At 73.8% G+C, this 104,364-nt stretch carries 86 protein-coding genes and 3 pseudogenes; 43 read left to right on the top strand and 46 right to left on the bottom strand.

The features are described 5' to 3' along the window. Positions 1 to 335 (bottom strand): annotated as a pseudogene (locus HN013_RS33725) (N-acetyl-gamma-glutamyl-phosphate reductase); the annotation flags it as partial. Positions 336 to 463: 128 nt separating this feature from the next. Beyond that, a pseudogene (locus HN013_RS34180) lies at positions 464 to 655 on the bottom strand (N-acetyl-gamma-glutamyl-phosphate reductase); the annotation flags it as partial. Positions 656 to 968: 313 nt separating this feature from the next. Between HN013_RS34180 and HN013_RS20515 the strand changes: the two are divergent. Continuing rightward, on the top strand, positions 969 to 1,271 hold the full coding sequence (locus tag HN013_RS20515) for a hypothetical protein (RefSeq protein ID WP_004953812.1): 303 nt from the start codon (positions 969 to 971) through the stop codon (positions 1,269 to 1,271). 28 nt (positions 1,272 to 1,299) lie between these two features. Here the strand turns inward: HN013_RS20515 and HN013_RS20510 are convergent, their stop codons facing one another. Next, positions 1,300 to 1,725 carry a hypothetical protein gene (locus HN013_RS20510; protein ID WP_171168299.1) on the bottom strand — a complete coding sequence of 142 codons (426 nt, stop codon included), beginning with the start codon at positions 1,723 to 1,725 and terminating at the stop codon, positions 1,300 to 1,302. A gap of 417 nt (positions 1,726 to 2,142) precedes the next feature. On the opposite strand from HN013_RS20510, the gene HN013_RS20505 reads away from it, so the two are divergent. Next, on the top strand, positions 2,143 to 3,351 hold the full coding sequence (locus HN013_RS20505; protein WP_171168297.1) for a cation:proton antiporter: 1,209 nt from the start codon (positions 2,143 to 2,145) through the stop codon (positions 3,349 to 3,351). A 10-nt stretch (positions 3,352 to 3,361) separates the two neighbouring features. Here the strand turns inward: HN013_RS20505 and HN013_RS20500 are convergent, their stop codons facing one another. Beyond that, positions 3,362 to 5,809 carry a SpoIIE family protein phosphatase gene (locus tag HN013_RS20500; RefSeq protein ID WP_171168295.1) on the bottom strand — a complete coding sequence of 816 codons (2,448 nt, stop codon included), beginning with the start codon at positions 5,807 to 5,809 and terminating at the stop codon, positions 3,362 to 3,364. 276 nt (positions 5,810 to 6,085) lie between these two features. Between HN013_RS20500 and HN013_RS20495 the strand changes: the two genes are divergently transcribed. Beyond that, positions 6,086 to 7,009 (top strand): SDR family oxidoreductase, encoded by a 924-nt coding sequence (locus HN013_RS20495; protein WP_312018664.1) that lies wholly within the window; start codon positions 6,086 to 6,088, stop codon positions 7,007 to 7,009. A gap of 111 nt (positions 7,010 to 7,120) precedes the next feature. Here the strand turns inward: HN013_RS20495 and cqsA are convergent, their stop codons facing one another. Further along, a complete protein-coding gene (cqsA, locus tag HN013_RS20490; protein WP_171168291.1) occupies positions 7,121 to 8,323 on the bottom strand; it encodes an alpha-hydroxyketone-type quorum-sensing autoinducer synthase in 1,203 nt (400 codons plus the stop codon). A 129-nt stretch (positions 8,324 to 8,452) separates the two neighbouring features. On the opposite strand from cqsA, the gene HN013_RS20485 reads away from it, so the two are divergent. Next, positions 8,453 to 9,868 carry a hypothetical protein gene (locus tag HN013_RS20485; RefSeq protein ID WP_171168289.1) on the top strand — a complete coding sequence of 472 codons (1,416 nt, stop codon included), beginning with the start codon at positions 8,453 to 8,455 and terminating at the stop codon, positions 9,866 to 9,868. 54 nt (positions 9,869 to 9,922) lie between these two features. Here the strand turns inward: HN013_RS20485 and HN013_RS33140 are convergent, their stop codons facing one another. The 5 genes from HN013_RS33140 to HN013_RS20460 form a co-directional block, all read right to left on the bottom strand. After that, positions 9,923 to 10,936, bottom strand: coding sequence for a ketoacyl-ACP synthase III family protein (locus tag HN013_RS33140; RefSeq protein WP_171168287.1), 1,014 nt, complete (start codon positions 10,934 to 10,936; stop codon positions 9,923 to 9,925). Positions 10,937 to 11,023: 87 nt separating this feature from the next. Next, entirely contained in the window at positions 11,024 to 12,667 is a 1,644-nt protein-coding gene (locus HN013_RS20475; protein WP_171168285.1) for a CocE/NonD family hydrolase, read from the bottom strand. Between the two features lie 26 nt (positions 12,668 to 12,693). After that, positions 12,694 to 20,193, bottom strand: coding sequence for a type I polyketide synthase (locus HN013_RS20470; RefSeq protein ID WP_171168283.1), 7,500 nt, complete (start codon positions 20,191 to 20,193; stop codon positions 12,694 to 12,696). A 309-nt stretch (positions 20,194 to 20,502) separates the two neighbouring features. Continuing rightward, positions 20,503 to 22,104 carry an ABC-F family ATP-binding cassette domain-containing protein gene (locus HN013_RS20465; RefSeq protein ID WP_171168281.1) on the bottom strand — a complete coding sequence of 534 codons (1,602 nt, stop codon included), beginning with the start codon at positions 22,102 to 22,104 and terminating at the stop codon, positions 20,503 to 20,505. Positions 22,105 to 22,300: 196 nt separating this feature from the next. After that, positions 22,301 to 22,570, bottom strand: coding sequence for a hypothetical protein (locus tag HN013_RS20460; RefSeq protein WP_171168279.1), 270 nt, complete (start codon positions 22,568 to 22,570; stop codon positions 22,301 to 22,303). A 453-nt stretch (positions 22,571 to 23,023) separates the two neighbouring features. Here HN013_RS20460 and HN013_RS20455 point away from each other — a divergent pair, with 453 nt between their 5' ends. After that, positions 23,024 to 24,451: a sugar hydrolase gene (locus tag HN013_RS20455; RefSeq protein WP_171168277.1), complete on the top strand. Its 1,428-nt coding sequence runs from the start codon at positions 23,024 to 23,026 to the stop codon at positions 24,449 to 24,451. A gap of 68 nt (positions 24,452 to 24,519) precedes the next feature. Here HN013_RS20455 and HN013_RS20450 read toward each other — a convergent pair whose 3' ends face one another. From HN013_RS20450 to HN013_RS20435, 4 genes are all read right to left on the bottom strand, one after another. Continuing rightward, positions 24,520 to 25,164, bottom strand: a complete 645-nt coding sequence (locus HN013_RS20450) for a response regulator transcription factor (RefSeq protein ID WP_171168275.1) — start codon at positions 25,162 to 25,164, stop codon at positions 24,520 to 24,522. After that, positions 25,128 to 26,447, bottom strand: coding sequence for a sensor histidine kinase (locus HN013_RS20445; protein ID WP_171168273.1), 1,320 nt, complete (start codon positions 26,445 to 26,447; stop codon positions 25,128 to 25,130). Before HN013_RS20445 ends, HN013_RS20450 begins: the two co-directional genes overlap by 37 nt. A gap of 391 nt (positions 26,448 to 26,838) precedes the next feature. After that, positions 26,839 to 29,358, bottom strand: coding sequence for an FtsX-like permease family protein (locus HN013_RS20440; protein ID WP_171168271.1), 2,520 nt, complete (start codon positions 29,356 to 29,358; stop codon positions 26,839 to 26,841). Continuing rightward, the gene (locus HN013_RS20435; RefSeq protein WP_171168269.1) at positions 29,358 to 30,158 is read right to left on the bottom strand and encodes an ABC transporter ATP-binding protein; all 801 of its coding nucleotides are present in this window, start codon (positions 30,156 to 30,158) and stop codon (positions 29,358 to 29,360) included. The genes HN013_RS20440 and HN013_RS20435 overlap by 1 nt, the downstream gene beginning before the upstream one ends. A gap of 273 nt (positions 30,159 to 30,431) precedes the next feature. Between HN013_RS20435 and HN013_RS20430 the strand changes: the two genes are divergently transcribed. From HN013_RS20430 to HN013_RS20420, 3 genes are read left to right on the top strand one after another with little or no spacing between them, the layout of a single operon-like run. Then, a complete protein-coding gene (locus HN013_RS20430; protein ID WP_171168267.1) occupies positions 30,432 to 31,244 on the top strand; it encodes a class I SAM-dependent methyltransferase in 813 nt (270 codons plus the stop codon). A gap of 59 nt (positions 31,245 to 31,303) precedes the next feature. Beyond that, positions 31,304 to 31,600: a DUF1778 domain-containing protein gene (locus HN013_RS20425; RefSeq protein WP_249375177.1), complete on the top strand. Its 297-nt coding sequence runs from the start codon at positions 31,304 to 31,306 to the stop codon at positions 31,598 to 31,600. Continuing rightward, a complete protein-coding gene (locus HN013_RS20420; RefSeq protein WP_171168265.1) occupies positions 31,597 to 31,983 on the top strand; it encodes a fic family toxin-antitoxin system, toxin component in 387 nt (128 codons plus the stop codon). Before HN013_RS20425 ends, HN013_RS20420 begins: the two co-directional genes overlap by 4 nt. Positions 31,984 to 32,006: 23 nt before the next feature. Here the strand turns inward: HN013_RS20420 and HN013_RS20415 are convergent, their stop codons facing one another. Both HN013_RS20415 and HN013_RS20410 read right to left on the bottom strand, forming a co-directional pair. After that, positions 32,007 to 33,197 carry an SMI1/KNR4 family protein gene (locus tag HN013_RS20415; protein WP_171168263.1) on the bottom strand — a complete coding sequence of 397 codons (1,191 nt, stop codon included), beginning with the start codon at positions 33,195 to 33,197 and terminating at the stop codon, positions 32,007 to 32,009. Positions 33,198 to 33,320: 123 nt separating this feature from the next. After that, positions 33,321 to 34,757: an MFS transporter gene (locus tag HN013_RS20410; protein ID WP_171168261.1), complete on the bottom strand. Its 1,437-nt coding sequence runs from the start codon at positions 34,755 to 34,757 to the stop codon at positions 33,321 to 33,323. Between the two features lie 114 nt (positions 34,758 to 34,871). Here HN013_RS20410 and HN013_RS20405 point away from each other — a divergent pair, with 114 nt between their 5' ends. Both HN013_RS20405 and HN013_RS20400 read left to right on the top strand, forming a co-directional pair. Further along, on the top strand, positions 34,872 to 35,180 hold the full coding sequence (locus HN013_RS20405; protein WP_312018663.1) for a metalloregulator ArsR/SmtB family transcription factor: 309 nt from the start codon (positions 34,872 to 34,874) through the stop codon (positions 35,178 to 35,180). A 161-nt stretch (positions 35,181 to 35,341) separates the two neighbouring features. Beyond that, complete coding sequence (locus HN013_RS20400; protein WP_312018662.1) at positions 35,342 to 35,665, top strand: hypothetical protein; 324 nt, start codon at positions 35,342 to 35,344, stop codon at positions 35,663 to 35,665. 106 nt (positions 35,666 to 35,771) lie between these two features. Here the strand turns inward: HN013_RS20400 and HN013_RS20395 are convergent, their stop codons facing one another. After that, on the bottom strand, positions 35,772 to 37,037 hold the full coding sequence (locus HN013_RS20395; RefSeq protein WP_171168259.1) for a globin domain-containing protein: 1,266 nt from the start codon (positions 37,035 to 37,037) through the stop codon (positions 35,772 to 35,774). 627 nt (positions 37,038 to 37,664) lie between these two features. Between HN013_RS20395 and HN013_RS33135 the strand changes: the two genes are divergently transcribed. Both HN013_RS33135 and HN013_RS20385 read left to right on the top strand, forming a co-directional pair. Beyond that, the gene (locus HN013_RS33135; protein WP_249375176.1) at positions 37,665 to 38,201 is read left to right on the top strand and encodes a hypothetical protein; all 537 of its coding nucleotides are present in this window, start codon (positions 37,665 to 37,667) and stop codon (positions 38,199 to 38,201) included. 130 nt (positions 38,202 to 38,331) lie between these two features. Further along, a complete protein-coding gene (locus HN013_RS20385; RefSeq protein WP_212764588.1) occupies positions 38,332 to 39,015 on the top strand; it encodes a hypothetical protein in 684 nt (227 codons plus the stop codon). 124 nt (positions 39,016 to 39,139) lie between these two features. Here HN013_RS20385 and HN013_RS20380 read toward each other — a convergent pair whose 3' ends face one another. Further along, positions 39,140 to 39,757 (bottom strand): hypothetical protein, encoded by a 618-nt coding sequence (locus HN013_RS20380; RefSeq protein WP_212764587.1) that lies wholly within the window; start codon positions 39,755 to 39,757, stop codon positions 39,140 to 39,142. A gap of 206 nt (positions 39,758 to 39,963) precedes the next feature. Further along, positions 39,964 to 41,223, bottom strand: a complete 1,260-nt coding sequence (locus HN013_RS20375; protein ID WP_171168257.1) for an MFS transporter — start codon at positions 41,221 to 41,223, stop codon at positions 39,964 to 39,966. 111 nt (positions 41,224 to 41,334) lie between these two features. Between HN013_RS20375 and HN013_RS20370 the strand changes: the two genes are divergently transcribed. Continuing rightward, a complete protein-coding gene (locus HN013_RS20370) occupies positions 41,335 to 41,892 on the top strand; it encodes a CGNR zinc finger domain-containing protein (RefSeq protein WP_171168255.1) in 558 nt (185 codons plus the stop codon). Positions 41,893 to 42,147: 255 nt separating this feature from the next. Here HN013_RS20370 and HN013_RS20365 read toward each other — a convergent pair whose 3' ends face one another. The 3 genes from HN013_RS20365 to HN013_RS20355 all read right to left on the bottom strand — a co-directional run bounded on the left by HN013_RS20365 (position 42,148) and on the right by HN013_RS20355 (position 45,029). Next, a complete protein-coding gene (locus HN013_RS20365; protein WP_171168253.1) occupies positions 42,148 to 44,046 on the bottom strand; it encodes an endonuclease/exonuclease/phosphatase family protein in 1,899 nt (632 codons plus the stop codon). Positions 44,047 to 44,208: 162 nt separating this feature from the next. Next, complete coding sequence (locus tag HN013_RS20360; RefSeq protein WP_312018661.1) at positions 44,209 to 44,547, bottom strand: transcriptional regulator; 339 nt, start codon at positions 44,545 to 44,547, stop codon at positions 44,209 to 44,211. Then, entirely contained in the window at positions 44,544 to 45,029 is a 486-nt protein-coding gene (locus tag HN013_RS20355; RefSeq protein ID WP_171168251.1) for a hypothetical protein, read from the bottom strand. The genes HN013_RS20360 and HN013_RS20355 overlap by 4 nt, the downstream gene beginning before the upstream one ends. A gap of 125 nt (positions 45,030 to 45,154) precedes the next feature. Between HN013_RS20355 and HN013_RS20350 the strand changes: the two genes are divergently transcribed. The 6 genes and pseudogenes from HN013_RS20350 (at position 45,155) to HN013_RS33125 (ending at position 51,472) form a co-directional block, all read left to right on the top strand. Beyond that, entirely contained in the window at positions 45,155 to 46,195 is a 1,041-nt protein-coding gene (locus HN013_RS20350; RefSeq protein ID WP_171168249.1) for a vWA domain-containing protein, read from the top strand. A gap of 139 nt (positions 46,196 to 46,334) precedes the next feature. Continuing rightward, positions 46,335 to 46,904, top strand: coding sequence for an RNA 2'-phosphotransferase (locus tag HN013_RS20345; protein ID WP_171168246.1), 570 nt, complete (start codon positions 46,335 to 46,337; stop codon positions 46,902 to 46,904). Between the two features lie 73 nt (positions 46,905 to 46,977). After that, the gene (locus HN013_RS20340; RefSeq protein WP_171168245.1) at positions 46,978 to 47,424 is read left to right on the top strand and encodes an SRPBCC domain-containing protein; all 447 of its coding nucleotides are present in this window, start codon (positions 46,978 to 46,980) and stop codon (positions 47,422 to 47,424) included. Between the two features lie 135 nt (positions 47,425 to 47,559). Continuing rightward, a complete protein-coding gene (gene zwf, locus HN013_RS20335; protein WP_171168243.1) occupies positions 47,560 to 49,017 on the top strand; it encodes a glucose-6-phosphate dehydrogenase in 1,458 nt (485 codons plus the stop codon). A gap of 691 nt (positions 49,018 to 49,708) precedes the next feature. Continuing rightward, positions 49,709 to 50,203: pseudogene (locus HN013_RS33130) on the top strand (helix-turn-helix domain-containing protein); the annotation flags it as partial. Positions 50,204 to 50,317: 114 nt separating this feature from the next. Beyond that, positions 50,318 to 51,472, top strand: coding sequence for a methyltransferase (locus HN013_RS33125; protein WP_171168309.1), 1,155 nt, complete (start codon positions 50,318 to 50,320; stop codon positions 51,470 to 51,472). 9 nt (positions 51,473 to 51,481) lie between these two features. On the opposite strand, the gene HN013_RS20320 is transcribed toward HN013_RS33125, so the two are convergent. Next, positions 51,482 to 52,351 carry a DMT family transporter gene (locus HN013_RS20320; RefSeq protein WP_171168241.1) on the bottom strand — a complete coding sequence of 290 codons (870 nt, stop codon included), beginning with the start codon at positions 52,349 to 52,351 and terminating at the stop codon, positions 51,482 to 51,484. Between the two features lie 215 nt (positions 52,352 to 52,566). Between HN013_RS20320 and HN013_RS20315 the strand changes: the two genes are divergently transcribed. Then, positions 52,567 to 53,223: a hypothetical protein gene (locus tag HN013_RS20315; protein ID WP_171168238.1), complete on the top strand. Its 657-nt coding sequence runs from the start codon at positions 52,567 to 52,569 to the stop codon at positions 53,221 to 53,223. 257 nt (positions 53,224 to 53,480) lie between these two features. On the opposite strand, the gene HN013_RS20310 is transcribed toward HN013_RS20315, so the two are convergent. Next, positions 53,481 to 55,043 (bottom strand): MFS transporter, encoded by a 1,563-nt coding sequence (locus HN013_RS20310; RefSeq protein ID WP_171168236.1) that lies wholly within the window; start codon positions 55,041 to 55,043, stop codon positions 53,481 to 53,483. A gap of 133 nt (positions 55,044 to 55,176) precedes the next feature. Between HN013_RS20310 and HN013_RS20305 the strand changes: the two genes are divergently transcribed. From HN013_RS20305 to HN013_RS20295, 3 genes are all read left to right on the top strand, one after another. Beyond that, the gene (locus HN013_RS20305; RefSeq protein ID WP_171168234.1) at positions 55,177 to 56,208 is read left to right on the top strand and encodes an Lrp/AsnC family transcriptional regulator; all 1,032 of its coding nucleotides are present in this window, start codon (positions 55,177 to 55,179) and stop codon (positions 56,206 to 56,208) included. 266 nt (positions 56,209 to 56,474) lie between these two features. After that, complete coding sequence (locus tag HN013_RS20300) at positions 56,475 to 56,870, top strand: roadblock/LC7 domain-containing protein (protein WP_249375175.1); 396 nt, start codon at positions 56,475 to 56,477, stop codon at positions 56,868 to 56,870. Between the two features lie 61 nt (positions 56,871 to 56,931). Then, positions 56,932 to 57,306, top strand: a complete 375-nt coding sequence (locus HN013_RS20295; protein ID WP_171168232.1) for a hypothetical protein — start codon at positions 56,932 to 56,934, stop codon at positions 57,304 to 57,306. 10 nt (positions 57,307 to 57,316) lie between these two features. Here HN013_RS20295 and HN013_RS20290 read toward each other — a convergent pair whose 3' ends face one another. Both HN013_RS20290 and HN013_RS20285 read right to left on the bottom strand, forming a co-directional pair. Then, complete coding sequence (locus HN013_RS20290) at positions 57,317 to 58,165, bottom strand: alpha/beta fold hydrolase (RefSeq protein ID WP_171168231.1); 849 nt, start codon at positions 58,163 to 58,165, stop codon at positions 57,317 to 57,319. A 50-nt stretch (positions 58,166 to 58,215) separates the two neighbouring features. Further along, positions 58,216 to 58,998, bottom strand: coding sequence for an alpha/beta fold hydrolase (locus tag HN013_RS20285; RefSeq protein ID WP_171168229.1), 783 nt, complete (start codon positions 58,996 to 58,998; stop codon positions 58,216 to 58,218). A 162-nt stretch (positions 58,999 to 59,160) separates the two neighbouring features. Here HN013_RS20285 and HN013_RS20280 point away from each other — a divergent pair, with 162 nt between their 5' ends. Together HN013_RS20280 and HN013_RS20275 are read left to right on the top strand one after the other, a co-directional pair. Next, positions 59,161 to 60,045 carry a LysR family transcriptional regulator gene (locus tag HN013_RS20280; protein ID WP_171168227.1) on the top strand — a complete coding sequence of 295 codons (885 nt, stop codon included), beginning with the start codon at positions 59,161 to 59,163 and terminating at the stop codon, positions 60,043 to 60,045. Between the two features lie 181 nt (positions 60,046 to 60,226). Beyond that, complete coding sequence (locus tag HN013_RS20275) at positions 60,227 to 60,790, top strand: NUDIX hydrolase (RefSeq protein ID WP_171168225.1); 564 nt, start codon at positions 60,227 to 60,229, stop codon at positions 60,788 to 60,790. On the opposite strand, the gene HN013_RS20270 is transcribed toward HN013_RS20275, so the two are convergent. Further along, positions 60,787 to 61,752 (bottom strand): DMT family transporter, encoded by a 966-nt coding sequence (locus HN013_RS20270; protein ID WP_249375174.1) that lies wholly within the window; start codon positions 61,750 to 61,752, stop codon positions 60,787 to 60,789. The two genes, HN013_RS20275 and HN013_RS20270, sit on opposite strands and share 4 nt — an antisense overlap. A gap of 401 nt (positions 61,753 to 62,153) precedes the next feature. Between HN013_RS20270 and HN013_RS20265 the strand changes: the two genes are divergently transcribed. The 3 genes from HN013_RS20265 (at position 62,154) to HN013_RS33975 (ending at position 66,129) form a co-directional block, all read left to right on the top strand. Next, on the top strand, positions 62,154 to 63,278 hold the full coding sequence (locus tag HN013_RS20265) for a Vms1/Ankzf1 family peptidyl-tRNA hydrolase (RefSeq protein ID WP_171168223.1): 1,125 nt from the start codon (positions 62,154 to 62,156) through the stop codon (positions 63,276 to 63,278). Positions 63,279 to 63,313: 35 nt separating this feature from the next. Next, positions 63,314 to 63,862 carry a type 1 glutamine amidotransferase domain-containing protein gene (locus HN013_RS20260; protein ID WP_171168221.1) on the top strand — a complete coding sequence of 183 codons (549 nt, stop codon included), beginning with the start codon at positions 63,314 to 63,316 and terminating at the stop codon, positions 63,860 to 63,862. Positions 63,863 to 63,957: 95 nt separating this feature from the next. After that, complete coding sequence (locus HN013_RS33975; protein WP_171168218.1) at positions 63,958 to 66,129, top strand: FUSC family protein; 2,172 nt, start codon at positions 63,958 to 63,960, stop codon at positions 66,127 to 66,129. A gap of 160 nt (positions 66,130 to 66,289) precedes the next feature. Here HN013_RS33975 and HN013_RS20250 read toward each other — a convergent pair whose 3' ends face one another. The 5 genes from HN013_RS20250 to HN013_RS20230 all read right to left on the bottom strand — a co-directional run bounded on the left by HN013_RS20250 (position 66,290) and on the right by HN013_RS20230 (position 74,350). Next, entirely contained in the window at positions 66,290 to 67,666 is a 1,377-nt protein-coding gene (locus HN013_RS20250; RefSeq protein ID WP_171168216.1) for an MFS transporter, read from the bottom strand. Further along, positions 67,663 to 68,055 (bottom strand): nitrite reductase small subunit NirD, encoded by a 393-nt coding sequence (gene nirD, locus HN013_RS20245; RefSeq protein WP_171168214.1) that lies wholly within the window; start codon positions 68,053 to 68,055, stop codon positions 67,663 to 67,665. Before nirD ends, HN013_RS20250 begins: the two co-directional genes overlap by 4 nt. Beyond that, on the bottom strand, positions 68,052 to 70,625 hold the full coding sequence (nirB, locus tag HN013_RS20240) for a nitrite reductase large subunit NirB (protein ID WP_171168212.1): 2,574 nt from the start codon (positions 70,623 to 70,625) through the stop codon (positions 68,052 to 68,054). Before nirB ends, nirD begins: the two co-directional genes overlap by 4 nt. Before the next feature lie 177 nt (positions 70,626 to 70,802). Next, positions 70,803 to 72,224 carry an NAD(P)/FAD-dependent oxidoreductase gene (locus HN013_RS20235; RefSeq protein ID WP_171168211.1) on the bottom strand — a complete coding sequence of 474 codons (1,422 nt, stop codon included), beginning with the start codon at positions 72,222 to 72,224 and terminating at the stop codon, positions 70,803 to 70,805. Continuing rightward, positions 72,221 to 74,350, bottom strand: coding sequence for a molybdopterin oxidoreductase family protein (locus HN013_RS20230; RefSeq protein ID WP_171168209.1), 2,130 nt, complete (start codon positions 74,348 to 74,350; stop codon positions 72,221 to 72,223). Before HN013_RS20230 ends, HN013_RS20235 begins: the two co-directional genes overlap by 4 nt. Positions 74,351 to 74,541: 191 nt before the next feature. Here HN013_RS20230 and HN013_RS20225 point away from each other — a divergent pair, with 191 nt between their 5' ends. Continuing rightward, the gene (locus tag HN013_RS20225; protein ID WP_171168207.1) at positions 74,542 to 75,711 is read left to right on the top strand and encodes a uroporphyrinogen-III synthase; all 1,170 of its coding nucleotides are present in this window, start codon (positions 74,542 to 74,544) and stop codon (positions 75,709 to 75,711) included. 107 nt (positions 75,712 to 75,818) lie between these two features. Here HN013_RS20225 and HN013_RS20220 read toward each other — a convergent pair whose 3' ends face one another. After that, positions 75,819 to 76,727, bottom strand: coding sequence for a LysR family transcriptional regulator (locus HN013_RS20220; RefSeq protein WP_171168303.1), 909 nt, complete (start codon positions 76,725 to 76,727; stop codon positions 75,819 to 75,821). 209 nt (positions 76,728 to 76,936) lie between these two features. Here HN013_RS20220 and HN013_RS20215 point away from each other — a divergent pair, with 209 nt between their 5' ends. Continuing rightward, complete coding sequence (locus HN013_RS20215) at positions 76,937 to 77,950, top strand: ketopantoate reductase family protein (protein WP_171168206.1); 1,014 nt, start codon at positions 76,937 to 76,939, stop codon at positions 77,948 to 77,950. Between the two features lie 64 nt (positions 77,951 to 78,014). Here the strand turns inward: HN013_RS20215 and HN013_RS20210 are convergent, their stop codons facing one another. Then, positions 78,015 to 78,512, bottom strand: a complete 498-nt coding sequence (locus HN013_RS20210) for a hypothetical protein (RefSeq protein WP_171168204.1) — start codon at positions 78,510 to 78,512, stop codon at positions 78,015 to 78,017. Positions 78,513 to 78,561: 49 nt separating this feature from the next. Here HN013_RS20210 and HN013_RS20205 point away from each other — a divergent pair, with 49 nt between their 5' ends. Next, on the top strand, positions 78,562 to 79,227 hold the full coding sequence (locus HN013_RS20205) for a hypothetical protein (protein ID WP_312018660.1): 666 nt from the start codon (positions 78,562 to 78,564) through the stop codon (positions 79,225 to 79,227). Between the two features lie 246 nt (positions 79,228 to 79,473). Here HN013_RS20205 and HN013_RS20200 read toward each other — a convergent pair whose 3' ends face one another. From HN013_RS20200 to HN013_RS20185, 4 genes are all read right to left on the bottom strand, one after another. Continuing rightward, positions 79,474 to 80,034: an ABATE domain-containing protein gene (locus HN013_RS20200; RefSeq protein WP_171168202.1), complete on the bottom strand. Its 561-nt coding sequence runs from the start codon at positions 80,032 to 80,034 to the stop codon at positions 79,474 to 79,476. 113 nt (positions 80,035 to 80,147) lie between these two features. Further along, positions 80,148 to 81,785, bottom strand: coding sequence for a ribosomal protection-like ABC-F family protein (abc-f, locus tag HN013_RS20195; protein ID WP_171168200.1), 1,638 nt, complete (start codon positions 81,783 to 81,785; stop codon positions 80,148 to 80,150). A 300-nt stretch (positions 81,786 to 82,085) separates the two neighbouring features. Then, entirely contained in the window at positions 82,086 to 82,241 is a 156-nt protein-coding gene (locus HN013_RS20190; RefSeq protein ID WP_312018659.1) for a hypothetical protein, read from the bottom strand. 132 nt (positions 82,242 to 82,373) lie between these two features. Beyond that, a complete protein-coding gene (locus HN013_RS20185) occupies positions 82,374 to 83,456 on the bottom strand; it encodes an alpha/beta fold hydrolase (protein WP_171168196.1) in 1,083 nt (360 codons plus the stop codon). A 483-nt stretch (positions 83,457 to 83,939) separates the two neighbouring features. On the opposite strand from HN013_RS20185, the gene HN013_RS20180 reads away from it, so the two are divergent. After that, positions 83,940 to 85,232: an RICIN domain-containing protein gene (locus HN013_RS20180; protein ID WP_171168194.1), complete on the top strand. Its 1,293-nt coding sequence runs from the start codon at positions 83,940 to 83,942 to the stop codon at positions 85,230 to 85,232. A gap of 58 nt (positions 85,233 to 85,290) precedes the next feature. On the opposite strand, the gene HN013_RS20175 is transcribed toward HN013_RS20180, so the two are convergent. The 3 genes from HN013_RS20175 to HN013_RS20165 all read right to left on the bottom strand — a co-directional run bounded on the left by HN013_RS20175 (position 85,291) and on the right by HN013_RS20165 (position 89,146). After that, positions 85,291 to 86,526: a cytochrome P450 gene (locus HN013_RS20175; RefSeq protein WP_171168192.1), complete on the bottom strand. Its 1,236-nt coding sequence runs from the start codon at positions 86,524 to 86,526 to the stop codon at positions 85,291 to 85,293. 284 nt (positions 86,527 to 86,810) lie between these two features. Then, positions 86,811 to 87,929: an FUSC family protein gene (locus HN013_RS20170; RefSeq protein ID WP_171168190.1), complete on the bottom strand. Its 1,119-nt coding sequence runs from the start codon at positions 87,927 to 87,929 to the stop codon at positions 86,811 to 86,813. Then, positions 87,926 to 89,146, bottom strand: coding sequence for a sensor histidine kinase (locus HN013_RS20165; protein WP_171168188.1), 1,221 nt, complete (start codon positions 89,144 to 89,146; stop codon positions 87,926 to 87,928). The genes HN013_RS20170 and HN013_RS20165 overlap by 4 nt, the downstream gene beginning before the upstream one ends. A 617-nt stretch (positions 89,147 to 89,763) precedes the next feature. On the opposite strand from HN013_RS20165, the gene HN013_RS20160 reads away from it, so the two are divergent. The 3 genes from HN013_RS20160 to HN013_RS20150 all read left to right on the top strand — a co-directional run bounded on the left by HN013_RS20160 (position 89,764) and on the right by HN013_RS20150 (position 91,334). Beyond that, positions 89,764 to 90,075: a hypothetical protein gene (locus tag HN013_RS20160; protein ID WP_171168186.1), complete on the top strand. Its 312-nt coding sequence runs from the start codon at positions 89,764 to 89,766 to the stop codon at positions 90,073 to 90,075. Further along, the gene (locus HN013_RS20155) at positions 90,072 to 90,482 is read left to right on the top strand and encodes a hypothetical protein (protein ID WP_171168184.1); all 411 of its coding nucleotides are present in this window, start codon (positions 90,072 to 90,074) and stop codon (positions 90,480 to 90,482) included. The genes HN013_RS20160 and HN013_RS20155 overlap by 4 nt, the downstream gene beginning before the upstream one ends. 132 nt (positions 90,483 to 90,614) lie before the next feature. Beyond that, the gene (locus tag HN013_RS20150; RefSeq protein WP_171168183.1) at positions 90,615 to 91,334 is read left to right on the top strand and encodes a B3/4 domain-containing protein; all 720 of its coding nucleotides are present in this window, start codon (positions 90,615 to 90,617) and stop codon (positions 91,332 to 91,334) included. 52 nt (positions 91,335 to 91,386) lie between these two features. On the opposite strand, the gene HN013_RS20145 is transcribed toward HN013_RS20150, so the two are convergent. Both HN013_RS20145 and HN013_RS20140 read right to left on the bottom strand, forming a co-directional pair. After that, the gene (locus HN013_RS20145; protein WP_171168181.1) at positions 91,387 to 91,833 is read right to left on the bottom strand and encodes a nitroreductase family deazaflavin-dependent oxidoreductase; all 447 of its coding nucleotides are present in this window, start codon (positions 91,831 to 91,833) and stop codon (positions 91,387 to 91,389) included. Between the two features lie 322 nt (positions 91,834 to 92,155). Further along, positions 92,156 to 92,317: a hypothetical protein gene (locus HN013_RS20140; protein ID WP_171168179.1), complete on the bottom strand. Its 162-nt coding sequence runs from the start codon at positions 92,315 to 92,317 to the stop codon at positions 92,156 to 92,158. A gap of 215 nt (positions 92,318 to 92,532) precedes the next feature. Here HN013_RS20140 and HN013_RS20135 point away from each other — a divergent pair, with 215 nt between their 5' ends. After that, positions 92,533 to 94,008 carry an aminotransferase class I/II-fold pyridoxal phosphate-dependent enzyme gene (locus tag HN013_RS20135; protein WP_171168177.1) on the top strand — a complete coding sequence of 492 codons (1,476 nt, stop codon included), beginning with the start codon at positions 92,533 to 92,535 and terminating at the stop codon, positions 94,006 to 94,008. Positions 94,009 to 94,252: 244 nt separating this feature from the next. Here HN013_RS20135 and HN013_RS20130 read toward each other — a convergent pair whose 3' ends face one another. Next, positions 94,253 to 94,426, bottom strand: a complete 174-nt coding sequence (locus HN013_RS20130; RefSeq protein WP_171168175.1) for a CsbD family protein — start codon at positions 94,424 to 94,426, stop codon at positions 94,253 to 94,255. Positions 94,427 to 94,575: 149 nt separating this feature from the next. On the opposite strand from HN013_RS20130, the gene HN013_RS20125 reads away from it, so the two are divergent. From HN013_RS20125 to HN013_RS20110, 4 genes are read left to right on the top strand one after another with little or no spacing between them, the layout of a single operon-like run. Further along, positions 94,576 to 95,541: an LLM class F420-dependent oxidoreductase gene (locus HN013_RS20125; RefSeq protein WP_171168173.1), complete on the top strand. Its 966-nt coding sequence runs from the start codon at positions 94,576 to 94,578 to the stop codon at positions 95,539 to 95,541. 23 nt (positions 95,542 to 95,564) lie between these two features. Beyond that, entirely contained in the window at positions 95,565 to 96,263 is a 699-nt protein-coding gene (locus HN013_RS20120; protein WP_312018658.1) for a HemK2/MTQ2 family protein methyltransferase, read from the top strand. Further along, on the top strand, positions 96,244 to 96,468 hold the full coding sequence (locus HN013_RS20115) for a CDGSH iron-sulfur domain-containing protein (RefSeq protein WP_171168170.1): 225 nt from the start codon (positions 96,244 to 96,246) through the stop codon (positions 96,466 to 96,468). Before HN013_RS20120 ends, HN013_RS20115 begins: the two co-directional genes overlap by 20 nt. A gap of 59 nt (positions 96,469 to 96,527) precedes the next feature. Beyond that, the gene (locus tag HN013_RS20110) at positions 96,528 to 97,550 is read left to right on the top strand and encodes an iron-containing redox enzyme family protein (protein ID WP_171168169.1); all 1,023 of its coding nucleotides are present in this window, start codon (positions 96,528 to 96,530) and stop codon (positions 97,548 to 97,550) included. A gap of 132 nt (positions 97,551 to 97,682) precedes the next feature. Here the strand turns inward: HN013_RS20110 and HN013_RS20105 are convergent, their stop codons facing one another. Further along, positions 97,683 to 98,336, bottom strand: a complete 654-nt coding sequence (locus HN013_RS20105; protein WP_171168167.1) for an endonuclease — start codon at positions 98,334 to 98,336, stop codon at positions 97,683 to 97,685. Between the two features lie 17 nt (positions 98,337 to 98,353). Then, positions 98,354 to 100,474: a catalase gene (locus HN013_RS20100; RefSeq protein ID WP_171168165.1), complete on the bottom strand. Its 2,121-nt coding sequence runs from the start codon at positions 100,472 to 100,474 to the stop codon at positions 98,354 to 98,356. Positions 100,475 to 100,910: 436 nt separating this feature from the next. Here HN013_RS20100 and HN013_RS20095 point away from each other — a divergent pair, with 436 nt between their 5' ends. The 3 genes from HN013_RS20095 to HN013_RS20085 all read left to right on the top strand — a co-directional run. Further along, positions 100,911 to 101,873 (top strand): UDP-glucuronic acid decarboxylase family protein, encoded by a 963-nt coding sequence (locus HN013_RS20095; RefSeq protein WP_171168164.1) that lies wholly within the window; start codon positions 100,911 to 100,913, stop codon positions 101,871 to 101,873. A 58-nt stretch (positions 101,874 to 101,931) separates the two neighbouring features. Continuing rightward, complete coding sequence (locus HN013_RS20090) at positions 101,932 to 103,587, top strand: carbamoyltransferase C-terminal domain-containing protein (RefSeq protein WP_171168161.1); 1,656 nt, start codon at positions 101,932 to 101,934, stop codon at positions 103,585 to 103,587. Then, positions 103,584 to 104,364, top strand: a 781-nt coding sequence (locus HN013_RS20085; RefSeq protein WP_171168159.1) for a glycosyltransferase family 2 protein, incomplete at its 3' end; no start/stop codon positions are given. The genes HN013_RS20090 and HN013_RS20085, both read left to right, overlap by 4 nt.

Genomic DNA, 104,364 nt, shown 5'->3' with positions numbered 1-104,364 from the left:
GTCCCCGACGCCGCCACGATCACCGCCTCCGGCTCCACCAGCCCCGCCCCGAACGCCGGCCACAGCGCCAGCGACACCGCCGTCGGATAACACCCCGGCACCGCAACACGCCGCGCACCCCTCAACGCCACCCGCCCACCCGGCAACTCCGGCAACCCGTACGGCCACGTCCCCGCATGCGCGGTCCCGTAGAACCGCTCCCACTCCCCCGCATCCCGCAACCGAAAATCCGCACCACAGTCAATAACCAGCACGTCCTCGCCCAGCCCCGCCGCAACAGCAGCGGACTGCCCATGCGGCAACGCCAGAAACACAACGTCATGCCCGGCCAGNCCCCCGCATCCCGCAACCGAAAATCCGCACCACAGTCAATAACCAGCACGTCCTCGCCCAGCCCCGCCGCAACAGCAGCGGACTGCCCATGCGGCAACGCCAGAAACACAACGTCATGCCCGGCCAGAACCTCGGCCGAGGTCTTCTGGAACACCCGCCCGGCCAGCGGGGTGAGATGGGGTTGCACGTCCCCGACCGGCCGTCCGGCGTTCGATCCGGCGGTCAGTGCGCCGATCTCGACCCGGGGGTGTCCCAGCAGGAGGCGCAGCAGTTCACCGCCCGCGTATCCGCTCGCGCCCGCCACAGCTATGCGCACCATGATCTGTCCTCGGATCCGTTCCCTGCTCGTCAGTGGTCGTGGGTCGTCAGCTGCGGGGAAGTTCGCGTGACGCCTGAGGTCGGAGCGGCCGCCCGATGAAGCTTAGCTTAGGCTAACCTTACTGTCCGAAATGGCCGGGGTGCCCATCCGGGGGCATGCCGCGGAATCACTCACGCGGGTGAGGTCTCCCCGCGTTTGCCCAGGACAGCACCGATGTGCGTCAACTCTGCCTGGTGAGGCCGCTGTTCCTTCTGGTAGACACCTTCCCGTCTCGCATGGGGCCGGCCGCACGCCGCCGCCCGACGGAAAGGGAAGCATGGACGAGGAAGAAGACCGCCGTCTGTACGCGATCGCCCCGGAGATCAGCCGGGTGACGGTCGGCCTGCTGCGGACGGTGGTCGGCCTGGAGCCCGCCGAGCGAGTGCCGGAGGAGGCGCTGGGCGTGGCCGACGACGTGCTGGCCCGGCTCGGCACCGACGGACTCCGGTCGCTCGTCATGAGCCTGGCGGGATGGGCGGCGGTGGGCATGGAGAACGTCGCCCAGCTGACGGGCAAGACGTACGAGGCACTCGTCGACGAGATCGAGCTGACCTGCCTGGAGGCCAACCCCGAGGGGTGAGGGCGGAGTCGGCGGCCCATCCCCGGCGTCAGTCCCCCCGCGACGCGATCCAGGCGACGACCGCGAAGACGATCGCGGCCAGGGCGAGGACGACGAGCAAGGTCACCCCCAGACGTCCGAACACGGTTCGGATCGTTTCGCGCGCCTCGGTCCGCCGGGCCAGGGCTTCGGGAGTGGCCACCGGTCGGCAGGCGCGCCACAGGGTACGTGTGCACCAGTACGGACTCATGACGACGCCGTAGACCGTCGGATCCGCGCGGTAGACGACTTCCACGACCTGGGCGACCATCGCGACCACGGTCATGACCGGCAGCATCAGCCGTACGTACAGCAGGTTCTTGCCGGCGAGGAACTTGTCGAAGTCGGGCTTGGGGATCCGGGCCCGGCGGATCCTCCGGGCCGGGGCCGTCACGGCAGGGGCCACGGTCGTCGCGTCGTGCGGGAGTTGTCGCATGACCGGGGAGCCTGGGCCGGACCGGTGGGTGGCGCACCCCCGCCCCCCTCGCACGCCCACGGGCCCTCCACCCGCCCTTACCAGCCAACTCATCGTGGCGGCAGGGTGAATTCGCGGCGCACGACGCGAGGCGGGGGCGTGCGTCGCAGCTCCGAAGAAACCGGATAAAACTATTGCATTCTCCGCTAGGATGCTCCGACGAGCGATGCCATCGATCCGATGAGCGGCCGATCGGGCCGACCGGGGACCGACTGCGCGTCGGCTCGCCGGCCAGGCCGTGGCACCTACTCCCGCCCGCACCTGTCGCCCCACGACTCCTGTGTCGTCCGACCCCTTTCCGTCGCCGTTCCAGGAACGCTCCGCATCCCGCGCAGGCACAGCTGCCGTAGCCCCTCGACCGCCGGAGGACAGCCGCCCATGCACCAGACCACCGCGCTGCTCATCGAACTCGGGGCCATCATCCTCGCCCTGGGACTCCTCAGCCGCCTCGCCGGCCGGATCGGCTTCTCCCCCATACCCCTCTATCTGCTCGCGGGGCTGGCGTTCGGCCGCGGCGGCATCCGTCCGCTCGGCGCCAGCGAGGGGTTCGTCGCCACGGGAGCCGAGGTGGGCGTCGTCCTGTTGCTGCTTCTCCTGGGGCTGGAGTACACGCCCGCCGAACTCGTCCGCAGTCTGCGGACACAGTTCCCCTCGGGAGCCGTGGACTTCGTCCTCAACGCCCTGCCGGGGCTCGTCGCCGCCGCTCTGCTGGGCTGGGGGACGGTGGCCGGTGTGGCTCTGGCGGGGGTCACCTGGGTCTCGTCGTCCGGGATCATCGCGAAGGTACTCGGCGACCTCGGCCGCCTGGGGGCCGTGGAGACGCCCGCCGTGCTCGGCGTCCTCGTCATCGAGGACCTGGCGATGGCCGTCTACCTGCCGCTCCTCACCGCCCTGCAGGCGGGCCTCAGTCTGTCGGCGGGCGGCCTCACCCTGCTGGTCGCCCTGGTCACGGTGACGGGTGTGCTCTACGTGGCGCTGCGCCACGGCCGTCTCATCAGCCGGGCCGTCTCCTCGGACAACCCCGAGCGGATGCTGCTCGTGGTGCTCGGGCTGACGCTGTCCTTCGCGGGCATCGCCCAGGAGTTGAACGTCTCGGCGGCGGTGGGGGCCTTCCTCATCGGCATCGCGCTCTCGGACGAGGTCGCCGAGGACGCCCGTGCCCTGCTGTCCCCGTTGCGGGACCTGTTCGCCGCCGTCTTCTTCGTCTTCTTCGGACTGAGCACGGACCCGGCGTCCGTGCCGCCGGTGCTCGGGCCCGCCGTGGCACTGGCCGGTGTCACCACGCTCACCAAGGTGGCCACCGGCTGGTACGCCGCCCGCCGGGCGGGGGCCGGTTCCGCGGCGCGCTGGCGGGCCGGCGGCACCCTGGTCGCCCGGGGCGAGTTCTCCATCGTCATCGCCGGCCTCGCCGTGAGCGCCGAGCCGCGGGTCGGGCCGCTGGCCACCGCCTACGTCCTGGTGCTGGTGGTCCTGGGCCCGCTCGCCGCGCGCTGGACGGAACCGCTGGCGCGGCGCGTCACCCGCCGGGCCGCCGCGCCCGTACGGGCACCGGCCGCCCCCGCCGTGGAGCACGCCGACACCGTCTGAGCCGCCCGGCTCAGGTGGCGTGCCCGGGCGGCAGCGGCTGCTCCGTCCAGACGGTCTTGCCCTCCCGCTCGTAGCGGGTCCCCCACCGTTCGGTCAGCTGGGCGACCAGGAACAGGCCCCGGCCGCCCTCGTCGGTGCTGCGGGCCCGGCGCAGGTGCGGCGAGGTGTTGCTGGTGTCGGACACCTCGCAGATCAGGCTGTGGCCGCGGATGAGGCGGAGGGTCACGTCGCCGCCGCCCGCGTAGCGGTAGGCGTTGGTGACCAGTTCGCTGACGACCAGTTCGGTCGAGAAGACCATGTCGTCCAGCTGCCACTCCGTCAGCTGGTCGGTCATCAGTCTGCGGGCCATGGACGCGGACTGTTCGTCGGCGGGCAGTGTCCAGGTGGCCACCCGCTCCGGGCCCAGGACGCGGGTCCTGGCCAGCAGCAGGGCGACGTCGTCGTGGGGGCGCGCGGGCAGCAGCGCCTCCACCACGGACCTGGCCAGCTCGGGCAACGGGCGCCCGGGGTGGGCGAGTTCGCGGGTCAGGTCCGCGAGCGCGGTGTCGACGTCGCCGCCGGGCGGCTGGATGAGCCCGTTGGTGAAGAGGGCCAGCACGCTTCCCTCGGGGAGCTCCAGGTCCGCCGCCTCGAAGGGCAGCCCGCCCAGGCCGAGCGGCGGCCCGGCGGGCAGGTCGGGGAGGCTCACCCGGCCGTCCGGGGTCACCACCGCGGGCGGCGGGTGGCCGGCGCGCGCCAGCGAGCAGCGGCGGGAGACCGGATCGTAGACGGCGTAGAGACAACTGGCGCCGGTCACCTGGTCGTTGGGGAAGTCGCGGCTGTTGACCTCCTGCTCGGCGGCCACCCGGTGCACGAGGTCGTCCAGGTGCGACAGGACTTCCTCCGGTTCGAGGTCGAGTTCGGCCAGGGTGTGGACGGCGGTGCGCAGCCGGCCCATGGTGGCCGCGGCGTCGATGCCGTGGCCGATCACATCGCCGACGACGAGGGCGGCACGTGCCCCGGAGAGCGGGATGATGTCGAACCAGTCGCCGCCGACGCCCTCCGCCGCGCCCGCCGGGATGTACCGGTGGGCTACCTCGACGGCGGGCAGGTCGGGCACCTCGCCGGGGAGCAGCCGGCACTGCAGGGAGAGCGCCGCCTGGTGCTGCCGGGTGTACCGGCGGGCGTTGTCGATGCAGACGGCGGCGCGGGCGGCGAACTCGGTGGCGAGCGTGAGGTCGTCGTCCTCGAACGCCTCGGGGCGGCGGGTGCGCCAGAGGACGACGAGGCCCAGGACGAGGCCGCGGGCGACCAGCGGCACCATCATGACGGAGTGGACGCCGAGTTCGGCCGCGCGGGCCGCGCGTTCCTGGGCCAGGGCGGTCAGGCCGGTGGGGCCCTGGCCGTGGCGGAGGAGCACCGGGCGCTTCTCGGCGAGGCAGCGGGCCTGGGGGCTGTCCGGCGGGAGGTCGATGCGGTGCCCGGCCGGGTGCAGCGCCTCCGCCGCCTCGGGGACGAGGGACCGGACCGCGGCCCGGCACACCGGACCGGAGCCGTCCTGCGAGGGTTCCTCGCCGCGGCTGACGGGTTCCAGCAGGTCGACGGAGACGCAGTCGGCGAGCTCGGGGACGAGGACGTCGGCCAGCTCGCGGGCGGTCGTGGCCACGTCCAGTGTGGTCCCGATGCGCCGGCCGGCCTCGTTGAGCAGCGCGAGCCGCACCCGGGCGCGGTGGCGTTCGGTGACGTCCTCGACCAACTGGGTGACGCCGAGCACCCGTCCGGCCGAGTCCGTCATCCGGAAGGCCGACACGGAGACGAACCGCTCGTCCGACGGGTCCGAGCGGAGCCGGCACGGCTGTTCCGTGAAGATCATGGGCCGTCCGGTCTCCAGCACCCGCCGCAGCCCTCCCTCCACCGTGTCGGCGTCCTCGGTGACCACGAAGTCGCCGGTCCGGTGGCCGATGGCCTGGTCGGCCTGGATGCCGGCGATGCGGGCGACGGCCCGGTTGACACGGAGGACGCTCAGGTCGGGCGCGTGGACGGCGAGCCCGATGGGCGACCGCCGGAACAGTCCGTCGAGCACCGACCGGTCGGTCTCCCACTGGACGACGTCCTCGGCGGGGGCGCCGACCAGGAACCATTCCTGAGGGGCGTCCGGCCGGGCGACGAGGCGGGCCCGGATCCCGACATGGATCCGTCTGCCGTCGCCCCGGACCACGGGAACCACACCGAACCAGCCGCCGTCCCGGACACAGTCCGCCGCCGCCTCCGCCACGACGGCCCGGTCGCGGGGCGCGAGCAGCACATCGACGGCGGGCTTCCCGGTCACGTCCACGGCCCGGTGGCCCAGCAGCGCCTCGGTGTGCTTGCCCCAGCCGACGACCGTTCCCCGGTGGTCCAGCACCATCGTGGCCGCGCGGCCGAGCGAGAACGGGTCGTCCGGGCTCTCACTGACGGGCGTCGTCGGTGCGTCCGCCATCGGCTGCCTCCTTCCGCGGTGCCGGTCGCGCTCGCGCCGGGGACACCTTCCACAGTGACGGGTGTGCGGCCGACGCGCCCTTCGGGCCGGGCCGGGGCCTTGCGGTGGGCCCGGGCTTCGTCCGACGGGATCGCCGGCCACGACACCCGGACCGCTGCCCGGGCCCGGGAAGCAGCGGAGGGTGCCGCCACGACATCGAGGGAATGCCTCGTGAGGGTGAATCCGTGCTGAACAGGTCTGCGTACGAAGTGAGTTGCTTCATGCTGGACGTACGTCATGGTGCGCGGTCACGGAAGGTACGGGACCACTATGGGACACCGCAGGGCACGTGACCGATGGGGTTTCCCGCCCTCCGTCATGGTGACCGGGGCGACAAGCGGGATCGGGCGGACGGTGGCCCTCCACCTGGCCCGGGGCGGCTACCAGGTGGTCGCCACCGCACGCACGGCCGCCAAGGCGCACGGGCTCCAGGACGATGCCCGCAAGGCCGGAGTGGTGATCGACACCGTTGTCCTCGATGTGGCCGACGCGCTCTCCTGCGAGCACGCCGTGGAAGAGGCACTGCACCTGGCTCACGGCCGTCTGACGGCGTTGGTCAACAACGCGGGGACAGCGATCGGGGCCGCGCTGGAGGACTCCGGCGACGACGAGGCGCGTGAGCTGTTCGAGGTGAACCTCTTCGGGCCGCTGCGGCTGGCCCGCCTGGTCCTGCCGGGTATGCGGGCGCAGCGGTACGGGCGCATCATCAACATCTCGTCGGTGGCCGGACGGGTGCCGGTGCCGCTGCTCGGTCTGTACAGCGCCAGCAAGAGCGCGCTGGAGAGCTCCACCGAGGTATTGCGGATGGAGTGCGCGGGGTGGGGGGTGCACGCGGTCGTCGTGGCCCCCGGCAGTTTCGCGACGGGGATCTGGGAACGGGGCTTCTCCACCATCACCGGCATCGGGGAATCCCCGTACTCGCCGGGCTACCGGCGTGCGTCCCGGCTCGTGTCCGCCACGTCCCGGCTTCCGGAGCCCCGGCCGGTGGCCCGGACGGTCGAGCGGGTGCTGCGGGCCAGGCGGCCGCGGGCCAGGTACCTCGCCGGGCTGGACTGCCGGATCGAATGCCTGATGGAGCGCGCGGCCCCCCGGGTGGTGACAGACTTCGCCAAACGTGCGCTGACGGGACTGCGGGCGGTTCCCGGACGCGAAGCGCCCTGAGCCCGGCGCGGTTCCGCGTGGACGCGCGGTGCTCCGCGGGGGCGGTTCCATGGCGTCGGCTCCGGTCCGCCGGAGTCCGCCCCGGCTGTGGGCGACCGCTCGCTCTCGCGGCTACCTCGCCCACCGGGCCCGGGACCGGGGAAAGACGTCCGTACGGGCCTCGGCAGCCGCCTCCAGAATGGCCGCGACCTGCTGGTCGGTGAGGTCGGCGTGAACGGAGAACCTGAGAGCCGGATCATCCTCGGGAGTGGCCGGGGCGACGAAAGGCGCGCCGAAGACGCCGCGGCGGTCGAAGGCGCTCTGGAGCCGGGGCATGCCGCTCTCGCTTCCGGGCCGCAGCGAGATGATCTGAGTGCAGCTGGGGGCGATGTCGTAACCGAGGTCGGTGAGTCCCTCACGCAGACATGCGGCCTGCCGGTGCAGGTTGCGCCGGCGGAGATCTGCCCCGCGGATCACCTCCAGTGCGGCCGCCAGGCCGGCGACTTCGTAGGGGAGTACGGCAGAGCTGAAGATCGCTTGCAGGGAGTAGAAGGGGAAGAAGTCGGCGCACCGCCGGGAAGCGGCGACGAGGCCGGCGCGGCCGGCGAACGCCTTGCTGAGGCTGGCCGTACGGAAGGCGACGCGGTCGGTCAGCCCGAGGGCGACCGTGAGCCCCCGTCCCTGAGGACCGAGGACGCCCAGGGCGTGGGATTCGTCGACGAGCAGCGGACACCCGTGGCGGTCGGCGATCTCGACCAGATCGGCCAGCGGGCACAGGTCGCCTTCCACGCTGTAGAGCGAGTCCACCGCGATCAGCCCGGGGCCGTAGTGAGCGATTCCGGCTTCCAGATCGTCCGGTTCGTTGTGGCGGAACGGACGGCAGTGGGCCCTGGCCGCGACGACGCCCTGCCACAGCGACGCGTGGGAGCGCAGGTCCAGGTGCACGGGCGTGTCCGCCGCGACGAGCACCTGGACGAGGCCGATGTTGGCGGCCATGCCCGACTGGCACAGCACGACCGCTTCGCTGCCGAGGTAGTCGGCCATGACGTCGGCGAAGACGAACTGGGCGTCGTCGGCCCGCAGATAGACGGCGGACATCAGCGTTCCGCTGCCCTGCTCCCTCAGGGAGGTGATCTGCGCCCGGATGATGTCGGGGTGCCGTGACAGGGCGAGGTAGTCGTTGCTGAGCAGACAGATGGCGTCCGCCGCGGGGCGGGGACGGTCGCGGAAGAGATGCATGCCGTGCCATCGGGAACGCATCCGTTCATGGCCGGCCTCGATCCGGCCGGTCAGGTGCGTCGGTTCGATGGGGCCGGGGCGCGCGGCGTCTGTCATGGGCACCTGGCTCAGTCGGACGGAACGGCGAAGTGGCGGACGGCGGGCCGCTGTTGCGTGAGAACCGTACCCAGTATCGCGCGGAGTAGGCGTTCAGTACCATGTATGACGACTTGTCGGGAGGAACGGGTGCCTGAGGGTGAGTCACAACCGGGGCGGCGCGCGCCGGTCCGCGGGGCCGCCCGCCGGGGCCGGCGGATCCGTGCCGAGCGGGTGGTGGTCCTCGGCGCCGGCCTGGCGGGGCTTCTCGCCGCGTACGCGGTGTCCGAGTGGGTCGGGGAGGTGGTCCTCGTCGACAGCGACGACCTCGTCGCGGAGGCGGGCGGACGCCCCGGAGCGCCCCAGTCGGCCCAGCTTCACGCGTTGCTGGCCAAGGGGCTCGATGAGGTCGGCGACCGGTTCCCGGGACTGACCGGAGAACTCACGGCAGCCGGTGCCGTGCGGTGCCATGTCGGCATCGATGCCGTCGCGGCCATCGACGGCCACTTCAGAGCTCCCGTGCTCGGGGAGACGGTCCTGGGCCTGACCCGCCCCCTGCTGGAGGGACGCATCCGCCGAAGGGTCCTGGCCCTGCCGCACGTCGGCCTGGTCCGGGGGCGCGTGGTGGCGCTGAGCAGCACCGCCGGCCGCGTCGACGGCGCGGTGATCACTCCGACGGGAGCCGCGGGAGAGGCGTCACGCGCCGCGGCCGAGCGCTTCGCCGCCGACCTGGTGGTGGACGCCACCGGCCGCTCCAGCAGGCTCGGCCACTGGCTGGCGGCGGCGGGCCACCCGCCGCCGCCCACCCGGCGGGTCCACATCGACCTGGGCTACGCCACGCTCGCCTTCCACCGCTCTCCCGGTCAACTGGTGGACGGCGTGGTGGCCGTGCACTCCCAGCGGACCGCGGCGGGCGGTGGTGCCGGGGCCGCGGTCCTGGTCCCGGTGGAGGGACGGCGATGGATGGCGGCCGTCGCCGGCTACGCACAGGACCGGCCGGGCCGCGAGCTGGACGGCTTCCTCGAACGCTGCCGAGCCGATCCGGCGCGGCCGCTGCGCACCCTGGCCCGGCACTGCCGGCCGGCGGGCCCGGTGCTCACCTACCGGGTACCGGACAGCGTGCGACGCGACTTCCACCGGCTCGGGGACTTTCCGGCGGGTCTGGTGGCGGTGGGTGACGCTGTCGCCGCTTTCAACCCGGTCTACGCGCAGGGGATGACGTGTGCGGCCCTGCATGCCCGGATCCTCGCCGACTGGCTGCGCTCCGGGCCGGACCTCACGGTCGCGGCATGGCCGTTCTTCCGCAGGCTGCGTCGCGTGGTCGACAACGCCTGGCGCGTCTCCGTCGTCGAGGACCTCCGTCTCCCCCACGCCCACGGCCCGCGGCCCAGGGGCTGTGCGCTGACCCACCGGTTCACCGCGCGGGTGAACACCGCCGGTGTGACCGACGCCCGGGTGCAGCGCGCGTTCTTCGACGTGGTCAACATGCGCAAGGGGCCCGCGCACCTGATGCGGCCGGACCTGTTCTGGCGGGCGATGCGAGCTCCGCGCCCCGGCGGCCGGTGAGCCCTCGGCCGCCGTACGGGGACCGGGCGCGCACGCCCGGGCCGGACCTCGGTCTCAGCCCACGCCCGAGGCGAGCACCAGACATGAGGACATCACGCCCTGCCCGCTGTTGACGACGAGCAGGTGCTCGCCCGGCGCCAGGGTCACACATCGCTGGGCGTATTCGAGGTTGGCGAGCGTGTCGCCGGAACCCAGGTGTCCGGTGTACGCGTCGGGGACCCTGGCGAAGGCACGCAACGGCTCGGGCAGTGCCGACCGGACGAACGACTCGATGAAGGGATCCGCGAGGCGGGGCAGCAGCACCGCGACGATGCCCGGGTCGTCCGCCCGCAGCCCGGCGTCGTCCAGAGCCTGGTCCACGGCCTCGTGTGTACAGCGCCTGGACTGCTCGACACTGTGCGCGGCCTCGGTGAGCAGGCGGGCGGAGCTTCGGCCGGCGTCCTCACCCGCGTCGGGCAGCCAGGTGCGGATGTCCTGGCCCGCCTCCAGCATGCCCGCGCAGGTGTGGCCACGGGTGGCCAGGGAACGCAGCGCGAAGCGCCCCTGCCCCCGGCCGAGCACGGCTGCCGCCGCGCCGTCCCCGACCACCATCAGGGCGGGATCGGTCCAGCGTACGGAGCCGAACGGCTCGAAGCTGTCCGAGGAGACGGCCACCGCGAGCCGGACGCTGTCTTCAGCGAGCATCCGGGTCACGGCCACCTCCACCGCCGTGGTCCCCCCGTTGCACGCCTGCACGATGCCGACGGTCGCGCAGTCCCCGACCGCCAGCGCCTTGGCGAGCCGGAAGGGCGGTGAGTACAGCTCCCCGGCGAAGCGGGCCGTCCACGCGAAGGCCAGCATGTCCACCGCTTCCACGGGCCGGCCCGCACGGGCCAGGGCCCTGCGGACGGCCTCGGCCGCCATGTGCTCGGGGGTCTCCCCGTGACATTCCGGGACGGAGTCCGTGCCGGCCGGGACGGACCGGCCGTCCGCCAGCACACCGTCGAGCAGGGCGTCCTCCACGGTGCTGCGCCCCTCGGGCAGCCACAGGGCACCGGACACCACGGAGACGCGGGAATCAACGCGCACGGTCGGCTCCTTCGGGATCGGTCGACGACTGGTGCCGGGCAGGTCGCCCGGTCGCCCGCGCCACCGCCGGTGCGGCCGGGGCGCGTGTCAGCGCGAGGGCACCTCGACCCAGGACGGTGAAGCGGGCGACGACGACAGGGTCAGGGCGGATCCGGGCGGGTTGAGCGAGCGGAACCACGAGTCGGCGGTGGTGGCCACCAGCGCCAGGCGGTGCCCCTTCGGCACGTCGTAGGCGGTGGCGTGCAGCCGGAAGCCGGCGGTGAACGGGCTGCCCGGTGCGCGGCCTCGGAAGGTGTACGGCGCGTAGGACATCAAGGTGCCATTGCCCAGGGCGTCCACGTCGTAGAGGTAGGTGACCACCGTGCCGCGCGAGGACGATGGGGTGATCGTGAGGTGTACCCGGGGGGTTCCGCGCACCTGCCGGACCGCGGCCGACGGGTACCCGGTCCACACCGCGCCCGCACCACGCGGAACCAGGGCCAGGGGCCTGGGCACCCGGGCGCCCAGGAGGGCCTCCACCGTGTTCTGCAGGGGAAGGTGCTCCCCGTCGAGCACGGTTCCCGGACCGGCGACCAGCCGTGCGCGGGACGCGGGGGCACCGGGTCCGTCCCGGAGCGAACCGCCGCCCGACAGGACGAGCCGGCGGGGCGGGCCCGTCATGGCCGACCAGCTCGGGTGTCCCTCGAATCCGTGGCCGACCCCGAACAACGGGCCGCTGTTCACCGGCCGGATCAGCACCGGCGGTTCCTCCGCCACCCCGTTGGCGCGGTCCTTGAGTGTGTGGTCGAACCAGCGCATCGCCGAGTCGATCACCTCATTGGGCATGACGCTGCTGGAGAACTCCGCCCCGCCGTGACCTCCCGGCCTCATCTCCAGCCGCTTCCGCCCCCGCAGGCGGTCGAAGAACTCGCCCCTCCGGCCCACCGGGGTGAGCTTGTCCCCCCACGCCTGCGCGAGGAAGACCGCCGTGCCCTGGGCGTTGTACCGGTCCAGATAGGTCTCGGGAGAACGCACCCCGGCCCAGGCCGCCAGCCGCCGGGCGTCCCAGGGAAAGAGACCGGAGACGGGTGAGCTCGCCCCCGAGGCACCGTGCAGTCCGCCGTACAGGGCCGCCAGGTAACCGGTCTCCGCGGGCGTCCCGTTGTCCTGGAACACGTCGTACATGTCGGTCCAGCTGCTCAACGCGGTCACCGACCTGATCCTCGGGTCGAACGCGGCCCCGAGCAGGCTCACGCTCGCCCCGTAGGACAGCCCTGTCGCGCCGATGTGCCGGGCGTCGGCGGGGGTGTGCGCGAGGCTCCAGGTGACGACGGACCGGACATCGGCGACGTCCTTGGGGCCGCCCATGTCCATGGTGCCCCCGGACCCGCCCATGCCCCGGGGCGCGTAGATGACGACGACGTATCCCCGGCTCGCCGCCGCCAGTTGGGTTCTGCTGAAGAACGCCTCGCTCATGATCCAGGACCGTGTCATCACGATCAGCGGGTGCGGTCCCCCGCCCCTCGGCGCGGCCACGCTGCCCCTGAGCGGCACGCCGTCGCCGCCGGGGATGACCACGGGCCGCCAGGTGACCGGCGGGGCGGACGCGGCGTGGACCGCTCCGGGTGCGACGCATACGGCGGACAGGAGAAGGCCGGCCAGGGCGGCGGCGACGCTCCTCCAAGGACGTCGTCTTCGGGCGGCGCCCCTCGCGGGCCGGGGTGCCGAGGCGCGGGGACGGAGGGTCTCCATATGTTCCCTTCGGTGTGCGGCGCGGTTCAGTCGGTGCCGTGGCCGAGACGCGCCAGGGCGCGCGCGGCGAGGCTGTTGATGCTGCTCGCGTTGATCAGCTCCACCGCCGGGATCTCGCAGCCCAGGCGTCGCGCGACGACTCCGACGAGTTCGGCGGCCATCAGCGAGTCCATGCCCAGCTGGTCCAGGGGGCGTTGGAGGTCGATGTGCGCGGGATCCGTCTGGAGGACGTCGGCGACCGCGTGCCGGAGCACCTCGGCGACGAGTTCCTGTGCCGCCTCGGTATCGGCGCCGGCCAGCCGTCCCTGGAGCCGCTCGGTGTCGTCCGGCCGGCCCGGGCCGGCCGCGGGCGCCAGTTCGCCGAACCGGGGGGCGCCCAGCGCCGGGAAGTGGGAGCGTGCCCGCTCCCAGTCGATCCTGCCGGTCATCGCCACGGTGGCGTCCACGGCGAGGAGTTCGTCCAGGGCGGCACATGCCTCCGCCGAGGACAACGGGTGCACACCCCTGCGCGGCCAGGTGTCGTCCTTCCCGGCCCGTGCGACGTACCCCGTGTCGCCGATGACGCCCCAGCCGACGGTCAGGGCGTGGCGGCCACCGGCCCGCCGGGAGCGGGCGAGGGCCTCCAGGAACAGGTTGCCCGCGACGTAGTTGGCCTGGTTCCGGTTGCCGATGACCGCGGTCACCGAGGAGCAGCAGACGAAGAAGTCGAGCGGCTGTCCGGCCGTGGCGGCGTCCAGGAGCAGCGCCGCGAGCATCTTGGGCCGTAGGGCGGTGCGGATCCGGTCCTCGGTGAGTTCGGACAGCGGGGTGTCGTCCAGGACCATGGCCGCGTGCACGACCCCGCGCAGCGGACGCCCGGCCGCCTCGATGTCCCGCAGCACCTCACGCACGGCGGACGGGGAGCAGACGTCGGCCGCGTGCACCGTGGTCCGTGCGCCGCGGGCGGCGAGGTCGCGCAGCAGCTCGTCGGCCCCGGGTGTGGCGCGGCCCCGCCTGCCGACGAGGACCAGATGGCGCGCTCCGCGGTCGGCCAGATGGCGGGCGATCGCCGCCCCCAGACCGCTGAGGCCACCGGTCACCAGATACGCGGCGGCGGGATCCGGTGCCGCCGGGATGGTCCGCGCCTCGACGGGCGGCGGCGTACCGAAGGTGACGACCACCTTGCCGAGGTGCCGGGAGTGCCGCAGCGCGCGGAACGCCTCCGTCACCCGCTCGGCCGGGTAACTCTGGTGCGGGAGGGGCCGGTAGGAGCCCGAACGTACCTGGTCGACGATGTCCTCCAGGGTGCAGGACGGCAACGGGCCGCGTTTCAGCAGCTGGTTGAGTTCCATCGAGCAGAAGGTGACGTTGTCCTCGAAGATCCCCATCGGCAGCCGGCTGCCCGCCTCGATGTCGCGCTTGCCCAGCTCGACGAACCGCCCGCCGGGCGCCAGCAGTTCCGCGCTGCGCGTCAGCGCCTCGCCCGCCAGGGAGTTGAGCACGACGTCCACGCCCCGCCCGGCCGTCCTTACCCGCACCTGCTCGGCGAAGTCCAGGCTCCGGGAGTCCAGTACGTGGCCGACGCCCAGCAGGTGCAGCAGATCCCGCTTCGCCGGAGTTCCCGCGGTGGCGATGAGCTCCGCCCCCCGTGCGCGCGCGAACTGGAGCGCGGCCAGGCCGACGCCGCCGGCGGCACCGTGCACCAGGAGTGTCTCCCCCGCGGTCAGCCGGGCCAGGTGGTCCAGTGCGTGATGCACGGTGAGGAAGGTCATGGGCAGGGTGGCGGCCTCGGCGAAGGACATGGTCGCGGGGATGGCGCTCACCAGGTACCTCGGGGTCACCACATGGGACGCCAGGCAGCGGAGGGCGCCCGCGCACACCCGGTCGCCGGGGACGAGGTCCTCGACCCGTGAACCGACGGCCGCCACGACGCCCGCGCACTCCAGCCCCAGGTACTGTCCGGTGACGGTCGAGACCTCGGCGTTGGGCCGCACCATCCCCAACGTCTCCATCACGTCGCGGTAGTTCAGTCCGACGGCCCGTACCTCGATAAGAACCTCGTCCGGGCCGACGGACGGGCGCTCGGCCGCCACCCAGGCCATGCGGTGCGACAGTCCGGGGTCGCGCAGCTCAAGACGGTACGGAGCCGGCGGCCCGCTCCGGTGCCGGGCGGGGGCCGACGGCCCGCTGCGGACCACGAACCGGCCGGCGCCGGTGAGCAGGACCTCGTCCTCGTCGGTGGGGTCCAGCAGCTCCAGCGCGAGACGCCGGGCGACGGCCGGAAGGCCGGGGTCCGCTTCGGCCGCGATCCGCCGGACCGTGAGTCCGGGGTGCTCGTTGGCCAGGCAACGGACGGCTCCCCAGGGCGCGCTGTCACCGCACCGGTCCGCCGCCGCCGGGGCGCCCAGCGCCACGCCGGAGCGCGTGACCAGCCAGAGCGCCACGACAGGAGGGGAGTCGTGTCGCGCGTAGGCGCGCGCGAAGGCGGCGACGGCGGCGATGCGGCGCACGGCCAGTTCCGTGACGGCCTCCGCGTCCCCGGCGGGCGGCGGGTCGCCGTCCAGCAGGAGAACCGCGTGCACCGGCCCCGTCCCGTCCTGCCACGCCTTGGCCCAGCCGACGGCCCGGTCGTGCAGGTCCGTGCGGGACACGCGGTCCGGTGCCGACCCGGCCAGCAGCGCGGCGAGTTCGCGTGCCGGCGCCCCTTCCGGGTCCTCGGCCGCGACGATCCATCGTGCGTCGCCGGCCGGCAGCGCGGGCGAGGGTCGGCACGGCGCCGGAGGCGCGGTGGTCGCGGCCCGCCCGGCGAGGACGACCGACGAGACCGTGGCGGCGCCGTCGGCTCCCGAGCCGATGACGTGTGTCCCGGAGAAGCCGCAATCGCGGAGCAGGGCCTCCCACCGCGGGGCCGCCAGCAAGGGGGAGGTGCTCCGCAGGCCCGTGTCGGTGAAGGCCCACTGCTCGTCCAGCAGACCGAGGCACCCGGCCCAGAGGCCCGCGTCGTGCAGCTCCGCGCCGATCAGCAGGCCGCCCGGGGCGAGCAGGCGCGCCAGTCCGGTGGCGGTCCACCGCAGATCCCTGGCCAGGTGCAGGGCGTGGTGGGCGATCAGCAGGTCGAACGAGTCCGGCGCGAAGCCCTGTTCCTCGGGCGCGCGGTCGAGGTCGAACGTCCGGTAGCCGACGAACCCGTGGCCCGCGAAGCGCCGCCGGGCGCGCGGGAGGACCGCCTCCGACACGTCGCTGTAGACGTACTCGGTGCGTTCGGGGGGCAGTACGTCCAGCAGCCGGTCGGTCATGCCGCCCGTACCGGCACCGATCTCCAGGATCCGCAGCGGCTGATCCGCCGGCCACCCGGCGACGACCGCGCGCGTCACTTCACGGACGGTCTCGGTCTGTGCCTCCATGGCGGGGCCGGAGTGGAAGCGGTCGGCCGGACGGTGGTCGGAGTCGGAGTGGAGGAGTTCCCGGGGGTCGCTCACGCCGCGCACGACATCGGCCAGATGGAGACCGCAGCGTCCGTACAGCGCGAGCCGCAGACTCTCCTCGGGCAGATCCCGGAGCGCCTCGTCCAGCGCGCGCCGCGGTTCGGGAACGGCCCCCGGCCGCCGGCCCCGCGGGTCCTCCCGGGTCAGCAGGCCGTGTTCCGCCGCGAGCGGCAGGAGCACGTCCATCAGCGGGCGGTACTTCGCCGCCATGCCCGCCAGGACCAGGTCGTCGGGTGAGAAGGCCGCCGGCGGCTCCGCCCCGGCGGCTTCGAGCAGCTGTCGCGCGGCCGCCGCGGTGAAGTGCGCGACGACCTCGCGAAGGCGCCGCGCACAGTCGTCCGCCCGGCGCAGCCGTTCCGTGACGTCCGCCGTCGCCCGCCACCGTGCGGCCGCCTCGGCCAGGCTCCGCACATCCGGTACGGGAGCGCTCGCGGCGGGATGCGCGAGACGCGGATGGGCCGCGGCGCGCAGGGTGGTCTCCCAGCGGCCGAGCGGCGAGCGCGCCCTGGTCTGGAAGCGCCGCAGCCGGATTCCCAGGAGTTCGACCGTGACGTTTCCGTCCCGGTCCATCAGACGGGCGTCGCAGCGCGCTTCCGCCGCCCCGACGTCGCGGGCCCGGACCCGGACCCATCCCTCGGCGGGCGGGGGCCGCCACCAACGGGTGGTTTCCACCATGGCGGGCAGGAAGGGCCGGTCCGCTCCGGTCACCGCGGCGCAGAGCGGCCCGGTGAGCTGCATGGCCGTGTCCAGGACGACCGGGTGGGCCCGGAACCCCTCGACGGGCAGACCGGTGGCGTAGGTGGCGAGGACCTCTCCGTCCCCGAGGTCGAGACCGCTGATCATCCGGAAGGCCGGTCCGAGGGACAGCCCCAGCCGGGAGAGACGGTCGTAGTACGCGGCCTTGGTCAGGGCCGTCGTCCCGGGGGCGCCGAGCACCGGCGGGCCGACGGGTTCGGGTGCCGGGCGCAGCAGCCGGCGGACCCGTCCCCGTGCGTGCAGCTGCCAGTCGGAACGGGCGTCCGGGCGGGCCGCGACGCGCAGCACCTGGTCCTCGTCCGACAGCGAGACCTGCAGCCGCACATCGGCCGTGTCGTCGTCCCAGGGCAGACTCAGCCCTTTGACGATGCGCAGGTCACGGATCTCCACCGGCCCTTCGAACGCCTGACCGGCGGCGGCGAGTGCCATCTCCAGATAGGCGGCGGCCGGCATCACCACGCTGTCGTCGATCCTGTGGTCGCCCAGCCATGGCAGCCGGGACGGCTCCACGGGCCCCGACCACAGCGGTTCGAGGGAGGTCAGCCGGGTGCCGAGGAGCGGGTGCACGGGCGCTCCCTCGTCGCCCTGGGTGCCGGACCACCACCAGGGGGAGCCGTTCCAGTGCCGTTCCCGCTGCCAGGGGTGGGCGGGCAGGTCCGCCGGCCGGCCGGGCGAGGGGAAGTGCGCCTGCCAGTCGATCCGGCCCCCGACGGCCATGAGCTGGGCGACGGCCTGCCGCAGGTCGTCCGGGCCGTCACCGCCGCGCACGCAGCTGCGGACCACCGCCGGGCGCCGGTCACCGCGCAGGACCAGGCGCTTGAGGTAGGTGCCCAGCACGGCGTGCGGTCCCACCTCCAGGAACACCCGGTACCCGTCGTCGAGCAGCGCCCGCACGGCATCGGCGAACAGCACCGGCTCCCGGATGTTGCGCCACCAGTACGCGGCGTCGAGCCGTTGGCCCGGCAGCGCCCCGCCCGTGACCCCCGAGAAGAAGGGGACGGTTCCCGGAGCGGGCCGGAGCGGGCCGAGCTCGGCCCGCAGCGGCTGCTCGATGACATCCATCGCGGTGCTGTGGAACGCGTAGTCGAGGTCCAGAAGGCGGAAGAAGACACCCCGCTCGCCGAGCCGGGAACCCAGGTCGTCGAGGTCCCGCCGGTCACCGGAGACCGTGGCGTCGCGATCGCTGTTGACCGCCGCCACCGTCAACCGGCCCCCGTACCGGGCGATCTCCTCACGTACGTCGTCCATCGCCAGACCCACGGCGGCCATGCGGCCCTGTCCCGCGGTGAGGGCTTGCTTCCGGCTGCGTGCGGCGGTGAGCAGGGCGGCCGCCGGGAGATCCAGTACGCCCGCGGCACACGCGGCCGCCACCTCTCCGAAGCTGTGGCCCGTGACGGCCGATGGACGGACCCCGGCCCGCTCCAGCGCGGCGACCGCCCCCAACTGGAAGGCGAACAGGAGGGGTTGCGCAATCTCCGTGCGCCGCAGGTCCGCCTCGGACACCGGGCCGGCGAGGGCGTCCCGTACGGACCACCCCAGAAGCGGGGTGAGGGCGGCGTCCACGCGCTGCACCGCGGCGCGGAAGGCGGCGTCCCGGGCCATCAGCTCGACGCCCATCCCCGGCCATTGCGAGCCGTTGCCGGAGAAGACGAAGGCGATCCTGCCGTCGTCCGTGGCGTGCCCCGAGGCGGCCGCGCCCGTTCGGCGCCCCGTGGCCAGGGCGGCCAGCGCGCCCGCGGCCCGGGACCTGCCGGCCGCCAGGACGGCGGCCCGTTCGCGGTGGTGCCCCCGGCGCAGGCACGTGGTGCGCGCCAGGTCGTAGAACTCCTCGTCCGAGGCCCCGCGCAGCCGGTCGGCCATCCGCCGGGCGGCTTCGGCGAGGGCCGCCGGGGTGTGCGCGGACACCAGCACGGGCAACGGGCTTTGATCGACGGCCTGTTGGTCACACCGGGGAGCGGGCAGGGCCACGGCGGAGGGCCGGGTGTCCGGGTCCGGGCCCAGGACGACGTGCGCGTTGGCGCCGCCGAATCCGAAGCTGTTCACCCCCACCACCGGCCGGGGCCGGTCCGCCAGGGACTCCTCCTGCAGCGCGGGGCGCAGCCGCCAGCGCACGAAATCGATCGCCGGATTGAGGGGATCGGCGTGCAGGGTGGGGGGAACGACGCCATGACGCAGCACCAGCATGGCCTTGAACAGTCCGGGCATGCCGGAAGCGGCCTCCAGATGGCCGATGTTCGACTTCACCGAGCCGATGGGCAGCGCCCCTGTGGTGCGGTGCTCGCCCAGGGCGCGCCCGATCGCCTCGCACTCGACCGGGTCGCCGGCCGGGGTGCCCGTGCCGTGCGCCTCGAAGTAGACCAGGTCGTCGGGCCGGATCCCGGCCCGCCCGTAGACGGTCCGCAGCAGTTCGGCCTGGGAGTGCGCGTGCGGCAGGGCCAGGCCCCGGGTGCGGCCGTCGCAGTTGGTGCCGGTGGCCACGACGGTCGCCTGTACGCGATCTCCGTCGGCCAGGGCGTCGCCCAGGCGTTTGAGGACGACCACTCCGCCGCCCTCGGCGCGTACGTACCCGTCGGCGTCGGCGGCGAAGGTCCGGCAGCGCCCGGAGGGCGACAGCATGGAGGCGGACGAGAACCCCACGTAGGAAAAGGGGTTGAGGATCACGTTCACTCCACCGGCCAGGGCGGCCCGGCCCTGCCCGGTGCGCAGGTACTGGCAGGCGCGGTGCAGCGCGGTCAGGGACGACGAGCAGGCGGTGTCCAGCGCCACGCTCTCGCCGCGCCAGTCGAAGACGTAGGAGATGCGGTTCGCGGTGATGGCCGGGGACGTACCCGTCATGCTGTAGGCATTGACCGTGGCCGGCCTGACGGACTGGAGATCTCCGTAGTCACGGCTGGAGACGCCGATGAACACGCCGACGTCCGTTCCGGCCCAGTCGGCCGGGCACACACCGGCCTGGTCGAGGGCCTCCACGGCCATCTCCAGCAGCAGACGCTGCTGAGGATCCATCCGGGTGGCCTCCTTGGGGGCGATGCCGAAGAACCCGGCGTCGAATCCGGCGACATCGTCGAGGAACCCTCCGGCGGCGGTTCGGGTCTTGCCCGGCCGTTGTCGTTGCCGGTCGGTGAAGAGCGGGGCGTCGAACCGTTCCCGCGGCACCTCCGTCACCAGATCGCTGCCCGCTCGCAGCGCTTCCCACAGCCCGTCCAGGTCATTGAGGCCTCCGGGAAGCCGACAGGAGGCGCCTACGATCGCGATGAGGTCGTTCTCGCGGTGGCTGTTGTCATGGTGCGCGACATGCTGGGGCACGGGCGTCTCCTGAATGATGTCGACCTGTCGTGCACACCGCCCTTCCGGCTGTACGAAATCTGCCCAGGAAAGGTGACGGCAATCACAAATCCGGTGCTAATAGCCGTGGAATCCACGGGAGTTGGAGAAGGATTCGCCCACGGTCGGCGTGATGAATTACCCCGCTCCATTGATACGGAAATACGGAAAGCTTTTAAAGGGCGCCACTATCACACGCCATGGCGGCCGCCGGCGGTCCACCGGCGTCGGCGCGAGCGCGGGACCGCCGACCGGCCGGTGCCCCGCGGCGGGGCACCGGCCGGTCGCCGGTCAGGCGAGGGCGACCAGGTCCAGGTAGCCCTCGTTCCACAGGTCCTCGTCCCCGTCCGGCAGCAGCAGGACGCGGTCCGGGCGCAGTGCCTCGATGGCGCCTTCGTCGTGGGTCACCATGACGATCGCGCCCGGGTAGGTGCCGACGGCTGCCAGGACCTCCGCGCGGGAGGCCGGGTCGAGGTTGTTGGTGGGCTCGTCCAGGAGGAGCACGTTCGCGCCGGAGTGGACGAGTCCGGCCAGGGCGAGCCGGGTCTTCTCGCCGCCGGAGAGGACCGCGGCGGGCTTGTCGGCGTCGTCCCCGGTGAAGAGGAACGCGCCGAGCACGTGCCGCAGTTCGCCGTCGGTGAGGTGCGGGGCGGCGGCGGCCAGGTTGTCGCGGACGCTGCGGTTCCCGTCGAGGGTGTCGTGCTCCTGGGCGAAGTAGCCCAGGCGCAGCCCGTGCCCGCGCACGACGTGCCCGGCGTCGGGGGTCTCGCGGCCGGCGAGGAGCCGGAGCAGGGTGGTCTTGCCCGCCCCGTTGAGGCCGAGGACCACCAGCCGGCTGCCGCGGTCGACGGCCAGGTCGACGCCGCTCAGGACCTGGTGCCCGTCGTACGCCTTGGCCAGTCCGGCGGCACCGAGCGGCATCCGCCCGCAGGGGGCGGGCTCGGGCAGCCGGATCCGGGCGGTCCGCTCGGTGCGCCGGGCCGGTTCCAGTTCCGCGAGCATGCGGTCGGCCCGGCGGGCCATGCTCTTGGCGACGACGGCGGTCGAGACCCGGGCACGCATCCGGTCCGCCTGGGCGTGCAGGGAGGCGGCCTTGCGTTCGGCGTTGGCCCGTTCCCGGGTGCGGCGTCGCTCGTCGGCCGCGCGCTGGGCGAGGTAGTCGGCCCAGCCGGTGTTGTGGACGTCGATCGTGGCGCGGTGCGGGTCGAGGTGGAGGACCCGGTTGACGGTGTCGGCGAGCAGCGACGTGTCGTGGCTGATCATCACGAGGCCGCCCCGGTGTCCGGTCAGGAAGGCGCGCAGCCAGGCGACGGAGTCGGCGTCCAGGTGGTTGGTCGGCTCGTCGAGCAGCAGGGTGTCGTGGCCGGCGAACAGGATCCGGGCCAGTTCGACGCGGCGGCGCTGGCCGCCGGAGAGGGTGCCGACCGGCTGGTCCATGACCCGGGGCGGCAGGCCGAGGCCCGCTGCCACCCGGGCCGCCTCGGCCTCGGCGGCGTATCCGCCGCGGGCCTGGAACTCGGCCTCGGCCCGGCTGTAGGCGTGCATCGCCCGGTCCTGCGCGGCCGGTGCCGAGGCTTCGGCCAGCGCGGCCCCGGCGGCCCGCAGGGCGTGGACGGCCCGGTCCAGGCCGCGGGCGGAGAGGATCCGGTCGGTGACGGTGACGGCGGGGTCGGCGGCGCGGGAGTCCTGCGACAGGTGGCCGACGGCTCCGGTACGGGTGATGGTGCCGGCGGCGGGCGGGGTCTCCCCCGCGAGGACGCGGAGGAGGCTGGTCTTGCCGGCTCCGTTGCGGCCGACGAGACCGATCCGGTCGCCGGGGGCGACGTGGAAGGAGACGCCGGACAGCAGGAGACGGGCGCCGACGCGCACGTCGGCACCGCGAACGGTGATCATGGGATAACGCTCCGAAACAGCGAGAGGACACACGGGTGGCGTGGAAGCGGGTCCTCGGCTAGGAAATTCGGGGCGTAGACATGCGGGCCAGAGTAGAGCCGTCTCCCTGGGCGGCGCATCCGGTTTTTTCGGGGCGGACGCGGACGGCCCGGTGGCGCCCTTCTCCGGCCGCGGCCCGGGAAAGGGCGCCGGGGACTCAGCCGAGGATGCGGACCTCGGTGCTGTTGGTGCCGGTCCGGCTCTTCTTCACCGCGACGAGGTCGGGGCTGCCGTCCCGGTCCCAGTCGGCGGTCGCGGTCGTGAAGGTGTCGTCCGTCTCGTGCAGGCCGGTGCCGGTCTGCAGGAGGAAGGTGCCGAAGGCGGGTGCCGCGGCGGCGGTCCGGGCTCCGTGGTCCGGGCTGTCGGCCGACGCGGCCGCGGGGAGAGCGAGGACCGCCCCGAGGGCGATCGGGGCGAGTGCGGCCACGAGCTTTTTGGTGCGTACAGGAACGCCTCCCTGACACATGCTCCCGGGAAGTTCCCGGGCGGCGCGACCGATGCTAGGGGTCCTCGGACACGAGGGGTCCCGGGTGTTCCGCCGACGTCCGGAACCCACGGGTGAAGGACCGATTCCGGCTGGCGAACAGCGGTGTCTATTCACAACAACCTTGGAATACAAACTGTTTCGCACCGTTCGACAAGCCTCGGTCCGGCCACCCGCGGCAGGCCGCCGGGGCGGGAAGGGGCGCCGCGGGGCCGCGATTCCTCCCCCGGGCCGCCCACGGCTCCCGCCTTCCCCTTGCGCGCCACGCACCCTATGCTGCCCGGGGAACTTCGCGGTCCGGTAACTGGCGTGGAAACAATGGGGAGTTGTCGCCACGCACGGGCGGCCCGCGCTGTTCCACCGGGGGGGTGCAGTCCCCACGCCTGCGGAGGAACCATGACGCTCTCTCCCACCACCCGCCGTGCCCTCGTCGCCTCGGGCACCGTCCTGTGTCTGCTGACGGGAACGGCCGCGGCCCTGCCGGCCGCCGCCGGCCCGGCACACCCTCCGGCGGCCGGCCCCCAGGGACGGACGGCCGCCCCCACCGCGACCGACCCCCTCGGGGGCGAACTGCTGGCCGCCGACGACAAGGTCCGCCTCGTCTGGGTCGGCGACCAGTCCGGCAGCAAGGACCAGAACTGGGGCAGCGGCGGCACGTACCACTACGTGTTACGCCCCGTCAGCGGGCAGGCCACCCCGGACGTCGGCTGGAAGGTGCGGTTCACCCTTCCCGAGGGGCAGGCCTTCGACAGCGAGTACCAGCAGGACCAGGTCACCGTCGCCGGTTCCACCCTGACCGTGGCGCCGGCCCAGGACTGGCGCAAGAAGGTCCCGCAGAACGGTCTGGAGATCATCGTCGCCTGGAAGGAGGACCCCGCGCCCATCCCGGCCGTCCCCGCGACGACCGACACCCCGGCCACCTGGGCCCCCTACGCCGACACCAGCCTCTACCCCGAGCCCGACCTGCCGAAGATCGGGCAGGCCAGCGGCACCCGGCAGTTCACCACGGCGTTCGTCGTCTCGGATCCGACGGACCGCAGAACCCCGGTGTGGGGCGGCCAGCACTCCCACCCCGTCTCCGGCAACTACACGGTCCCCCGGATCAACGCGCTCCGGCGGGCCGGCGGTGACGTGGTCGTCTCGTTCGGCGGCGCCAACAACAACGAGCTCGCCCAGGACATCACGGACGTCGGCGCCCTCACGGAGGCCTATGGCAGCGTCGTCGAACGGCTGAAGGCGTACAAGCTGGACTTCGATGTGGAGGGCACCGCCGTGGTCGACACGGCGGCCAACACCCGCCGTGCCAAGGCGCTCGCCGCCCTCCAGAAGCGGTACACGGCCAAGGGCACCCCGCTTCACATCTCGTACACGCTGCCGGTCCTCGCCAGCGGTCTCACCCCGGACGGGCTCAAGGTCGTCCGCAACGCGGTCGACAACGGTCTGGCCGTGGAGACCTGGAACGTGATGGCCATGGACTACGGTCCGCCGGTCAAGGACATGGGTCAGGCCGCGATCGACGCGGGCAACGCCCTGCACGACCAGCTCGCCACCGTCTACCGGGGCACCCCGGACGCGGCGCTGTGGAAGATGGTCGGCGTCACCCCGATGATCGGCGTCAACGACAGCCCCGGCGAGACCTTCCTGCTGGAGGACGCCCGCCGGCTCGTCCGGTGGGCCACCGAGAAGCACATCGGCCGGCTGTCCATGTGGTCGGCCACCCGGGACCACCCCTGTGACAAGCCGACCGCGAGCCCCGTCTGCTCCGGCATGCCGGACCAGCAGGAGTACGCGTTCAGCCTGGAACTGGGGAAGTTCACCGGCTGAGCCGCGCACCGTCCCGCCGCCGGGGGCGCCCGCGCTCCCGGCGGCCCGGCGGGCGGTCAGGCGGCCGTTCAGGCGTTGAGATAGGCCAGGACGGCGAGGACGCGGCGGTTGCTGTCGCTGTCCTGCGGCAGCATCAGCTTGGCGAAGATGTGGGAGATGTGCTTGGCCACCGCGCCCTCGCTGATGACGAGGCGCTGCGCGATGGCCAGGTTGGAGCATCCCTCGGCCATGAGCTCCAGGACCGTCCGCTCGCGTGCCGTGAGGGCGCCGAGGGGTTCGTCCCGCGCGTGGCTCACCATCAGCTGGGCGACCACGGCCGGGTCCATGGCGGTGCCGCCCTCCGCGACCCTGGTGACGGCGTCGATGAACTGGTCGTTGTCGAAGATGCTGTCCTTCAGCAGGTAGCCGATGCCGCCCGTCCCGTCGGCCAGCAGCTCCCGCGCGTACATCTGCTCGACGTTCTGGGAGAGCACGAGGATGGGCAGGCCCGGGTTGTCCCGCCGGGCCCGCAGCGCCGCCCGCAGCCCCTCGGTGGTGAAGGTCGGGGGCAGCCGCACGTCCACGATGGCGATGTCGGGGCGCTGCCCGGCGAGGGCGGCGGCCAGGTCCTCGCCGTTGTCCACGGCGGCCACGACCTCGAAGTCGTACGCCTCCAGGAGCTGGATGAGCCCCTGCCTCAGGAGGAAGAGGTCTTCGGCGAGGACAACGCGCACGGTATCTCCATCTTCGTCACGGTCGGACCGCCCACGGGGCTGCTGATGTCGAGGGTTCCGTCGAAGGCCGCCAGCCGGCGGCGGATGCCGTGCAGCCCGGTGCCCCGGACGGGGTCGGCGCCGCCGTGCCCGTCGTCGGTGACCCGGGCGCTCAGCACACCGCCGGAGTACCGGAGCGAGATCGCGACGTGGTCGGCCCCGGCGTGCTTCAGCGCGTTGGCCAGGAGCTCCGCGACGGAGAAGTACACGGCGGACTCGACCGGCGCGGGCAGGCCACCGGGGAGGTCCGTCTCCACCGCGACCCGCAGCGGGCTGGCGATCCCGAGGGCGTGCACGGCGTCGGCGAGGCCGCGTTCGGCGAGCACGGGCGGGTGGATCCCGCGGACGAGGTCGCGCAGTTCGCGCAGGGCGAGGACGGACGACTCCCGGGCCTCCGCCAACAGACGCCGGGCCTCCTCGGGCTTCCGGTCCAGGTTCCGCTCCACGGCCCCCAGGGTGAACCCGAGGCCCACGAGCCGGGCCTGGGCGCCGTCGTGCAGGTCCCGCTCGATGCGCCGGAGTTCGGCCGCCTGGGTGTCCAGGGCGGTGGTCCGGGTCTCGGCCAGGTGTCGCACGCGGGAGGCCAGTTCGGCGCTCCGGGTGGGGCCGAGGAGGAAGCGGGTGAAGTGGGCGTGCGCCACGAGGGCGGCCCTGCTCGCCCACGGCCACGCGAGGAGCAGTCCGGTGGCGGGGAGCACGGCCAGGAGGGCGCTCCCCCAGCTGTCGACGGTGATGAAGCAGTACCACCGGCCGCTGCCGTTCACGTCGAGGACGGGCCGCCACAGCCCGGCGGCCACCGCCAGCCCCTCCAGGGCGTAGTAGAGGACCGCGGCGGGCACGAACCCGATCATGCCGACCGCGGTGTTCAGCAGCAGCCACAGCAGGTCGCGCCAGGTGGCGGGGTCGGTGAGGATCCACTTGCAGCGGCGCATCCACCCGACGATGTCCTTCTCGAACTCCTGGGGTCCGGGCCGGTAGGGGCTGTCGACCGGGATCCCGCACCGCCCGGCGGCACGGCGGTTGAGGTCGCACAGCCGGCGCACGCCCTTGGTGACGATCGGCAGGGCCGCGGCCCCGATGCCGATCACGAAGAGGATCACGAAGTAGGCCGTCACCAGGAAGAGGCTCAGAGCCGCCATCGTCCCGGCCGCGATCGCCACACCGACCACCGTGTCGGCACCGGCCCGGCGGGCCAGGGCGCGCCATGCGCCGACAGCATCGGTCAAGGTTCGGGTCGTCCTCATCAGGATGGTGGTCTCCGTCTCCCCATGCTGGTGGAAGCGGCCGAGGCGCACCACGTGCCGCCGCGAAATCGCCCACGGATGCGTCAGGTCCGTCCCGGACACCGTGGGGGCGGCGTCCGGGACGGGCGTACGGTCATGCCGGCCGTCACCGTCCGGCAGGGCTGTCGACCGGGATCCCGCCCCAGCGGTGCGGCGGTCGAGGTCGCACCGCCGGCGCGCGCCCGTCCCGGGGACCGTGGGGACGGCGTCCCGGGACGGACGTGCGGTCACACCGGCCGGTCACCGACCGATAGGGCTGGCGACCGCCCGGCGGTGCGGCGATTGAGATCGCACAGCCGGCACACGCCCGCCCCGGGCACCGCGACGACGGCGGCCCGGGGCGGACGTGCGGTCACGCCGGCCGCGTCACCGTCTCGACGGGCGGGGTCCGCATCCCGCGCCACGCCGGCACCAGCGTCGCGCCGAGGACGAGCGCGAGGGCTCCGCCGACGATGGCCAGGTAGAGGCCGACGGATCCGGCGGGCAGCGGCGAGTCGTTCTTGACGAGGGCGTACGGCACGACGGTCGTGGCGGCGGCGACGGTGCCGAGTACCGTCCCGACGACGGTGACGAGGCCGCCCTCGACGCCCAGCATGCCGATCACCTGGGCGCGCGTCGCCCCGGTCAGCCGCTGGAGGCCGAACTCGCGGCGGCGGTCCCGGGCCACCGCCACCAGGGCGTTGACCACGGTGATGGCCGCGTAGCCGACGATCATGGCGACGATCGTGTAGTTCGCCGAGACGAGGATCTGCTGGATCTGGCCGTTGCTCGCCGTCAGCGCGGAGCGGTCGGCGACCTCGGCCCCGGGCCGGGCCGCCGCGACCCGGTCGAGCCGCTCGCGGAGGCCGTGGCCGGCGTCGGGCGCGGCCCGGACCAGGATCCGGGTGGGCAGGCCGCCGGTCGTGTGCGCGGCCAGCACCCGGGAGGGCAGCAGCAAGTACCGCTGCTTGGGGTCGTCGGCGTAGAGCGCGACGACTTTCGGCGTGGTCCGGGTGCCGTCGCCGAGGCGGAGCGGCAGGGTGTCGCCGACGCGGACGCCGAACGTCTCCGCCTGCCGGTCGGACAGAGCCACGGTGTCGCCCCGCAGACCGTCGAGCGACCCGGTGACGGGGTGCACCGCGAGGGTCCGGTCCGCGCCGGCCGCGGAGACCCCGCGCAGGTCGACGTCCGTTCCGCCGCCGCGCGCCTCCACCCGGCCGGTGGAGGTGACCAGTTCGGAGGCTCCGGCGACGCCGGGCACCCGGCGGAACGCGTCCACGGCGTCCGGGGCGAAGCCTCCCGCCGAGGACGTCACCACGTAGTCGGCGAGGACGTTCCTTGAGTAGCTGCGGGCGGAGACGTGGTCCTCCGTCGCCTGCATGTACAGGGTTCCGGTGGCGATCCCGACGAGGAGGACGACGGGGGCGACGACGCCGGCGGTACGGACGTTGCGGACCGCCGTGTTGTGCGCGGCGAGCTCGCCGGGCAGGCCCGTCAGCAGGCGTACGGGTCCGCGCAGCAGCACCGCGAAGCCCTTGGTGATGCCGGGGGCCAGCAGGGCGCAGCCGATGGCGAAGAGCACGGACGCCGGTCCGGCGGTGCTCGCGAGGGACGGGCCGTCGTCCATCACGGTGGCCGTGGCGACCGACAGGCTGAGGCCGCCGGTGAGGAAGAGCAGGGCGAGCAGGAGGCGCGGCCCGGTGAACCAGCGGGTGCGGTCGGTGCTGTCGGCGAGCGCGGCCAAGGGCTTCGTCCGGGCGGCGCGGCGTCCGGCGAGGAGCGTCGCGCCGAGCGCCGCGACGACGGCCACGGCCGCTCCGGTGACGACGGGGATCCAGCTCTCGTGGAAGGCGATGGCGTCGGGCACGACGCCGTGTCCGGTGAGCTGTCCGAAGAGCAGCTCACCGAGGTAGCGGCCCGGGATCGCGGCCAGGGCGGTGGCCACGACCGCGAGGACGGCGGTCTCCGCGAGGATCATCCGGCGCACCTGCCGTGAGGTGGCGCCGATGGCGCGGAGCAGGGCCATCTCGCGGCGGCGCTGTTGCAGGGAGAGTCCCAGGGCGGAGGCGACGCCGAACATCACGACGAGGACGGCCCAACTGCCGAAGATCGAGGCGAGGATGACGACCGTCTTCCGCGCGGTCATGGTGCCGGGCAGTTCGGCGAGGCCGCGCCGGTCGCCGGTGAGGACGGTGGCCCGGTCGCCGACCGCCTTCTCCACGGCCGCGGCGAGGTCGGCGACGCGGGTGCCCGGCGCGGGCAGGACGCCGATGGAGTCGATCCGTCCGTCGGCCGCGGCCAGCCGCCGGGCCTCGGTGCCGGTGAAGAACACCGCCGGGGGCGCGTCGTGCCCGCCCTGTTGTGCGGCGATGCCGGTGACGGTGTAGCGCCGGGCGGTGCCGTGGGCGGCCAGCTCTACGCCCGAGCCGACGGAGGCGCCCGAACGGGCCGCCAGCCCGGCGTCGAGGACGATGTCGCCGTCGCGCGCGGGTGCCTGGCCGTGGCGCAGGGCGTACGGGGTCAGCCGGGCGCTCTCCCAGGGGTGGCCGGCGGAGCCGGAGGCGCCGGCGACCGGCTTCCCGCCGGCCAGGACCGTCGCGGGGAAGGACACGTCGGCGACGGCCTGCCGTACGCCGGGCACCGACTGGATCTTTCCGACCAGCGCGGCGTCGAGGCGGCTGCGTTCGCTCAGCGCGGCCGACCCGTCGTCCTGCGGTCCGGTCACCACGACCGGTGCGGCGGCGAGCCGTTGGGGCGGCGCGGCCATCCGGATGCCGGTCTCCAGGAGGCCGCCGCAGCCCATGACGATGGCGGCGCCGAGGAACATCGCCAGGAAGGTGGCGACGAAGCTCGTCCTGCGGTAACGCAGCGTGCGGAACACCAGCTCGCCCATCAGCGCGTCCCTCCCGCCACGGCGGTGGCCGGGCCGTGGGGCTCGTCGTCCCAGGCGCCGAGCCGCGTCATCCGCGCGGCGACCGCTTCGGCGGTCGGCCGCTGCAGCTCGCCGACGAACCGTCCGTCCGCGAGGAAGACGACGCGGTCGGCGTACGAGGCCGCCACGGGGTCGTGGGTGACCATCACCAGGGTCTGGCCGACGGTGTTCACCGACTCCCTCAGCAGCGCGAGCACCGCGGCGGCGGTGCGGGTGTCCAGTGCGCCGGTGGGCTCGTCGGCGAAGACGACGTCGGGCCGGGTGACCAGGGCGCGGGCGATCGCCACCCGCTGCTGCTGGCCGCCGGAGAGCTGGTCGGGGAGGTGGTCGATCCGTTCGGTCAGGCCGACCCGGTCGACCACGGCCATGATCTGGTTCCGGTTCGGGCGCCGCCCGGCCAGTTTGAGCGGCAGCGCGATGTTCTGCAGCACGGTCAGCGCGGGCAGCAGGTTGTAGGCCTGGAAGACGAATCCGACGCGGTCGCGGCGCAGCTTCGTCAGCCGCACCTCGTCCAGCCGCGCGAGGTCGGTGCCGCCGATCGTCACCGAGCCGGCGGTGGGCCGGTCGAGGCCGGCGGCGCAGTGCAGGAAGGTGCTCTTCCCGGAGCCCGACGGGCCCATCACGGCCGTGAAGGTGCCGGCGTCGAAGGTCATGCTCAGTTCCCTGAGGGCGGTCACCTCGTTGTCGCCCCTGCCGTAGGTCTTCTCGACCGCTTCCAGCCGGACCGCCGTCGCCGATCGTCCGTCTTCTCGTCTGTGCACCGGGACTCCCCACCATCCGTCGCGCACCCCGCGCGACCTGGGAACCACGCTAGGAGCCGGGCGGCGGCGGGGTAATGACGCTGGGAGGCGTCCTCGGGGTAGAGGTTTCTCCACCTTCCGGGGCCATGTTCTTCGCGCCCGCCAGCTCTCCCGGGTGGACGGCCGCTCCCCCGAGTGGTCGGCCGTCGTCTCCGGTGTGGCGCCGGGAAGGGACCGGTACCGTCGGTTCCGGCACCGCCGGGGGCTCCGGGCGACGACGACTCCGAGGACGGCATGACGACGACTCCACCACTCGGTTACGCGTTCGACAACGACAGTGAGTACGCCACGGAGCAACACCGTTGCCTCGCCGCCGCGTACGACGGTTTCACCACCCACCGGCTCGCCCGGCTCCCGGTCGCGCCGGGCGCCCACTGCCTGGAGGTGGGGGCGGGCGGCGGCAGCGTCGCCCGGTGGCTCGCGGCCCGCGTGGCGCCGACGGGCTCCGTCCTTGCCACGGACGTCAAGCCGCAGCACGCCCCGGCCGCCCCGGGCCTGCGCGTCCTCGTCCACGACGTACGGACGGACCCGCTGCCGGAGAGCACCTTCGACATCGTCCACGCCCGGCTGCTCCTGCTCCACCTCCCCGAACGCGACGCGGTGCTCCGCCGCCTGGTCGCCTCGCTCAGGCCCGGGGGCTGGCTCCAGCTCGACGAGTTCGACGAGACCACCTACGGCCCGCTCGTCCCCGTGGGCGGATCCGGCGAGCCGGCCGCCGCGGCCTACCGCGCCTACCTCGACGCCAAGCTCCGCCTCCTGGAGGAGGCGGGCGCCGACCTGGAGTGGGGCCGCCGGGCCGCCACCGCCATGCACCGCGCCGGACTCGTCCGCGTCGACGCGGAACCCGCCGTCCAGCAATGGCGCGCCCACTCCCCGGGCATCGCCCTCCAGATCCACAACACCCGCCACCTCCGCGACCGGTTCCTCACCGTCGGCCTGACCGACGACCACCTCCACGCCGCCCGCGAGGCCATGAGCCACCCCGACTTCCTGGCCGCCTCCTGCCTGATGTACTCCGTCCAGGGGCAGCGGCCCCTTGATTTCTAGGGCCGGTGAGCCGGTGAGCCGGTGAGCAGAAGGCTGGTATCACTGATACCGTCGATACCATGTCGGACCCCAAAGCCATGAGTCTGCGTTTCCCGGACCCCGACCAGCGCGCGGTCATCGCGGCCGCCGCGAAGGAGGCCGGGATGAGCATGCAGGAGTACATCCTTTCGGCCGCCTACGAGCGCGCCACAGCCGTCGAGAGGAGGTACCTGGAGGCCTTCCGGGAATCGATGGCCCGCAGCGGTGAAGCGTTCGACGCCGAACCCGGCGCGTCCGACCCCTCCCCCGCCCTGCGCGCCGCCGAGCAGCAGGCGAAGGCCGGGCTCGACCAACAGAAGCAGGGCCGTGCGGCGTGACCGAGGACCCGCCGCCGCAGCGGATCGACGTTCCTTTCCTGCTCCACGCCGCGGAGTTGCTGCCCGGTGATCCGCAGGTCGACGACTACGGCGTGCTGTTCGGGGCCGTCGCCCGCATGTACGCCAGGGCGATGGACCGGGACATCTACGGCTCCCTGCACCTGAAGGCCGGTGCACTGCTGGTCGGTCTGGTGCGGACGCCGTGCCTTGAGCACTCGAACGACCGGTTCGCCTGGCACGCCACCGAAGCCTTCCTCGCCCTGAACGAGTGCCGGCTCGACTACCGCCCCAAGGAGGCCGTCGCACTCGTCCGGGACGCGGCTGCCGGTGCCGCCGGCGTCGCCCAAGTCGCCCGCCAACTCCACGCCTGGTCGGTGAAGTAGCCGCCGCACGGCCGCCCCCGACGTCAGGCGCCGCGCCGCAGGGAGAGGAGTTCCCGTCCCCGCTCGGGCGTGATCAGCTCGCCCAGGGCCGGGTCGGCGAGCAGGACGACGGGGGCTATGTGGTTGTCGTTCAGCGGGCGCCAGCACCGTATGGCGCCCCTGAGGTCCGGCCAGAGGGCGTCCATGAGGCGCCGCCTCGCCTCCGGGTCCTCCGGGGCGTCCCGGAGGCGCGCGGTGACGCGCCGCACCGCCGTGTCGAACTCCGGGTTCCCGTAAGGGAAAGGAAAGCCGGGTTCCTTCCGTCGTTCCGTGTGGTCGGCGATGAGCGCCTGGACGGATTCCGACGCGTTGCGCTCCAGGATCTCCAGCGCGAAGTTCCCCCAGTAGCCGTACTGGTGCTCCACGGAGAGCAGCGGCAGCAGTTCCGCGGCGAACAGGGGTTCCTTCTCGAAGTCGATGTACGCGACAAGGTGGCCAGGGGGCAGGGTGCGCCAGTCACCGAGCATGACCAGGAGCTGGAAGCGCAGCAGCGCCGCCCGGTGGCGCCCGTGCGCTCCGGCTTCCGTCAGCACCGACAGCGGGCCGTCGACGGCACCGTCCAGCGCCGCCTGCCGGGCCTCGTCCACCTGATGGTCCCAGTGGTCACGGGTCTCGCCCGGCGGCTTGCGGAGCGCGTGGAACGAGGAGAACTGCGCCTGCATCAGCTCATGGAAGGAGGCGTGCCGCTCGGGGCCCTCCCCCGACCACGACGCCAGCCAGTAGCCCGCCCACTCCCCGTGCTCGTCCACGTCCTCCGGGTCGAGCAGCATGACGGCCGCGTCCCCGTCCAGGGAGAGCTTCAGCGACCGGCCGAGGATCGCCCCCTCGTCGATCTCCCCCTCCTCGACGTCGTCCCGGCTGTACGCCTCGATCCAGCTCGCGTCGTCGGAATCGGCGAGCCACTCCAGTTCCCCGGCACCGGCGAGCCGGTAGATGAAGACACCCGCGTTCCGCCACCCGTCGGTGACGGACAGGAACGCGCGGAGCGAGGGAGGCAGCCGCCGGCCGAGCCGGGCCTCGGCGGCGGCCAGGTCCTCGGCACGCGCCGGGGCGAAGCCGAGCCACCCGTCCCGCACCACCTCCGCGCCCAACGGGCCGTCCCGCTCCGGATCGTGGCCGGCGATCCACTCCTCGCTCCAGAGCCTCAGGAACGGGCGCCATTCCTCGCGGTTCATCGGGGTCTCCTCGGGTCGGGATCACTGCCCCAAGGACAGCACAGGGGTACGACATCCGGCCGCGGCCCCGGCGGTCGTCCCGCCGGGGCCGGTCCCGCCCGGTGCGGCGCCCCTCCGCGTGCGCTACGCCGAGTGCTCCGGTTCGTGCAGCGGCGCGGCCGCCGAGTCCGGCCGCCCGGCGGCCTTGCGGACCGCCGTGCGCAGTCCGGCGGCGATGCCGAGGAAGGCGCAGACGGCGGCGATGACATAGATCAGGCCGAGCCCCCGGCTGTCGTCCCAGTCGTGGGAGGAACCGTAGGCGGTGATGGCCGTGCCGAGGCCGGTCATGACGGCGACGGAGAGCGTCTCGCACAGCTGGAGGCTGGAACTGGCCGACCCTTCCTGCCCCTTGGGGGCCAGGGAGAGGACGATGGTGGTGACGGCGGGGTAGACGAAGCCCATGCCGAGACCGGCGACGGCCCAGCCGGCCACGGCGAGCGCGACGCTCTGCAGCCCGGTGCCGACGGCCACGGCGATCATGACGTCGCCGCCCACGAGCAGGACGAACCCGAGCACGACGCGGGCGTGCCGGCCGGAGCCGCCGCTCCGGGTGTCGAGCTTGGCCTGGAGCCAGGCGCCGGTGACCCAGGTGAGGGCGCCGGCGGAGAGCGCCAGGCCGGAGCCGAGGGTGTTGAGCCCCATGACCCGGGTCATGCTGAGCGGGAAGAAGGACTCGCCGCCGTAGTAGGCGGCGCTGACCAGGCCGCGCACGATCATTCCTGCGGGCATACCGCGGCGGGCGGTGAGCGTGCCCGCGGGCAGCAGCTTGCGGAGCACCGGCAGCGTGACGGCGATGCCGACGACGAGCAGCGGGATCAGCACGGCGAGGTTGCGGTTCTCCAGGCCCGCGAGGAGGGCGCCGACTCCGAGCACAAGCAGGACCGTGAGCGGCAGCCGGTTCTCGCCGGGCCCGGAGTCGGAGGGGGCGAGCTTGCGCAGGGCGGGCAGGGTCAGCAGGGCGGCGACGGGCACGAGCGGCACCAGGACGAGGAAGACGACCCGCCAGTCGGTGGCGCTTGCCAGCGCCCCGGCGATGGCCGGGCCGAGCAGGGCCGGCAGGGTCCAGGCGGAGGCGACCAGGGCGAGCATGCGGGCCCGCAGCTCGTCCGGGTAGGCGCGGCCGACGATCAGGTAGGCGAGGGCCAGCACGCCGCCGACGCCGAGCCCCTGGAGGGCGCGGCCGGCCAGCAGGACGTACCAGTTGGTGGCGATCGCGGCGACCACACAGCCGACGATGAAGACCGCGAACGCCTGGAGGTACGGGCGGGTGGGGCCGCTCCGGTCGGCCCCCTGCCCGGCGGCGACCGTGCCGAAGAGGTTGGCCAGCATGAACGCGGTGAACGCCCAGCCGAACAGGTGCACCCCGCCCAGATCCTCGGCCGCCTGGGGCAGCACGGTCGCCACCCCCAGCCAGAGGAAGGCCACCAGGGTCACCGAGGTGATCAACCCGAAGGACAGTGCTCGGTAGCGCGGTGACAGCACGCCCTCCGAGGGAGGAGCGGTCTCGGCCTTGTCCTGCATCGGACCTCCGTTCGCCCGGGACGTCCGCGGCGGACCGCACCGCCCTCGAGCTTCCATAGGCATTTCTCTATTTAGGCAACGGATTATATAAGCGATCTTTGATAGACTGTCAACGTGAACGAGACTGTGCAGGACTCCGCCGCCGAAGTGGCGATGTTCAGGGCGCTCGGGCATCCGGTGCGGCTGGGCATCATGAAGGCGCTCGCCGAACGACCGGAGACGTGTGCCTGTGACTTCACCGAGCTGTTCGAGGTGACGCAGCCGACCATCAGCCAGCATCTGAAGGTGCTGCGCGAAGCGGGTCTGGTCGTCACCCGCCGGCGCGGCGTACAGATCTGCTACTCGGTCCGGCCGGACGCCCTCCACCAGCTGTACGACCTGCTGACCGCGATCCAGCCGCCCCGCCTGGCCCGGACCGGCTGACCCGGCCGACCCGCGCCGCGGGGACGCCGGCCGATGACGGATGACGGGCGGGTGGCCGGCAAGGATCCCCGGCCCGGCACAGAAGCTGTCGTGACCGCCGTCCGGCGGAGGAGTACGGCCGGACGGTCAGCGCGGTCTCGCACGACATCGGCGCCGACCGGGTGGACCGTCGTACGGGCGCCCCGCCGTTCGCCGTCACCGACCCCGACGGCTCACTGCCGCACGAGGCGTTCGTGGAACTGGCCGGGCCGCCGGACATCGAGGTGACGGTGCACCCGGAGGGCGACACCCGCACCGTCGTGGACGGCGTGGACTTTCCCGACGTCCCGCACGAGCACGTCCCGGAGTTCCTGCGCACCGTCTGCTCCGGGGGCCGCCCACGTCGCCGGCCGCTTCTTCCCGCCGGCCACCTTCCTCGTGGTTCCCCTGCCCGACGGAACGACGTTCTAAGGAGCTTGTGGGCATGCCCCTCTCCCCCTGGCTGACCAGCCGCCGGCAGTGAGCGGGCCGGGCGGCACGCGCCGTTGTACACCTCCGCCCCACCCGTCGGACGTCCGACGGGTGGGGCGGAGGTGTACAACGAGCCCGGTCTCAGGGTGCGGTCAGCACCCTGTCACGGGAGGCAGGGAGCGGATCGTGCCGTACGCGCGCGGCGGGCACGCCTGCGGCCAGGAGCCGGGTGGCGGTGGCCCTGACGAGCGCGGGCGGTCCGGCGACGAAGGCCGTGTGCCGGGACCAGTCACCGTGCCGCAGCACGGCGTCCGCGACCGATTCCCAGGCGCCCGGCCCCGGTTCGTCCTCGATGACCGGGACCACGCGCAGCCAGGGTCGGCGGCGGGCCAGGCGCGCCGGCGTCTCGGCGTCGTAGAGGCCGGCCGGACCGCGCGCGCCCAGGAAGAGGTGCACCCCGTGCTGCCCGGCGCGGCCCGAGGAGAGGTCTTCCAGCAGGGCCTTGGCGGGGGCCCAGCCGGTGTCCCCGGCCACCAGTAGGACGTCGCCGGTGAGGTCGTCGTCCAGCGTCATCGTGCCGCTCGCGGGACCGAGCCGCAGGATGTCTCCGACCCGGGTGTGCGCCACCAGAGCCTCGCTCACTCCCCCGCGGCCGGCCGGCCGGACGTGGAACTCCAGCTCCCCGTCCGGCCGGGGAGCGCATCCGAAGGAGTAGTACCGCCACGCCTGGGGCAGTTGTGGCGACTGGACGGCCGCGTACTGTCCGGCCCGGTAGGAGTACGGCTCGCCGGTGCGGACGCGGACCACCGCGAGGTCCGGGCGGAGCCGCTCGTGCGCCGTCACCTCGGCCTCCCAGGCGGGGGGTTCACCGAGGGCGGCCTCGGCACCCTCGACCATCGCGGCGACCGCGAAGCGCAGCATGCGCAGCCACGCCCGTTCCATGGCGTCGGTCCACCGCGCGCCCGCGGTCCGGCGCAGCGCCTGCCGGAGCGCGGCCTCGAACGCCTCGTAGTGCGCGGGCCGCACGCCCAGCTTGCGGTGGTCCCGGCCGAGGCGGGTGAAGGTGGCGGTCACCTCGCCGGGGTCGTGCAGGTGGTCGATGAGGTACTGGAAGATGTGCGCGAGGTGCCGGCGCTGGAACTCCATCGACTCGGGGAACAGCGACCGCAGGTAGGGCCACCGCCGGAACAACTCGCCGTAGAGCTCGGCGATCAGGCCGTCGAACGGGGACACCAGGTCGAGCCCGCGCAGGATCTCCCGCTGGTCGGCCGCGCCGTCGTACGGCGCCGGGGACCGCCCGGGCGGGGCGGGGGGCCGCCGCTCCCCCGCGGAGAGGAGCGAACGGCGCAGCCGCATGGCGTCGTGGCGGGCCAGCAGGCCGTGGTACTCGTCGCCGACGATGTCCATGGTCAGCACCCTTCCGGCCGGACGCGGCGGAGCACGGGGGAACCGTTCGGTTCGGACGCCGCCGGACGAGGGGATCTGCTTCCTCCCGCGTGGGTCCTTCGGCGGTGGGCGCGCGGGGTGCGTATGCCGGTGCCGGCGGGGGCGGCGTTCGACGGCCGCCGCTCGCACGCGCGGAGCGGCGGGCGGGACGGGGCGGCGGGCGGTCGGGTGATGCGGGCGCGCGGGCCGGGGCGTGACACGGTGCGGGGCTCCTGTCGGAGGGGTGGTACGGGCCGGCTGCCGTGCTGCCGGTGAACCCGGCCGTCCGGTGGGCGGCACGCGCCAGTATGGCACCCGTCACTTATGCCCGAAGGGCCCCGTTCGCCAGGGCCGTTCGGCCCTTTCGGCCGGTGGCGGCTTCGTGCATGACGAGTCGTCAGGTCGGTCGGCGGAGCCTGACGGCTCGTCAGCGGGACTTCCGGTCCCGGGCGGGTCCGTTCGGCCCAGGGTCCGGCCCGGCCCCGCCGGCCGATCCTGAATGCGGGCCGGGAGGAGCCGTCCGACCCCCGTGGCACCTCGGGCTCCTCCCGGTACCGCGCGTCGGCGGGCCCACGAGACGGCCGGCCCGAGCTCCCGAGGAGGAACGTCATGTCCCACGCAGTACTGGCGCTCGGCGTCGTCGTGCTGTGCGTGTCCGGCTGCGTCTGGTACCTGCCGGCGGTCACGGACATCCGGGCGGGCGTCGACCGGCCCCGGTCGCGGCGGCTGGCGGCCGCGGCCTGTCTGACGGGCTGGGGCACGGCGGCGCTGCTGGCCCCGCTGCTGCTCGCCGGGGCGCCCTGGCCCACGATCGGAGCGGTGGCCGCGGCGGGAGCGGCGGTCTGCGCGGGACTGCGTTCGCGTTCCCTCGTCGAACGGGGGCGCGAACGGCGTGAGACCGGTCGGCACTGGGCGGTGCTGGGCGGCCCGCTCCCGGGTGAGCCGGCGCGGCCCCGGCGGGCGTTCCTGTGCTGGCTGCTGCCCGGTCCGGCCGCGGCGGTGGCGGCGTTCGCCGCGGTACTGGCCGGCGGCGGCACGCCGAACGGAGCGCGGTTCGCCGCCGCGGTCGCCGTCGGCGCGTCCGTCACGCTGCTCTTCCTGGGCCTCGCCGGGGTCCGGGCGCACGCCGCCGCGCGCCGCGGCTGACTGCGTACGTGTGAACGCCAGGGACCCCGCACGGTGGAAACGGAGCGTCCACCGCGGTGAGCCGCCCGGCCGGCGGGCATCCTGCTGATCGGCCGGAGCGACCGGCCGGTGACGGGCTGCGGGAGTGGCGATGGGACTGGCGCTCGGGGTCCTGTGCGGACTGGGGTGGACCACCGCGTACGTGCTGGCGATCCGTGCCGGCCTGCGCGACCGGACCTACGCCATCCCGGTCGTCGCGCTCGCCACGAACATCTCGTGGGAATTCCAGTTCGCCTTCGTCCGTCCGGCCACCGAGCCGTCCGACTGGCCCCGGACCGTCATCAACATCGTCTGGTTCCTGCTCGACTGCGGCCTGCTCTACACCGTGGTGCGCTTCGGCCCCCGCGAGTTCCCCCGCCTGCGGCCGCACGTCTTCCGCGGCTTCCTCGTCCTGCTGCTCGCGCTGGCGTACACGGGCATGGACGTGGTCTCGATGCAACTGGACGGCGGACTGGGGGTGTTCACCGCCTTCGGGTCCAATGTGGCGATGTCGGGGATGTTCCTGGCGATGCTCGCCGCGCGGGGCGACAGCCGCGGCCAGTCCCTGGGCATCGCCGCCGCGAAGCTCGTGGGAACGGCGGCGGCGTCGCTGGACTGGTACGTCGAGCGCGCGCGGTACCCCGGGACCGTCGTGCCGTACTGCGCGGTGGCCTGCTTCCTGCTGGACGTGGCGTACCTGCTGACGCTGGCCGCGGTGATCCGCCGGGAGAAGGACGGACGGAGCGGGGCGGAGACCCCCCGGCGGGACGGGGCGGCACCGGAACCGGCGGCGTGACGGCCGCGCTCCGGCGGATTCCATGCTCCTCCAGACGACGAACCGACGACGACCCGACGACGAACCGCCGACGCCGGACGGTCCGCTCCGGGTCCGTCCGGCGTTCGGGGTGGCGCGAGGGACGTCAGTGACGGGCCGCCGCGGGAAGGTGCTGCCGCTGCTGCGCGGCCGCCGCGGACTTGGCGAACTTGGCGGAGGACTCAGCCGCCTTGCCGGCCGCCGGCGGTGTGGTCGCACAGGCGACGTCCGTGCCCGTCGTGTAGACGCCGTCCTTCTTCGCCTGTCCGCCCTGGTACTCGTAGTAGACGTACGAGTAGAAGTCGATCCGCCTGCTGGGGCCGCAGGCCGAGTCGGCGGCGATGTCGTACGTCAGCTTGACGGTCCGGGTGGCGCCCGGGACGACGGGCACGTTGTACCGCACGGTGCCCGTCTGCCCGTTGACGTCGCACTGGACGGCCTCACCCGTGCAGGATTTGAAGGTGTACTTCAGCCCGGGGTCCTGCGAGGTGTTCCAGGTCGGCTGTATGGACTGGTACACGAACTGCGTGTTCGTGGTCTGGTCATTGGTGAAGGTCATGGTGATGGTGACCGTGGAGCCGGGCGTCGCCGACGGCTTGTCGACGCTGATGCTCATGGGCGGCGCGGCGTCCGCCGAGGCCGGCTGCTGGACCAGACCGGGCAGGCCGATGCCGAGGGCGAGGAGACCGGAGAGACCGAGGCGTCTGCGTGTTGTAGGGCGCATGGCGGTGGAGAGTAGACATCCGTGCTTTCCGTGACAGCAGTGCCCGAAAGGGATCGGCCACGCTCGGGTGGGGCCATGTGACTCCCGGTGCTGGTGCATAGCCGAATGCCCTACGTGCACAGGCGTGCGAGTTGGCCGGGAATGACAGGTGGAACGCGGATTGCCCGGCGTTGCCGGAGGAGTTCCCCCGGCGCGTCCGCCTCCGCTCAGCCGGCCTCGCGCAGCCGGTCGGCCGTCACCATGCGCAGGAACGGCGGGACGGTGGCGGCGGCGGCCACCGCGAAGACGAGGAACGCGACGCGGTCGCCGAACCCCTGGGCCAGCAGGCCCACCAGCCCCGCGCCCAGGGGCATCGCTCCCCAGCTGAGCAGCCGGTAGGCGCCGCTGTAGCGGCCCATCATCCTTTCCGGGACGAGGTTCTGGGCGATCAGACGGGCGTTGACCGTCCAGAGGGTGCCGCCCAGACCGCCGAGGAACGCCGCGGCGGCCACCGCCCACAGACTGTCCGTCACCCCGGGGACCGCCATCATCAGGAACGTCGTGACGAGGTCCGCGAGCAGCGCCCGGCGGCGGCCGAGCAGCCTGTTGACGCGGGTGACGGTGAGCGCGCCGGCCAGCCCGCCGAGGCCGAGGGCGCTGACCAGGACGCCGTACCCCTGGGCCGACAGGCCCATGCGTCCGGTGGCGGCCAGCGGCATGAGGGCCGTCCACGCGCCCCAGCTCGCGCAGAGCACCGTCAGCGTGAGGGACATGACCCTCAGCAGCCGGTCCTCCCACAGGAACCGCAGCCCTTCGCCGATCTGCCGGTGCACGGCGGGCGGCGGCCCGGCGTCGGCGCCGGCCGGAGCGGGACGGAAGCGGCCGACGAGCAGCAGGAGCAGGCAGGTCCCCGCCACGTAGGCGGCCCACGCCGAGCCCAGGGCGAGCCCCGTCCCCGCGGCCAGCAGGAGACCGCCGACGAACGGACCACCGAACTCGTTGGCCACCGTCTCCGCCCCCACCAGCCACGCGTTCACGCGCTCCCGTCCCCCGCGCGGCACCAGGGCGGGCACGAGCGCCGCCGCGGCCGTGAGCGCGACGACCTCGGCGACGCCGAGCACGAGCGCGGCGGGGACGAGGACGGCGATGTCCGCCCGGCCCGCCGCGACCACCGCGGCGAGGACGCCGATGGCGAGCAGGCGCAGGCCGTCCGCGAGCCACAGCAGCCGCCGCCGGTCGACCCGGTCGACCAGCACACCGACGTGCAGGGCCGTCAGCAGCCACGGCAGCGTCAGCGCGAAGGACACGGCCGAGACGAGCGCCGGGGACGCCGTCAGCCGGGTGGCCAGCAGCGGGAGCGCGACCTTCGTGACGCCGTCCGCGAGATTGGTGATCACGGTGAACGCCAGGAGCACGACGGAGTTCCGGGTCCCGGCGGGTGACGCCTCCGCGGGTCCCTCGACGGCGGTGCTCTGCGCGGCGCTCACATTAACCCCCTATTGGCTTGACCGGTTATAAAGGCGGAGCGTGGCACGGAGGACGACCACCCGTCAACCGGTGACGGCGATAGCCGGTTAAGCTGGGGGCGGAGGTACGAGATGCGTGAAGCACCACCGGCGGCGCTGCTGATCGAGGCGTTCGTCAACACGGTCGACGTGGAGCTGGGCACGGACGACGTGTCCACCCCCGCCCGGCTGGCCGCCTGGCTCGCGGACCAGGGGCTGCTGCCCGACGGCCGGGACGGCCTCGGCCCGGACGACCACCGCCTCTGCCTGGACCTGCGCGGCGGCATCCGGGAGGAGCTGGGCACCCACGTCGGCGACGCTCCCGACCCCCGGCTCGTCGAGCGGGCCGAAACGGCGCTGGAAGCCCTGCCGTTGCGGGCCGTGCTGCGCCCCGCAGGGTCCGGGTCCGCCCTGGTTCCCGCCCCCGGGGCACCCCCCGCGCGGAAGGCGCTGGGCGCCCTGGCCGTCGCCTGGAGCGAGCTGGTGGTGACGGGCGAGGCGGCGCGCCTCAAACGGTGCGCGGAGCACGCCTGCGCCTGGGTCTTCTGGGACACGTCCAAGAACCGCAGCCGCCGCTGGTGTTCCATGCGGGTCTGCGGCAACCGCGCCAAGGCCCGCCGGTACGCGGCCAGGCACGCCGCCGACTCCTGACCGCGCCCGCGACGGCCGCCGTCAGGGTGGGCGGACGAAGGCGACAGGTGCGATGGCCGGACCGGCCGTCGGGGACGCGACGGGGTTCCCCACCGAGTTCAACGACGTCCCCTCGATCCTGGCGAAGTACGGGCGCGTGCGGTCCGGGCATCACGTACCCGGACCGCACGGCCGGCACACTGGTCCGCTGCGGCCCGGGGCCCGGGCCGGCCTTCACACGCCGGCCCGGGCCCGTCCCGCCTCGCGGCTACGGCGTCACGGCACGATCGTCCAGCGCTGACGGGCGTTGTTGCCGCAGGCGTCGATCGTCACGTAGGCCGCCTCCCGCAGCGGCGCCACCAGACACAGGTGCGAGGCCTCGTTGCGGAAGCGGAGGGAGCCGTCGCGGTACATCTCCGCCTGCCAGCGGTGGCCCGTGCCGTCCTTCTTGCTGCCGCGGTCGGCGCAGCTGTGCAGCACGGTGCGGTCGCCGGGGCGGGGCCGCCCGGTGTTCAGAAGGTCGGGGCACAGGCCGCCGCTGAGTCCCCTGAGGCGGACGAGGTTGTCGCCGAGGCCGGCGTACTGGATGTCCCATCGCTGGGTGCTGACGCCGATGTCGCGCCGGCGGGTGGTCAGCGGGGTGCCGTCGCGGCCGGGCCCGCCCCAGATGTCCAGGTAGAGGCCGTTGAACGCGCGCAGTTGGGCCCGTCCGTCGCCGGTCCGCCACTCACGCTCGGGCACCGCGCGGGAGTTGTCCCACCACTGCTGGGCGGTGCTGTCGTTGCACGGGAGGGCCGCGACCGCGTTCCCCTCCTTCCCCGCGGTCAGGCACAGCTCCGGGTGGCGGGAGTTGCGCCAGCGCAGCGGGCCGCCGGGCTCGCCCGGGTCGTCGGGGGTCCACTGGGCCTCGGCCGTGTCGCAGCCCCACGCGATGACGGACAGCGGGATCCACGGGTTGACGCCGGGGCACAGCTCGTCGCGGGCGGCGTTCCTGGCGACAGTGCCGCGGGTCCCGGGCGCGGCCGCGGGGCTGCCGCCGCGGGCGAAGCGGTACCAGTGCCCCTGCACGGTGCCCATGCGGAACCGCTGGTTGGCGTTGTAGCGCTGCCGCCGGGTGGTCACCCGGCTTCCGCCGCGGTCCTGGACGTCCAGCACCGCCCCGTTCGCGACGTTCTCCAGGGCGGAGGAGAAGTTGTGCACCCGGCCGTCGGGCGCGGCCGGCACGGGAGTGGGGGCCGGTTCGAACTGGACGGGATAGTGGTCCGAGCCGCGGCCTCCGGGGATGGCCGCGTTGAACCGGGGCGTGCCGCGCGTGATCGCGTAGTCGAGCTCGCCGCCCCGCTGGTGGGTGGAGCGGCCGGTCCGGGCCAGTCGCTCCTCGGGCCGCAGGCGGAGACTCCGCTCCCGGGCCTGCCGGTCGGTGCGGTTGCGGATGTCGAGGTTGAAGTCGCCGAGCATGACCCAGCTCTCGCCGGGCCGGGTGGCGTTCCGGATGCCCCGGAGCAGGCCGGGGACGTCCGCGCCGCGCGCGTGGACGTTGTAGTAGACGGTGTTGCCGATCCGTACGCCGAGGGCGCGGCGGTAGCGGTATTCGTTCCTGGGCTCGTTCCGGTTGTACAGCGGGTTCTCGATGACCCGGACCTCGTCCGCGCGGGCGTGGGTGACCACGGCGAGGTTGACCCGGCCGCCGATCCAGTGGTCGTATCCGGTGGTGCTGTCGCGCTGCGGGTCGGTCTGGAGGTAGTACACGTGGCGGCGGTGGTGGCGGTACTCCCACCGCGTGTGACTCACGTAGCCCGGCAGACCTGCCGGAAAGGGGTGGGTGATGGGGATCGACACGCCGGTGCCGCGGGACTGGCTCGGCTCGGCGGGCGGTCCGTTTCCCACCTCCTGGAGGGCGACCACCTCGTGGTGCATCGTGAGCGGGCCGACCTCGCCGTTCCAGCGCAGCCCGTTGTCGGAGCCCTGCATGTTGTAGGTGGCGAACGGCCGGGCGCTGCCCGACGGCCGGCTCGTCGGCCGGTCGTCCGCCCGTGCCTCCTGACCGCCGGGACCGGGGGCGGCACCGACCAGCAGTCCGGCCGCCAGCAGCGCGGAGGTGAGGGCTGCTGTCAGCCGTGGTCCGCGCGGTCCGGAACGGGCGGTGGCGCCGGGCCGTGGTAACGGTATGCGCATCGTGGTCTCCTCACGGAGCGATCGGGAGCGGACAACCACAGTAACGATCCGTTCACAAGAGGAAGGCTCACGTCAAGAGCTCTCCGTGTGTCAACTACCGCTGGACGCAGGCGTTTCGGTCAGGGCGCCACCCCTGTGGTCCCGGACTGCCGGGCCCCGGTCTCAGCCGGGGGCCGGCAGCCCCGCGATAGCCCTGAGCGCGACGAGGTGGCGCCGGTAGCGGGACCGTCCGTCGTCGGTCAGGGCGAGCCAGGTGCGCGGCTTCCGGCCGACCCGGCCCTTCGTCACCGCGAGCCAGCCGGCCTCCTCCAGGGCGGCGGCCTGTTTCGACAGCATGGAGTCGGTAATCTCCACCAGGTCCCGTACGTAGCCGAACTCGGCCTTGTCCACGGTGGCGAGGGCCGCGACGACCGACAGCCGCACGGGCGAGGAGAGCAGCGGCGCGAGCTCGTGCCGGGGATGCCGGCCCGCCGCGGCGGAGGAGTCCGTCGGACGGCTCACGCGGCACGCCCCGTGCTCCGCAGGGCACCCACGGCCGGCGGGAGCGCGCAGAGAGGAGCCGCCACGACGGCGAGGAGGACACTGTCCTCCAGGACGGTGACTCCGAGGACGATCGTGCCGACGTACATGACGGCCCAGACGCCGATCAGAGTCACGTGCTTCCTGGCGAAGTTCCGGGGAACGACGGGCTGTCGTCCGGCGTACCACGAAATGCCGCTCACGAGCGCGGCGTTGACGACGGCGAGGACGGCCGCCGCGACCGGACCGTGCCAGAGGACGACCAGCGGGACGAGCACCAACTGCCAGGCCGCGAAGACCCACAGGTAGGTGGAGTACCACCCGCCCCTCCGCCGGGCGGCCGTCTCGAAGCGCTCGATGCCCCGCAACCGGACGGCCGCGTCGGTGTGTTCGGTCATGGACTCCCCCAGGCCTGTGGCGACCGGCTCCGGATCCCCCGGCCGGATCTCTTCAGATGCCAGCATGGCAGGTACTTTCCATCTTGGAAAGTACCTGTCGGCGCCGAGGCCCCCGAATCGGCCCAAGATCGATTGTCAGTGGTGGGTGGGAGGATCGGATCACCGAATCGAAAGAGGGGGAACGGCCAGCCATGTCCGGAAACCAGAACTACATCAATCACGTTGCTCTCGTCCTGGATGCCAGCTCGTCCATGTCGCACCTGAGCCGCAAGGTCGTCGAGGTCGCCGACCAGCAGATCGCCTACCTGGCCCTCCGGTCGAAGGAACTGGAGCAGGAGACCCGCGTCACGGTGTACGTCTTCGCGGACAAGGTGGAATGCGTCATTTACGACAAGGACGTGCTGCGAATGCCGTCCCTGCAACAGCTGTACCGGGTCGGTGGCATGACGGCCCTGCTGGCGGCCGCGCTGAAGTCGCAGCGGGAGCTGGCGCAGACAGCGCAACTGTACGGCGACCACAGCTTCCTGACGTTCGTACTGACCGACGGGCAGGAGAACGCGAGCACCCATTGCCCGGATGCCCCTTCCGGCAATCAGCGTGAACTGGTTCAGGCCGTGGCGAAGATGATCGAGACACAGGAGGACAACTGGACGCTCGCCGTTCTGGTGCCGGACCAGATGGGCAAGCGCGAGGCCATGCAGTGCGGCTTCCCGAAGGACAACATCGCCATCTGGGACGCCACGAGCACACAGGGGCTGGAGGAGGCCGGGCAGGTCATCCAGCAGGCCACCGAGAAGTTCATGGTGGGCCGCACCCAGGGCATCCGGGGATCGCGGGCGGTGTTCTCCATGGGCGCGGAGGCGGTCAACAAGGACACCATCGAGGCAGCCGGCCTCACCCCGGTGGATCCTTCGGAGTACCAGCTGATTCCGGTGACCCGCGCAGCGGCCATCCGGGACTGGGTCATCGAATGCGGGCACACGTACCGAACCGGTGGTGCGTTCTATCAGCTGAGCAAGTCGGAGAAGATCCAGGCGCGGAAGCAGATCGCGGTGCTGGAGAAGAAGACGGACCGGGTGTACACGGGGCCGGAGGCCCGGGCCCTGCTCGGCCTGCCGGACACGGAGGTCCGCGTCAAGCCGGACCACAACGACGACTTCACGATCTTTGTGCAGAGCACCAGCGTGAACCGGAAGCTGGTACCGCAGACGCGGCTGCTCCTCATGAACTGACGTCTCGGAGCCTTCGAACGGGAGGCCACGGTCCTGGGCATGCGGGGTCTCGGCCTCCCGCACCGCCTGCCCGCCCCGGGCGGCGGCCCTGCGGGAAATCCGGCGGCCCTCCCCCGCCCCCGCGAGGCAGACTGGACCCATGAACAGCGGCAGGACCGTACGGGTCTCCAAGTACCTCTCCAGGCATCTGCGTCACGACCCCGGCCGCATCGGGATCCGGCTCGACGCCGAGGGCTGGGTGCGGATCGACGAGCTCCTGGCCGCTGCCGCCGCGCACGGTTTCCCGTTCAGCCGCGAGGAGTTGGACCACGTCGTGGCGGTGAACGACAAGCAGCGGTTCGCCGTGGAGGGGGCGCGGATCCGGGCCCGGCAAGGGCATTCGGTGACGGTGGACCTCGCCCTGGCGCCGGTCGAGCCGCCGCCGTACCTCTACCACGGCACCGTCGCCCGGAACATCGCCGCGATCCGAGCCGAGGGGCTGCGCCCCATGAACCGTCACCACGTGCACCTCTCGGCGGACCGCGAGACCGCCACCCGGGTGGGTGCCCGGCGCGGTAGGCCGGTGGTGCTCCCCGTCGACGCGGGCGCCATGCACGCCGCCGGTCACGTCTTCCTCCGCACCGACAACGGCGTCTGGCTGACGGACGCGGTTCCGCCCCGCTTCCTGCGCTTCGCGGCGGGCCCGACGGAGCACGGCACCGCCTCCTGATCCCCCCGCCCGCGCACCCGTAGCCTGTTCCGTATCCGAGGGGGCGAGCGGCAGAACACAGCGGGAGAGCGCCATGCGTGAGATTGCCGGTGCGGTCGACATCGCCGCGCCTCCCCACCGCGTCTGGGAGGTCCTCACGGACCTGTCGGCGTATCCGGAGTGGAATCCGCTCATCCGGCAGGCGTCCGGCCGGATCGCCGTCGGCGACAGGCTCGCCCTGACGACGGTCCCGTCCCGGGGCCGGGCGAGGACCGTCCGGCCCCGCCTGCGGGCCGTGGTCCCCGACCGCGAGCTGTGCTGGGTTTCCAGGCTCCTGGTACCGGGGCTCCTCGACCGTACGCACCGCTTCGCCCTCGCCGACCTGAACGGCGGGGGCACCAGGGTCGTGCAGAGCGAGCGGTTCACCGGCGTGCTCGTTCCCCTGTTCGGCCGCGTCATCACCCGTACCGTCGCCGACTTCGAGGCCCTCGGCACGGCACTGCGACGGCGCGCCGAGGGACGGCCCGCCGCGGGCGCCTGACGGCAGCGGCGCACGGCGCTCCCCCGGCGGAGTGGCCGGCGGCGACCGGCGACGCGCCGTCAGGAGTGTCGGGCCGGGCGGACCGGGGCGCCGGCCGTACGGTCGGGCGAGCGGACGGAACGAAGGGCTCACGCGGTGCAGGACTCCCCCGACGACCACGTCAACGTGCCCGACGACCATGTCGTCGTGCTCTTCGGCGCCACCGGCGACCTCGCCCGGCGCAAGGTGCTGCCGGGGCTGTTCCGGCTCGCGCGCAGCGGTCTCATGCCGCGCGACTACCGGATCGTGGGCTCGGCGCCCGCCGGCGCGGCGCTCTCCGACGAGGAGTTCCGGAGCCGGGCGAAGGAGGCGGTGACCGCGTTCTGCCCGGAGCCGCCGGGGGACGCGGACTGGCGGGCGTTCGAGGAGCGGCTGAGCTTCGGTGCCGCCGATCCCGGCGCCCCGGAGCCGCTGCTCGCGGCCGTCGGGAACGCCGAGCGGGCGCTGGGCGGTTCCCCGCGGCGGCTGTGCCATCTGGCCGTGCCGCCGGCGGCCTTCCCCTCGATGGTCGAACTGCTCGGCGGCACCGGGCTCGCGGGTGACCGCACCCGGGTGATCGTCGAGAAGCCGTTCGGCACCGACCTCGCCTCGGCCCGCGCGCTCAACGCGACCGTGCACGCCGTCTTCGACGAGTCCCAGGTGTTCCGCATCGACCACTTCCTGGGCAAGGAGTCCGTGGACAACATCCTCGCCCTCCGGTTCGCCAACGGCCTTTTCGAGCCTGTCTGGAACCGGCGCCACATCAGCCATGTGCAGATCGACGTTCCGGAGACCCTGGGGATCGAGGGCCGCGCCTCCTTCTTCGAGCAGACCGGAACGTTCCGGGACATGATCGTGACCCACCTCTTCCAGGTGCTGGGTATCGTGGCGATGGAGCCGCCGGCCGCCCTGGACGCCCGGTCGCTCCGGGACGAGAAGGTCGAGGTCTTCTCCGCGATGCGGCCCGTCGACCCGGCGCGGGTGGTCCGCGGCCAGTACGAGGGCTACCACGCCGAGCCCGGGGTCGACCCGGAGTCCGGGACCGAGACCTTCGCCGCCCTGGCCGTTACGGTCGACAACCCGCGCTGGGCCGGTGTCCCCTTCTTCCTCCGCTCGGGCAAGTCGCTCGGGCAGCGGCGTCAGACCGTCACCCTGCACTTCAAGCGGCCCCCGTCACATATGTTCCCGGCGTCGGCCCATGGCGGGCGGCCGTCCGGCGGCAACGTCCTCGTCATCGACTTCGACGACCCCGGGTGGATCGCCGCCCGCTTCCTGGCCAAGGAACCGGGCCCGGCCATGCGTCTGTCCCCGGCGCGGATGACGTTCCGCTACGCCGACTCCTTCCAGCAGGCGAACGAGCTGGAGGGCTACGAGCGGCTGATCCTCGACGCGATGCTGGGCGACCAGTCGCTCTTCACCCGCGCCGACGGCATCGAACGCCTCTGGGAGGTCTCGGCCCCGCTCCTGGACGCGCCGCCGCCGGTGGAACCGTACGCGCCGGGGTCGTGGGGGCCGCCGTCGGCCGACGAGCTGATCGCCCCGTACGCGTGGTACCTGCCGGACGGGGACGACTGAGCGCGCTCTCAGCCGGTGAGGCCGGTGGTCGGCGGAATCGTGAAGGCGGGCCGCTCCGGCCGGCTCCCGCGCACAGGACGCCACGGCCCACGACGACCCGCGCGGACCGGCTCCACCGGAGTGCGGGGGCCGGCACCTCGGAAAGGACGAGACGGGCGAGGGACGGTGGGCCCCATCGGGCCCGGCCGAGGACCGAACGGTGTGGCCCGGCCGGGCCGTCCCCCGTCGCAGCGCCCGAACCCCCGTGCCGGGCGCACAGGAACATCCTGGCGCGGGACGGCACACCGGCGCTTGTAATTACTTGTGCGGTCGGATCCGGCGTGGCCAAATCCCTTGACCTACCCCGGGGATGCAGTGGCACAACCATTGACCGGGAGGAGCGGGTGTTGCGTAGAGTGCGCGCGTGGCAGTGCACCGGCACAGTCGGCTTCACACCGACGACGCGCATGTCGCGGTGGTGGACTGCGGCGACCCGCCCCGGGGCTGGACCCAGCTCCGGCCCGCGACGGTCTTCGGCCTGATCCTGCCCCACCGGGGCATCGTGCGCGGACGGGTCGACGGGGTGGAGCAACTCCTGGACCCGGCGAGCGTGTTCGTGGAACGGCTGGGCAGCGAGCAGCAGTTCGCGCACCCGTGCGGGGGCGACGTCTACACGGAGATCGTCCTCTCCGAGCCGAGCGTGGCCGCCCTGATGGGCGGCGAGCCGGACGTGCCGGGCTGGGTCGCTCCCGTGTCCGCGGAACTCGGGCTGAGGCACCGGCTGTTGCTGGCGCGGGCGGGGGCTCCGGACAGCGACGCGTTCGAGCTCACCGAGCGTACCCTCGCCCTCGCCTGCGGGGTCTTCGAGCAGTTGGCCCCGGAGCGGGTGGCCGCCGGGCGGCCCGCCACCGCCACCGCCCGGCGGCGGCTGGTCGACGAGACGCGCGGCGCGCTCTCCACCGACCTCACCCTCGGGCTGGAGGACCTGAGCCGCACGGTGAACTGTTCGCCGCACCACCTGAGCCGCATCTTCACCGCCACCACGGGCGTCACACTCACCCAGTACCGCAACCGGCTGCGGATCGCGCTGGTGCTCGACCGGCTGAGCGAGGGCGAGACCGATCTGCGGCTCCTGGCCGACGAACTCGGGTTCACCGACCAGGCACACATGACCCATGTGGTGCGCAGGGCGGCCGGGCTGCCGCCGGGCCGGCTGCGGTCCCTGTTGTACGCCACGGACCCGGCCGGAGCTGCCGCGGGCGGGCGGGCCGTCCCGCTGATTGGGGACCGTACGGTCCGCTCCGCTAGCCTGAGCGGCACAATGAAGCGTTTTTCCACGTCATGGGGCGCATTCGACCTCGCCCGTTTTCCGGAGGACCCCCGCGACCGGCTGTTCGCCTGGGACGCGGCCGACGAGTACCTGCTGCGGCATCTCGCGCACGGCGAGGACGGGCCGGTGGACCTGTCGGGCGACGTGGTCGTCGTCGGCGACCGCTGGGGCGCGCTGGTCACCGCCCTCGCCCCGCACCGGCCCGCGCAGATCACGGACTCGTTCCTCGCCCAGCAGGCGACCCGGGCGAACCTGGCGCGCAACAGCGTCCCTGCGGACTCGGTCCGGCTCCTGTCCACGCGGGACACCCCGCCGGACCGGATCGACGTCCTGCTCGTCCGGGTGCCGAAGAGCCTGGCGCTGCTGGAGGACCAGCTGCGCCGGCTGGCCCCGGCGGTCCACGCCGGGACGACGGTCATCGGCACGGGCAAGGTCACGGAGATCCACACCTCGACGCTGAAGCTCTTCGAGGAGATCCTGGGCCCGACCCGGACGTCGCTGGCGCTGAAGAAGGCCCGGCTCATCTTCTGCACGCCGGATCCCGCGCTCGCCCCGGGGCCCAGCCCCTGGCCGCTCACCTACGCCCTGGGCGCGGACGCCGGCCCGGCCGCCGGGCTGACGGTCGTCAACCACGCGGGCGTCTTCTGCGCCGACCGCCTGGACATCGGCACACGGTTCTTCCTGAACCACCTCCCCCGGCGGCGCGGTGTCGAACGCGTGGTGGACCTCGGGTGCGGCAACGGCGTGGTGGGCACGGCCGCCGCCGTGGCGAACCCGGACGCCGTGCTGCTGTTCACGGACGAGTCGCACCAGGCCGTGGCCTCGGCGAAGGCCACGTTCCGGGCGAACACCGGTGCGGTGCGGACGGCCGAGTTCGTCGTGGGCGACGCCCTGTCGACGACGGCCCCCGGCTCGGTGGACCTGGTGCTCAACAACCCGCCGTTCCACTCGCACCAGGCGACGACCGACACCACGGCCTGGCGCATGTTCACCGGGTCGCGCCGGGCCCTGCGCCAGGGCGGGGAGCTCTGGGTCGTCGGCAACCGGCACCTGGGGTATCACGTCAAACTCCGCCGGATCTTCGGCAATTGCGAGGTCGTCGCGGGCGACCCCAAGTTCGTGGTGCTGCGGGCCGTGAAGCGGTAACGGGAACGGTCAGGCCGTCGCGTCCGGCAGGGCCTCGGCCTCCACCCGGGGCAGGATCAGCGCCCCGGCGACGATCAGGAGGGCCCCGGCGGCCTCGGGGATCAGCCACCAGCCGGTGCGGACGTGCTCCTCGTAGACGAGGAGCCCCAGGGTCAGGCTGACGAGCGCGTCGCCGAGGGTGAGCGCCGGCTGGGAGGCGAGGAGCGGGCCGGACTCCATGGCGTTGGAGAGCAGGAAGAGGGAGGCCGCTCCCGCGGCGGCGAAGGCGTAGGTCTGCCAGCAGGTGAAGAAGGCGCCGGCACCGTGCCGGGCGAAGGTCACGGCGGCGTCCTTCATCAGCGCGGCGGTCAGCGCGTAACCGATCGCCGCGGCGGTGCCGAAGAGGGCGGCCCTGGCCTTGCCCCGGGGGCGCGGGAGCGCCGCCAGGACGCACGCCGCCATCGCCGCCGCCGCGGCCGCGATGGCGGCCAGCCACCGTGCGGTGCCGACGTGCACGTGCTCGCCGCCGGGTGCGGCGGCGGCCAGCGCGAGGCCCAGGCCGGCGGCGACCATCAGGATCGCGCCCCACCCGTAGGCGGGCAGCCGGCGGCGGAAGACCGTGCCGGCGATCAGCAGGGCGAACGGGAGCTCGCTGACGAAGATCGGCTGCACCAGCGAGAGCGAGCCCAGGGAAAGGGCGAGCGCCTGGAAGACGGCCGCGCAGAGGACGGCGCCGATCCCGGCGAACCACACGGGGTGGTGCAGCAGGTCGCGGATCAGCCGGAGGCTGAAGGCGTCGGCCTTGGGCACGGTCTGCGCCGCCGTCCGCTGGAGCACCACCGCGGTGGCGTTGCTGACGGCGGCGAGGACGGCGAACAGCACCGTGAGGACGTCTGCCACGGGTTCCCTCCTGTCCGGCGGGCGGTCGCGGCCCCACGGTGGCAGAGCCCGTCTCCCCACCGGTCCCGCAGCACCGCTACGGGCACACCCGTCACACGATCAGATGAGCCGGGCGGCGGACGACGACCGGTTGTGCGCTTGTGTCCGGGGCCGGGCGCGGCGGACCGTGGCCCTGCCGGGCGGCCGCCCGGCGGGTGTGTGCCGAGGAGGGCGATGTGATCCACATCAGTGAGACCCTGGCGCTCCAGACGATCGAGGACTTCCTGGACGCGGAGGAGCTGACGCAGCTGGCCAAGATCGTGGACGCCGATCCGGCCGCGTCCCGGCCGCGGCGGAGTCAGGCCGAGGTCGTCGCCGCACCGGCCGCGGCGGAGGAGATCCTGCGCCGGGCGACGGAGCGCGCGCTGCCCGCGGTCCGGCGGGCCCTCCCGTCGGTGCACGGCGCCGGACCGTGGGGCTACACGGAGCTGGGGCCGGGCGACGAGGTCCCCACCCACCTCGACGGCATCCCCTCCCCCGGTGTCCGGCCGCGCAGGATCGGCCGGGTCGGGGTCACGATCGCCGACGCGGACGAGGGCGGGCTGTTCTACGTGGAGACGACCTCCAGCGGTGCCCCGTGGACGGGCGCGCTGGTGGGCGAGGCCGAGGGCTTCGCCCCGGGGACGCCGCTGACCCGCTGCTTCCCGCACGAGGCCGCCGCGGCCCGGAGCCACGCGGCGGAGCCGGACTGGCTGGCCCGGACTCCCACCACCCGCTGGACGACCCCCGCCCCGGCCGGCGTGGCCGTCGCCTACGGCGCCCAGCTGATCCACGGGGTCACGCCGGTGGTGCGGGGCCGGGTCAGGAAGTTCGTCACGGATCTCCTGGCCTGACCGGCCCCGGACGGACCGGCGGGCCCGGTGCGCCCGGCACCGGACCCGCCGCCGGGCGTCAGGCCAAGCAGCCCGTCACCGACCTCCTGCCCGGCCGACGCGCCCAGTGCCGTCCGCACCGGACCCCCACCGCCCGGGGCCACCAGGCCGAGCAGCCCGTAACGAACCTCCTTCCTGGCCCGACCAGGCCCCAACCAGCTGACGGGCCCGGTGCCGTCCGCACCGGACCCGCCCCGGCCCGCCCGAGGCCATTCCGGTCACACCTTCACGGCGGCCTTCTTTCCGGCCGGTTCGGCCGCTCCGGACGCGTCCGGCCCGGGCTTCCGGGGTGTGGGTCGGACCAGGGCCAGGACCAGGAGCCCGCCCGCCACCGCGGCCGCCGCGGACCAGAGGAAGACGTCCTGGAGGCCGCCGGCGAAGGCCCGGTGGACCAGGTCCTCGGCCGCGGCGCGGTGCTCCGGCGGCGCGGCCGCGACGAGGCGCTGGGCCTGGCCGGCGCCCAGGGCGACGGCGGCGCCGTGGGGGTCGGGGACGGCGTCGGAGAGTTCCGCGCGGGCGCCGTGGGCGAAGACGGCGCCCAGGACGGCGATGGCGAGGCTGGTGCCGAGCTGCCGGAAGGTGTTGACCGCGCCGGCGGCCATGCCCATCCGCTGCGGCGGCACGCTGCCGGTCGCCGCCGAGACCAGCACCGGTGTGGCCAGGCCGACCCCGGCACCGGCCACCGCCAGCCCCGCGATCAGGGCCGAGCGGCCGGCGTCGGCGGACATCGTCGCGTACAGCAGGTACATGCCGACGGCGACCAGCATCAGGCCGAGGCCGATCGGCAGGCGGGGGGTGAGCCGCTGGGTGTGCCGGCCGGCGAACGCGGAGACGAGGAAGGAGACGACCGCCATCGGGGTGAGGGCCAGACCGCTCTCTACGGGGCCGAGGCCGAGCACCGACTGGAGCCAGATGGAGACGAGCACCAGACCGCCGAACGCGCCGCCCTGGAACAGCAGCGCACCGCCCATCAGCCCGGCGAAGGACGGCCGGCGCAGCAGGGCGAGGTCCAGCATCGGCAGTTCGCCCCGGCGCCCGGCGCGGGTCTCGGCGAGGACGAAGGCGACGAGGGCGACGGCCGCCACGGCGAACGAGGCCAGGACGGCGCCCGAGGTCCAGCCGGACTCGGCGCCGCGGATCAGCCCGTAGGTGGCGGCGGCCGCGGCGAGGGTGAAGGTGACGGCACCGGCCACGTCCACGCGGCCGCGGCGCTCTCCGGCCGCCCGCGGCCGGTCGGCGCGGACGACGCGCAGGGTCAGCAGGACGGCCGCCGCGGCGATCGGCAGGTTGACGAGGAAGATCGCCTGCCAGCCGATGTGCTCGGTGAGCACGCCGCCGAGGATGGGGCCGGCCGCCGCGGCGGCGCCGTTGACCGCGCCCCAGATGCCGAACGCCGTCCCCCGGTCCCGTCCCTGGTACGTGGCGCCGAGCAGGGCCGCGGAGGTGGCGAACATGGCGGCGCCGCCCGCGCCCTGCACCGCGCGCGCCGCCACCAGGGCTCCCGCGTTCGGCGCGAGCCCGCAGGCCAGCGAGGCCAGGGCGAAGACCGTCAGTCCGGCCGTGTAGAGCCTGCGGTGGCCGAAGAGGTCGGCCAGCGACCCGGCGGCCAGCAGGAGGGCGGCGAGGGACAGGGCGTAGGCGTCCACGACCCATTGCAGGGATGAGAAGGAGGCGTCGAGGTCGTCGCCCATCCGGGGCAGTGCCACGTTCACGATGGTGACGTCCACGAGCAGGATGAAGGCGCCCAGGCTCACCGCCACCAAGGGCCACCATTTACGCATGCGATCTCTCCGTTCGGTTCCGGGCCGCGTGCTCCGCGACGCGCCCCGCACCGGAACTCTCCGGCGGAACCCCCTCTCCGCCCCAGCCGAAACCGTCCGGAGCGCGAAATCCGACATTGGGTAGCCTGGAACGGTGAATCTCGACAGAAAGCGTTCCGTCCTGCCCCCGCTCGACCCCCAGGATCAGTTGCTGGCGCACGCGCTGCAGATCGACGGCCGGGCGCCGTTCCGGAGGATCGCGGAGGTGATCGGCGTCTCCGACCAGACGGTCGCCCGCCGCTTCGCGCGGCTGCGGTCGGCCGGCGTCCTCCGGATCCTGGGTCTCACCGAGCCGCTGCGCATGGGAGAGGTGCCGTGGTTCGTCCGGATCCGCTGCGCGCCGAACGCCTCCGCCCAGATCGGCGAGGCGCTGGCGCGCCGCAGGGACACCACCTGGATCAACCTGACGGCGGGGGGCACCGAGATCTCCTGTCTCGTGCGGCCGCAACGGCCCGGCGGGGACGCCCTGTTGCTGGAGAAGCTGCCGGGCACGCCCCGGGTCGTGGACGTCTCCGCCCATTCGCTGCTGCACGTCTTCTACGGCCAGGACCGCAGCCTGGTGACCAAGTCGGGCCCGCTGACGGCGGATCAGGTGGTGGCCCTGACCCCGCCGGACGCGCCGGACACACCGGTCGTCGAACTGGCCGCGCCCTTTCCGGTGGAGGCGGCGGACCACCGGCTGTTCGACGTCCTGGCGCTGGACGGCCGCGCCCCCATCGGTGAACTCGCGGCGGCCACCGGCTGGTCGCAGACCACGGTGCGCCGCCGGCTGGCGGAGCTGCGGGCGGCCGGGGTGCTCTACTTCGACGTGGACTACCACCCGCGCATCATCCAGCGGAACTTCCGTTCCCTCCTCTGGCTGAGCGTCGAACCGTCGCGGATCGAGGCCGTCGGGGCGGCGCTGGCCTCCCATCCGGAGGTCCCGTTCGCCGCCGCGACCACCGGGGACGCCAATGTCTACGCCAGCATCACGACGCCCGACGTGGGGTCGTTCTACCGCTATCTCACGGGGCCGGTCGCGGCGCTGCCCGGCATCCTCGGCACCAGCACCACGCCCTGCCACCGCACGGTCAAGGGGCCGGGGCCGCTGTGGAGCGGCGACCGGTGGGAACTGATGCGGGCGTGACCGCGGGGCACCGGGATGGTCCGGACCAGCGAAACGTCGATTTCCGGCCCTTTCCGGCATCCCGCCGCCCATGAATGTGCCGAAAGAAAATGCCGAAACCCTCCCGCCACGACGCTCCTTTCGATTACCTTCCGTCGCAACGGACACGCCACTGGTAATCGCCCGAGGGCGGGAGAGGATTGTGTGACCGTGCCGTGCACCCGCCCGACTCCACCGATCCCATGATGAGGCGCGCCTTGAGGCAGTTCACCGGAAGGAGGCAGTCGATGACCGCCGCACCACCCGAAGTGCTCGCCGAACTACAGGAGTTACGGGTGCGGGTGCCGTACCTGACCGGCGCCATGGTGGCGAGCACGGACGGACTGGTGATCGCCCATCTGCTCGCCAACGCCGAACCCGACGGGGTGGCCGCGCTGACCGCCGCGGCGCTGGGCGTGGGGGCCCGGCTGACGGACGCCGTGGGCCACGGGGGCTTCCGCGAGCTGCTGGTCAACGGCGAGTTCGGCTATGTGGCCACCTACGCGGCGGGAACGGCCAGTGTTCTGACGCTCCTGGCCACCGCCGACGCGAACGTCGGCCGGCTCAACATCGAGGCCCGCCGGGCCTGCCCCCGCCTCGGCGCCCTGATCGACGGCGCCCTCCAGCGGCAGCGACAGGCGTAACGGTCCACCCCTCCGGGCCCGCCGTCCCCGCATCCCTACCGAGACCGAAAGCGGAACTCTCATGGCCAACACCGAAATGGCACTCAAGGACGCGATGAACTCCATCGAGGGAGCCATCGGCGTCGCGCTCGTCGACTACAGCAGCGGCATGGCGCTCGGCACCCTGGGCGGGTCGCAGGGCATCGACCTCAACGTCGCCGCGGCGGCCAACACCGATGTCGTCCGGGCCAAGCTGCGGGCCATGGAGATGCTGAACCTCCAGGACCGCATCGAGGACATCCTCATCACCCTCGGCACGCAGTACCACCTGATCCGGCTGCTGACCGGGCGCGGCGGCGGCGGGCTCTTCCTCTACCTCGTCCTGGACTCCCAGCGGGCCAATCTGGCGATGGCCCGCCACCAGCTCAAGCGCATAGAGGCCGACCTGGAGGTCTGAGCCCGGGCGGTCAGCGGAGGCCCGCGGGCTCCCGCTCGGCGGCCACGCGCTCGTCGAGGAAGGCCGCGAGCTTCGCGGCGAAGCCCTCCGGGTCCTCCCCGGGAGCGCCGTGCCCGGCGTCGATCTCCGCGTAGCGGCTGTCGGCGATGCCGGCCAGCAGTGCCTTCTGCTGACCGGCGTCGATGAGCCGGTCGTGCGCACTGGCCAGTACCAGGGTGGGCGCGGTGATCAGGCCCAGCAGCGGGCGCAGGTCGACCGCGAGATCGACCTCCGTATGCCGGTCGGTGCCGGCGGCGATGGCCCCGGTGAGCGCGCGGACCAGGGACTCGTAGGCGCCTGCTCCCTTGGAGGCCGTGCGCTCCCAGTACCGCGGGCCGTACGCCATCAGCGGCAGCATCCGGGCGAACAGGTCCGTGCCGTGCCGGGCGTCGGTGCGCATCAGGTCGAGCCAGTAACGGAACTCCGCCGCCATGCGGGTGTCCGTGCGCACCCACGCGGCGTGCAGCGCCAGTGAGCGGACCCGGGCGGGGTGCGTCCCCGCCAGGTACGCGGCCACGACGGCGCCGAGCGAGTGGCCGGCCAGGTGGAAGGTGCCGAGCCCGGCGTCGTCGGCGGCGGCGAGGACCTCGTCCGCGAGGTCGGCGACGGTGAGGGGGCCACCGTGGTCGGTGGTGGCACCGGATCCGGAGAGATCGGGCGCCACCACGGTGAAGCGGTCGGCGACGGCCCCGGTCAGGGGCTGCCACTGCTCCTTGGTTGCCCCCGTGCCGTGGACGAGGACCAGGCCGGGGCCGGAGCCGGTGAGGTCGTAGGCGACGGCGGCCCCGCCGTGGGAGAGGGATGCGGTCGTGGTGGGCATGGGTGTCCGTTCGTCGTGCGGGAGTTGGGGAAAGGCCGTGCGGCGCTCCGCTACGCGGGGACGCCGGCCCGCACCGCGGCGAGCAGGCCCCGCAGCGCCTCGTTGAACGCGACGGGCTTCTCCTGGTGCGGCATATGGCCGGAACCGGCGATGACGCGGAGTTCGCCGCCGGGGGTCAGGTCCGCGCACTCCCGGGAGATCGCGACGGGAGTGTGGCTGAGCTCGCCGTGGATGTAGTGGACCGGCACCCGCAGGCCCGGCAGCGCCGGGCGCGGGTCGTGGGCGAGGGCCTGGTGGAACTGGTCGTCCACGAACACCCCGGAGTCCAGGATCTGCCGGATCGTCCAGTCGGCCAGCAGCGGAGAGGCGTCCGGCCCGAACCAGCCGGGGACCCAGCCCGCGAGCGTGCCCGCACGGTTCGTGCGGAGGTCGTCGACGAGGTCGACGGCGGCCGGGTCGAGCAGGGGCCAGTGGGCCGACCCGTCCACCGAGACCGCCCCCGCGATCAGTTCGGGGTGGCGCACCGCCAGCTCGACGGCGAAGACGGCGCCGATGGACGAGCCGACGACCACGGGCCGGTCCAGCCCCAGGGTGCCGATCAGCTCCACGACGTCGGCGACCACGCCGTCGATGTCGTTGCCCGCGGCGGGCCGGTCGGACCGGCCGCAGCCGCGCCAGTCGACGGTCACGACGCGGTGGTCCGGGACGAACTCGGGGAGCTGGGCGCCCCACACCCGTCCGCTGGTGCCCCAGCCGTGCAGGAACAGCAGGGCCGGTCCGGTGCCCTCGTCCTCGTAGTGGAGCGTGGTGCCGTTGACGTTCGCGTACGCCATGGTGGATCCCTTTCCTCGCGGTTTCCTCGCGGTCGGACGGGCGGTGGTGCCCGGTCCTTCGGTGATCCCCACTCCATCGCGCCGCCCGCCGACGACCAAGGGGCGAAGCGCGCCTACACTCATCACGGATGATGATGAGTGCTGGTCGGTGAGGGGGCAGGCATGGAGCTCCGGCAGCTGGAGTACTTCCTGACGGTGGCGGAGGAGCTGCACTTCGGGCGGGCCGCCGAGCGGCTGCACATCGTGCAGTCGGCGGTGAGCCAGCAGGTGCGCCGGCTGGAGCGGGACCTCGGGATGCCGCTCTTCGACCGGACGACGCGGGCCGTCGGGCTGACGGAGGCGGGCCGTCGGCTGCTGCCGCACGCCCGTGAGGTGCTGGCCGCGCGGGACCGCGCCCGGGCCGCCGTCGACGAACTGCGCACCGAGCGCGCGGTCACCCTGCGGCTCGGTACGAGCGCGGGTCTGGGCGCCCGGCTGGAGGCGATCCTCGACGGCTTCGCCCGGCTCGCTCCCCCGGCCCAGCTGGAACTGGTCACCGCCGCCACCGACGAACGGCTCAAACGCGTCCGCTCGGGCGAGCTGGACGCGACCCTGCTGCGCGGCGACCGGACGGTCCCCGGGCTGGAGCTGCTGCCGCTGTGGGAGGACGACGTGATGGTCGCCCTGCCCGCCCGGCACGACCTCGCGGTGCGCGACACGATCGACATGGCCGAGCTGGCCGGGCTCCCGCTGCGCCTCTCCCGCCGCGAGCGCAACCCCGCGCTGTACGACCTCGTCCTGCGCTCCTGCGAGGAGGCGGGTTTCACCCCCGTGCTCGGCCCGGAATTCACCACGGCCCAGGACACGTTGGCGTCCGTCGGCCATGGAAAGCCGTCGTGGACGGTCTTCTACGCGCCGCACGCCGACCAACTGCCGGTGCCGGGCGTGGTCTTCCGTCGGCTGCGGAACCCGGCGCCGGTCATGCGGGCGTACCTGGCGGTGCGGCCGGACCCGCCGCGGGCGGAGCTGCGGGCGCTGATCGAGGCGTGCCACCAGGCCGTGGGGTGAGCGCCCCTCGCGTGCGGGCCGGAGGAACCCCACCGCCGGGTCGCGGCCAACCGTCACCTGAGCGCCCGCATGACCGGTGCGGGGTGACCGTGCCGGTCGTGAGTGCCTCTCGCGCACGGGCCGGGGCGCCCGGCGGGAAATTCCATTGGGCCGCGGCCGGCCGCTTCCTAGGATGCCGCGCATGATCACATCCCGGTCCGTCCTGGACGCCGTGACCCATCACCGCCCGGCCGACGAGCGGGAACGCGCCGACACCCAGCGGGTACGCGCCCTCGTGACGGCCTCCGACGACCCCTGGCAGCGCTCGCTCCCGCTGCACGTCACCGCGACCGCGGTGATCGTCCATCCGGAGAGCCGCCGGGTGCTGCTCCGTTGGCACCGGCGTCACGGGTCGTGGCTGCTGGTGGGCGGGCACGGGGACCCCGGGGAGCACGAGCCGCTGGCCGTCGCGTTGCGGGAGGGGCGGGAGGAGACGGCGCTGACGGACCTGGCGCCGTGGCCGGACGCGCGGCTCGCGCACCTCACGGTCGTGCCGGTGCCCGCGTCCGGCCGGGAGCCGGCGCACGAACACGCCGACCTGCGGTTCGTCCTGGCGACCGGCTCCCCGGAGGCCGCCCGGCCGGAGCATCCGGAGGCGGAGCTGCGCTGGATGACGCCCGAGGAGGCGGAGGACGCGGTCGCCGAGGAGAACGTCCGGGAGACCCTGTCGCGGGTGCGGCCCCTGCTGGACGGCGGTCGGGGCTAGCGGCGGCCCGCGCCCGCCATGGGACGGTCGTCCGCCCCCTCGGTACGCCGCTCCGCGGCCGGACCGGAGCCGGCCGTCACACGCCGGGCGGGGGTCCGGCGCATCGCGGCGACGGCCACGCCGAGCAGCACGATCAGGCCGCCGAGGCCCGCCATCGGCGCGGGGACGTTGCCGAAGAGGGCGGCGTCCAGGACCAGGGCGGCGACCGGCACGGCGTAGAGCACGAGGGAGCTGGTGGAGGCCGTGGCGGCCCGGAGCACGCGTGACCAGGTGCAGAAGGCGAGGACGGTGCAGCCGAGTCCGAGCCAGCCGACGGCCGCACCCTGCTGCCAGCCGACGCCGGCCGACTGCCGTACGGCGTCCGGGACGGCGAACAGCAGGGGCAGGAGGCCGAAGAGGCTGCCGTAGAAGATGCAGTCCAGGCCGGAGTATCGGCGCAGCAGCGGCTTCTGCAGGACGAACGACGTCGCCTGGGCGGCCGCGGCGAGGACGATCATCGCCATGCCGGTGTGCGATCCGCCGCCGGCGCCGCCGGCCACGGCCACGACGAGGGCTCCGCCGAGCGCCACGAGCAGCCCGACGACGCCCCGGGCCCCGGGCCGCTCCTTGAGCACCAGCATGCCGAGGAGCGTGGCGAAGACGGGGGACGTGGCCACCAGCATCGCGGCGGTGCCGCCCTCGACATGGCGCTCGCCCGCGTACAGCAGCAGTTGGTAGGCGGTCATCCCGGTGAGGCCGAAGCCCGCCATGCGCAGGGCGTCCGCCCGGCGCAGCCGGCTGATCCGGCCGGTGAGCAGACAGGGGGCCAGGATGGCCACGGCGCACACGAGGCGGAGGACGGCGATGGCCGTCGGTGAGTAGCCGTCCAGGGCGACACGGATCGCCGGGAAGGCCGACCCCCACAGGATCGCCGTGGCGGCCATGAACGCCCAGGGGGACGTCTTTCGGCGCTCGGCTGCCATTGGAGGACACCGCCCATCGGTAGGAGACGTGCAAGGGCCACAAGGGACCGGTGGTCACGGGTTCTTGGGCCACTCACGACGCTAGCGGGATTCCATCCATAAGTCGAATAATGAATTCCGTTATTGAACCCAAGCGTTCCTTTGAGATGGATGGGTTGGCGGGAGAGGGCGGCGGCGGGAACGGCAAGGGGCCGAGTCGCGCCGGGCGCCCTCCCCTCCTCGGGGCGCCGGCCCTCCTCGGCCCGCTCAACTCCCATGATTCCAGAGCGCATTCATTCCGTCACTACAGGTAACCGACCGGCCGGGGTACGACTGCCGGGCACGCGCCCCGGCGTGCGCCGTTCTGCCCCATCTGGTCACCTGGATGGGTGGGCGGAAACCGCCCGGGAGGAGGACTCCACATGGCTATGGCCACTCGGGATGCCACCCGGACCGACACGGGAACCCTGCGCGATCTGCTGGCCGCACCGGGCCCGTTCGCCTCGGTCTATTTCGACCGCGAAGCACGTCCCGAGCGGGCGGAGGAGGCCGGGGCGCGCTGGCGCGACCTGGCCGCCCGGCTGGCCCGGGAGGGTGCCGACGCGGCCACCGTCGACGCCCTGACCACCCGCGTCATGGATTCCCTGCCCGGCACCGGCGTCCTCGCCGCCTTCGCCGCCGGGGGCGAGGTGCGCCACGTCGCCGAGCTGCCCGGCGGGCACCACGGCGATCTCGCCGAAGTCGCCCCCGTACCGCACCTGTTGCCCCTCCTGGAGTGGCGGCAGGAACATCCCGCGCACGTGGTCGCGGTCGTCGACCGCACCGGCGCGGACCTCCTGATCTACGCCGAGGGCTCCACCGAACCCCGGCGACGCACGGTCACCGGGACCGACGACGAGATCGTCCGCAGTTCGGGCCTGCCCCAGATGCGCTTCCAGCACCGCGCCGAGGACTCCTGGGAGCACAACGCGAAGGCCGTCGCCGAGGCCCTGGACGGCGCCCTCGCCGAGGTGTCGGCCACGCTGCTGCTGGTGGCGGGCGACGTGCGGGCGCGGCAGTACCTGACCAAGCACCTGCCCGCCCGGGTGCGCCGTGACGTGACGGTCGGGCACATCAGCGGAAGCCGCGGCGCGGACGGCCCGGCGGGGGTGCGCGCGTCGCGCACGGAGACCGAGGTGTCCCGGGCCGGACACGCCAGGACCGCGGAACTCCTGCGGCAGCTGGAGCATGAGCTGGCGCCGGGCGGGCACGCGGTCGAAGGGGTCAACGCCACGCTCGACGCCCTCGCCGTCGGCCGGGTGGGGACCCTGACGGTCACCGACGACCCGCGGGACCAGCGGACCGCCTGGTTCGGCAGCACGCCGGCCGAGCTCGCCGAGCGGCGCGAGGACCTGCCGCCGGACGGCGGAGGAGAGCCGTACGAGGGGCGCCTCGCCGATGTGGCGGTCAGGGCCGCCCTGCTCACCGGCGCCGACGTCCGGGTGCTGGAACCGGGCGAGCCCCGTACCCCCGCACAGGGGACCGGGGGCATCTGCCGCTACCCGTGACGCACGACACGAACAGAACTCAAGGAGGCACCGGTATGAAGGTGGCGTTTCTCATGGCGCCGGAAGGCGTCGAACAGGTCGAGCTCACCGATCCCTGGAAGGCCGTCGAGGGGGCGGGCGGCACGCCCCGCCTCGTGTCCACCGCGCCCGGCAGCGTCCAGGCGTTCCACCACCTCGACAAGGGCGACACCTTCCCCGTCGACGACGTGGTGAGGAAGGTCACCGCCCGGGACTTCGACGGGCTGGTGCTCCCCGGCGGGGTGGCCAACCCGGACGCGCTGCGCATGGACGAGGCCGCCGTCGCGTTCGTCAAGGACTTCTTCGACGCGGGCCAACCGGTCGCCGCGATCTGCCACGCCCCGTGGACGCTGGTCGAGGCGGACGTGCTGCGGCGCCGCACCCTGACGTCGTGGCCGAGCCTGCGCACCGACATCCGCAACGCGGGCGGCAGCTGGGTGGACGAGCAGGTCAAGGTGTGTGTCAGCGGCCCCAACACCCTGGTCACCAGCCGGAAGCCGGACGACCTCCCGGCGTTCTGCGCCACGTTCGTGGAGGAGTTCGGCAAGGCGGCCGCGCAGGCCTGACCCGACGGGCCGACGAACGGCCGGCGCGCGTTCCGCCGTCGGCCGTTCGGCCCCCGACCGGTTGCGGCGGCGGACGGTTCTCCTAGCGTGGCCATGTGATCAGCGCACCGGACCCCCGCACCGGTACGGGCGGACCGCTCCGGTGGCTCCTGCGCAGGCCGGGCGGACCGGCGGCGCTGCGGCGCGCCGCGTGGGTGACCGTGGCCGGCTGTGCGGGCTTCTACACGCTCGCCTACGCCTTCGGCCGGCCCGACATGGCGCTCTTCGCCATGTTCGGCGCGCTGCCCCTGATCCTCTTCTCCTCGATCCCCGGGCCGCCCCCGCAGCGCACCAGGACCGTGCTGTTGACGCTGCCCGTCGGCTGGGCACTGGTCACCGCCGGCACGCTGCTCGCCGTCCGCGACTGGGCGGCGGCGCTGGGGCTGCTGGTCGTGGGCTTCGCCGTCTCCCTGCTGGCGAACGGGGGGCCGAGGACGTCCGGACCCGCCCCCGCCTTCCAGCTCTACTACGTGCTCCCCTGCTTCCCGCCCTACGCGCCGGACACCTTGCCGGCCCGCCTCGCCGGCCTCACCGTCGGCATCCTGCTCGCCGCCCTCGTCGACCGGCTGCTGTGGCGCGAGCCGCCGCCCGTCCTCTACCGGACGCTGCTCGCCGACGCCACCGAGGCCACGGCCGGCTACTGCGGCGCCGTCGGACGCCTCCTGGCCGGCGAAGGCGCCGCCGCGGACGTCCCGGCCCGGCGGGAAGCGGCCGACCGGGCCCTGACCGCGACCCTGCTGTCGGAGGTGCCGCCGACCGAACGCCCCACCTCCGCCACCCCGCGCGACCGGGCCCTCAACCACACCCGCGCCGCGGTCCGGCACGTACGCGACCTGCTGGACGGCATCGCCGATGGCCACGGCGGGAACACACCCGGCGCGCCCGAGCTGCTGCGGCACTGCGAGGACTCCCTGCGGCGCACCGCCTCGTCACTCCGCCCGGACGCCCGGGATCGGGGAGGCGACGACGCCCTGCACACGGCGCTGGCCGCGTTCGACGAGGGACGGGCCGGGGGCCTCGCCCGGGTCACCCCCGGCCGGCTACGGCAGGACGCGGTGGTGCGCCGGGTGGCGGAGGGGGCCTTCGTGGCCGGCGAGGCGGGACGCCTCGTGGCCGGCGGACGGCCCTCCGCCGCCTGGGACTACCCCGGCAGCCCGTTCGCGTACGCCGGTGTGAGCACCTGGGTGTGGTGGTGGCGCCGGCTAGCCGTGCACATGACGCCGAGGTCCGTCCTGCTCCAGAACGCCCTCCGGCTCTCCCTCGCCCTGGCCTGCGCACGGCTCCTGGTCGGCCTCCTGGAACTGCCGCACGGCTTCTGGGTGTTGCTGGCCATCCTCAGCCTTATGCGCACCTCCGCGGCCGACACGCGGGCCGCGCTGGTGCCCGGCGTCGTCGGAACGGTCGTGGGCGGCGCCCTCGCCACCGGGATGCTGCTCGCCGTGGGCGGCACGACCGTCTTCTACGCGGCCTTCACCCCCCTCTTCCTGTTCGTGGGCCTCAGCGTGGGTCCGGTGCTCGGGCCCGCGTGGACCCAGGGCGTGGTCACCGTCATCCTCGTGCTCATCTTCGGCCAAGTGGCGCCGCCCCACTGGGACCTGCCCGCCGTCCGGCTCCTCAGTGTGCTGATCGGCGGCGGCATCGGCGCCGTCGCCAGCCTGCTCGCCTGGCCCCGCGGCGCCGCCGGACAACTCCGCCGCGACATCGCCGCCTTCCTGACCCGCGCGGCCGAGGCCTGCCCTGCCGTGACCGACCGGCTCGTCCGCCCGCGCGGCGGCGGCGCCGACGACCTGACGGCGGCCCGCCGCGCGATGTTCCTGGCCCAGGCGACCTACCTCCAGTACCGCGCCGAGGCCGCCTCCCGGAACGGCCAGGATCCGCCCTGGGAAGCGTTCATGCTGCCCGGGTACGCGGTGGTCGGGGGCGGTGCCATGATCCTTGCCCGTCGGCGGGGCGACGGCTGTTCGCCACTGCCGCCCGCCGGCGGGGCGGAGCTGGTCGAGCTGGCCGAGCGGGCGGCGGCCGAGTGCCTCGCCTCCGCGGAGGCGCTCCGCTCGGGGCGGGGGGCCGGACACGGGTCCGCCGGGGCCCCGGCCGCCGAGGCGTCGGGCTCGCTGCGGTGGGCGGCCGGGCACGCGTCGTCGGCCTTGGCGGCCGATGTGCTGCTGGTCGCCGATGCGGAGGCTTGGTTGACGGGGGTGATGCGGGAGGCGGGCCGGGCCCGGTGTTGAGGGTGCCCCGGTCCCTCCCTTTCACCGTTTCCCGGGGCTCTGCCCCGGACCCCGTGAAAGCGGCTTCGCCGCTTGTCCTCAATCGCCGGACGGGCTGTTCAGCCCGTCCGGCGATTGAGGACTGGGGGTACCCCCTCCGGGGGCGGGACCGGGGCACACCTCACACCGGATCGGCCCGCCGCAGATACACCGCCCAAGTCACCACCAAACACAGCACATACCAGGCCAGAAAGGCCAGATAAGCAGGCTCCCCCGTCCCACCGCTCAGAAACGCCTGCCGGAAGGCGACATTGATGAGCACGCCTCCGAGCGCACCGACGGCCCCCGCGATGCCCATGAGGGCATTCGCATGCTGGTGGGCACGCCGCTGCGCGGCTTCGGGATCCGCGCCGGCGGCCACGCGGCGGCGGGCGGCGGCCCGGTAGAGGGCGGGGATCATCTTGTAGGTGGAGCCGTTGCCGAGGCCGCTCAGGACGAAGAGGAGGACGAAGCCGGCCAGGAAGAGCGGCAGCGAGTCGTGGCGGGAGGCGGTGAGGACGAGGGCGGTGCTCGCGGCCATGGCGGCGAAGGTCCAGAAGGTGACGCGGGCGCCGCCCCAGCGGTCGGCGAGGACACCGCCGAGGGGTCGGACGAGTGAGCCGAGGAGGGGCCCCAGGAAGGTGAGGGAGGCGGCACGGACGGGGGTGGGGAAGTCGTCGGGGAACTGGACGAGGAGGACCTGACCGAAGGCGAATCCGAAGCCGATGAAGGAGCCGAAGGTGCCGATGTAGAGCAGGGAGACGGCCCAGGCGTGCGGGTGGCGGCCCACTTCGCGGAGGGGGCGTCCCTCGGGGCGGGGGCCGCCGAGGTTGTCCATGCGCAGGGCCGCGGCGAGGGCCGCCAGCACGATGAGCGGGATGTAGACGAGGACGACCAGCCGGGGGTGTCCGGCGCCGGCGGTGGCCAGGACGAGGAGTCCGAGCAGCTGGACGGCGGGGACGCCGAGGTTGCCGCCGCCCGCGTTGACGCCGAGGGCGCGGCCCTTGAGGTGCTGGGGGTAGAACGCGTTGATGTTGGCCATCGAGGAGGCGAAGTTCCCGCCGCCGACGCCCGCCACGGCCGCGACGATCAGCAACGTCGTGTAGGTGACGCCGGGTTCGAGGACGACGGCGGCGAGCACGGTGGGGACGAGGAGGGCGAGTGCGCTGATCACCGTCCAGGTGCGGCCGCCGAAGACGGCCACGGCGACGGTGTACGGCAGCCGCAGGGCCGCGCCGACGAGCGTGGGCACCGCCGTCAGCAGGAATTTGCCGGCCGGGTCGATGCCGTACTCGGGCCCCAGGAAGAGGATCAGTACCGACCACAGGCTCCAGACGGAGAAGCCGATGTGCTCGCTGAGAACGGAGAAGACGAGGTTGCGCCGGGCGATCCGGGCTCCGCCGGCCTCCCAGAACAGCGGGTCCTCGGGCCGCCAGTCGTCGATGCGCCGTCGCCGGCCGGCGGGGGCGGGGGGCGGCGGGTCCTGGGGGCGTCCTACGGCGGATGTGACGGGGTTCATGGGCGCTCCGGTGACGGGACGGGCGGACGGTGGGGGCGCGCCGCGGGGGGCGCGGGGGCGAGGCGGACGGGCCACACGGGGAGCGGGGGTGCCTCCGGCTCGTCCGCGCAGGCGCCGGACCGCAGGTCGAACGCCTGCTTGTACATGGGCGACACGACGACGGGCGTGCCGTCGCGGCTGCCGAGGATGCCGCGCGAGATCACGTGGGCGCCGCTGAACGGGTCGAGGTTGCCCACCGCGTAGAGCCGCCCGGCGCGGTCCCGGAAGACCGCCACCTGGTGGCCGTCGACGAGGGCGGCGACCCCGCGTCCGGGGATCAGGTCGGCGTAGCGGCAGACGGGCCGCCAGCCGCGGCCGGTGTCGACCTCGACGGACTGCCGGGCGGTCACGACGTCACCGTCGCGACGGGGAGGGGGACGGCGACCGGGCGGATCCTGCCGGGTTCGCCCTCGAAGCGCACGGCAGGGTCGGGGGTGCCGGGGGCGTTGACGAACGACACGAAGCGGCGCAGCCGTTCGGGGTCGTCGAGGGTGGCGCGCCACTCGTCCTCGTAGGTCTCGGTGTGGCGGGCCATCAGCGCGTCGAGGTCGGCGCAGATGCCGAGGGCGTCGTCGACGACGACGGACCGCAGCCGGTCGAGGCCGCCTTCCATGCGCGCGATCCAGGGGGCGGTGCGTTCGAGGCGGTCGGCGGTGCGGATGTAGAACATCAGGAAGCGGTCGATGGTGCGGACGAGGGTGTCGTGGTCGGCGTCGGCGAGCAGCAGTTCGGCGTGGCGGGGCGTCGTGCCGCCGTTGCCGCCCACGTAGAGGTTCCAGCCGGCGGCGGTGGCGATGACGCCGAAGTCCTTGCCGCGGGCCTCGGCGCATTCGCGGGCGCAGCCGCTGACGGCGGCCTTCAGTTTGTGAGGGGCGCGCAGTCCCCGGTAGCGGAGCTCCAGTTCGACGGCGAGGGCGACGGAGTCCTGGACGCCGTACCTGCACCAGACCGAGCCGACGCAGGACTTCACGGTCCGCAGGGACTTGCCGTAGGCGTGGCCGGATTCGAACCCGGCGTCGACGAGCCGCCGCCAGATGTCGGGCAGTTGGTCGACGGTGGCGCCGAGCAGGTCGATGCGCTGGCCTCCGGTGATTTTCGTGTAGAGGCCGAAGTCGCGGGCGATCTCGCCGAGGACGATGAGCCCTTCGGGGGTGATCTCGCCGGCGGGGACGCGGGGGACGACGGAGTAGGAGCCGTTGCGCTGGAGGTTGGCGAGGAAGTGGTCGTTGGTGTCCTGGAGTGCGGCCTGTTCGCCGTCGAGGATGTGGACGGAGTTGCCGAGGCGCGGGTTGAGGGTGGCGAGGATGGAGGCGACGGCCGGTTTGCAGATCTCGCAGCCGTCGCCGCCGCGGCCGTGCTCGTCGATCAGGCGGGAGAAGGTGGTGATGCCGGTGACGCTGATGATGTCGAAGAGTTCGGCGCGGGTGCGGGTGAAGTGTTCGCAGAGGCCCTTCGTGGCGGGGGTGCCGCCGGGGGTGGTCCCGGTGCCGGATCCGTCCTCGACGAGCCTGGTCAGCAGGGTGAGGCAGGAGCCGCAGCCCGTTCCGGCGCGGGTGTGCCGTTTCACGGCGCGGACGTCCGTGCGGCCGTCCTCGGTGACGGTCGCGCGGATCGCGCCCTTGGTGACGTTGTGGCAGGAGCAGACGATCGCCGTGTCCGGCAGTTCGGCCGGTCCGGGGGCCGGTCCTGCGGAGGAGGCGGGCAGCAGGAGCCGTTCGGGCGGGGTGGTGAGCGGTGTGCCCGCGGCGGCGAGCGGACGCAGCAGGTCGTAGGCGGCCGTGTCGCCGACCAGGACGCCGCCGAGGAGCCGGCCCTCGGAGGTGACGACGAGCTTCTTGTAGACGCCCTCCCTGCTGTTGGCGTAGCTCACCTCCAGGGCGTCGTCACCGGTGGCGTGGGCGTCGCCGAAGCTGGCCACGTCGACGCCGAGGAGCTTGAGCTTGGCGGCGGGATCGGCTCCGGTGAAGCTGCCGGTGCCTCCCGTGATCCGGTCCGCCGCGGCCTCGGCCATGGCGTATCCGGGGGCGACGAGGCCGTGCACCCGGCCGTCGGTGGTGAGGGCGCACTCGCCGACGGCCCAGATCCGGGGGTCGGCGGTGCGGCAGCCGGCGTCGACGACGATGCCGCCGCGCTCGCCGACGGGCAGTCCGCAGGCGCGGGCGAGCTCGTCGCGCGGCCGGATGCCGGCGGAGAAGACGACGAGGCCGCAGGGGACGGCCGTGCCGTCGGAGAGTGTCACCCGGTGGACGGTGCCGTCCGGCCCGGCCTCGACGGAACCGGCTCCGACGCCGGTGTGGACGGTGACGCCCAGCTGTTCGACCTTGCGGCGCAGTGCGGCGCCGCCGCCGTCGTCCACCTGGGCCGCCATCAGCCGCGGGGTGAACTCGACGACGTGCGTCTCCAGCCCCATCGCGCACAGCGCCCCCGCCGCCTCCAGGCCGAGCAGCCCGCCGCCGACGACGACTCCGGTGCGCACCCGCCGGGCGCGGGCGCGGAGCGCCGCGAGGTCGTCGAGGGTGCGGTAGACGAAGCAGCCGGGGGTGTCGTGCCCGGGGACGGGCGGGACGAACGGCCGTGAGCCGGTGGCCAGGACGAGGGTGCCGTAGCCGAGGACCGTGCCCGAGCGGGTGGTGACGGTCCGTGCCGCGCGGTCGACGGCGGTGACGGGGTTGCCGAGGCGGAGGTCGATGGCGTGCCGTTCCCCGAACTCCGGGGACCAGAGGCCGAGTTCCTCCTCGGTGGTGCCCGAGAAGAGGGAGGTGAGCCGGACGCGGTCGTAGGCGGGGCGCGGCTCCTCGGCGAGGACGGTGATGCGGGGAACGCGCGCGGTCCGGCTGTCCTTGTGCCGGACGAGCGCTTCGAGGAAGCGCTGGCCGACCATGCCGTGCCCTATGAGCAGGAGGTCGTGCGAGGTGGTCATGGGGTGTCGTCCGCCTTTCGTCGTCGTCAGCGGGTGGGGTGGCGGCGGAGGGGGCGGCCCGGCCCGGAGCCTCCGGTGTTCATGGCTGGCGGGAAGGGCGGTTCAAGGAGGTGTTCCCACATCAACCAGCGGAACCTCAGGCTGAGTTGGCGGAGCAGGACTGCGATGCCTCATGGGTCACCCTCCCCCCACGAGCAGGTCCAGCGCATCCCCCGCGACCGGCTCTCCGCGGGCCACGGCGTCCGCCACGTCGCCCACCGTCGTCAGATCGCCGACGAGGATCGCGCCCACCGGTACATCGTCGCGCAGCACCAGCTTCCGGTAGGTGCCGCGGGTGGCGTCGGCGAGGGTGACGGCCTCCGTGCCGGCGCCCGTCCCCGTCGAGTCGCCGAACGCGGCGACCTCCAGCGGACCGGCGCCGAGGCGGACGAGGGCGGGCGGGACGGGACAGGCCCGGCCCCGGCGGCCTTCGGCGAGAGCGGCCGCCAGGGCGTCGGCCTGCTCCCAGGCCGCCTCGGCGCGGCCGTGCAGGACGTGGCCGTGTTCGGCGCAGTCGCCGATCGCGTGGACGTCCGGGGCGGAAGCGGCGAGGGTGTCGTCCACGACGACGCCGGACGCCACCTTCAGCCCCGCTGCCCGGGCCAGTCCGGCGCGGGGGCGCACCCCGCAGGCCAGGACGGCGAGGCGGGCGTCGATCCGCCGCCCGTCGGCGAGTTCGAGACCGGTGACGCGGTCGTCGCCGAGCAGCCTCGCGGCGGGGCCCCGGTGCACGGTGACGCCGGACGCCTCAAGGGTGCGGCGCACGGTGGCGGCCGCTCCGGCATCGAGGTGACGGTCCATCAAGTGAGCCGCACGATGGACGAGATGGACCGGAAGGCCGCCCGCCGCGAGGGCGTGCGCGGCCCCCACGGCGAGGACGCCGCCGCCCACGACGACGGCCGCCCGCGCGTCCCGGGCGTCCTCGGCGATACGGGCGCAGTCGGCGAGGGTGCGCAGCGGGTGGACGCCGGCCTTGGGCGCACCGGACGCGGTGCGCAGTCCGCCCAGGTCCGGCAGGACCGGTGCGGCGCCGGTGGCCAGGACCAGCGTGTCGTACCCGGCGGTCGTCCCGGACACCGTCCGCAGCGTGCGTGCCGCGGTGTCGACGGCGACGACCGGGTTGCCGGTGCGTACGGTGGCGCCGCCCGTCGGCAGGGCCAGGGTCGCGGGCGCGTACCGGCCCTGGAGCACGCCGGTCAGGAGGGCGCGGTTGTACGGGGCCTGGGGTTCCGCCCCGTACAGGGTGACCTCCGCGCCGCCGGGCGGCGCGAGCGCGAGGAACTGCCGGGCGAACCGGGCGGCGGCCATGCCGGCCCCGACGACGGCGACGCGGCGCACGCTGCGGCGGGGCAGGCCGTACGGCGCCCGCGGCCCGGTCCCGCGCACCGCGCGCGGCGCGGGACGCGCGCTGTCCACGGCGTGGCCCAACGCGTGGTCCGCCACGGCCGCTTCGGCGGTCTCCGGCACGGCGGTCGCCTCCGCGACGGACGCCACGCACACCCCGTCGCCGCCCTCCGGACCGCCGGAGGTCGTCACCGTACGAGCGCCGGCCCCGCTCATCGCGTCCCCTCCCCCGCCGCCTCCACCCGTACCGCGCAGACCTTGAACTCGGGCATGCGGGAGACGGGGTCGAGGGCCGGGTTGGTGAGGGTGTTGGCGCGGCCGGGGCCGGGCCAGTGGAAGGGCATGAAGACGGTGTCGGGGCGGATGCGGTCGGTCACGAGCGCGGGGGCGGTGGCGCGGCCGCGGCGGCTGGTGACGGTGACCGGGTCGCCGTCGGCGACGCCGAGCCGGGCCGCGAGGCGCGGGTGCAGTTCGACGAACGGGCCGGGTGCCGCCCGGTCGAGCTCGGGGGTGCGGCGGGTCTGGGCGCCGCTCTGGTAGTGCGCGAGCACGCGGCCGGTCGTGAGGCGCAGCGGGTAGTCGGCGTCCGGTTCCTCGGCCGCCGGCCGGTGGGAGACGTCGGCGAACCGGGCCCGGCCGTCGGGAGTGGCGAACCGGTCGAGGAACAGCCGGGGCGTCCCGGGGTGGCGGGGCTCCCTGTGGCCGGGGCGCGGGCAGGGCCAGAAGACGCCGTCCTCCGCCCTGATCCGGGCGTAGGTGATGCCCGAGTAGTCGGCCTGGCCCCCGGCGGACGCCTCCCTGAGCTCCTCGAAGACCTCCTCGGCGGCGGTGGGGAACCCCTTGTCGACCCCCAGGCGCCCGGCGAGCCCGTGCAGCACGGCGAGGTCCGTCCGGACGCCGTCGGGCGGGTCCAGCGCGGCCTGCCGGAGGATGACCCGGCCCTCCAGATTGGTCATGGTGCCTTCCTCCTCGGCCCACTGGGCGGTCGGCAGGACGACGTCGGCGAGCGCGGCGGTCTCGGACAGGACGAGGTCGCAGACGACGAGGCAGTCGAGGGCGCGCAGCCGTTCGGTGATGTGGGAGGCGTGCGGGGCGGAGACGACCGGGTTGGACCCCATGAGCAGCAGGGCCCGTACGCCGCCGTCGGTACCGAGGGTGTCGAGGAGTTCGTAGGCGGACCGGCCGGGGCCGGGGAGGGCGTCGGGGTCGACCCCCCACACGCCGGCGACGTGCGCGCGGGCCGCGGGGTCGATGATCGACCGGTAGCCGGGCAACTGGTCGGCCTTCTGGCCGTGTTCGCGGCCGCCCTGGCCGTTGCCCTGTCCCGTCAGGCAGCCGTAGCCGCTGTGGGGGCGGCCCGCCCGGCCCGTGGCCAGGCAGAAGTTGATCCAGGCGCCGACGGTGTCGACGCCCTTGCTGTGCTGCTCGCCGCCGCGGGCGGTGAGCACCATCCCGCTGGGGGCGGCGCAGAACAGCTCCACGGCCCGGCGCATGGCGGACACGGGTACGCCGGTGATGCGTTCCGCCCGCTCGGGCCAGTGGGCCATGGCCGCGGCGCGGGCCTGCTCCCAGCCGGTCGTACGGGCGGCGACGAAGTCGTCGTCGACGCGGCCGTCCGCGACGACCAGGTGGAGCAGGGCGAGGGCGAGCGCGAGGTCCGTGCCGGGGGCGGGCCGCAGATGCAAGTCGGCCATCTCGGCGGTCCGGGTGCGGCGCGGGTCCACGACGATCAGCCGCCCGCCGGCCGCCTGTTGTTCGCGCAGATAGCGCACGGCGGGCGGCATGGTGTCGGCGGGATTGCCGCCGACCAGGACGAGGCAGCCGGTGCGCGCGACGTCCGCGAGGGGGAAGGGCAGCCCCCGGTCGAGGCCGAACGCCGCCCGCTGGGCCGCCGCGGCAGACGACATGCAGAACCGGCCGTTGTAGTCGATGTTGGCGGTGCCCAGTACGACGCGGGCGAACTTGCCCAGCAGGTAGGCCTTCTCGTTGGTGAGCCCGCCGCCGCCGAACACCCCCGCCGTGTCCGGCCCGTGGCGCGTGGCGGCGTCCGCGAGCCCCCGGGCGGCCCGGTCCAGCGCCTCGTCCCAGCCGGCCTCCCGCAGCCGGCCGGTGCGCGGGTCGCGGACCAGCGGGGCGGTCAGCCGGAGCCGGCGGGAGAGCACGGCGGGGGCCGAACGCCCCTTGCCGCACAGGGCACCGCGGTTGACCGGGAAGTCCGGGCGCTCGTCCACCTCCACGCCCGGCCCGTCCGGACCGGCCGAAACGATACGCCGCAGCCGCATCCCGCACTGCAGGGCGCAGTAGGGGCAGTGGGTATCGGTCGGCCGCGCTGCTGAGGTCATGCCTGGAAGCGTCATCCGTCCTCGTTACCACGGCGCGACGACCACGTTGCCACTCGCGCACGTCCCGCACATCCCGGGCGGTACCCGGTGTGCGCCGCCCGACACATTCCCGTACCGCGGGGCGCCCGGGCCTAACGCCCCCGTGACGGCGGCGCAACGGCCCCTTAACGCCCGTCGGCGACTCTCGGCCCATGGGAACAGCCGTACCGGGGCCACCCGGGGAGCCGGAGGGTCCGCTGACCGGATTCACCGTGGGCGTCACCGCGGACCGGCGGCGCGACGAACTCGCCGCGCTCCTGCGCCGCCGCGGTGCCTCGGTGACCGTGGCACCCGCCCTGCGCATGGTGCCGCTCGCCGACGACGCGCTGCTGCGCGAGGCCACCGAGGCGTGCCTGGGCGGCGGACTGGACTACGTGGTGGCCACCACCGGCGTCGGCTGGCGCGGCTGGGTGAGCGCGGCGGAGGGCTGGGGGCTGAGCGAGACGCTGCTCCGCGCGTGCCGGGAAGCGGTCGTGATCAGCCGCGGCCCCAAGACCACCGGCGCGCTGCGCGCCTGCGGGCTGCGCGAGGGATACGCGCCGGAGTCCGAGGCCCTGGACGAGGTCCTGGCCTGGCTGCTCGCCCGCGACATGCGCGGACGGCACGTCGCGGTCCAGGAACACGGCGCCCCGCTCACCTGGTTCACCACCGCGCTGCGGGCCCGGGGCGCCACCGTGACCGTGCTCCCCGTATACCGCTGGGGCCCGCCCGAGGACCCGGACGCCGTGCGCAGGCTCGTCGTCCGGACCGTCCGGCGGGAGATCCACGCCCTGCCGTTCACCAGTGCCCCGGCCATCGAGGCGTTCCTCGCCGCCGCGGCGCCGGGGGCGGAGCGGGAGGAGCTGCTGACCGCGCTGCGCCACGACGTCCTGCCGGCCTGCATCGGCCCGCTCTGCGCCCGCCCGCTGCTCACCGCCGGGGTCCCCTGCGCCTGGCCCGAACGCGGCCGGCTCGGCGCGCTGGTCCGCGTCCTCACCCACGAGCTGACCCGCCGCCACCGCAAGGAACTGGCCACCCCCGCCGGGCCCCTGGTCGTCCAGGGCACCGCCGTCCTCACCGGCACAACCGTCCTGCGCCTGCCCCCGCTGCCCGCCGCCGTGCTCGCCGCCCTCGCCGAACGCCCCGGCGCGGTCCTCGGCCGGGCCGAGCTGCTGCGCCGCGTGTGGCAGGCGCAGGACGGCCGACGGCCGGACGAGCACACGCTGGAGGCGGCGGTGGGCCGGCTGCGCACGGCGCTGGGGCCGTACGGGCATTTGGTGGGGACGGTGACGAAGCGGGGGTACCGGCTGCTGGCGACGGGGGCGGAGCCGCCGCCGTTCTGATGACGGCTCGCGTCGAGTCGAAGAGATGGGCGCCGGGCGCGAACTGGCAGCGGACGACGGGACGTTCCCGCCACCATCATCGGCGGATCGTGTCCCCGCGCCATGCCTCACCCGCCTCCGGAGCCGGCCGGACAGTGGCGCGCGACGGTGTCGGCGAAGGCGCGGGCGAGCGGAGGGAGGGCGTCCCAGCTGCGGACCGCCCAGCCGACCGGCAGAGGCGGCAGATCCGGCACGGGCAGGAACCGCAACGCGCCGTCCGACGGGCCGGCCGGGTTCCAACCGGGCAGAGCGGGGACCACGGCGTGGCCGACACCGAGTTCCGCCAGCAGCACGGCGGTGTCCCAGTCGGCGATTCCGTTGTCGGACACGGGGTGGACGCCCAGGCGGGAGAAAGCGGTGTCCAGTTGGGCCCGCGAGGAGCAGCTCTCCGGGGGCCGGATGTGGCGGACGCCCATGAGGTCGGCGGTCCCGATCCGTGACCGGCGGGCGAGCGGATCGTCGGCCCGGACCGCCAGGACCCACGGCAGCTCCACGACGGTCCGCTGCTCGATCCCCCGCACCGGGCTGCCGATGGTCACCCAGGCCAGGTCGACCCCACCGTCCGCGAGGGCGTCGAAGCAGCTCCGGCTGGAGGTCACCGTCCGGAACTCCATGCTCGCGCCGGGATGGAGTTCGCGGAAGGCGACGATGGCCTCGGACATGAAGTGCCGTACCGTCGTCGCGCCCGTCGTCACCCGCACCGATCCGGACTCGCCGCGCGCGAGTTCGCCGAGCCGGCGCAGCGCGAGGTCCAGGCCGACGATCCCCTCCATGGCCGCCGTCTGTAGGACGCGGCCCTCCGGGGTGGGCACGACGCCGCGCGGACGGCGCTCCAGCAGCCGCACTCCGGTCTCGCGTTCCAGCCGCTTCACATGCTGGCTCACCGCCGACTGGGTACAGGACAGGTCCCGGGCGACGGAACTCAGGCTGCCGGCCTGACAGACCGCCAGGAAGACGCGCAGATCCTCGAAAGTCATGGGCACGCGGGTCACGGTACGCCGCGCCCCGACCCAAGCGATTCCTGGGGGCTGTGGAAGGAAACCTGAGGATTGACTTGGCCTCCGAGCACGCCCATGATCGCAGTGGGCCCAAGGGCGGCAACCCGTCCCGTCCCTTCCGCCGGTTCCGGAGCCGGTCGAGGGGGCGGGACGGGTGCCGACCCGCCACCTGAAAGGAACCCCCCATCGTGCACCGTACCGAAGCGCCCACCGACCGGGCCGCCACCCCGTCCTTCCGCCCCCGGACCGTCGCCGTACTCGGCCCCGGCGGGGTCGGGGGCCTGCTCGCCGCGCTGCTCTCGCGCGCCGGCCACCGCGTGATCTGCGTCGCGGGCGACAGGACCGCACAGACCCTCCGCCGCACCGGACTGCGGGTGAGCAGTTCCCAGTACGGCTCGTTCAGCACTCCGGTCGCGGCCGACACCGCGCTCCGCGAACCCGTGGACCTGCTTCTGGTGACGGTCAAACACACCACGCTCGACGAGGCCCTGGACCGGGTACCCCCACAGCTCCTCGGAGCCGACGGAATGGTCCTACCCCTGCTCAACGGGGTCGAGCACCTGGCGGTGCTGCGCGCACGCTTCGGCGCGCGGCGGGTCGTGCCGGCCGTGATACGCGTCGAGTCCACCCGCACGGCGCCCGGCGTGATCGAGCACGGCAGCCCGTTCACCGAGATCGATCTGGCCGGGCCGGAGGAACGGCTCGCCCCGCTGGCCGCGCTGTTCACGGCCGCGGGCGCGGACACCCGCGTCATGCCGGACGGGAACGGCGAGTCCGACGAGAACGACGAGAACGCGATCCTCTGGGACAAGCTCGCTTTCCTCGCCCCCTTCGCCCTGCTCACCACCCGCCACCGGCTGCCCATCGGTGACATCCGCTCCGGACGGCGCGAGGAACTGACCGCCCTGGTCCAGGAGGCCACCGCCGTGAGCCGGGCCTGCGGCGGCTCGGGAGACGCCGCCCGGGTCCTGGCCCGGTACGACGCGTTCCCGCCCACCACCAAGTCGTCCATGCAGCGCGACGCGGAGGCAGGGCGTCCGCTGGAACTCGACGCGATCGGCGGAGCCCTGCTGCGGGCGGCCGGACGGCACGGCGTCCATGTGCCGCTCACGGCACGGCTGGTGGCGGAACTCGGCCGTGAGCAGCACGAGTCCCGGCCGGCCCCCGGTCTTCCCGGGCAGGGCGTCACGGCCTCGCCGTGAGCGGTGGCCGAGGTGCCGGGCCGCCTGACGGCCCGCTGGTTCGCCGTGCTCCCCGGAGGACCCGTCAGAGAGCCGTGATGCCCCGGTCCACCGCCGCCACCAGCATGGCCCCGATCGGGATCAGCTGCTGGTTCAGCGCGTCGAGCGCCTGCCGTTCGGTCTCCGGGATGTGCCACTCCTCCCACCAGCCGGCCTCCTCCGGCGAGCACGACTCGAACGCCTCGGCCTCCCAGGCCCGCAGCAGATCGGCGGCGTACGGCACGGCCGGTCTGGCCTGGTGCGCGTAGGCCTCCAGCAGCGCCACCATGTGGCTGTCCGGCAGGTAGCCGCGCCAGGCGGCCAGCAGTCCGTCGACGATGCCGACGACGTCCTCCAGCCACAGCACGTGCTGGGTGACCCAGCCCTGCGGGTCGGGGCAGACGGGCATGCCGGGCAGCAGACGCCGGTCCAGCCCGTCCCGGCGGAGGAAGAACTCCTTGCCCAGGGCCACCTCTTCACCGGTGGGCAGCCAGGCGTTCCGACTCAGGGCGGTCACGGCGGCATCGAAGGCGTGGGTCGTCATTCCGCCAACCCTACGCGGTGCCGATGGGCCGGTCCGAGAGTATCCCCTCGTGCTGACGATCGATCGCGAAACAAGGTTTCCGCTGTTCAGGGGCGTCTTCGAGGCCCATCTGACGATCCGCTGCCCAAACGAGGGACCGGCCTTCCCGGAACGGCACGCCGCGGAGCGCGGCCTGAAGTTCGCCGACATCGCGCTCGGCCGGGGCAGCACCCCGGCCCAGCCGATGCCGGCGCTGCGCGCGTCCGGGTCCGTGGCGGCGGTACGGGACGCCGTGGAGGCGGAGATCCGGGCGGCCGCGGAGGCGGGGTTCGAGGTCGTCCGGGCGAAGACCGAGGCCGAACCCGGCGCCGAGGGCGTCCCGGTCACCGACGCGGAGGCCCGGGAACTGGGCTCCCACTACTACTTCGAACACCACATCAAGCTGCTCCTCGACACCGGTACGGACACGGCGGCACTGGCTCGCCTCGTCGAGCCGCACTCCGCCCACCTGTCGTACAACGCCCGCCGGGTGCGAGAGGACGGCCGGCGGGAACGGTTCGTCACCCAGCGCTGCCGACTCGTCGGCGGCCGCACCGCCGGGACGCGGCTGGACGCGCTGACGGACGCGGTACGGGCGGCCGGCTACCGGATGCTGTCGGCGGAAGGGGAGTTCGTCGTATGGGACAGCGACGAGTCACTGGACGACGGCTGGATCACCGAGCACCCACCACGATAATCACGCGCCTCCCGGCCGTAGTTCGCCGATCATGAGCGCATGAGCACCTTCTACCACGTCTGTTTCGTCGTTCCGGACCTCGATCGGGCCATGCGGGACTTCAGCCGGTCGGCCGGGGTGGAGTGGAACCCTCCCCTGGCCGACCGGCTGGGTGCCGGGCGCACCTCCGATGCCCGTGCTCCAGGAGGAGGGCACCGGCGCGTGACACCCCCGGCGGCGACCCGCCCGCGGACGCGGGGACCGTGGTCACCCCGTGGAGGCGACGGCGGTCCTCCTGCGGGCGCGGTACGCGGCGGCCTTGAGCTTGTTGCCGCAGGACTCCATGCCGCACCACTGGCGCCGTCCGCCGCGCGAGCGGTCGATGTAGACGCGGGTGCACTCGGGGTTGCCGCACTCCTTGAGCAGGGGGACGTCCGGGCCGCTCAGCAGTTCCACCGCGTGCCGGGCGACGGCGGACAGCGCTTCGCGTTGCGTCGCCGCCGTCCAGCGGCCGGAGTGGGTCAGCTGCGGGGCGGCGGGGGGCCTGCGAGCCGCGTCGTTGACCACGGCCAGCGCGTCGTCGTCGAAGTCCGAGCGGAGGCGCCGGGCCGTGATCAGCCGGTAGGCAGCCTCCCGTACGGTCGTCGCCCGCTCCACGTCGGCCTGTCGGGCGGGCGAGACGGAGTCGACGAGGCCGGATTCCAGGTACCAGGCGTCCAGGCGGTCCGGTGCCGCGAACATCTCGAATCGCGCCGTGCGGCGGGCCCGGAGCGTGGCCGCGAAGTCCAGGGCCGGATTGCCGCACACAAAGACATGATCCAGGTTCACGTCACCATCGTGACGGGTGACTATGGCGCTCGCAAGATTCGTCGGGCGCCACCGGCTGAGCCCTTTCCGTGGAACTCGGCCGGATCCCGCGTTCCGGGCGGCGCGCCGGCGCCTCACGCGTGCGGTCCCCCCGTCTCCGTCAGCCCGCCGTCGGCGACCCGCAGCCACCGGCCGACGCCGATCCGTTCGAGGAAGCGCTCGTCGTGGCTTACCACCACGAACGCGCCGCGGTAGCACGTCAGGGCACTCTCCAGCTGGGCCGCGCCGACCAGGTCGAGGTTGTTCGTCGGCTCGTCCAACAGCAGTAGCTGCGGGGCCGGTTCGGCACACAGGACGCAGGCGAGCGTGGCGCGCAGGCGTTCGCCGCCGGAGAGTACGCGCACGGGCAGGTGCGCTCGGGGGCCGCGGAACAGGAAGCGCGCGAGCAGGTTCATCCGTTCCGCCTCCGGCCGGTGCGGGGCAAACACGGCGAAGTTCTCGGCAACGGTGCGGTCGGGGTCGAGCAGATCCAGGCGCTGTGACAGGGAGGCGATCCGGCCGTCGGCACGCTTGATGTTCCCGCCGTCCAGGGCGAGGTCACCGGCGATCAGCCGCAACAGCGTCGTCTTGCCCGCGCCGTTGGGCCCGGTGAGCGCGATGCGCTCGGGCCCCCGGATCGTGAGGTCAACGCCGTTCCCCGCGAACAGGTCGCGCTCGCCGCGGCGGACCCGCATCCGCTCGCCCAGGATGACGGTGCGTCCGGCGGGGACGTCGGTGTCGGGCAGTTCCAGGACGAGCCGCTGCTCGTCCCGCAGGGCGCGTCCCGCTTCGTCGAGCCGGGCCTGTGCCTCGTGGACGCGGGTGGCGTGCGTCTGGCCCGCCCGGCCGGCGGATTCCTGGGCGCCGCGCTTCATGTTCCCGGCGAAGATGCGCGGGAGGCCGGCGTTCTTGAGGTTGCGGGCGGCGTTGCTCGCGCGGCGCTCGGCGCGTTCGCGGGCCTGCTGCATCTCGCGCTTCTCCCGCTTCAGCTCCTGCTCGGCGTTGCGTACGTTCTTCTCCGCGACGTCCTGCTCGGCGCGTACGGCCTGCTCGTACTGGGTGAAGTTGCCCCCGTGGAGCCGCAGTTCACCACGGTCGAGTTCGGCGATGCGCTCCATGCGGTCCAGCAGGGCCCGGTCGTGACTGACGAGCAGCAGGCTGCCGTTCCAGTCCGAGAGCACGTCGTAGAGCCTGTGGCGGGCTTCGAGGTCGAGGTTGTTGGTCGGTTCGTCCAGCAGCAGCACGTCGGGGCGCTTGAGCAGCTGCGCCGCCAGACCGAGGCTGACGATCTGGCCGCCGCTGAGCGTACCCAGGGTCCGGTCGAGGGCGAGGCGGCCGAGGCCGAGCCGGTCGAGCTGGGCGCGCGTGCGCTCCTCGATGTCCCAGTCGTCGCCGATGGTCGTGAAGTGCTCCTCACTCGCGTCGCCGGACTCGACGGCGTCGATGGCGCGGATCACCGCGTCGACGCCCAGGACCTCGGCCACCGTCGGTTCGCCGGTCAGGGGGAGGGTCTGCGGGAGGTGGCCGATCGTGCCGTGCACGGTCAATGACCCTGCTGTCGGCCGCAGTTCACCGGCGATCAGCTTCAGCAGGGTGCTCTTGCCGGAGCCGTTGGGCGCCACGAGTCCCGTACGGCCGGCGCCTACGGTGAAGGACAGGCCCTCGAAGACCGGGGTGTCGTCGGGCCAGGAGAAGGTCAGCTGGGAGCAGATGACGGAAGCAGCGTCGGACATGGGGATGACCTCGTGAGGGAACGAGGGCAGAGCACTCCCCGGGGGTAACCGTTGTACGGAAACCGCCATGCGAGAGCACTGCGCCCTGAGACAGGGAAGATGGGGACGGCGATATGACCACAACGGCGGTACCGCCCAAGGCGCGCCTGCCGGTGGTCGATCGGATCCGGGTATCACCCGGAGATGTCGTCGTCACCCAACATGTCTGGTCTCCTCAACGAAAGATCACTTACGCGGCCACTTTACCAGGCTCGGCTCGACCGCCCCAAAGCCTTTTTACCCCTCCGCCGGGACCTGCTCTCAGAGCGCCAGGTCCCACGCCAGGCAGGTGAGGAAATCCCTCACCTCGGGGTGGCCGCTGTCCCGCCCCGGGCCCCTCTGCGAGGCCGCCTTCACCTCGACCATGTCGTCGTAGGCGATCCGCTCGGGCAGCGCGCCGAACCGCGCTTGGCGCACCGCTGAGTCACTGTACCGTGTGGTGTGGTCGGGCCTCGTCATTTTCCCGCTCCCTCGGTTGTGTCGTGCCCGACATGGCTTTCCGGCCGATGCCAGGCAATTCAGCTCGGTCTTACGTCAGTTGATGCGCCGTCAAAGACGGTTGGCGTCGATGACGGCTCGGGCGAACGCCTCGGGCGCCTCCTGCGGCAGGTTGTGGCCGATGCCCTTCAGCGTCCGGTGCTCGTACGGGCCCACGAATCTGTCCCGGTACATGGAGCCGTCGCCCGGGACCGTGAACGGGTCGCGCTCGGCGTCGAGCGTCACCGTCGGCACGGCGATGACCGGCCGGGTGGCGAGCCGCTTCTCGTACGGCTCGTAGCGCCGTTCCCCCTCGGCGAGGCTCAGCCGCCAGCGGTAGTTGTGGATCACGATGGCGGCGTAGTCCGGGTTCTCGAAGGCGGCGGCCGTGCGCTCGAAGGTGGCGTCGTCGAACTCCCAGGTCGGGGACACGGTGTCCCAGACCAGCCGTGTCAGGTCGTGCCGCTTGCCCTTGTCCTCCATGGCGATCCGGCCGCGCTCCGTGGCGAAGTAGTACTGGTACCACCAGGCGTGCTCGGTCGCCGGTGCCAGCGGCTGGAGGTTCGTCTCAAGATTGACGACGAGGTAACCGCCCACCGACACCAGGGCTTCGCAGCGCTCGGGCCAGAGCGCCGCGATGATGTCGGCGGTCCTGGCTCCCCAGTCGAATCCGGCGAGCACCGCCTTCTCCAGGCCCAGTGCGTCCATGAGGGCGACGGTGTCGAGGGCGATGGCGGACTGCTGCCCGTTCCTGAAGGTCCGGGGAGAGACGAAGCGCGTCGTGCCGTGGCCGCGCAGATAGGGCACGATCACTCGGTGGCCCTCCGCCGCCAGCAGGGGCGCGACCTCGGCGAAGCTGTGGATGTCGTACGGCCAGCCGTGCAGGCAGATGACCGGCGACCCGTGAGCCGGCCCCAATTCGGCGTAGCCGATCTCCAGCAGACCGGCTCCAATCTTCTTGAGCGGGGGGAACGCGCCGCGCCCGCGGGAACCGGCGGCGGTCGCGGCGGTCGCACCGGCCCACCGCTCCGTCCCGGCCGAGGCGTGCGCCGGCTCCGGCACTCCCGGTACTCCCGGAAGCCCGGTCACCGGCGCGGCGACCGCGCCGCCGGCGCCCAGGCCGAGCACCTTGCCGAACGTACGCCGATTGATCACGTGAAGCCCTCCGTGCGTCTCGAAGTACCGGTCCACGACCGGTCCGCGCCTGGCAGGAGATCCCGCACGCACCGGAGGGCCCCGAGGACCGCCATGAGCGTGCCGGACGACTATGGCACAGCATTCGTCACCGGTCAAACAGGTGACGACCGCCAACACGCCGCACTCCAGGGACGTTTGATCGCCGAGTCCGGCCGGCAATGATGCGCCCCTTCGGCGTTCTCCGGCGGCTGGACGGCACCTTGTCGAGACAGGTTCCGCGGCTGCGGCTTCCTCGACGCCACCACGGAGCACCCCGAGCCCGCGCACCCGGTACGTTCTTCGTCGCCGAGCACCGCCGCCGGTTCCGCGGCGTGCTGCGCGCAGTGGTCGCGCGCGCTCGTCCGCTCGTCACCCCCCGCCGGACGCTGGCCTGTCACGCTGCCGGATCTTCGGCCCGTTCTCTCCTTCCGCGGGACAAGGCCCGAAGCGAAGAATCACCGCATGTCCATGACCTTCTCCAAGAGAACACCGGTCACCCCTGTGCGTCGGCTCGGCGCCCTGGTACTGGCCGGGTTACTGGTCTGCGCGATGCTTCTGGCCGGCGGAGGGCCCGCGGCCGCCGCCAACCCTGACACCCACCGCCTGGCCACCTGGAACATGCAGGTCGGGTCCCCGCGGTGGGCGGGCGTGCGGACGCTGTCACGCACCTTCGACGTCGTGGCCCTCCAGGAAGTGCCCAGAGCCGCACCCGGCGGGTCCCATCTGCTCGGCCAGAACGGCAACATCCGCTCATACCTGTGGGACATCGGCAGCGGTCAGTACCGCTACCTGCACATCCTCAACCAGCGCTCCCGCAACCTCGGCCTCGTCACGTCCTTCTACCCGGACTCCGTCCGCGAGCTGACGGGCGGCTACCGCTCGGCCCTCGCGGCCGTACGCCGCGAGGACCGGACGGTCTTCGCCTCCGTGCACGCGGCGTCCAACGGCGGGCGGCCCAACGACGCGGCCGGTCTCATCCGCCGGGTCGCCCGGTACGCGTCCGGCAACGGCATCGCGAACTGGGTCGTGCTCGGCGACTTCAACCGCTCCCCCCAGGCCGTCGCCAACGACGGCGTTCCGCAGAACACTCGGATCTACAACAGCGGGCAGGCCACCCAACAGAGCGGCAACGAGCTGGACTTCGCCGCCTCCAACGTCAACACGCAGAACTGGCACGCGGCCGTGAACCCCAACTACGGCAGCGACCACTGGCCCGTCGGCTTCTCCACCCTGCGCGCCTCGGGAAGCCCGCGGGACGTGACCATCCACGCGGACAACAGTGACCGGCTCCTCGACGTCTACAACGGCCAGACCGCCAACGGCAGCCACGTGATCATCTATCACGCCAACGGCGGCAGCAACCAGCTCTGGCGTCTGCTGCCGGTCGGGCGTCCCGGCGACTCCGGCCAGCCGCTGTACCGCCTCCAGAGCGTCAGCAGCGGCAAGTGCCTGGACGTCAACCGGGGGCAGAAGAGCAACAACGGAGACTTCCTGAACATCTGGGGCTGCCACGGACCCAACGGCGAGCCCGACCCGGGCGGCTACCAGCGCGACACCCAGAACTTCACACTGGAGCACCCCGACTGGCGCTTCCCCAACCTCACCGTGCTGCGCAACAACGGCACCGACCGGTTCGCCAACGTCGACCACAACCGCACAGGTGACGGGACCTGGCTGATCCAGTGGCCGTACCAGCGGAACCCCAACGGCACTCCGGCCATCAACGAGACCTTCTACTTCCACCCCCGTTTCTGAACCCGCCCCGACCGATTCAAGAAGACGCGTTCTCCTTCGTGGTCACGGCGGGCAATGCTCAGCAGGTGACGGGCAGTTCACGCGGGCCGCGCACCAGCAATCCCGGGCGGTACGGGAGAAGAGCCGGGTCCACGGCCGGCCGCAGGTCCGGCAGGGCGTCGAACAGCAGCGGCAGGGCGACCGCCGCCTCCAGCCGGGCCAGCCGGGCGCCGAGGCAGAAGTGCGGACCGTGGCCGAACGCGGTGTGCGGGGCGGCGCGGTCCGCCCCGGGCAGATAGCGGCCGGGCCGGAAGGCGTCCGGGGCGGGGAACGGTACGGGGTCCCGGTTGGCCGCGGCGAGGACGACGAGGACCGAGGCCCCGGCGGGTATGACCGCTCCCCCGCCGAGGTCCACCGCCTCCGTGGTCCGCCGCCAGGTGGTCCCCTCCAGCGGGCTGGCATGCCGCAGGGTCTCCTCGACCACGGCGTCCCACCGCCCCCCGGTGCCGTCCCGCCGGGCGGCCGACAGCTCGCCGGGGTGGGTGAGCAGCAGCAGCGCGGCGGAGGCGAGCAGGTTCATGGTGGTTTCGTAGCCCGCGAACAGCAACAGGAAGGCCATGGCCAGGAGTTCGGCGTCATCCAGGCCACCGTCCCGGACGTCGTGCACCAGGGAACTGAAGAGGTCGTCGCCGGGAGCGCGCCGCTTCTCCGCGATGAGGGCGGTGAAGTACGCGTGGAGCGCGGTCCACGCCGCGTCCACCGCGCCCGGCGCCAGCGCGTCGGCGGGCGACCCGACGCGGTACGTCCACTCCCGCAGATCCGCCCGGTCCGCCTCCGGAACGCCCAGCACTTCCCCGATCACCAGGACGGGCAGCGGGAAGCCGAACGCGTCGACGAGGTCGACGGTGCCCTCGCGCTCCAGCCGGGCGGACAGCTCCCCGGTCAGCCCGGCGGTCAGCTCCGCGATGCGCGGGCGCAGGGCGTCGACGCGACGCGGTGTGAACGCCGCCGTGGTCAGCCGCCGCAGCCTGGTGTGGTCCGGGGCGTCGGAGTTGAGCATGTGCCGGGCCAGGCAGGCCTGGGCGCGCCGCGCCGGCGAGTCGGGCCGCGGACGCCCCGCCGCCCGAGGCGGCACATTGGAGAAACGCGGGTCGGCCAGCACCTCCCGCGCCTCCCGGTATCCGGTCACCAGCCACGCGTGCGTACCGTTCGCGAGCCCCACCCGCGCGGCCGGCCCGCGGGCGCGCAGCCCTGCGTAGTACGGGTAGGGGTCACGCGCGAAGGCGGGGTCCGCCGGGTTCAGAAGATCGGCCACCCGCACATCCTCACCGATCGAGGGGCGCGGGCACCGGTGGCACAACGGTCAGCGCGAACCGGCCCGTTCTGTGGGGTTCCCACAAGTTGACCGGGGTGCACGGCTCCGGCCGTGACCGCCGTCACGTGCGGCCTCCACCGGTTCGGGGGCGCTCACGGGCGGACCTGGTCGCCCCTGTCGAGGAGGGGGATGCGGCCGGTGCCACCGTGGTGAATGCCGGCGCGGCCCGTCCCGACGGTCATCCAGCGGTGCTGCGCCACCCGTACGTTCGACCCGGCCGCTGCTCAATCCGGGTGCCGGGCGCCGCCCCGTCCGCCGTCGGCCCGTGGCGCCGGCCACAGCCAGCGGGTGGCGAGGAGGGCGACGCAGCCGCCGGCCAGGTTCAGTGCGACGCGTACGACGGTCGCGTACCAGGGCACGGGCTCGTCGAAGTCGCTGAGGAGCAGCAGGAGGGTGGGGGAGGCGAGCGCCCAGTAGGCGTAGTTGGCCGGGCGGAAGGCGTAGGCGGCGGCGCCCGAGGCGCCGACGAGGGCCGCCACGGTGTAGGGGCCGGGGTGGCACAGCAGCAGCAGTGCGGCGGCCACGCCGCCGAGGCTGTTGCCGATCAGGCGCTTGGCGAACTTGACGCCGGTCTCCTCGCGGGTGGGCCGCAGGGTGAGGAGGAGTGAGGTGACCAGCCAGTGGCCCTCGCCCCAGAGGGTTCCCTGGATGCCGGTGACGGCCGCGGCCGTGCCGGTGAGGACGGCGAGCCGGGCGGCGTGCCGGAGCCGGGCGGTGTTCGGCGGTGGCGGTGCGGGTGGTGTCGGGGGCTTCGGAGGTTCCGGCGGGCCGGCCGGATCGCGGGCGGGCGGTGGCGGGTCGGGACGCGCCCGGTCCCCGGCCGCCGAGGCACGGCGGCGGCGGGGCAGGAGCAGCGCCGCCGTCCATACGCAGCCGACCAGTTGGGCGAGTCCGGGTACCGGCAGGCCCTCCGTCGGCGTTCCGTCGACGCCGGTGATTCCCGTCAGGAGGACGGCGAGGGCCGCCGTGGCGCCCACCCGGCGCAGCATCGCCCCGGCGAAGGCGGTGAAGCCCACGCCGAGGGCGAGGGCGAGCACCCCGTGGCCGGCGAGGGCGGTGTAGGCGCCCGCGGCGGTCGTCCAGGCGCCGCGCACGGCGAGGCAGCGGGCGCGTTCGGCCCGGTCCGCGCCGGCCGGGAAGGGCATCGCGAGCAGGACGGCCGGCAGGGCGACGGCCGCGCCGGTGCCGGGGTGGCCGGTGGCGGTGCCGACGACGAGCGGCACCGTGAGGGCGGCGCCGGCGGCGAGGCCGTCCGCGTAGCGCGGCCGTCCCTCGGGGCGCAGCAGGGCGGCCAGGGCCTTTGCGAGACCCGGAAATCCGCTCCGGGCGGGCCGTCGGGTCATGGGACGGCCGGCGGGGGGCCGGGGGCCGCCGTGGGCAGCCGCACCTCGATCGTCGTGCCGCCGCCGGGCGCGCTGTCCACGGCGAACCGGCCGCCCGCGCTCTCGACGCGCATGTAGTGGCTGGCCAGGCCGATGTGGCCGGCGCGCAGCCGGTCCTGGACGACGCGGGGGTCGAAGCCGGCGCCGTTGTCACGGACGGTCAGCACCGTCTCGTCCCCCTCGGTCACCAGGGTCATCCAGACGTCGGTGGCCCGGGCGTGCTTCACGATGTTGCGGAGGAGCTCGCGGGCGGCCGAGTAGAGCAGGGTCTCGTGGCCGACGCGGCCGGGCAGCCGTACGTCGTAGTGGACGCGGAAGCCGCCGCGCCGGGCGAACCGCTCCCCCGCGGCCTCCAGGGCGGCGCCCAGCCCGGCGGCGGCGAGGATCTGCGGGTGGAGATTGAAGATGATCTCCCTCATCTCCCTTACGGTTCCCCGCACTTCGCTCTGTGCCCGGTCGAGTGCCGCGCGCGCCGCCGGGTCGGTGACGCCCTCCTCGGCCTCCTCCAGGTCGTGCAGGGCGGCCAGCAGGGTCTGCACCGCGCCGTCGTGCAGGGAGTCCGCGACCCGGGACCGTTCCCGTGTCTCGGCGGCGAGCGCGTCGTCCAGCAGCAGCTCGCGGGTGTCGAGGAGTTCGGCCACCCGGAGGCTGCGCCGGGCCAGGAGGACCGCGATGAGGACGGCGGCGCCGACCGTCCACAGCAGGTACGCCTCGTCGACGACGATGTCCCACGACTCCTCCGCCGGGTGGGACAGGGCGTGCGGCACCGACATCACCGCGTAGCAGACCACGCAGGCGGCGCCGAACACGGCGGTGACCCTCGGCATCTGCCACAGCACGGTGGCCGTGGCCCAGAGGAAGTAGGCGTAGCGGACCGGGGAGTCGGGGCCGCCGGAGACCGCCGCGAGCGCGGTGATCATCGCGAGGTCGACGACGAGCGCGCCCGCGGCGCCGCGCACGTCGGCCACCGGGCGGCGCTGGATCCACATCAACCGGCCGACGGCCCACGCCAGGTATGCCACGAGCAGGCCGCCGAACCAGTCCGCGTAGGAGCCCTCGGCGGGCTGCCGTCCCGCCATGAACAGCGGGACGACCATGGCGAGCCGGATCCAGGCCACGCGGCGGGACGAGAGCGCCGCCTCCTCGCCCATCCGTTCCTCGCGCCAGCGCGTGGTCATCGGGGCCCGCCCGCAGGGGCCGCCCCGGAACGCCCGGCCGGCCCGCTTCCGTCCAGTCCTGTCCGGCACCGCACGTTTCCGACCCTAGACCGGCTCCCCCGGTCGCGCCCGGCGGGTCCTCCGGCCGGTGGGCGGCATCGCCCCCCGGTGGAGGGTCCGGCCGGAGGACGGAGCCGGGGGCGCGGGGCCTCTAGTGTGGTACGGACGAGGCGCGGGGTACCCGGGAAGCGCCGGGACCGGCCCCACGGCCCGCGCACCGGAAACCCTCGTGTAAGGAGGGACGGCCCCATGAAGTCCTTCGACAGTTGTCCGACCGCCCGAGAACCGGCACTCCCCCTGTCCACCCGGCGCATCGTGCCGTGTCCTCGACAGCCCCGGCGGCCCGGCCGGTGGATCCGGGTGCGCGCCGCGCGCCGCTGCCCCTACCGTCACCGCCCGGGGGCGTGCCCGCTGCGGCACGTCGGCCGGTGAGCGTGTCGCCCGGCATCAGGACGCCCGTCCCGTCAACACACCAGTCCCCGGCGCGCGTTGTGCGGGCGGGGAGCCGGCGCCGGGCGCGCGCCGCCGCCTTTCCCGACGGGCGGTGCGCCCGGCCGCCCCTCCCGTAGTATTCGACCATGGGCGACGAGCAGACCCCCGACTTCGAGCGGATCAGCATCACGGTGCCCCGCGAGCTCGCCGAGCAGCTGCGCGGCCTCAAGGACGCGAACGTCATCGAGTCCGTGTCGGCCTTCGTGACGAGAACGCTGGCCGGCCAGATCGACCGCGACCGCCGCCACCGCGAGAGCGAGGAGCGGCTGCGGCAGGACTTCGGTCTGGACGACGAGTACATCGCCCTGGCCCGCGAGTGGGCGGACGACGCGACCGGCCGCCGCACCCGGCTGCCGCTCGACCAGTACATCGCCACCCGCCGGAGCAGCGCCGCGTGACCGTCGACGCGGTGACCGGTGTCGTCCTCGACGCCGGCTTCCTCTCCGATCTGGCCACCGACCGCAGGATCGAGCACGAGGTCCTCACCGACCGGTGGAGCTGGCACGCCGTCTCGGTCAACGTGCCGCAGGCCGAGCTCGTCCTCGCCGAGCGCGAGAAGCCCGGACGGGCCCGTACGGCACTGGAGCTCCTGCTGGCGCGCTGCGGCCCCTCGGTGCTCATCCGGCCGCTGGACCTGACGGCCGTCGAGGCGGCCGGGGCGATGATGCGCCGCTACGCCCTCGACGACATCGCCCTCGCACACACGGCCGCCGTCGCGGTGCCGTCCGGCTGGACCGTCTTCACCACGGCCCCGGAGCGCTACCGTCCGCTCGGCGACGCCGTCGACGTCTTCGGCCTCGCCTGAGCGTCGGCCGGCTCAGGCCCGGCAGTCACCCCCGGGGCATGTACTCGCGCGGCATCCACCCAGGCGCCCCCGATGCACGCAAAGTACATCCTGTGGCACCCTTGAGTGCAGCACACTGACCCAAGGAGACGCATGGCCGCCGACACCGCCGACATCAAGAGCCGGCTCGACGCCGCCGTCATCGACCCCGCCGTGCGGGAGCTGCGGCCCGACTACCGGGCGCTGCTCATCGCCGCGGAAGGGCTGCGGCCCGGGCCGAGCGACGCCGTGAGCGAGGGGGTGCTGGCCGCGGCGGAGGAGACGGCCCGGCGCCGGTTCGCCGGCACGGCGCCCGAGGACCACCCGCATCTGGCCGCCTGGCGGGAGGCGTTCCGGGCCTTCGGCGCCAAGCCGCAGCGGACCCGGCCCAGCGCGGAGGCGCTGCTGCGCCGCGTCCACACGGGGCTGCCGCGCGTGGACCGGCTCACCGACCTCTACAACGCGGTCTCCGTCGCCCATGTGCTGCCGCTGGGCGGGGAGGACCTGGACCACTACGCCGGTGCCGCCCGCCTGGTCCGGGCCACGGGTGACGAGCCCTTCGAGACCACGGCGGGCGGGGAGACCGTCGTCGAGCACTGCCCGCCGGGCGAGGTGGTGTGGCGCGACGACGCCGGTGTGACCTGCCGCCGCTGGAACTGGCGCCAGTGCGTACGGACCCGGCTGACCGGCTCCACCACCCGGGCCCTGTTCATCCTCGACGCGCTCGGGCCGATGAGCGACGCGGAGCTCGACGCCGCGGGGAACGCGCTGGTGGAGGCGCTGACGGCGAGCAGCCCGGGGGCGACGGTCGCGTCACGGCTGCTGGCGGCGTAGACGCGGGGGCCGCACCCGGAGATCCCTCCGCGCGCGGCCCCCGCACCGCGGCTCAGTGCCCGTCGGGCACCCGCTCCAGGACGAAGACGGGGATCATCCGGTCCGTCTTCGTCTGGTAGTCCGCGTAGTCGGGGTACGCCGCCACCGCGCGCTCCCACCACAGCGCCTTTTCCTCGCCGGTGACCTCACGGGCCCTCATGTCCTGGCGCACCGGCCCGTCCTGGAGCTCCACCCGGGGGTCGGCCACGACGTTGTGGTACCAGACCGGGTGCTTGGGGGCACCGCCCACCGAAGCGACGACGGCGTAGCGGCCCTCGTGCTCGACCCGCATGAGGGGCGACTTGCGGAGCTTGCCGCTCTTCGCCCCTCGCGTCGTGAGCACCACGACGGGCATGCCGCGCAGCGTCGTGCCCTCGGTGCCCCCGGAGCTCTCGTACTGCTCGACCTGGTCCCTGACCCACTGCTCGGGGCTCGGCTCATACTCGCCTTCCAACGGCATGTCAGCTGTCCTCTCGTCGTCGGCGGTTCCCGTGGTGTCCTGCGGTCCGGCGGCCGTTCGGGGCGCCGCAGCCTCGGCACGATCACAGGCATACCACTGCCACTCCCCCGCCACTCCTGCGCGCACCCTTCGTACCGCCGTATCCGGACAACGGCCGCGACGCCCGGGGGCATTCCCCCCGGGCTGAGTGGCTGGACGCTGCTGATCGAGCCCGACGGTTACCTATGGGTCACTGGTGATTGAGCCCCGCCGGCCTCCGCCGGGGCGAGCTGAGCGCGCTGATGCTCCGGGATCCTGCGGCGTCAGCCTCCGAGGTGGCCGGTCAGAGGCTGAACACCGCTCCGCGCGAGGTCCAGCCGGCGCCGAGGACCGTGTCACGCAGGGGGTTCTTCAGCTCCCGCGTGTCGAAGCCGAACGTCTCGGCCCTTCGCCGGCGGCCGTCGGGCCCCCGCTCGTACGTCCACTGCCTGGAAACCGTGGTCATCGCCCCACGGCCGTACTCTGCCGACGTGGCGACCCTGGGTGTGTCCCCGACCCATGTCACCTCCCATTGGCTGGTCGAGGGTGCGCACCTCGTGCTTCCCCGGGACCAGTCGCCTCCGAATGCCCCGCCCTGGCGTCCGGGCGGACGGCCCGGGTTTCCCCGGCGGGCGGCGGGTCACACTCGTTACGACAGCCGCCCGCACCCGGAGGGATCCGATGGATCACACTCAGGCGCCCGTCCTGGAAGCGCTCGCCGACTACCACCGGGTGGGACGGCTGCCGTTCACCCCGCCCGGGCACAAACAGGCGAGGGGAGCCGACCCGGACGTCCGCCGCGAGCTCGGCGACGCCGTGTTCCGCTCGGACGTCCTGGCGTCCGGCGGTCTGGACGACCGGCGGACCGGCGGGCGGGTCCTCGAACGGGCCGAGGCGCTGATGGCCGACGCCGTGCACGCCGAGCACACGTTCTTCACCACCTGCGGCAGTTCGCTGTCGGTCAAGGCGGCGATGCTGGCCGTCGCCAGTCCGCACGAGAAGCTCCTGGTGGGCCGGGACGCCCACAAGTCCGTGGTCGCGGGGCTGATCCTGGCCGGTATCCACCCGGTGTGGGTCGAGCCGCGGTGGGACCCGGAGCGGCACCTCGCGCACCCGCCGTCCGCCGAGGCGTTCGAGCGGGCCTTCGCGGCGCACCCGGACGCCCGCGGGGCGCTGGTCACCAGCCCGACCCCGTACGGGTCGTGCGCCGACCTCGCCGCCGTCGCCGAGGTCTGCCACCGGCGGTCGCGCCCGCTCGTCGTGGACGAGGCCTGGGGCGCCCACCTCCCGTTCCATCCGGACCTGCCGGCCTGGGCCATGGACGCCGGCGCCGACGTGTGCGTGACCAGCATCCACAAGATGGGCAGCGGGCTGGAGCAGGGCTCGGTGTTCCACCTCCGGGGCGGCCTGATCGATCCGGCCGCTCTGAAGTCCCGGGCCGATCTGCTGGGCACCACCAGCCCGTCCGTCCTCATCCTGGCCGGGATCGACGGCTGGCGGCGGCAGATGGTGCTGCGGGGCCGTGAACTGCTGGACCGCGCGCTGGAACTGGCCGCCTCCGTACGGAAGGGGATCGAGCGCATCGACGGGCTGCACGTGAACGACCGCGCCGATTTCACGGGGACGGGACGGGCCGCGGATCTGGACCCGCTGCCCGTGGTCATCGATATCGCGGAGCTCGGCACCACCGGCTACCGGGCGGCCGACTGGCTCCGCGACCGGCACCGCGTCGACCTGCACATCGTGGACCACCGGCGGATCAGCGCCCAGTTCACCCACGCCGACGACGACAGCACGGCGCGGACCCTGCTCACCGCGCTCCGCGACCTCTCCGACCGGGCCGCCGGTCTGCGGCCCGCGCCCGTCGTGGCCGTGCCGTCCCCGCAGGACCTTCGCCTGGAGCAGGCCCTGCCGCCCCGCGACGCCTACTTCGGGCCCGTCGAGGACGTCCCCTGCGACCTGGCCGAGGGCCGGATCGCCGCCGAGATGCTGACGCCGTACCCACCGGGCATCCCCACGGCGCTGCCCGGGGAGCGCCTCACGGCGCCGGTGCTGGAGTACCTGCGCACCGGGGTCGCGGCCGGGATGCACCTTCCGGACGCGGCCGACCCGCGGCTGCGGACCGTCCGGGTGGTGCGGGAGGGACCGGACTCCTGACCGGCCGGCGGGGGCATGGACGGCCTGCCCGGCGGGTGAGGCCCGGACGTCCGACACGGCACGCGAGGCCCGGACGGCCTGCCCGGACGCGGGGCCCGGACGTCCGGCCCCGCACGCGAGGACCCCGGACGCCTGGGGCGTCCGGGGCCGGTGACGACCTCAAGGGTCTTCTTCCGCGGTCCGCGCCGCGTTCACGCGGTCCGCGGCACTCCGTTGGGTGCGCGGCGTCCTGCCGCGCCCCGCGTCACTTCTTCGTGTTCCGTCGTACGTCCTCCACCGCCTCGCGAACGTCGCCCTTGGTCTTCTCCACTCGGCCCTCGGTCTGCATCCGCCGGTCGCCGGTCGCGCGTCCGGTGGTCTCCTTGATCCTGCCCTTGGCCTGCTCCGCCTTGGCCTTGGCCTTGTTCTTGGCGCTCATGGCGCGTACTCCCTTTCGAGGAAGAGGAACGATCCCCCTCACTGGCGAGTGTCCCGCGCCCGCCCGCGATACGCATGTCCCGTACGGCCGAACGGATCCCTGAGCGACCCACGGGTTTCCCTCCGGACGCTTCGGGCACTCGGGGATGCATGGTGCACATCGGCTACACAATGATGACCGAGCAGGCCGGGCCGCGGGATCTGGTCGGGCATGTGGTGGGCGCCGAGAAGGCGGGGTTCGACTTCTCCGTCATCTCCGACCACTACTTCCCCTGGCTCGCCTCGCAGGGCCACTCCCCGAACGCCTGGGCCGTCCTGGGCGCCGCCGCGCAGGCGACGTCCCGGATCCCGCTGATGACCTATGTGACCTGCCCGACGACGCGCTACCACCCCGCCGTCGTCGCCCAGCAGGCGGCCACGGTGCAGCTGCTGTCCGAGGGCCGGTTCCGGCTGGGACTGGGCTCGGGAGAGAACCTGAACGAGCATGTGGTGGGCGGCGGTTGGCCGTCCCCCGACCTCAGGCTGGAGATGCTGGAGGAGGCGACGGGGATCATCCGGGCCCTGCTCGAAGGGCGCACCCTGACCCACCACGGCCCCCACTTCGACGTCGAGCACGCCCGGCTGTGGGACCTGCCCGATCCCGCCCCGCCCATCGGCATCGCCGTCTCGGGTGAGGTCTCGTGCCGGCTCGCCGGGCACCTGGCGGACCTCGTCATCGCCACCGAGCCGAAGAAGGAGCTGCTGGACGCCTTCGACCGGCACGGCGGCGAGGGCAAGCCGCGCGTCGGGCAGCTGCCCGTCTGTTACGACCCCGACCGGGACGCGGCGATCGACCGGGCGCACGACCAGTTCCGCTGGTTCGGACTGGGCTGGAAGGTCAATTCCGAGCTGCGGGACGACCGGGGGTTCAGCGCGGCGACCCAGTTCGTCACCAAGGACGACGTCGCGGGGAGCATCCCCTGCGGGCCGAAGGTCGAGGACTTCGTCGAGGCCGTCCGGCCCTACGCCGAGGCCGGGTTCGACGAGGTCGCCCTGGTCCAGATCGGCGGCGAGCACCAGGAGGCGTTCCTGAAATGGTCGGCCGACGAACTGCTGCCCGCGTTGCGGGAGTTGTGACCGGTCAGGAAAGTCCGCCCGTCGTGCCCAGCGATGCGTCGCTCCTCTCCCGGTCCCGCCCGGCGCGGCGGCTGCTCCGGCTGCCGGGAGTGTATCCGCCGCAGGAGGACTCGTCCCTGCTGGAGGCGGCGCTCCGCCGGGAGCCGCTGCCGGCGGGGGCGCGGGTGCTCGACGTCGGCACGGGGACGGGCGCACTGGCGCTCGTGGCGGCCCGCCGGGACGGGGCCCGGGTGACGGCCGTCGACTCGTCCGCGCGGGCGGTGCTCAACACCCGGCTGAACGCCCTGCTCACGGGGTGCCGGGTCGAGGTGCGGCGCGGGGATCTGCTCGCCCCGGTCGCGGGGCGGCGTTTCGACCTCGTCCTCGCCAATCCCCCGTACGTCCCCTCCCCCGACGGCTCCTTCCCGGGGCACGGACAGGCCCGGGCCTGGGAGGCGGGGGGCGACGGCCGCGCGGTGCTCGACCGGCTGTGCGCGGAGGCGCCGCCGCTGCTGCGGCCGTCCGGGGTGCTGCTGCTGGTCCAGTCGGCGCTGAGCGGGGAGGTCCGGACGCTGGACCTCCTGCGCCGGGCGGGCCTGGAGACGGACGTCGTGGTCCGCAGGTCGATGCCCCTCGGGCCGGTCCTGCGCGGCCGAGCCGACTGGCTGCGGGAACGCGGCCTGCTGGCGGCGGGCCAGGAGGAGGAAGAGGTGGTGGTGATCCGTGGACAGCGCATTCCCTGACCCGGAGCGGGGTGCGGACGCGCCGAAGCCGGCCCGGCGGGTGTCGCGCGAGCCGGGCGGCCCGTTCCTCGTCGAGGGGCCGGTCGAAGTCGTCCTGGACGACGGATCGGTGGTCCGTTCCGACCGTCCGGTGGTGGCCCTCTGCGTGTGCCGCCGCAGCGAGAACTTCCCCTGGTGCGACACCAGTCACCGCCGCCCGGCGTGACGGGAACGGCACCGGGCAACCGTCCATCCCGCGATCCCTGCGGACATCGGAGGCTGACGATGCGACGTCCGGCCGCGCGCGGAGAACTCTCCGGCGCGCTCCTGGAACTGTTCGGCCACGACCCGGGCGACGGCCGTGACCCGCTGCCCGGATCGGCCGCCGCGGCGGCGGCCGATCCCTACGGGGACGACCTCCAACTGGCCCTGTACCTCTGCTACGAGCTGCACTACCGCGGCCTCCCCGGCGTGTCCGACGACTGGGAGTGGGACCCGCGCGTCCTGCGGCTGCGGGCCGCGCTGGAGCGGGAGTTCCTGGCGGCGCTGCGGGCCGACGCGCCGGCCGGGGACGGGGTGGACGCCGCGCTGGCGGCCCTGGTCGTGGAGCCGCGGGACGACGGGAGCGTCGAAGGTGCCTCGTACTTCCTGCGCGACCACGGCACATGGGAGCAGCTCCGCGAGTACGCGGCGCACCGCTCCGTCTACCAGCTCAAGGAGGCGGACCCGCACGCCTGGGCGATCCCCCGGCTCACGGGCAGCGCCAAGGCGGGCCTGGTGGCCGTGGAGTACGACGAGTTCGGCGCCGGCCGGGCCGACCGGGTGCACGCGACGCTGTACGCCGGACTCCTGCGGGACCTGGGGCTCGACCCCACCTACGGCCGCTACGTGGACGCCGTCCCCCCGGCCACCCTGACCACCGTCAACCTGATGTCGCTCTTCGGGCTGCACCGGGCGCTGCGCGGCTGCCTCGTCGGCCACTTCGCGGCACTCGAGTGCGCCTCGCCGCCCGGGTCGCGCCGGATGGTCCGGGCGATGGAACGGCTGGGCACGGGCCCGGCCGCCGTGCACTTCTACGCCGAGCACGTGTCGGCCGACGCGGTGCACGAACAACTGGTCCGGCGCGATGTCGTCGGCGGCCTGCTCCGGCAGGAGTCCGGGCTGGCGGCCGACGTGGAGTTCGGCATCACCGCCACGCGCCGGGTGGAGGAGCGGTTCGAGCGCCATGTCGTGGAGGCGTGGCGCGGGGGCCGCTCCTCGCTGCGGGAGCCGCTCGACGGCTCCGGGGTGGAGGAGGAGCGCCCCTGAACCCTGAACCGGGGCGGCTCCTGAACCGGGGCGGCGGTAGGGTCCCTCTTCGGCAGATCAGCTTGTTCCTTAACATCAAGCCCGGTCGTGTGGTCACTCTTTTGCGCGCTCCCCCAGAGGGGGCACCCCCAGCTATTCAGCCCGCCGCCGCACATCCTCCACCACCGCCCCGTCCAGAGCCGCCCGCACGAGCGCCGCGGCCAGGGCGGGCGTCTCCTCCGGCCCGACCAGGCCCGCCAGCGTCGCGGGCCGCTTCGGCAGGCCGAGGCGGGCGGCGCCCTGGAGGGCCTTGTCGTCGAGGTGGGGACGGATGCCGGGCCAGACGCCCTGGACCTCGCGGAGGAAGATGTCGGTGCCCGCGGGGCCCAGGCCGGGGATCTCCTGGAGGATGTCACGGAGCCGGGCGGGGTCGCCGTCGGCCGCCGCCCGCATACGCCGGACGTCGCCGCCATAGCGGTCGAGCAACAGCTGGGCGCCCTCGCCGAGTTGGGTGGCGGTGCGCTCGTCGTAGCGGCGGTAGCCGCCCGCGCCGAGGGCGTCGACGCGCTGCTGCCAGGTGGCGGCGGCCATCCGGCGCGGGTCCTTCAGACCCGCCTCGGCCAGGCTGCGGGCGGTGGCCACCGCGACCGACGCCCGGATCCGGGCGCTGAGCAGGCAGGCCAGGACGAGGAGGCGGTACAGGGGCTGCGGGGTGTCCCGCAGGCGGATGCCCGCCTCCTCGGCGTACGTCCGCCCGTGGGCCTCCAGCAGGGCCCGTACGGTCCGCCGGTCGGCGGTGGCGTTCACCGTGCGCTCCTCACGGGTCAGTTGAGCAGGCCGGGCCGGTGGGGGAAGCGGTGCCGCTCGATCGCGACGGCGAAGGCGTCGGCGACGTCCTCCGCCGGTGCCGTGCCGTTGCCGGTGAACACACCGTAGGAGGGCGCCGATTCGCCCAGGACGACCTCGTCGGGCAGCCGGGCGGCCGTCAGCAGGCGCGTTCCCTCACCGAAGACGGCCAGCGGCTTCCCGTGCCGGTACGCCTCCTCGACGAACCGGACGGCGGCGGGATCGGCGGCCAGTACCGACACCGCCTGGGCGCCGCCGGGGACGAGGACCGCGTCGTAGAGGACGGAGGCCATGGTGGGCATGGCCCGGTCGACGTCGAGGAGTTCGCCCCCGGCGCCCTGGACCGATCCGTCGTGGGCGGCCAGCACCTCGACGATCGCCCCGTGCGCGGCGAGCCGCCCGCGGACGGCGTTCACCAGCCCGGCGTCGGTCCCGTCGGCGGCCAGCACGGCGATCTTGCGGGTGCGGATACCCGTCCCGGACAGGTTCTCCTGGCTGAGGGCGGGCGAGGCGGCGGTGGTGACGCCGGGGACCGGGGCCGGCGCGGGCAGGCCCAGGCCCTCGGCGACCAGGGTCGCCAGGTCGGCGCTGACGTGGGCCAGGTTCCCCGTCATCCGCTCGCGCACCTCGACGGACCCGACCTTGCCCAGCTCGAAGCGGAACGCCTCGACGATGTGCCGCTTCTCCCAGTCGGCCATGCTGTTCCAGAACAGCGCCGCCTGGCTGTAGTGGTCCTGGAAGCTCTCGCTGCGCACCCGGATCTTCTCGCCGTCGACGCGCTCGGCGTAGTGCCGGAACACGCCGGCCCCGCCGCCCGCGCCCGCGTGCGCGGGACAGCCGCCGCCCAGGGAGTTGGGGAAGTAGTTGGTGCCCGGGTGGATGACCTGCTGGCCGAAGCCGTCGCGGTGGTTGTGGTGGACGTCGGCGACCGGCCGGTTGACGGGGATCTGGCTGAAGTTGGGGCCGCCGAGCCGGATCAGCTGGGTGTCCAGGTAGGAGAAGTTGCGGCCCTGGAGCAGCGGGTCGTTGGTGAAGTCGATGCCGGGCACGATGTTGGCCGTGTGGAAGGCGACCTGTTCGGTCTCGGCGAAGAAGTTCTGCGGGTTGCGGTTCAGGACGAGGCGGCCGACCGGGCGGACGGGCACCTGCTCCTCGGGGATGATCTTCGTGGCGTCGAGCAGGTCGAAGTCGAAGGCGAACTCGTCCTCCTCGGAGACCAGTTGCACGCCGAGCTCCCACTCCGGGTACTCGCCGGCCTCGATGGACTCCCACAGGTCCCGGCGGTTGAAGTCGGGGTCCCGGCCGGCGGTGATCTGCGCCTCGTCCCACACCAGGGAGTGCACGCCCAGCTTGGGCTTCCAGTGGAACTTCACGAAGGTGCCGCGCCCGTCGGCGGTCACGAAGCGGAACGTGTGCACGCCGAAGCCCTGCATCATCCGGAAGCTGCGCGGGATGGCACGGTCCGACATCAGCCACATCAGCATATGGGTGGACTCGGGCTGGAGGGAGCAGAAGTCCCAGAAGGTGTCGTGCGCCGAGGCGCCGGTGGGCATCTCGTTCTGCGGCTCCATCTTCACCGCGTGCACGAAGTCGGGGAACTTGATGGCGTCCTGGATGAAGAACACCGGCATGTTGTTGCCGACCAGGTCGTAATTGCCCTCGCGGGTGTAGAACTTGGTGGCGAAGCCGCGGACGTCGCGGACGGTGTCGGCGGAGCCGCGGGGGCCCTGCACCGTGGAGAAGCGGACGAAGACGGGCGTCCGGCGGCCGGCCTCGGCGAGGAAGTCCGCGCAGGTGAACTCGGACAGCGACGCGTACGGCTCGAAGTAGCCATAGGCACCGGCGCCCCGCGCGTGGACCACGCGTTCGGGGATGCGCTCGTGGTCGAAGTGCGTGATCTTCTCGCGGTTGTGGAAGTCCTCCAGCAGCGTGGGCCCGCGGCGGCCGGCCCGCAGCGCGTTGTCGGTGTCGTCGACGCGGACCCCCTGGTCGGTGGTGAGCGCGTCGTGCGCGGGAGCGGCACGGAACTGTGCCAGCTGCTGGTCCTTGGCGTCCTGTGCTGCCGGGTTGCCCCGGCCTGACTCGGCATGAGCGGGCACGCGCGTACGTCCTTCCTGATCGAGACCTCGTGGTGCGGTTGTCCCCGGGTCGGCGTCGGCACGGCGCCGCTCGCCTCCTCAGGCTCACCCGCCTGCCCTGGGCGGGCAAGCCGAAACGGGCGGTACGGCCGGTGCCGCCGCGTCGGGCGTGCCCCAGGTGGCCCAACGGACGGTGCTGTGCGACGCTTCTTCCTGAGTCGCATTCGCTACGGCGGGTCACGACCGCGAGCCCCGGGTGAACCGGCCTCCGGCGACCGCGCCCCCGCGCCGGACCCCCGACGGCCGGCCGCACAGCAGAACTCCATTCCGCGTCGCCGACAGGCCCCCGCCACCGGACGGAACCCGGTGCGCCGGCAGCCGCCCGGAGAGGACGACGCCTCCCATCCGCAAGGCCGTACCGCACCCGACCGGTGCCCGTACGCGAAGGAGTGTGATCATGGACGAACGACGCTGGACCCGTGCGGTGATCACCGGCGGAGCGGGCTTCGTCGGATCCCACCTGTGCGAACGGCTGCTGGCCGAGGGCACCGAGGTCTGCTGTGTGGACAACCTGGCCACCGGATCGCGCGACAACATCGCGCACCTGGAAGGGAGTCCGGGCTTCTCCTTCGTCCGGGCCGACGTGTCGGACCCCGCCGCCCTGGCCGCGGTCCCCGGCCCCGTCGGCCTGGTCCTCCACCTCGCCTGCCCGGCCTCGCCCGTGGACTATCTGCGGCTGCCGCTCCAGACGATGGAGGCCGGCAGCAACGGCACCCGTGCCGCCCTGGAACTGGCCCGCCGCGACGGTGCGCGCTTCCTGCTCACCTCCACGTCGGAGGTGTACGGCGATCCGCTCGAACACCCGCAGCGGGAGGAGTACTGGGGCAACGTCAATCCGGTCGGTCCGCGCAGCGTCTACGACGAGTCCAAGCGCTACGCCGAGGCCCTGGTGGCCGCCTACCGGCGCACCCACGGCACGGACACCGCGATCGTCCGCCTCTTCAACACCTACGGGCCGCGGATGCGGGCCGACGACGGGCGGGCGGTGCCCAACTTCATCCGGCAGGCGCTCGACGGCGAACCGCTGACGGTGGCCGGGGACGGCAGCCAGACGCGTTCCCTCACGTACGTGGACGACACCGTGGACGGCATCCTGGCGCTCGCCGGGAGCGGGTACCCGGGGCCGGTCAACATCGGCGGCCCGCGGGAGACCACCGTGCTCGAACTCGCCCGGTTCATCGTGGACCTGACGGGTTCCGCCTCCGTGATCGAGTTCGTGGACCGGCCGGTCGACGACCCGGGCAAGCGCCGTCCCGACATCACCCTGGCCCGCCGCCTCCTCGGCTGGGCGCCCCGCGTGGACTGCGCGGACGGGCTCAAGCGGACCGTGGAGTGGTTCGCCCGGTCCGCCGTCGCCTAGTTCCCCGTCCTCGGCGTCCGGAAGCCCGACGCGTCCCCCACCAGCAACGGAGCACGGCATGCGCATCCTCGGTATCAACGCCCTCTTCCACGACCCGGCGGCCGCGCTGGTCGTCGACGGACGGATCGTCGCCGCCGCCGAGGAGGAACGGTTCTCCCGGCGGAAGCACGGCAAGCGCCCGGTGCCGTTCGCGGCCTGGGAACTGCCGGTGCTGTCCGCCCGGTGGTGCCTGGAGCACGCCGGGCTGAGCCCCGGCGACCTGGACGCCGTCGCCTACTCCTACGACCCGGCGCTCGCCCTGCCCGCCCCGGACCTGGGTCTCGACGACCCGTGGGACCACCTGCGGCAGACCTACGCCCGGGAGGCGCCGGCCTTCCTCGCCGATGCCCTGCCGGGCCTGGACCCCGAACGCGTCCGGTTCGTCGCCCATCACGTCGCCCACGCGGCGTCCGCGGGCCTGGCCGCCCCGCACGCCGACAGCGCCGTGCTCGTCCTCGACGGGCGCGGGGAGTGCGCCTCGCACCTGGCGGGCCGCTACACCGGCGGCGACCTGGAGGTCCTGGCGAGCCAGCGGCTTCCGCAGTCCCTGGGCCTGGTCTACGAGGAGCTGACCGAGCACCTGGGCTTCCTGCGCAGCAGCGACGAGTACAAGGTGATGGCCCTGGCCGCGTACGGGAAGCCGCGCTTCCTCACCGAGGTGCGCGAGCACCTGCACGCGACGGGCGACGGCGGCTTCCGCGCGCACGCGGTGCCGTGGTCCGCGCTGACCGAGCCGCGCTCCCCCGGCCAGGAGTGGACACAGGACCACGCGGACCTCGCCGCCAGCACCCAGGCGTGCCTGGAGGAGCTGCTGCTCGACCTCGCCCGCTGGCTGCACGGCCGCACGGGTGCCGAGTCGCTGGCCATGGCGGGCGGCGTGGCGCTCAACTGCGTGGCCAACTCCCGGATCGCCGTGGAGGGTCCGTTCCGCCGTGTGTGGGTGCAGCCCGCCGCCGGCGACGCGGGCACGGCGCTGGGCGCCGCGCTGCAGCTCGCCGCGGACGGGGGGTCCCCCACCGCGCCGATGGACGGCGCCGGCCTGGGCCGCGGCTGGTCCGACGAGGAGCTGCGCGGCTGGCTGGAACGGGCCCGGGTGCCGTACGAGCGGCCGCCGGACATCGCGGCGGCGGTGGCCGAGGAGCTGGCGGCGGACGGCATCGTCGCCTGGTTCCAGGGCCGGAGCGAGTACGGGCCCCGGGCGCTCGGCCACCGGTCGCTGCTGGCCCACCCGGGCCGGGCGGAGAACCTGGAGCGGCTCAACCACGTCAAGGGGCGCGAGGAGTTCCGGCCGGTGGCGCCGATGGTCCTCGCCGACCGGGCGGCCGAGATCTTCGAAGGGCCGTTGCCCAGCCCGTACATGCTGTTCGTGCACGAGGTGGTCCGGCCGTGGCGGGACCGTATCCCGGCCGTCGTGCACGTCGACGGCACCGCCCGGATCCAGAGCGTGGACCCGGCGCGGGAGCCGCTGGTCGCGCGGATGCTCGCGGAGTTCGAGCGCCGCACGGGCCTGCCGGTGGTGGTCAACACCAGCCTGAACACGGCCGGGCGGCCGATGGTCGACGACCCGCGCGACGCGCTGGAGTGCTTCGGCTCGGCGCCCGTGGACCTGCTGGCGATCGGCCCGTACGCGGTCCGGCGCGGCCGCGCGTACGCCGGAGGGAGGGGGACGGGATGAACACGACCGGTTCCTTCGCCTACGCGGTGGTGATCCCCACCGTGGGACGGCCCTGCCTCGCCGACTGCCTGGACGCGCTGGCCTCGTCGGCGGGCCCCGAACCCCGCGAGGTGATCGTCGTCGACGACCGCCGGGGCCCGCGGCACGCCCGGCCGCCGCTGCCGCTGGCGGCCCTGGGCCCGCTGCGCGCCCGCGCGGCGGTGCTGGTCAGTGGGGGCAGGGGCCCGGCCGCGGCCCGCAACACCGGCTGGCGCGCGGCGCACAGCCCCTGGGTGGTCTTCCTCGACGACGACGTCCGGGTCGGGCCCGCGTGGCGGGACGAGCTGACGGGCGACCTGCTGTGCGCGGCGGCCGACGTGGGCGGCATACAGGGCGTCATCGAGGTGCCGCTGCCGGCCGGGCGCCGGCCCACGGACTGGGAGCGCAACACCGCCGGGCTGGCGCACGCGCGCTGGGCCACGGCCGACATGGCGTACCGCGCCTCCGTCCTGGAGGCCGTGGGCGGCTTCGACGAGCGCTTCCCGCGCGCCTTCCGCGAGGACGCCGATCTGGCCCTGCGCGTCCTGGCGGCCGGCCGCCGGCTGGAGCGCGGCAGCCGGACGACCCGGCATCCCGTGCGGCCCGCGGGCCCCTGGGTGTCGGTGCGCAACCAGGCGGGGAACGCCGACGACGCGCTGATGGTGCGGCTGCACGGGCCCGGCTGGTGGGAGCGGGCCGGCGCCCCGCGCGGGCGGCTGCGCGGGCACGCCGCGGTCACCGCGGCCGGTGCCGCGGCGG

It is taken from the genome of Streptomyces sp. I05A-00742 (genome assembly GCF_013055795.1).
Lineage (GTDB): Bacteria > Actinomycetota > Actinomycetes > Streptomycetales > Streptomycetaceae > Streptomyces.
Note: the sequence above shows the minus strand (reverse complement) of the source record. Positions and strands in the feature narration are given on the sequence as shown.

What these genes read in the sequence shown, in the direction of transcription:
- HN013_RS20445 (WP_171168273.1), bottom strand. Translation starts at nt 26,447, where the DNA reads ATGAGGACGACCCGAACCTTGACCGATGCTGTCGGCGCATGGCGCGCC.
- HN013_RS20260 (WP_171168221.1), top strand. Translation starts at nt 63,314, where the DNA reads ATGAAGGTGGCGTTTCTCATGGCGCCGGAAGGCGTCGAACAGGTCGAG.
- HN013_RS20270 (WP_249375174.1), bottom strand. Translation starts at nt 61,752, where the DNA reads ATGGCAGCCGAGCGCCGAAAGACGTCCCCCTGGGCGTTCATGGCCGCC.
- HN013_RS20345 (WP_171168246.1), top strand. Translation starts at nt 46,335, where the DNA reads ATGAACAGCGGCAGGACCGTACGGGTCTCCAAGTACCTCTCCAGGCAT.
- HN013_RS20110 (WP_171168169.1), top strand. Translation starts at nt 96,528, where the DNA reads ATGCGACGTCCGGCCGCGCGCGGAGAACTCTCCGGCGCGCTCCTGGAA.
- HN013_RS33135 (WP_249375176.1), top strand. Translation starts at nt 37,665, where the DNA reads ATGTCCCACGCAGTACTGGCGCTCGGCGTCGTCGTGCTGTGCGTGTCC.
- HN013_RS20465 (WP_171168281.1), bottom strand. Translation starts at nt 22,104, where the DNA reads ATGATCACCGTTCGCGGTGCCGACGTGCGCGTCGGCGCCCGTCTCCTG.
- HN013_RS20500 (WP_171168295.1), bottom strand. Translation starts at nt 5,809, where the DNA reads ATGGCGGACGCACCGACGACGCCCGTCAGTGAGAGCCCGGACGACCCG.
- HN013_RS20290 (WP_171168231.1), bottom strand. Translation starts at nt 58,165, where the DNA reads ATGCCCACCACGACCGCATCCCTCTCCCACGGCGGGGCCGCCGTCGCC.
- HN013_RS20130 (WP_171168175.1), bottom strand. Translation starts at nt 94,426, where the DNA reads ATGAGCGCCAAGAACAAGGCCAAGGCCAAGGCGGAGCAGGCCAAGGGC.
- HN013_RS20225 (WP_171168207.1), top strand. Translation starts at nt 74,542, where the DNA reads ATGGGAACAGCCGTACCGGGGCCACCCGGGGAGCCGGAGGGTCCGCTG.
- HN013_RS20515 (WP_004953812.1), top strand. Translation starts at nt 969, where the DNA reads ATGGACGAGGAAGAAGACCGCCGTCTGTACGCGATCGCCCCGGAGATC.
- cqsA (WP_171168291.1), bottom strand. Translation starts at nt 8,323, where the DNA reads ATGACAGACGCCGCGCGCCCCGGCCCCATCGAACCGACGCACCTGACC.
- HN013_RS20370 (WP_171168255.1), top strand. Translation starts at nt 41,335, where the DNA reads ATGCGTGAAGCACCACCGGCGGCGCTGCTGATCGAGGCGTTCGTCAAC.
- HN013_RS20250 (WP_171168216.1), bottom strand. Translation starts at nt 67,666, where the DNA reads ATGAACCCCGTCACATCCGCCGTAGGACGCCCCCAGGACCCGCCGCCC.
- HN013_RS20210 (WP_171168204.1), bottom strand. Translation starts at nt 78,512, where the DNA reads ATGACGACCCACGCCTTCGATGCCGCCGTGACCGCCCTGAGTCGGAAC.
- HN013_RS20165 (WP_171168188.1), bottom strand. Translation starts at nt 89,146, where the DNA reads ATGACCACGCGCTGGCGCGAGGAACGGATGGGCGAGGAGGCGGCGCTC.
- HN013_RS20415 (WP_171168263.1), bottom strand. Translation starts at nt 33,197, where the DNA reads ATGAACCGCGAGGAATGGCGCCCGTTCCTGAGGCTCTGGAGCGAGGAG.
- HN013_RS20145 (WP_171168181.1), bottom strand. Translation starts at nt 91,833, where the DNA reads ATGCCGTTGGAAGGCGAGTATGAGCCGAGCCCCGAGCAGTGGGTCAGG.
- HN013_RS20430 (WP_171168267.1), top strand. Translation starts at nt 30,432, where the DNA reads ATGACGACGACTCCACCACTCGGTTACGCGTTCGACAACGACAGTGAG.
- HN013_RS20170 (WP_171168190.1), bottom strand. Translation starts at nt 87,929, where the DNA reads ATGACCCGACGGCCCGCCCGGAGCGGATTTCCGGGTCTCGCAAAGGCC.
- HN013_RS20235 (WP_171168211.1), bottom strand. Translation starts at nt 72,224, where the DNA reads ATGAGCGGGGCCGGCGCTCGTACGGTGACGACCTCCGGCGGTCCGGAG.
- HN013_RS20355 (WP_171168251.1), bottom strand. Translation starts at nt 45,029, where the DNA reads ATGCTGGCATCTGAAGAGATCCGGCCGGGGGATCCGGAGCCGGTCGCC.
- HN013_RS20140 (WP_171168179.1), bottom strand. Translation starts at nt 92,317, where the DNA reads ATGACCACGGTTTCCAGGCAGTGGACGTACGAGCGGGGGCCCGACGGC.
- HN013_RS20455 (WP_171168277.1), top strand. Translation starts at nt 23,024, where the DNA reads ATGACGCTCTCTCCCACCACCCGCCGTGCCCTCGTCGCCTCGGGCACC.
- HN013_RS20095 (WP_171168164.1), top strand. Translation starts at nt 100,911, where the DNA reads ATGGACGAACGACGCTGGACCCGTGCGGTGATCACCGGCGGAGCGGGC.
- HN013_RS20350 (WP_171168249.1), top strand. Translation starts at nt 45,155, where the DNA reads ATGTCCGGAAACCAGAACTACATCAATCACGTTGCTCTCGTCCTGGAT.
- HN013_RS20385 (WP_212764588.1), top strand. Translation starts at nt 38,332, where the DNA reads ATGGGACTGGCGCTCGGGGTCCTGTGCGGACTGGGGTGGACCACCGCG.
- HN013_RS20495 (WP_312018664.1), top strand. Translation starts at nt 6,086, where the DNA reads ATGGTGCGCGGTCACGGAAGGTACGGGACCACTATGGGACACCGCAGG.
- nirB (WP_171168212.1), bottom strand. Translation starts at nt 70,625, where the DNA reads ATGACCACCTCGCACGACCTCCTGCTCATAGGGCACGGCATGGTCGGC.
- HN013_RS20505 (WP_171168297.1), top strand. Translation starts at nt 2,143, where the DNA reads ATGCACCAGACCACCGCGCTGCTCATCGAACTCGGGGCCATCATCCTC.
- HN013_RS33125 (WP_171168309.1), top strand. Translation starts at nt 50,318, where the DNA reads ATGAAGCGTTTTTCCACGTCATGGGGCGCATTCGACCTCGCCCGTTTT.
- HN013_RS20310 (WP_171168236.1), bottom strand. Translation starts at nt 55,043, where the DNA reads ATGCGTAAATGGTGGCCCTTGGTGGCGGTGAGCCTGGGCGCCTTCATC.
- HN013_RS20230 (WP_171168209.1), bottom strand. Translation starts at nt 74,350, where the DNA reads ATGACCTCAGCAGCGCGGCCGACCGATACCCACTGCCCCTACTGCGCC.
- HN013_RS20340 (WP_171168245.1), top strand. Translation starts at nt 46,978, where the DNA reads ATGCGTGAGATTGCCGGTGCGGTCGACATCGCCGCGCCTCCCCACCGC.
- HN013_RS20090 (WP_171168161.1), top strand. Translation starts at nt 101,932, where the DNA reads ATGCGCATCCTCGGTATCAACGCCCTCTTCCACGACCCGGCGGCCGCG.
- HN013_RS20425 (WP_249375177.1), top strand. Translation starts at nt 31,304, where the DNA reads ATGTCGGACCCCAAAGCCATGAGTCTGCGTTTCCCGGACCCCGACCAG.
- HN013_RS20475 (WP_171168285.1), bottom strand. Translation starts at nt 12,667, where the DNA reads ATGGAGACCCTCCGTCCCCGCGCCTCGGCACCCCGGCCCGCGAGGGGC.
- HN013_RS20125 (WP_171168173.1), top strand. Translation starts at nt 94,576, where the DNA reads ATGGTGCACATCGGCTACACAATGATGACCGAGCAGGCCGGGCCGCGG.
- HN013_RS20285 (WP_171168229.1), bottom strand. Translation starts at nt 58,998, where the DNA reads ATGGCGTACGCGAACGTCAACGGCACCACGCTCCACTACGAGGACGAG.
- HN013_RS20135 (WP_171168177.1), top strand. Translation starts at nt 92,533, where the DNA reads ATGGATCACACTCAGGCGCCCGTCCTGGAAGCGCTCGCCGACTACCAC.
- HN013_RS20220 (WP_171168303.1), bottom strand. Translation starts at nt 76,727, where the DNA reads ATGACTTTCGAGGATCTGCGCGTCTTCCTGGCGGTCTGTCAGGCCGGC.
- HN013_RS20300 (WP_249375175.1), top strand. Translation starts at nt 56,475, where the DNA reads ATGACCGCCGCACCACCCGAAGTGCTCGCCGAACTACAGGAGTTACGG.
- HN013_RS20365 (WP_171168253.1), bottom strand. Translation starts at nt 44,046, where the DNA reads ATGCGCATACCGTTACCACGGCCCGGCGCCACCGCCCGTTCCGGACCG.
- HN013_RS20180 (WP_171168194.1), top strand. Translation starts at nt 83,940, where the DNA reads ATGTCCATGACCTTCTCCAAGAGAACACCGGTCACCCCTGTGCGTCGG.
- HN013_RS20380 (WP_212764587.1), bottom strand. Translation starts at nt 39,757, where the DNA reads ATGCGCCCTACAACACGCAGACGCCTCGGTCTCTCCGGTCTCCTCGCC.
- HN013_RS20395 (WP_171168259.1), bottom strand. Translation starts at nt 37,037, where the DNA reads ATGGACATCGTCGGCGACGAGTACCACGGCCTGCTGGCCCGCCACGAC.
- HN013_RS20295 (WP_171168232.1), top strand. Translation starts at nt 56,932, where the DNA reads ATGGCCAACACCGAAATGGCACTCAAGGACGCGATGAACTCCATCGAG.
- HN013_RS20510 (WP_171168299.1), bottom strand. Translation starts at nt 1,725, where the DNA reads ATGCGACAACTCCCGCACGACGCGACGACCGTGGCCCCTGCCGTGACG.
- HN013_RS20280 (WP_171168227.1), top strand. Translation starts at nt 59,161, where the DNA reads ATGGAGCTCCGGCAGCTGGAGTACTTCCTGACGGTGGCGGAGGAGCTG.
- HN013_RS20410 (WP_171168261.1), bottom strand. Translation starts at nt 34,757, where the DNA reads ATGCAGGACAAGGCCGAGACCGCTCCTCCCTCGGAGGGCGTGCTGTCA.
- HN013_RS20275 (WP_171168225.1), top strand. Translation starts at nt 60,227, where the DNA reads ATGATCACATCCCGGTCCGTCCTGGACGCCGTGACCCATCACCGCCCG.
- HN013_RS20160 (WP_171168186.1), top strand. Translation starts at nt 89,764, where the DNA reads ATGGGCGACGAGCAGACCCCCGACTTCGAGCGGATCAGCATCACGGTG.
- HN013_RS20440 (WP_171168271.1), bottom strand. Translation starts at nt 29,358, where the DNA reads ATGGGCGAGCTGGTGTTCCGCACGCTGCGTTACCGCAGGACGAGCTTC.
- abc-f (WP_171168200.1), bottom strand. Translation starts at nt 81,785, where the DNA reads ATGTCCGACGCTGCTTCCGTCATCTGCTCCCAGCTGACCTTCTCCTGG.
- HN013_RS20150 (WP_171168183.1), top strand. Translation starts at nt 90,615, where the DNA reads ATGGCCGCCGACACCGCCGACATCAAGAGCCGGCTCGACGCCGCCGTC.
- HN013_RS20265 (WP_171168223.1), top strand. Translation starts at nt 62,154, where the DNA reads ATGGCTATGGCCACTCGGGATGCCACCCGGACCGACACGGGAACCCTG.